Origin of the sequence: Thiohalorhabdus sp., assembly GCF_036628635.1 — a bacterium.
Classification (GTDB): domain Bacteria; phylum Pseudomonadota; class Gammaproteobacteria; order Thiohalorhabdales; family Thiohalorhabdaceae; genus Thiohalorhabdus.
This window is the reverse complement of the sequence record NZ_JAZKRM010000001.1, coordinates 1-114,666: the sequence shown is the minus strand read 5'-3', so window position 1 is coordinate 114,666 and position 114,666 is coordinate 1. Positions and strand designations below refer to the sequence as shown.

The 114,666-nt window shown below is 66.5% G+C and carries 103 protein-coding genes, 4 tRNA genes and 1 pseudogene (1 of these 108 only partly in view); 54 read left to right on the top strand and 54 right to left on the bottom strand.

From position 1 onward, the window contains the following. From gspC to V5A19_RS00465, 16 genes are all read left to right on the top strand, one after another. Positions 1-354 carry the end of a type II secretion system protein GspC gene (gene gspC / locus V5A19_RS00540; protein WP_332317813.1) on the top strand. Its footprint begins 570 nt before the window's first position, so 354 of the gene's 924 nt are visible here — the last part of the coding sequence; the start codon falls outside the window, past its left edge; it ends in the stop codon at positions 352-354. A 34-nt stretch (positions 355-388) separates the two neighbouring features. Next, on the top strand, positions 389-2,314 hold the full coding sequence (gene gspD / locus V5A19_RS00535) for a type II secretion system secretin GspD (protein ID WP_332317812.1): 1,926 nt from the start codon (positions 389-391) through the stop codon (positions 2,312-2,314). 92 nt (positions 2,315-2,406) lie between these two features. After that, complete coding sequence (gene gspE, locus V5A19_RS00530) at positions 2,407-3,978, top strand: type II secretion system ATPase GspE (RefSeq protein ID WP_443081404.1); 1,572 nt, start codon at positions 2,407-2,409, stop codon at positions 3,976-3,978. Positions 3,979-4,125: 147 nt separating this feature from the next. Then, complete coding sequence (gspF, locus tag V5A19_RS00525; RefSeq protein WP_332317811.1) at positions 4,126-5,337, top strand: type II secretion system inner membrane protein GspF; 1,212 nt, start codon at positions 4,126-4,128, stop codon at positions 5,335-5,337. Positions 5,338-5,789: 452 nt separating this feature from the next. Next, positions 5,790-6,239, top strand: a complete 450-nt coding sequence (gene gspG / locus V5A19_RS00520) for a type II secretion system major pseudopilin GspG (RefSeq protein WP_332317810.1) — start codon at positions 5,790-5,792, stop codon at positions 6,237-6,239. Beyond that, positions 6,166-6,774, top strand: coding sequence for a prepilin-type N-terminal cleavage/methylation domain-containing protein (locus V5A19_RS00515; RefSeq protein ID WP_332317809.1), 609 nt, complete (start codon positions 6,166-6,168; stop codon positions 6,772-6,774). Before gspG ends, V5A19_RS00515 begins: the two co-directional genes overlap by 74 nt. Next, on the top strand, positions 6,771-7,157 hold the full coding sequence (gene gspI, locus V5A19_RS00510; protein ID WP_332317808.1) for a type II secretion system minor pseudopilin GspI: 387 nt from the start codon (positions 6,771-6,773) through the stop codon (positions 7,155-7,157). The genes V5A19_RS00515 and gspI overlap by 4 nt, the downstream gene beginning before the upstream one ends. Next, the gene (gene gspJ, locus V5A19_RS00505) at positions 7,154-7,816 is read left to right on the top strand and encodes a type II secretion system minor pseudopilin GspJ (protein ID WP_332317807.1); all 663 of its coding nucleotides are present in this window, start codon (positions 7,154-7,156) and stop codon (positions 7,814-7,816) included. Before gspI ends, gspJ begins: the two co-directional genes overlap by 4 nt. 10 nt (positions 7,817-7,826) lie before the next feature. Beyond that, positions 7,827-8,738 carry a type II secretion system minor pseudopilin GspK gene (gspK, locus tag V5A19_RS00500; RefSeq protein WP_332317806.1) on the top strand — a complete coding sequence of 304 codons (912 nt, stop codon included), beginning with the start codon at positions 7,827-7,829 and terminating at the stop codon, positions 8,736-8,738. Continuing rightward, a complete protein-coding gene (gene gspL, locus V5A19_RS00495; protein ID WP_332317805.1) occupies positions 8,739-9,998 on the top strand; it encodes a type II secretion system protein GspL in 1,260 nt (419 codons plus the stop codon). It begins immediately after the preceding gene. Continuing rightward, positions 9,999-10,496: a type II secretion system protein M gene (locus V5A19_RS00490; protein WP_332317804.1), complete on the top strand. Its 498-nt coding sequence runs from the start codon at positions 9,999-10,001 to the stop codon at positions 10,494-10,496. Positions 10,497-10,504: 8 nt separating this feature from the next. Then, positions 10,505-11,269, top strand: coding sequence for a type II secretion system protein N (gene gspN / locus V5A19_RS00485; protein ID WP_332327668.1), 765 nt, complete (start codon positions 10,505-10,507; stop codon positions 11,267-11,269). Positions 11,270-11,356: 87 nt separating this feature from the next. Beyond that, positions 11,357-13,396, top strand: a complete 2,040-nt coding sequence (gene ligA / locus V5A19_RS00480) for an NAD-dependent DNA ligase LigA (protein ID WP_332317802.1) — start codon at positions 11,357-11,359, stop codon at positions 13,394-13,396. Positions 13,397-13,464: 68 nt separating this feature from the next. Next, entirely contained in the window at positions 13,465-13,830 is a 366-nt protein-coding gene (locus tag V5A19_RS00475) for a hypothetical protein (protein ID WP_332317801.1), read from the top strand. After that, positions 13,827-15,494, top strand: coding sequence for an ABC1 kinase family protein (locus tag V5A19_RS00470; RefSeq protein ID WP_332317800.1), 1,668 nt, complete (start codon positions 13,827-13,829; stop codon positions 15,492-15,494). Before V5A19_RS00475 ends, V5A19_RS00470 begins: the two co-directional genes overlap by 4 nt. Before the next feature lie 168 nt (positions 15,495-15,662). After that, complete coding sequence (locus V5A19_RS00465) at positions 15,663-16,790, top strand: DUF2333 family protein (RefSeq protein ID WP_332317799.1); 1,128 nt, start codon at positions 15,663-15,665, stop codon at positions 16,788-16,790. Between the two features lie 222 nt (positions 16,791-17,012). Here the strand turns inward: V5A19_RS00465 and V5A19_RS00460 are convergent, their stop codons facing one another. From V5A19_RS00460 to mutS, 3 genes are all read right to left on the bottom strand, one after another. After that, positions 17,013-17,504 carry a glutaredoxin domain-containing protein gene (locus V5A19_RS00460; protein WP_332317798.1) on the bottom strand — a complete coding sequence of 164 codons (492 nt, stop codon included), beginning with the start codon at positions 17,502-17,504 and terminating at the stop codon, positions 17,013-17,015. Positions 17,505-17,615: 111 nt separating this feature from the next. Beyond that, complete coding sequence (locus tag V5A19_RS00455) at positions 17,616-18,029, bottom strand: DUF6010 family protein (RefSeq protein ID WP_332317797.1); 414 nt, start codon at positions 18,027-18,029, stop codon at positions 17,616-17,618. 34 nt (positions 18,030-18,063) lie between these two features. Beyond that, positions 18,064-20,643 carry a DNA mismatch repair protein MutS gene (mutS, locus tag V5A19_RS00450; protein WP_332317796.1) on the bottom strand — a complete coding sequence of 860 codons (2,580 nt, stop codon included), beginning with the start codon at positions 20,641-20,643 and terminating at the stop codon, positions 18,064-18,066. 309 nt (positions 20,644-20,952) lie between these two features. Here mutS and V5A19_RS00445 point away from each other — a divergent pair, with 309 nt between their 5' ends. Beyond that, positions 20,953-21,384, top strand: coding sequence for an archease (locus V5A19_RS00445; RefSeq protein ID WP_332317795.1), 432 nt, complete (start codon positions 20,953-20,955; stop codon positions 21,382-21,384). 27 nt (positions 21,385-21,411) lie between these two features. Further along, positions 21,412-22,842, top strand: a complete 1,431-nt coding sequence (locus V5A19_RS00440; RefSeq protein ID WP_332317794.1) for an RtcB family protein — start codon at positions 21,412-21,414, stop codon at positions 22,840-22,842. Positions 22,843-22,887: 45 nt separating this feature from the next. Here the strand turns inward: V5A19_RS00440 and efp are convergent, their stop codons facing one another. Then, positions 22,888-23,457, bottom strand: coding sequence for an elongation factor P (gene efp, locus V5A19_RS00435; RefSeq protein WP_332317793.1), 570 nt, complete (start codon positions 23,455-23,457; stop codon positions 22,888-22,890). Between the two features lie 235 nt (positions 23,458-23,692). Here efp and V5A19_RS00430 point away from each other — a divergent pair, with 235 nt between their 5' ends. From V5A19_RS00430 to V5A19_RS00400, 7 genes are all read left to right on the top strand, one after another. Continuing rightward, positions 23,693-24,004, top strand: coding sequence for a DUF971 domain-containing protein (locus V5A19_RS00430; protein WP_332317792.1), 312 nt, complete (start codon positions 23,693-23,695; stop codon positions 24,002-24,004). Positions 24,005-24,078: 74 nt separating this feature from the next. Next, complete coding sequence (locus tag V5A19_RS00425; protein ID WP_332317791.1) at positions 24,079-24,783, top strand: rhomboid family intramembrane serine protease; 705 nt, start codon at positions 24,079-24,081, stop codon at positions 24,781-24,783. A gap of 90 nt (positions 24,784-24,873) precedes the next feature. Then, positions 24,874-26,661 (top strand): excinuclease ABC subunit UvrC, encoded by a 1,788-nt coding sequence (gene uvrC, locus V5A19_RS00420; RefSeq protein ID WP_332317790.1) that lies wholly within the window; start codon positions 24,874-24,876, stop codon positions 26,659-26,661. A 50-nt stretch (positions 26,662-26,711) separates the two neighbouring features. Next, positions 26,712-27,299, top strand: coding sequence for a CDP-diacylglycerol--glycerol-3-phosphate 3-phosphatidyltransferase (pgsA, locus tag V5A19_RS00415; protein WP_443081402.1), 588 nt, complete (start codon positions 26,712-26,714; stop codon positions 27,297-27,299). A gap of 36 nt (positions 27,300-27,335) precedes the next feature. After that, positions 27,336-27,410: transfer RNA gene (locus tag V5A19_RS00410), tRNA-Gly, on the top strand. Between the two features lie 95 nt (positions 27,411-27,505). After that, positions 27,506-27,580: transfer RNA gene (locus V5A19_RS00405), tRNA-Cys, on the top strand. A 160-nt stretch (positions 27,581-27,740) separates the two neighbouring features. Next, positions 27,741-28,568: a hypothetical protein gene (locus tag V5A19_RS00400; protein ID WP_332318717.1), complete on the top strand. Its 828-nt coding sequence runs from the start codon at positions 27,741-27,743 to the stop codon at positions 28,566-28,568. Between the two features lie 338 nt (positions 28,569-28,906). Here the strand turns inward: V5A19_RS00400 and V5A19_RS00395 are convergent, their stop codons facing one another. The 4 genes and pseudogenes from V5A19_RS00395 to V5A19_RS00380 form a co-directional block, all read right to left on the bottom strand. Continuing rightward, complete coding sequence (locus tag V5A19_RS00395; RefSeq protein WP_332318716.1) at positions 28,907-29,071, bottom strand: hypothetical protein; 165 nt, start codon at positions 29,069-29,071, stop codon at positions 28,907-28,909. 67 nt (positions 29,072-29,138) lie between these two features. Then, positions 29,139-29,228, bottom strand: a tRNA-Leu gene (locus tag V5A19_RS00390). Positions 29,229-29,503: 275 nt separating this feature from the next. Then, positions 29,504-29,761, bottom strand: a complete 258-nt coding sequence (locus tag V5A19_RS00385) for a cation:dicarboxylate symporter family transporter (RefSeq protein WP_332318715.1) — start codon at positions 29,759-29,761, stop codon at positions 29,504-29,506. Between the two features lie 371 nt (positions 29,762-30,132). Continuing rightward, a pseudogene (locus V5A19_RS00380) lies at positions 30,133-30,744 on the bottom strand (dicarboxylate/amino acid:cation symporter); the annotation flags it as partial. A 300-nt stretch (positions 30,745-31,044) separates the two neighbouring features. Here V5A19_RS00380 and V5A19_RS00375 point away from each other — a divergent pair. Then, complete coding sequence (locus V5A19_RS00375) at positions 31,045-31,182, top strand: hypothetical protein (RefSeq protein ID WP_332318713.1); 138 nt, start codon at positions 31,045-31,047, stop codon at positions 31,180-31,182. 36 nt (positions 31,183-31,218) lie between these two features. Next, positions 31,219-32,391 carry an aminotransferase class V-fold PLP-dependent enzyme gene (locus V5A19_RS00370; RefSeq protein WP_332318712.1) on the top strand — a complete coding sequence of 391 codons (1,173 nt, stop codon included), beginning with the start codon at positions 31,219-31,221 and terminating at the stop codon, positions 32,389-32,391. A gap of 298 nt (positions 32,392-32,689) precedes the next feature. Here the strand turns inward: V5A19_RS00370 and V5A19_RS00365 are convergent, their stop codons facing one another. The 19 genes from V5A19_RS00365 to V5A19_RS00275 all read right to left on the bottom strand — a co-directional run bounded on the left by V5A19_RS00365 (position 32,690) and on the right by V5A19_RS00275 (position 49,806). After that, on the bottom strand, positions 32,690-33,460 hold the full coding sequence (locus V5A19_RS00365) for an MBL fold metallo-hydrolase (RefSeq protein ID WP_332318711.1): 771 nt from the start codon (positions 33,458-33,460) through the stop codon (positions 32,690-32,692). Between the two features lie 10 nt (positions 33,461-33,470). Continuing rightward, entirely contained in the window at positions 33,471-34,262 is a 792-nt protein-coding gene (locus tag V5A19_RS00360; RefSeq protein WP_332318710.1) for a TatD family hydrolase, read from the bottom strand. 4 nt (positions 34,263-34,266) lie between these two features. Next, complete coding sequence (gene metG / locus V5A19_RS00355; protein WP_332318709.1) at positions 34,267-35,820, bottom strand: methionine--tRNA ligase; 1,554 nt, start codon at positions 35,818-35,820, stop codon at positions 34,267-34,269. Positions 35,821-35,870: 50 nt separating this feature from the next. Further along, positions 35,871-36,599, bottom strand: coding sequence for a PSP1 domain-containing protein (locus tag V5A19_RS00350; protein WP_332318708.1), 729 nt, complete (start codon positions 36,597-36,599; stop codon positions 35,871-35,873). 97 nt (positions 36,600-36,696) lie between these two features. After that, entirely contained in the window at positions 36,697-37,683 is a 987-nt protein-coding gene (gene holB / locus V5A19_RS00345; RefSeq protein WP_332318707.1) for a DNA polymerase III subunit delta', read from the bottom strand. Position 37,684: 1 nt separating this feature from the next. After that, a complete protein-coding gene (gene tmk, locus V5A19_RS00340) occupies positions 37,685-38,326 on the bottom strand; it encodes a dTMP kinase (RefSeq protein WP_443081433.1) in 642 nt (213 codons plus the stop codon). A gap of 8 nt (positions 38,327-38,334) precedes the next feature. Next, positions 38,335-39,372: an endolytic transglycosylase MltG gene (mltG, locus tag V5A19_RS00335; RefSeq protein ID WP_332318705.1), complete on the bottom strand. Its 1,038-nt coding sequence runs from the start codon at positions 39,370-39,372 to the stop codon at positions 38,335-38,337. Beyond that, on the bottom strand, positions 39,365-40,216 hold the full coding sequence (gene pabC, locus V5A19_RS00330; RefSeq protein ID WP_332318704.1) for an aminodeoxychorismate lyase: 852 nt from the start codon (positions 40,214-40,216) through the stop codon (positions 39,365-39,367). Before pabC ends, mltG begins: the two co-directional genes overlap by 8 nt. 14 nt (positions 40,217-40,230) lie before the next feature. Further along, positions 40,231-41,610 (bottom strand): aminodeoxychorismate synthase component I, encoded by a 1,380-nt coding sequence (locus V5A19_RS00325; RefSeq protein ID WP_332318703.1) that lies wholly within the window; start codon positions 41,608-41,610, stop codon positions 40,231-40,233. After that, positions 41,607-42,842 (bottom strand): beta-ketoacyl-ACP synthase II, encoded by a 1,236-nt coding sequence (gene fabF / locus V5A19_RS00320; RefSeq protein WP_332318702.1) that lies wholly within the window; start codon positions 42,840-42,842, stop codon positions 41,607-41,609. Before fabF ends, V5A19_RS00325 begins: the two co-directional genes overlap by 4 nt. A 265-nt stretch (positions 42,843-43,107) precedes the next feature. Then, the gene (acpP, locus tag V5A19_RS00315; protein WP_332318701.1) at positions 43,108-43,347 is read right to left on the bottom strand and encodes an acyl carrier protein; all 240 of its coding nucleotides are present in this window, start codon (positions 43,345-43,347) and stop codon (positions 43,108-43,110) included. Positions 43,348-43,471: 124 nt separating this feature from the next. Next, the gene (fabG, locus tag V5A19_RS00310) at positions 43,472-44,212 is read right to left on the bottom strand and encodes a 3-oxoacyl-ACP reductase FabG (protein WP_332318700.1); all 741 of its coding nucleotides are present in this window, start codon (positions 44,210-44,212) and stop codon (positions 43,472-43,474) included. A 14-nt stretch (positions 44,213-44,226) separates the two neighbouring features. Further along, entirely contained in the window at positions 44,227-45,162 is a 936-nt protein-coding gene (gene fabD / locus V5A19_RS00305; protein ID WP_332318699.1) for an ACP S-malonyltransferase, read from the bottom strand. A gap of 31 nt (positions 45,163-45,193) precedes the next feature. Continuing rightward, positions 45,194-46,165 (bottom strand): beta-ketoacyl-ACP synthase III, encoded by a 972-nt coding sequence (locus V5A19_RS00300; protein ID WP_332318698.1) that lies wholly within the window; start codon positions 46,163-46,165, stop codon positions 45,194-45,196. Positions 46,166-46,183: 18 nt separating this feature from the next. Continuing rightward, positions 46,184-47,194 carry a phosphate acyltransferase PlsX gene (plsX, locus tag V5A19_RS00295; protein ID WP_332318697.1) on the bottom strand — a complete coding sequence of 337 codons (1,011 nt, stop codon included), beginning with the start codon at positions 47,192-47,194 and terminating at the stop codon, positions 46,184-46,186. 67 nt (positions 47,195-47,261) lie between these two features. After that, the gene (gene rpmF, locus V5A19_RS00290; RefSeq protein WP_332318696.1) at positions 47,262-47,447 is read right to left on the bottom strand and encodes a 50S ribosomal protein L32; all 186 of its coding nucleotides are present in this window, start codon (positions 47,445-47,447) and stop codon (positions 47,262-47,264) included. A 57-nt stretch (positions 47,448-47,504) separates the two neighbouring features. Next, positions 47,505-48,062, bottom strand: a complete 558-nt coding sequence (locus tag V5A19_RS00285) for a YceD family protein (RefSeq protein WP_332318695.1) — start codon at positions 48,060-48,062, stop codon at positions 47,505-47,507. Between the two features lie 6 nt (positions 48,063-48,068). After that, positions 48,069-48,788, bottom strand: a complete 720-nt coding sequence (locus tag V5A19_RS00280) for an HAD family hydrolase (RefSeq protein WP_332318694.1) — start codon at positions 48,786-48,788, stop codon at positions 48,069-48,071. Between the two features lie 61 nt (positions 48,789-48,849). Then, positions 48,850-49,806: an RluA family pseudouridine synthase gene (locus V5A19_RS00275; RefSeq protein ID WP_332318693.1), complete on the bottom strand. Its 957-nt coding sequence runs from the start codon at positions 49,804-49,806 to the stop codon at positions 48,850-48,852. Between the two features lie 425 nt (positions 49,807-50,231). On the opposite strand from V5A19_RS00275, the gene V5A19_RS00270 reads away from it, so the two are divergent. Then, positions 50,232-52,892 carry an Rne/Rng family ribonuclease gene (locus V5A19_RS00270; RefSeq protein WP_332327665.1) on the top strand — a complete coding sequence of 887 codons (2,661 nt, stop codon included), beginning with the start codon at positions 50,232-50,234 and terminating at the stop codon, positions 52,890-52,892. 140 nt (positions 52,893-53,032) lie between these two features. Here the strand turns inward: V5A19_RS00270 and V5A19_RS00265 are convergent, their stop codons facing one another. Next, positions 53,033-53,236, bottom strand: coding sequence for a cold-shock protein (locus V5A19_RS00265; protein ID WP_332318691.1), 204 nt, complete (start codon positions 53,234-53,236; stop codon positions 53,033-53,035). Between the two features lie 1,183 nt (positions 53,237-54,419). Here V5A19_RS00265 and V5A19_RS00260 point away from each other — a divergent pair. Then, positions 54,420-55,373, top strand: a complete 954-nt coding sequence (locus tag V5A19_RS00260) for a DUF4382 domain-containing protein (protein ID WP_332318690.1) — start codon at positions 54,420-54,422, stop codon at positions 55,371-55,373. Between the two features lie 248 nt (positions 55,374-55,621). Here V5A19_RS00260 and V5A19_RS00255 read toward each other — a convergent pair. The 5 genes from V5A19_RS00255 to glgC all read right to left on the bottom strand — a co-directional run bounded on the left by V5A19_RS00255 (position 55,622) and on the right by glgC (position 60,615). Then, positions 55,622-55,696 (bottom strand) — tRNA-Asn (locus tag V5A19_RS00255). Between the two features lie 81 nt (positions 55,697-55,777). Continuing rightward, positions 55,778-56,038, bottom strand: coding sequence for a hypothetical protein (locus V5A19_RS00250; protein WP_332318689.1), 261 nt, complete (start codon positions 56,036-56,038; stop codon positions 55,778-55,780). 65 nt (positions 56,039-56,103) lie between these two features. Further along, positions 56,104-57,618, bottom strand: coding sequence for a 4-alpha-glucanotransferase (gene malQ / locus V5A19_RS00245; protein ID WP_332318688.1), 1,515 nt, complete (start codon positions 57,616-57,618; stop codon positions 56,104-56,106). Further along, positions 57,615-59,324, bottom strand: a complete 1,710-nt coding sequence (locus V5A19_RS00240; protein WP_332318687.1) for a glycoside hydrolase family 57 protein — start codon at positions 59,322-59,324, stop codon at positions 57,615-57,617. The genes malQ and V5A19_RS00240 overlap by 4 nt, the downstream gene beginning before the upstream one ends. Then, entirely contained in the window at positions 59,314-60,615 is a 1,302-nt protein-coding gene (gene glgC / locus V5A19_RS00235) for a glucose-1-phosphate adenylyltransferase (protein WP_443081432.1), read from the bottom strand. The genes V5A19_RS00240 and glgC overlap by 11 nt, the downstream gene beginning before the upstream one ends. 138 nt (positions 60,616-60,753) lie before the next feature. Here glgC and glgB point away from each other — a divergent pair, with 138 nt between their 5' ends. The 4 genes from glgB (at position 60,754) to V5A19_RS00215 (ending at position 66,881) form a co-directional block, all read left to right on the top strand. Next, positions 60,754-62,934 carry a 1,4-alpha-glucan branching protein GlgB gene (gene glgB, locus V5A19_RS00230; protein WP_332318685.1) on the top strand — a complete coding sequence of 727 codons (2,181 nt, stop codon included), beginning with the start codon at positions 60,754-60,756 and terminating at the stop codon, positions 62,932-62,934. Positions 62,935-63,068: 134 nt separating this feature from the next. Next, positions 63,069-64,532, top strand: a complete 1,464-nt coding sequence (gene glgA / locus V5A19_RS00225) for a glycogen synthase GlgA (RefSeq protein ID WP_332318684.1) — start codon at positions 63,069-63,071, stop codon at positions 64,530-64,532. A gap of 373 nt (positions 64,533-64,905) precedes the next feature. Next, the gene (locus V5A19_RS00220) at positions 64,906-65,820 is read left to right on the top strand and encodes an AEC family transporter (RefSeq protein ID WP_332318683.1); all 915 of its coding nucleotides are present in this window, start codon (positions 64,906-64,908) and stop codon (positions 65,818-65,820) included. After that, the gene (locus V5A19_RS00215) at positions 65,817-66,881 is read left to right on the top strand and encodes a hypothetical protein (RefSeq protein ID WP_332318682.1); all 1,065 of its coding nucleotides are present in this window, start codon (positions 65,817-65,819) and stop codon (positions 66,879-66,881) included. The genes V5A19_RS00220 and V5A19_RS00215 overlap by 4 nt, the downstream gene beginning before the upstream one ends. Here V5A19_RS00215 and V5A19_RS00210 read toward each other — a convergent pair. Further along, positions 66,878-68,020, bottom strand: a complete 1,143-nt coding sequence (locus V5A19_RS00210; RefSeq protein ID WP_332318681.1) for a ChaN family lipoprotein — start codon at positions 68,018-68,020, stop codon at positions 66,878-66,880. The genes V5A19_RS00215 and V5A19_RS00210 overlap by 4 nt on opposite strands. Positions 68,021-68,154: 134 nt before the next feature. On the opposite strand from V5A19_RS00210, the gene V5A19_RS00205 reads away from it, so the two are divergent. From V5A19_RS00205 to V5A19_RS00195, 3 genes are all read left to right on the top strand, one after another. Continuing rightward, on the top strand, positions 68,155-68,832 hold the full coding sequence (locus V5A19_RS00205; RefSeq protein ID WP_332318680.1) for a Bax inhibitor-1/YccA family protein: 678 nt from the start codon (positions 68,155-68,157) through the stop codon (positions 68,830-68,832). Between the two features lie 148 nt (positions 68,833-68,980). Then, positions 68,981-69,163 carry a hypothetical protein gene (locus V5A19_RS00200; protein ID WP_332318679.1) on the top strand — a complete coding sequence of 61 codons (183 nt, stop codon included), beginning with the start codon at positions 68,981-68,983 and terminating at the stop codon, positions 69,161-69,163. Positions 69,164-69,172: 9 nt separating this feature from the next. Next, entirely contained in the window at positions 69,173-69,550 is a 378-nt protein-coding gene (locus tag V5A19_RS00195) for a DsrE family protein (RefSeq protein WP_332318678.1), read from the top strand. Here the strand turns inward: V5A19_RS00195 and V5A19_RS00190 are convergent. Both V5A19_RS00190 and serS read right to left on the bottom strand, forming a co-directional pair. Continuing rightward, complete coding sequence (locus tag V5A19_RS00190; RefSeq protein WP_332318677.1) at positions 69,544-69,933, bottom strand: hypothetical protein; 390 nt, start codon at positions 69,931-69,933, stop codon at positions 69,544-69,546. The two genes, V5A19_RS00195 and V5A19_RS00190, sit on opposite strands and share 7 nt — an antisense overlap. Positions 69,934-69,969: 36 nt before the next feature. Then, positions 69,970-71,253 carry a serine--tRNA ligase gene (serS, locus tag V5A19_RS00185; protein WP_332318676.1) on the bottom strand — a complete coding sequence of 428 codons (1,284 nt, stop codon included), beginning with the start codon at positions 71,251-71,253 and terminating at the stop codon, positions 69,970-69,972. 355 nt (positions 71,254-71,608) lie between these two features. Here serS and V5A19_RS00180 point away from each other — a divergent pair, with 355 nt between their 5' ends. Together V5A19_RS00180 and V5A19_RS00175 are read left to right on the top strand one after the other, a co-directional pair. Further along, positions 71,609-72,838: a DEAD/DEAH box helicase gene (locus V5A19_RS00180; protein WP_332318675.1), complete on the top strand. Its 1,230-nt coding sequence runs from the start codon at positions 71,609-71,611 to the stop codon at positions 72,836-72,838. A 111-nt stretch (positions 72,839-72,949) separates the two neighbouring features. Further along, positions 72,950-75,283 (top strand): helicase-related protein, encoded by a 2,334-nt coding sequence (locus V5A19_RS00175; RefSeq protein ID WP_332318674.1) that lies wholly within the window; start codon positions 72,950-72,952, stop codon positions 75,281-75,283. 55 nt (positions 75,284-75,338) lie between these two features. Here the strand turns inward: V5A19_RS00175 and V5A19_RS00170 are convergent, their stop codons facing one another. The 14 genes from V5A19_RS00170 to ald all read right to left on the bottom strand — a co-directional run bounded on the left by V5A19_RS00170 (position 75,339) and on the right by ald (position 94,275). After that, positions 75,339-75,554, bottom strand: a complete 216-nt coding sequence (locus tag V5A19_RS00170) for a hypothetical protein (RefSeq protein WP_332318673.1) — start codon at positions 75,552-75,554, stop codon at positions 75,339-75,341. A gap of 395 nt (positions 75,555-75,949) precedes the next feature. Beyond that, complete coding sequence (locus V5A19_RS00165; RefSeq protein ID WP_443081431.1) at positions 75,950-76,108, bottom strand: sigma factor-like helix-turn-helix DNA-binding protein; 159 nt, start codon at positions 76,106-76,108, stop codon at positions 75,950-75,952. 94 nt (positions 76,109-76,202) lie between these two features. After that, the gene (locus tag V5A19_RS00160) at positions 76,203-77,195 is read right to left on the bottom strand and encodes a carboxypeptidase regulatory-like domain-containing protein (protein ID WP_332318936.1); all 993 of its coding nucleotides are present in this window, start codon (positions 77,193-77,195) and stop codon (positions 76,203-76,205) included. After that, positions 77,143-77,721 (bottom strand): Ig-like domain-containing protein, encoded by a 579-nt coding sequence (locus tag V5A19_RS00155; RefSeq protein ID WP_332318963.1) that lies wholly within the window; start codon positions 77,719-77,721, stop codon positions 77,143-77,145. Before V5A19_RS00155 ends, V5A19_RS00160 begins: the two co-directional genes overlap by 53 nt. 69 nt (positions 77,722-77,790) lie before the next feature. Further along, complete coding sequence (locus V5A19_RS00150) at positions 77,791-78,828, bottom strand: hypothetical protein (RefSeq protein WP_332318937.1); 1,038 nt, start codon at positions 78,826-78,828, stop codon at positions 77,791-77,793. A 571-nt stretch (positions 78,829-79,399) separates the two neighbouring features. Then, entirely contained in the window at positions 79,400-80,749 is a 1,350-nt protein-coding gene (locus tag V5A19_RS00145) for a replication-associated recombination protein A (RefSeq protein WP_332327663.1), read from the bottom strand. Positions 80,750-80,754: 5 nt separating this feature from the next. Further along, complete coding sequence (locus V5A19_RS00140; RefSeq protein ID WP_332318939.1) at positions 80,755-81,891, bottom strand: OmpP1/FadL family transporter; 1,137 nt, start codon at positions 81,889-81,891, stop codon at positions 80,755-80,757. A 7-nt stretch (positions 81,892-81,898) separates the two neighbouring features. Next, the gene (gene lolA / locus V5A19_RS00135; protein ID WP_332318940.1) at positions 81,899-82,573 is read right to left on the bottom strand and encodes an outer membrane lipoprotein chaperone LolA; all 675 of its coding nucleotides are present in this window, start codon (positions 82,571-82,573) and stop codon (positions 81,899-81,901) included. Positions 82,574-82,600: 27 nt separating this feature from the next. After that, positions 82,601-84,922: a DNA translocase FtsK gene (locus tag V5A19_RS00130; protein WP_443081440.1), complete on the bottom strand. Its 2,322-nt coding sequence runs from the start codon at positions 84,920-84,922 to the stop codon at positions 82,601-82,603. Positions 84,923-84,976: 54 nt separating this feature from the next. After that, positions 84,977-88,738 carry a hybrid sensor histidine kinase/response regulator gene (locus V5A19_RS00125; RefSeq protein WP_332318942.1) on the bottom strand — a complete coding sequence of 1,254 codons (3,762 nt, stop codon included), beginning with the start codon at positions 88,736-88,738 and terminating at the stop codon, positions 84,977-84,979. A gap of 75 nt (positions 88,739-88,813) precedes the next feature. Beyond that, positions 88,814-90,253 carry a methyl-accepting chemotaxis protein gene (locus V5A19_RS00120; RefSeq protein WP_332318943.1) on the bottom strand — a complete coding sequence of 480 codons (1,440 nt, stop codon included), beginning with the start codon at positions 90,251-90,253 and terminating at the stop codon, positions 88,814-88,816. A 99-nt stretch (positions 90,254-90,352) separates the two neighbouring features. Next, positions 90,353-90,808, bottom strand: coding sequence for a chemotaxis protein CheW (locus V5A19_RS00115; RefSeq protein ID WP_332318944.1), 456 nt, complete (start codon positions 90,806-90,808; stop codon positions 90,353-90,355). Beyond that, positions 90,808-93,078 carry a type II/IV secretion system protein gene (locus tag V5A19_RS00110; protein ID WP_332318945.1) on the bottom strand — a complete coding sequence of 757 codons (2,271 nt, stop codon included), beginning with the start codon at positions 93,076-93,078 and terminating at the stop codon, positions 90,808-90,810. Before V5A19_RS00110 ends, V5A19_RS00115 begins: the two co-directional genes overlap by 1 nt. A gap of 78 nt (positions 93,079-93,156) precedes the next feature. Beyond that, positions 93,157-94,275: an alanine dehydrogenase gene (gene ald, locus V5A19_RS00105; RefSeq protein WP_332318946.1), complete on the bottom strand. Its 1,119-nt coding sequence runs from the start codon at positions 94,273-94,275 to the stop codon at positions 93,157-93,159. A 299-nt stretch (positions 94,276-94,574) separates the two neighbouring features. Between ald and trxB the strand changes: the two genes are divergently transcribed. The 3 genes from trxB (at position 94,575) to V5A19_RS00090 (ending at position 97,582) form a co-directional block, all read left to right on the top strand. Continuing rightward, positions 94,575-95,510, top strand: coding sequence for a thioredoxin-disulfide reductase (trxB, locus tag V5A19_RS00100; protein ID WP_332318947.1), 936 nt, complete (start codon positions 94,575-94,577; stop codon positions 95,508-95,510). After that, positions 95,489-96,067 (top strand): Smr/MutS family protein, encoded by a 579-nt coding sequence (locus V5A19_RS00095; RefSeq protein ID WP_332318948.1) that lies wholly within the window; start codon positions 95,489-95,491, stop codon positions 96,065-96,067. Before trxB ends, V5A19_RS00095 begins: the two co-directional genes overlap by 22 nt. A 276-nt stretch (positions 96,068-96,343) precedes the next feature. Then, positions 96,344-97,582: a DUF1015 domain-containing protein gene (locus V5A19_RS00090; protein WP_332318949.1), complete on the top strand. Its 1,239-nt coding sequence runs from the start codon at positions 96,344-96,346 to the stop codon at positions 97,580-97,582. Positions 97,583-97,586: 4 nt separating this feature from the next. On the opposite strand, the gene truD is transcribed toward V5A19_RS00090, so the two are convergent. From truD to ispD, 3 genes are all read right to left on the bottom strand, one after another. Further along, positions 97,587-98,576 carry a tRNA pseudouridine(13) synthase TruD gene (truD, locus tag V5A19_RS00085; protein ID WP_332318950.1) on the bottom strand — a complete coding sequence of 330 codons (990 nt, stop codon included), beginning with the start codon at positions 98,574-98,576 and terminating at the stop codon, positions 97,587-97,589. Positions 98,577-98,647: 71 nt separating this feature from the next. Further along, a complete protein-coding gene (ispF, locus tag V5A19_RS00080; RefSeq protein WP_332318951.1) occupies positions 98,648-99,133 on the bottom strand; it encodes a 2-C-methyl-D-erythritol 2,4-cyclodiphosphate synthase in 486 nt (161 codons plus the stop codon). Continuing rightward, positions 99,133-99,840: a 2-C-methyl-D-erythritol 4-phosphate cytidylyltransferase gene (gene ispD, locus V5A19_RS00075; RefSeq protein ID WP_332318952.1), complete on the bottom strand. Its 708-nt coding sequence runs from the start codon at positions 99,838-99,840 to the stop codon at positions 99,133-99,135. Before ispD ends, ispF begins: the two co-directional genes overlap by 1 nt. 184 nt (positions 99,841-100,024) lie before the next feature. Between ispD and mfd the strand changes: the two genes are divergently transcribed. From mfd to V5A19_RS00055, 4 genes are read left to right on the top strand one after another with little or no spacing between them, the layout of a single operon-like run. Next, positions 100,025-103,534 (top strand): transcription-repair coupling factor, encoded by a 3,510-nt coding sequence (mfd, locus tag V5A19_RS00070; protein ID WP_332318953.1) that lies wholly within the window; start codon positions 100,025-100,027, stop codon positions 103,532-103,534. Positions 103,535-103,555: 21 nt separating this feature from the next. Continuing rightward, positions 103,556-104,710 (top strand): phosphoserine phosphatase SerB, encoded by a 1,155-nt coding sequence (gene serB, locus V5A19_RS00065; RefSeq protein WP_332318954.1) that lies wholly within the window; start codon positions 103,556-103,558, stop codon positions 104,708-104,710. Beyond that, entirely contained in the window at positions 104,667-106,430 is a 1,764-nt protein-coding gene (locus V5A19_RS00060) for a tetratricopeptide repeat protein (RefSeq protein ID WP_332318955.1), read from the top strand. Before serB ends, V5A19_RS00060 begins: the two co-directional genes overlap by 44 nt. After that, on the top strand, positions 106,427-107,119 hold the full coding sequence (locus tag V5A19_RS00055) for a CsiV family protein (RefSeq protein WP_332318956.1): 693 nt from the start codon (positions 106,427-106,429) through the stop codon (positions 107,117-107,119). Before V5A19_RS00060 ends, V5A19_RS00055 begins: the two co-directional genes overlap by 4 nt. A gap of 72 nt (positions 107,120-107,191) precedes the next feature. Here the strand turns inward: V5A19_RS00055 and V5A19_RS00050 are convergent, their stop codons facing one another. Next, positions 107,192-107,566 (bottom strand): DsrE/DsrF/DrsH-like family protein, encoded by a 375-nt coding sequence (locus tag V5A19_RS00050; protein WP_332318957.1) that lies wholly within the window; start codon positions 107,564-107,566, stop codon positions 107,192-107,194. Between the two features lie 240 nt (positions 107,567-107,806). Between V5A19_RS00050 and V5A19_RS00045 the strand changes: the two genes are divergently transcribed. The 9 genes from V5A19_RS00045 to V5A19_RS00005 form a co-directional block, all read left to right on the top strand. Continuing rightward, positions 107,807-108,505 (top strand): site-2 protease family protein, encoded by a 699-nt coding sequence (locus V5A19_RS00045; protein WP_443081441.1) that lies wholly within the window; start codon positions 107,807-107,809, stop codon positions 108,503-108,505. Positions 108,506-108,512: 7 nt separating this feature from the next. Further along, positions 108,513-109,724, top strand: coding sequence for a tryptophan--tRNA ligase (locus V5A19_RS00040; protein ID WP_332318959.1), 1,212 nt, complete (start codon positions 108,513-108,515; stop codon positions 109,722-109,724). Between the two features lie 13 nt (positions 109,725-109,737). Then, complete coding sequence (locus tag V5A19_RS00035; protein ID WP_332318960.1) at positions 109,738-110,541, top strand: segregation and condensation protein A; 804 nt, start codon at positions 109,738-109,740, stop codon at positions 110,539-110,541. Beyond that, positions 110,538-111,176 carry an SMC-Scp complex subunit ScpB gene (gene scpB, locus V5A19_RS00030; RefSeq protein WP_332318961.1) on the top strand — a complete coding sequence of 213 codons (639 nt, stop codon included), beginning with the start codon at positions 110,538-110,540 and terminating at the stop codon, positions 111,174-111,176. Before V5A19_RS00035 ends, scpB begins: the two co-directional genes overlap by 4 nt. Then, positions 111,169-111,900 carry a pseudouridine synthase gene (locus tag V5A19_RS00025; protein WP_332318962.1) on the top strand — a complete coding sequence of 244 codons (732 nt, stop codon included), beginning with the start codon at positions 111,169-111,171 and terminating at the stop codon, positions 111,898-111,900. Before scpB ends, V5A19_RS00025 begins: the two co-directional genes overlap by 8 nt. Before the next feature lie 184 nt (positions 111,901-112,084). Beyond that, a complete protein-coding gene (locus tag V5A19_RS00020; RefSeq protein WP_332319894.1) occupies positions 112,085-112,735 on the top strand; it encodes an endonuclease III domain-containing protein in 651 nt (216 codons plus the stop codon). A gap of 61 nt (positions 112,736-112,796) precedes the next feature. Further along, positions 112,797-114,077 (top strand): ergothioneine biosynthesis protein EgtB, encoded by a 1,281-nt coding sequence (gene egtB, locus V5A19_RS00015; RefSeq protein WP_332319895.1) that lies wholly within the window; start codon positions 112,797-112,799, stop codon positions 114,075-114,077. Positions 114,078-114,294: 217 nt separating this feature from the next. After that, positions 114,295-114,447 carry a transposase family protein gene (locus V5A19_RS00010; protein WP_332327661.1) on the top strand — a complete coding sequence of 51 codons (153 nt, stop codon included), beginning with the start codon at positions 114,295-114,297 and terminating at the stop codon, positions 114,445-114,447. Positions 114,448-114,479: 32 nt separating this feature from the next. Further along, the coding region (locus V5A19_RS00005) for a helix-turn-helix domain-containing protein (RefSeq protein ID WP_332327660.1) at positions 114,480-114,666 on the top strand (187 nt) is incomplete at its 3' end.

Sequence of the window (114,666 nt, the reverse complement as noted above, 5' to 3'; positions counted from 1 at the left end):
GCCAATAGCCAGCGGAGCATCCGGCAAGTTAGCCAAAACCAGCGGGTGGTGCCGCAGGCCACCCTGCAGAAGAAGCTGGATAATCTGCCCAAGCTGCTGCGTCAGGCTAAGGCCGTACCGGCTAGCAGGAATGGTCAGAAGATCGGGTTCCGGGTAGTGAATATCCAGGAAGGAAGTGTTTTCGAAGACCTCGGCGTGAAAGAGGGTGACGTCATCCAGCGGGTCAACGGTCGGGATGTTCGCTCGCCGCGCCAGGCCTTGAAGGCCTACAAGGAGCTCAAAGGGTCCCGGCAGTTCCAGCTCGAGCTCCTACGGGACGGGCAATCCAGGACGCTGAGCTATGACGTTCAGTAAGCCAGACACACCCATCCGGCCAGGGAGAAACTTTGTGCGCCGCCTTATCTTGGTTGCCGTGGTCTACCTCGGCCTTACCCATGCCACCTCCCCGCTCGCCGCCAAGGTCAACTTCGACTTCCAGGATGCCGACCTGCGGGCCGTGATACAGGCGGTGGCGGAATTCACGGGGCGCAACTTCCTGGTGGATCCTCGGGTTGAGGGGAAGGTTACCGTCATCGCGCCCCAGGGCCTAAACGAGGATGAGGCCTTTCGGGTGTTCAAGTCCGTTCTGGAGACTAACGGCTATGTCCTCGCCCGGGGCGAGGGGGGGGTTGCCAAGATCATTCCCCAGCAGGAAGGCAAGTTCAATAGCCAGGAAAAGGCCGCCCCGGGAACCAGCATGGTCACCCGGGTCATCCACATGGACCACGTCTCCGCCCAGCGCCTTGTTCCCATCCTGCGCCCCCTTATACCCCCCTACGGCCATCTGGTGGCCTATCCAGACACCGAGTCGCTTATCATCACCGAAAGGTCCGCCCACATTCAGGAGATCGTGGGCATCGTCGAGCGCCTGGACCGGTCCACCGATGTAGGCGAGGTGGAGCTGATTTCCCTGGTTCACGCCAGTGCCGAAGACCTGGCCGAAAAGCTGACCAAGCTGTATAGCCAGAAGGGAGGTCAGAAAGCAAAAGGCGGGGGCGCCTTGACCATCATGGCCTACGGCCGCACTAACACCCTGGTGGTCCGGGCCGACGAGGCGACACGCAATGAGATCAAAAACCTGGCCCAGGACTTGGACACCCCCACCGGCGAGGGCGGGCAAACCCATGTGATCTATCTGGAAAACGCCGAGGCCAAGAGCCTGGTGGAGATCCTTCAGAATACCGTGGGGGGGCGAAAGGAAGGTGGCGGCGAGCAGGGCGGGGATAGGGTCACCCTCAAGGCCGATCCCCAGACCAACGCCCTGGTGGTGCGCGCTGGGAAAAACGATTTCCAGACCATCCAGAACGTGGTGGAAAAGCTCGATGTTCGCCGCCTGCAGGTCTATGTGGAAGCCCTCATCGCCGAGGTCTCCGCCGAAACCGCACGGGAGTTCGGTATCCAGTGGCAGGCCGCCAATGGCCTTCAAGGCAACAACCAGGGCGTCGTCGGCACCAGCAGCTTCTCTGTGGGTGACAGCATCCAGGGTGCCGCCCAGAACCCCTTGGGGCTGGGAGCTGGCCTCAGCGTGGGCTACGTGGACGGCACCCTGACCCTTCCGAACGGCACCAATGTGGCCAACGTCCTGGGTCTGGTCCGGGCTCTGGAGAGCCGCTCCGATGCCAACGTGCTTTCCACGCCCAACCTCCTCACCATGGACAACGAGGAGGCCGAGATCGTGGTGGGGCAGAACGTGCCCTTCGTGACCGGGAGCTTTTCCCAGAACAATCAGGGAACCAATGTCCAGAACCCCTTCCAGACCATCGAGCGCAAGGACGTGGGCCTGACCCTTCGGCTCAAGCCCCAGATCACCGAGGGCAGCGCCATCAAGCTGGATATTTACCAGGAGGTATCCAGTGTTACCCAGCAAGGCCAGGCCCAGGACATCGTTACCAACAAGCGCTCCCTGGACACCACGGTGGTGGCCGAGAATCAGCGCATGGTGGTCCTCGGCGGGTTGATCGAGGACGAAGTCAACAAAAGCGTCCAGGAGGTCCCCCTCCTGGGGCGGATTCCCCTGCTCGGTGCCCTGTTTCGCTACAAAAGCGTGGACCACCAGAAGACCAACCTCATGATCTTCCTGCGCCCGCAGATCATCCGGGGGCCGGCCGACCTGGACCAGGCCACCCGCGAGAAGTACAACTACCTGGAGGACCTGCGCGAGGTGCAGGGAATCGAGGAAGGAACCGGGGAGAAGCCGCCGCCGCTGGAGAAATGGGACCGGATCGTCCCGAAAGGCGAAACCGCCGGCCAGGCCCCGGAGGAGGGCGAGCCTTGACCGTGGCGCCACCCACCGCCATCTCCAACCAGGAATGGCAGCAGGCCCTGGAGGCCGCCGACGGTGATCCCGTGGGGGCGGCCCGGAGCCTCATCGACCAGGGGGTTATTTCGGAGGAGGACTGGGCCGCGGCCCGGGCCCGCCAGCTGGGCTGGGACTACGAGTCCAATCCCGACCTCACCCGCATGGATCCGCAGCTGGTGGGCCGGGTGGGCTTCGGCCAGGCCAGCCGGATGGGGGTCTTGCCGGCCTTCCGCGAAGACGGCGCCAGCGTGGTCTGGGTACGCCCCGATGTGCGCTGGGAGGTCCTCCAAGAGGTCCAGGCCGAGGTGGAAACCCCGGTTCGGATGGTGGTCCTTGCCGAGAAGGCCTTCAAGCGCGCCCTGCAGCAAGGATTCGAGCGCACCGAGGCCGCCGCGGAGGCAGTTGAGGATCTGGGCGAGGCCGTCGACCTGGAGGCGGCCTCCGCGGGGCTTCCGGAGACCGCCGACCTCCTGGAAAGCCAGGACGACGCCCCCATCATCCGCCTCCTCAACGCGGTCCTGACCCAAGCCATCGAGGAGCGCGCCTCCGACGTCCATATCGAGCCCTTCGAGACCCGGGTCCTGGTCCGCTACCGGGTCGACGGCGTGCTCCGCGATCTGGTGGAGACTCCGGCCTCCCTCGCCAATCGGCTGGCCGCCCGGGTCAAGGTCATGGCCCGGCTGAACATCGCCGAGCGCCGGGTTCCCCAGGACGGCCGCATCAGCCTCCGCATCGCCGGGCGCACCGTGGACGTGCGCGTCTCCACCCTGCCCACCCAGTACGGCGAGCGCGTGGTCATGCGGGTCCTGGAGAAGGAGCAGGGGCCGCTGACCCTGCCGGAGATCGGCATGGGCGACGACACCCTGGCCCGGTTCCGGGACCTGATCCGTTCCCCCTACGGCATCTTCCTGGTGACCGGGCCCACCGGCTCGGGCAAGACCACCACCCTCTACGCCGCCCTCCAGGAGGTCCGTAGCCCCGAGAGCAATCTCATCACCGTGGAGGATCCGGTGGAGTACGACCTGGAGGGCGTGGGCCAGATCCCAGTGAACACCAAAAGCGGCATGACCTTCGCCCGTGGCCTGCGCGCCATCCTGCGTCAGGATCCCGACGTCATCATGGTGGGCGAGATCCGCGATCTGGAAACCGCTCAGGTGTCAGTACAGTCCAGCCTAACCGGGCACCTGGTGTTCTCCACCCTGCACACCAACGACGCCGTTGGCTCCATCAACCGGCTAGTGGACATGGGGGTGGAGCCCTATCTGGTGGCTTCCAGCATGCTCGGGGCCATGGCCCAGCGCCTGGTACGGCGGCTTTGTCCCGATTGCCGCCAGGAGCACGAGCCCGACCCGGGGGAGCGCGAGCTCCTGGGCCTGGCGCCGGGTGAGGGCACCGTCGTCTACAAGCCGGTAGGCTGCAACCAATGCGACGGCAGCGGCTACCGCGGCCGGACCGGCATCTACGAGCTCATGGTGGTGGACGACCATCTTCGCCAGCTCATCCACGATGGCGGCGGCGAGCAGGCCCTGCGCCAGGGCGCAAGGGCCGGCGGCATGCAGTCCCTCCGGGAATCCGGTATCCAGCGGGTCCTGGAGGGGATAACCAGCCTGGAGGAAGTCCTGAGAGTGACCCAGGCCTGATATCAGGGCTTTGAAAAACGTCGTGAGGAAGGCCGTATGCAAGGCGCACACCTCGCAGCGACCGAGGCATATCATCCAGATAGGTGAGGGAGCGAGCAGTGCGCAACGCAGCAGACGGCCTCCGCAACAGTTTTTCATCGCCCTGATATGGCGGCCTTCGAATACCGCGCCCTAGACGCCAAGGGCCGCACCCGCAAGGGGGTGGCCACGGGCGACTCGCCCCGCCAGATCCGGTCCCAGCTCCGCAGCCAGGGGCTATACCCGGTCGACGTCCAGCCCGTAGCCGAAAAATCCAGCGCCACCGGTCGGCGGAGCCTCGGTGGTCGGGTTTCGGCCGCCGCGCTGGCCCTGATGACCCGTCAGCTGGCCACCCTGGTGCGCTCCGGCATGCCCCTGGAGGAGTCCCTACGGGCCCTGGAGGAGCAGGTCACCGGCAAGCGCCTCCACGCCGTGGTCGCCGGGGTGCGAGCCCAAATCACCGAGGGTGCTAGCTTTAGCGAGGCCCTGGCCCAGTTCCCGGGGACCTTTCCCGAGCTCTACCAGGCCATGGTGGAGGCGGGGGAGGCATCCGGCCGGTTGGAGGACGTCCTCGACCGCCTCGCCGACTACACCGAGCAGCGCCAGGCCATGCGCCAGAAGCTGGGCGCGGCCTTGATCTACCCCATCCTGGTGACCATCGTTGCATTGGCCGTGGTGGTGGCGCTGCTCACCTACGTGGTTCCCGAGGTGGTGCGGGTGTTCGAGCACACCGACCAGGCCCTGCCCGCGCTAACCCGGGGCCTAATCGCCACTAGCGACTTACTGCGGGCCTACTGGCCCCATCTGGTTACCGCGCTGGCGGCCGCGGCAGTGGCTGGGGCCCTTGCGCTCCGGCGGCCGGCCATCCGCTACCGCTGGCACGCCCTCATCCTGCGGCTACCGCTCATCGGCCACCTTGCCCGGACCATTAACGCGGCGCGCGTGGCGCGGACCCTGGCCATCCTGACCGAGAGCGGTGTGCCCCTGCTCGAGGCCCTCACTATCGGGGGCCGGGTGGTCCGCAACCGACCCATCCGGGAAGCGGTGGAGCAGGCCGCGGTCTCGGTCCGGGAAGGCGGCCGCCTGCACGGCGCCCTGGCCGCCTCCGGCCTCTTCCCGCCCCTGATGGTTCACATGATCTCGGCCGGGGAGGTTGGCGGCGAGCTGGAGGGCATGCTGGGCCGCGCCGCAACCCAGGAGGAGCGGGAGCTGGAGTCCACCGTCGCTGCCGCCACCGCCCTGCTGGAGCCCCTGCTTATCCTGGTCATGGGGGGCGTGGTCCTGGTCATCGTCCTCGCCATCCTGCTGCCCATCTTCGAGATGAACCAGCTGGTGGGTTAACCATCAAGGTCTGGTGGGGGTTGGTCTGCCATTCGTGGCGACCTTGGCGGTGCCTTCGGGCCCGGTCTGGATGCCTTCCAACAGGTGGCGGGCGTCACCTACGACGGCCGGCTGCTTGGGGCCTTTGCCGACTCCGAGCCCCAGCCGGCGATCGAGGGTATCCTCACCATGGATCTTACCTCGAGGCCAGGGAGCGGGTGGGCTGTCCGTTTCCCGTTGCCGGCCCGATCTACGCCGAACTCCCGAGATCCAGGGGGTCAGCGCCGGCCCCGGGCTGTTCTTCCCATCCGCCTCCTACGCTTTCTGAGCCCGGATCCGGCGCCCTTTAGCCGCTCCGCCCGCATGGGCGGGGCTTTTTTAATTCTGTAACATGGCTGGTACAGGGTACTCCGGCACATTGGCGATCCGACCGGCCCCGATCCGGCGCCGGTCAAGGGAGGTTTCGCAAGGGCATGGCCTGGCAACAGCAAGCAACGGCATTCCCCCCCCGCGCCCCCAACCGGCAGCGCGGCTTCACCCTCATCGAGCTCATGGTGGTGGTGGTCATCCTGGGCATCCTTGCCGCGGTGGTGGTGCCCAACGTCATGGAGCGGCCCGAGCAGGCCCGGATCACCGCCGCCAAGAACGACATCAAGGCCATCAAGTCGGCCCTGGACATGTACAAGCTGGACAACCACGGCTACCCCACTACCGACCAGGGGCTGGAAGCCCTGGTTGAGGAGCCCCGCACCGAGCCGCAACCGGCGAACTGGAGCCGGTATCTGGATAGCCTGCCCAAGGATCCCTGGGGCAATCCCTACCGCTACCTGAACCCCGGCAAGCGTGGCGATGTGGATGTGTTCAGTTTGGGGCCTGACAGTCAGCAGGGGACGGATGACGACATCGGCTCCTGGAACCTCTAGGAGGACCTCCCCTCTGCGGGGGTTTCTGGCCCCGAATGGATCCCGTTCGCTCGCGGGAGCCGGAGGCTTCACCCTCCTGGAGCTGCTGGTCGTGATGGCCATCGTGGGTGTGCTTGCCGGGCTGGTGGTACCTGCCCTGGGCGGCGGCGAGCAGCGCCGGCTCCGTGACGAGGCCGAGAAACTGGTGCTGCTGGTGAATCGGGCCCGCCAGGAGGCCGTGCTAGGCTCGCGGGGGTGGCGCCTGGTCCTCAGCCCCGCCGAATCCAGCTACCGCTTCCAGCGGCAGGCGGCCAACGGCGAATTCGCCGTGATCAAAGAGGGCCTGTTCGGCAAGACCCACGAGACCCCCGGGGTTTCCTGGAACGACCTGACCGTCAACGGCCAGCCCGCCCTCGAGGCCGGCGAGGTCCACCTTTTCCCCACCGGGGAGCAGGACAGCTTCCGGCTGACCCTGAGGGCCGGCGGCGAATCCCGGGTGATCAAGCTCGACGTGGTCGGCCGGGCCCGGCTGCAACGGAAGGGGGACGAACGGTGACGGGCCCGCGCGGCTTTACTCTGGTGGAGGTTCTGGCCGCCCTGGCGGTGGTGGCTTTCGCTCTCGCCGCCCTGTGGAAGGGGCTGGGGCAGGGCATCGCGGTCACCCAGGGCTTGCCCGAGCGCCTGGTGGCCCGCTGGGTGGCCGAGAACCGGTTGGTCCTGCGCCAGGCCCGCGGCGAGTGGCCCGAGGCCCGCACCTACGAGGGAACCACCCGCATGGGCGGTCGGGAATGGGCCTGGGAGGAGCAGATACGGACCACCGACGAGGAGGCCCTGCGTCGGGTTACCATCCAGGTGGGGCCCGATTCCGACGAGGGGAGCCAGGTCACGCTGGAGGGCTTTCTGAAGCGGCCCCGAGCGACCGGACCCGGGCAATCATGAGCCTGGTGGTTCGACCCAGACCCCGCCAAGAGGGCCTGACCCTCATCGAGCTTATCGTGGCCCTGGCCATTTTCGCCCTGGTGGCCACGGCCGCCTACACCGCCCTGGGCCAGGGCGTGGACATCCAGGACCGGCTGCAGCGCAAACGGGACTTCTGGCAGCGCCTGGAGCTGGCCTTCAGCACTATGGCTCGGGACCTGGAACAGGTCATCGCCCGGATTCCCCAGGTCACGGGGCGGCAATGGCGGGCCCCCTTCCACGCGCCGGCATCCCCCGATGCCGGTCTGGATGGGGTCCTGTTCCGTTTCAGCCGCGGGGGTTTGACCTCCTTCCGGGAAGGACCGGTGAGCCCTTATCAGCGGGTTAGCTACCGGCTCCCGGAGGATCGATTGGTCCGCGCCACCTGGCCGCGGGTGGACGGGCCCCGGGCCAGCGACACCCGGGAAGCCGAGCTCATCACCGGGGTTATAAAGGCCAAGGCCCGGTTCCTGGCGGAGGGCGGCAACCGCTGGCAGCAGGGTTGGCCGCCCCCGGGCCGAACCCTTAACGCTGGCGAAGCCTCCACAGGCCCCGGCCTGCCGGTGGCGGTGGAGCTGACCCTGACCTTTGAACAGCACGGCGAATTCCGGCGGGTCTTCCATGTGGGCATCCCGCGCTAGGGAGGGGGGCGTGGCCCTGATCACCGTCATGCTGGTTGTGGCGGTGCTCACCGCCATCGTCAGCCGCCTCACCCTGTCCAACCAGGTCTGGATCCGTCAGGTGGAAAGCGGTGCCAGTTTGGCCCAGGCCCGCCAGGTGGCCCGGGCGGCAGAGCACTGGATCGGCCTGCTCCTGGTCAAGGACACCAATGATCACGACGGTCATCAGGATCCCTGGGCCCGCCCCCTGCCGCCTTTCCCCGTGGGCTGGGGCGAGCTGGACGGCCGCATCGAGGACATGCAGGGGCGGTTCAATCTGAACAATCTGGTCACCCCGGACGGCGAGGTCGCCAAGGTCAGTCTGGAACGGTTCCGGCGGCTTCTGCGCATCCTCGAGCTCACCCCCGGGATCGCCGACGCCGCTGTGGACTGGGTCGATGCCGACGCCTTGCCCGCCGGTGGGGGCGGCGCGGAGGACAGCTACTACATGGGACGTCAACCGCCCTATAAAGCGGCCAACCGACCCTTCCACGGAGCCGAGGAACTGCGGCTGGTGAGGGGGGTGGATCAAGAGGCCTGGCAGCGTTTGCGGCCCCACGTCGCAGCGCTTCCCGAGGCTACCGGGGTCAACGTTAATACCGCCACCGCCGAGGTCCTGGCGGCCACCGTTCGGCCCTGGGGGAGCCCGCGCCAGGCCCTGGCCCGGGGGGAGGAATGGCGTCGGCGGACGGACCGGGAGCCTCTGGCCAGCCCGGAGGCCTTCACCGAGGCTGCGCTGCCCGGGGACCCGCAAGAGCCGGTCCAGGGGATAACCACTCAAACCCAGTTCTTTAGGGCCCACATTCGGGCCCAATTCGGCCAGGTCGATCACCGGCTTGCCACCATTTATCGGCGGGCCAATAATCGGGCCGAGGTCGTTCGCCACCGCAGGGAGATCCCCTAATTGGCCATAAGCGGGGAATATTGTTGGGTCTACCTGGGCGCGGACAGCGTCTACTGGGCCCGTCGCTATGGCAAGGAGTCCCAGCCCCGGGAGGAAGGGGTTGCCGCCACGCTCGAGGAAGCCCCCCTCTCTCCGGGGGCCCGCGTCGTGGCCTGCGTCCCCGGGCAGTCGGTGCGACTGCATTGGGTGGCGATCCCCGCCCGCAACCGCAAACGCTTGCTGGAGGCCCTGCCGTTCACGCTGGAGGAGGAGCTCCTGCAGGACCCGGGGGCCTACCACCTGGTTCCGCTCAAGGCGGTGCCCGGAATGCGCGAGCGGGCCGTCGCCGTGGCGGAGCACGAGCGAATGGCCGCCTGGTTCCAGCTGCTTACCGAGCGGGGGCTCCGGCCCCGGGCCCTCCTTCCGGACTATCTGGGGGTGGCACCCCCGAACCCCGGGACCTGGGTTCTGGACGCCACCCGCTCCCCCTTCCTCCTGCGCCGGCCGGAAGGATTCGGCGGAGCCAGCCTGCCGGGTGAGGTCGGGGATCGGCCCCCAGGGGCCTTATTGCTGGCGCTGGAAGAGGCTCGTGTGCCGCCCGAGATGCTCCAAGTGCGGGTGGCCTCGGAGGCGGATCGCCAACGCCTGGAAGCCTGGGAGCCCTGGCTGGAGCCCTTTGGAGTAACCACCGAAGTGGCCGAAGATACCCGCTCCCGGGAGGCCTGGTTGGCCAGGCAGCCCCTACCAGGGGGGCAGGCCAATCTCCTCACCGGCCCCTACACGTCCCGCGGGGACCCGCGGGTTTTGGCCCGCCGGCTCGCCCCGGCCGCCGGCCTGGCCCTGGCCCTTGTAGCCGTAGCCGCCGTCCAGTGGCTGCTGGAGGGTCAGCGCATCCGGGCCGAGCACCAGCGGCTGGAGGCGGCCATCGAGGAGACCTACCGGGATGCCTTCCCGGAGTCCCGCAATATCGTGGATCCGCGTTTCCAGATGGCGAACCGGCTAGAGAAGCTCCGCGAGGATCAGGGCGAAGCCTCTGGGAGGGCGGATCTGGTGGCCATTCTGCGCCGTGTGGCCCCGGCCCTGAACGGCGAGACGGATCGGCGTCTGAAATCCGTCACCTTCAACGGCCGGGCCCTGGTTATGGAGGTCTCGGTACCCGATTACGGCGCCCTGGAGGGGCTGGAGAATCGTCTGGGGCGCCTGGGCACCGTGGAGGTGGAGGAAGCCGAGCTCGTCGAGGGCCGGGTGGCCGGCCGCCTCCGCTTCGAGGGCGCGGCCTGAATGCTGGGGGCATGGTGGGCCGAACGGGCACCGCGGGAGAAGGCAGCGCTGGTGGCTGCCGGTCTGGCCATAGTGGCCACTATCGCCTATTGGGCCATCGCCCCGGTGGTGCAAGAGCGCAACCGCCTGGCCCGGGAGATCCCCGAGCTGCGCCAAGACCTCAGCTGGATGCAGGACCACCTGGAGGAGATCCGCCGTATGCGGGCCGAATCCGGGGGGAGCGGCCAATCCTCGAAAGCCAACCTGACCCCGGCGATGGTGGAGCAATCCCTGAACGGTGCCGGCCTGGCCGAGCAGCTGGAGGGTCTCCGGCCCGAGGGCGACGGCGTCCGCCTGGTTTTCGAGGAGGTCGCCTTTGCCGAACTGCTGGAATGGCTGGCGGCGTTCCGGCGCCGGAGCGCAGCGGTGGCGAAGGGGGCTCGCATCGAGCGGGTTGACGAGGCTCAGGGCCGGGTGCGGGCGCGCCTGACCCTGGCCCCACGGAGGGCGGAGGAGTGAGGCGGGGGGTGCGTCTTGGCCTGCTCGGTGCCGGCGTCTACCTGGTCGCCCTGGCGATTCAGGTTCCGGCGGCTTGGGTCGTCCACTGGGGGCAGGGGGCCATTCCGGAGGGCGTCACGGTGAGTGGCGTCCAGGGCTCCCTCTGGCATCCCACGATCGATCGATTCGCGGTGGATCTCCCCCGATCGGGACGCCTGCAAGGGGGCCCGCTGGAGGCCCGGATCGCCGTTTGGCAGCTGCTGCGTGGCCGCCTGGGGGCGGAGCTGGAGGCCGCGGCCCTGGGCGGGGAGGCCTCCGGCCGGGCGGCCATGGGGTGGGGCGGTAACTGGCGCGTTCCTCGGGCCGAGGCCAACCTCCCCCTGACCCGCCTGGGCGAGGTGGACCCCCGACTCGATTTCGGCCAGGGCGGCGCCCTGGAGGTGACCGCCGAGGGCCTGCGCGGGACCCGTTTTCCGGACGCCGGCAGCCTCCGGGGCACCCTCCGCGAATTCCGCCTGCCTAGTTTCGGCCCCGAGGGCTCCTACGGGACCTATCGCGGCGAGGCCGAGATCGGCGGGCCCGGGGACGTCCAGGGCCGGGTCAGTACCGCCAGCGCGCGCCTGTTGGGATTCCAAGGGGACTTTCAGGCCGATCTGGCCGCCGGAACCGCCCGGTTCGACGGCGAGGCCTGGGTGCCCGACGGCGCCCCAGCGGAGGCCCGGCAGGTGCTGGCCCTCTTCGGTGAGATCCAGGATGGCCGGACTGCCATCCGCTGGCAGGGCCGACTGCCCTAGGCCCATTGCGGGCCGTTCGGGGCTTGGGGCCTGGTCCGGATAGGCCCTTTTCGGCGACCCCAAACCGGTGAGCAAGGGAACGACAACATGGCGGGAGACAGCCCCTCCGGCGAGGATCCGGAATACCAGCGCCTCCAGGAGCTGCGGCGGGAGGTCAGCTACCACAACTACCGCTATTACGTCCTCAACGACCCCGAGATCCCGGACTCGGAGTTCGACCGGCTGTTCCGCGAGCTCCAGGCGATCGAGGCCGAGCATCCCGAATGGGTGACGCCGGATTCCCCCACCCAGCGGGTGGGCGCCGAGCCCCTCGACGAGCTCCCGGCGATCCGCCACGCCGTCCCCATGCTGTCCCTGCAGAACGGCTTCGAGGAGTCTGAGGCCTTTGATTTCGACCGGCGCATCCGGTCCATGCTGGGCACCGAGGAGCCGCTGGACTACTCCGTGGAGCCCAAGCTCGACGGCCTGGCGGTGACCCTGATCTACGAGGAAGGGCGCTTTATTCGCGGCGGCACCCGCGGCGACGGCACCCGGGGCGAGGAGGTGACCTCCAACCTCAAGACCATCCGCCAGATCCCCATGCAGCTGCTGGGCTCCAGCTGGCCGCAGACCCTGGAGGTACGCGGCGAGGTCTACATGCCCAAAGAGGGTTTCGCCGACCTCAACCGGCGCCGCCGCGAGGCCGGGCAGGACGAGTTCGCCAACCCCCGCAATGCCGCCGCCGGCAGCCTGCGCCAGCTCGACCCCCGGATCACCGCCGAGCGCCCCCTGGCGATCTCCATTTACGGCCTGGGCCAGGTCTCCGAGCCGGTGGGGGAGCGCCACAGCGAGGTGCTCCATCGGCTGTGGGACTGGGGCCTGCCCATGCTCAGGGAGATCCAGACCGCTCACGGCATCGACGAATGCGTGGCCATCTACAACGACCTCCTGGCGCGCCGCCACAACCTGCGCTACGAGGCCGACGGCGCCGTCTACAAGGTGGACCGCTACGACCTCCAGCGCCAGCTCGGTCATATCGCCCGCTCCCCGCGCTGGGCCCTGGCCCACAAATTCCCGCCCCTGGAGGAGATGACCCGCATCGAGCGCATCGAGGCCTCGGTCGGCCGCACGGGAAAGCTTACCCCCATCGCCTTCCTGGAGCCGGTCAACGTGGGCGGCGCCACGGTGTCCCGGGCCAGCCTCCACAACCAGGACGAGGTGGCGCGCAAGGACGCCCGCGCCGGGAACTGGGTCATGATCCGGCGGGCCGGCGACGTTATCCCCGAGGTGGTCAGCGTCATCACCGAAAAGCGCCCCGAGGGCACCCAACCTTACCGGCTGCCCGACCAGTGTCCGGTGTGCGGCGCCGACGTGGTCCGCCCGGAGGGCGAGGTCGACGCCTATTGCAGCGGCGGCCTGGCCTGCCCGGCCCAGCGCCACGGCGCCATCCTGCACTTCGCCAGCCGGGGTGCCCTGGATATCGAGGGGCTGGGGGAGAAGCTGACCATGCAATTGATCGAGACCGGGCTGGTGGCGACCCCGGCGGACCTGTTCCGCCTGACCCGGGAGCAGCTCCAGGGGCTGGAGCGCATGGCCGAGAAGTCGGCGGACAACCTAGTGCGGGCCCTGGAGACCAGCAAGCACCCCCCGCTGGATCGCTTCATCTACGGCCTGGGCATCGATCTTGTGGGCCAGGCCACCGCCCAGACCTTGGCCAACCGGCTGGGCAGCCTGGAGGCGATCCGCAATGCCGATCGCGACACCCTGGAGGCCCTCCCGGACATCGGCCCGGCGGTGGCCGACGCCATCGTCACCTTCTTCGCCCAACAGCGAAACCAGGCGGTGATCGACGATCTGCTGGCCCAGGGTGTGGTGCCCGAGGAGCCCGAGCGGGATACGGCCGAGGGCCCGGACCTGTCCGGGCTGCGCCTGGTGCTCACCGGGACCCTGGAGCGTTGGAGCCGGGAGGAGGCCGAGGAGGCCCTAGCGGCCCGGGGGGGCCGGGTAACCGGCTCGGTTTCCAGCCGGACGGACTACGTGGTCGCCGGGGCCGATCCCGGCTCCAAGCTCGACCAGGCCCGCGAGCAGGACGTTACCGTCCTGGACGAGGCGGGCCTGGAGCGGCTCCTGGAGCGGGGACCCGAATAGGCGCGGCAGCGCCAGGCCTGCTAGTATCGGACCCCACTACGGACAACCAAAAGGGCAGGGGGATCACCATGTTCCGACGGCTGCGCAAGGCGGCGGATGTCGCCCTGGGGGCGACGGTAAGCGGCTGGCAGCGTTTCCGCCACAACGCCGATCTCTACGCCGATACCGGCCGGGAGAGCCGGTCCCGCATCCGGGACCGGTTGGAGCGGGAGACCGAGGCCTGGCGGGAGACCGGGCGGGAGCAGCTGGCCCCCCTGGACGACCGCATCCGCGAGGAGCTGGAGCGAGCCCTGCGGCGGGCCCATCTGGTGACCCATTCGGAGCAGGCCGAGGCTGGCCGCCAGATGCGCCAGCTGCAGGCCCGGGTAGCCAATCTGGAGGCCCACGTGGCAACCCGGGGGAATGAAGACAGGCGCGGGGATGGCGACCGTTGAGCTTATTCGGCCAGGACGGACTACGCCAGGTCGGCCGACTGCGCGAAGTCCTCACGGTCTTTGCCCGCTACGGCTTCAGCGAGCTGATCCACCAGCTGCGGCTGGCGCGCTTCGTGCCCAAATGGGCGCGGCGCGCCGAGCACGGAGGCGCTCTGACCACCCCCGTGCGCGTAAGGCTGATCTGCGAGGAGCTGGGTCCCTCCTTCATCAAGATCGGCCAGATCCTGTCGACGCGGCCGGATCTTTTGCCCCCTGACTGGATCGAGGAGCTGTCCCGCCTGCAGGGCCGCCTGCCGCCCATCCCACAGGAGGCCATCGAGACGGCCCTGCGCGAATCCTGGGGCGATGCCGGCTGGCAGCGCCTGGCCCAGTTCGACCCGGAGCCCATCGCCACCGCCTCCATCGCGCAGGTCCACCGCGGCGTTCTGCCCACTGGCGAGGAGGTGGCGGTCAAGGTCCGCCGGCCGGGTATCCGGGAGCAGGTGGAGGTGGACCTGGCCATCCTCAAGCGCCTCGCCAAGCTTGCCGCCGACCACCTGACCGAAATCGCCCGCCACGATCCCGAGCGCATCGCCCAGGAGTTCTCCGAAAGCTTCCGGGCCGAGATGGACCTGTCCCAGGAAGGGCGAAACATCGACCGCTTCCGGGATAACTTCCGCAACCGCCGGGACGTCGTCTTCCCCTGGGTGTACTGGGAGTACTCCGACGAGTCGGTCCTGGTGACCGAGTTCGTCACCGGCCCCATGGCATTGACACCACCGGAAGAGCTCGACGAACGGGGCTACGACCGCCGCGCCTTGGCCCGCAGCGGCGCCCGCGCCTTCCTCAAGATGATCATCCGGGACGGCTTCTTCCACGCCGACCCGCATCCCTCCAACGTCATCTTCCCCGAGCCCGACCGGGTCTGCTTCATCGACTGCGGCATGGTGGGCCGGCTGCGCGCCAACCTGCGCGAGGACCTGCTGGACCTGTTGCTCGCCCTCATCGACCGCCGCAGCGACGACGCCGTCGACACCTTCCTGCGCATCGGCCGGCCGCCCGCCGATCTGGACCGGGACGAGCTGCTGCGCAACGCCGAGGCCTTCATCGAGCGCTACCACGGCATCCGCCTGGAGGAACTGCAGCTCGGCGAGATCCTGGTGGACTTTGTGCGCCTCATCCGCGAACACAACATCGCCCTGCCGCCGGACCTGGCCCTGCTGGCCAAGGCCCTGATCACGGTGGAGGGCCTGGGCCAGGTGCTGGACCCCGACTTCGACATGGTCTCCGAGGCCGAGCCCTACCTGCGCGGCGTCCTGCGCGCCCGCTATCGCCCCGACCGCCTGGCCCAGCGCGCCTGGGGCTTCGTGGGGGACAGCGGCACCGAGGCCCGGGCCATGTTCCGCGACCTGCGCCAGACCCTGCGGCGGCTGGGCGAGGGCAGGCCCATCGAGTTGGAGCTGCGCAATCAGGACCGCTTCGAGCAGGAGCTGGATCGGGCCAGCAACCGCATCGCCTTCGCCCTGGTGGTAGCCTCGCTCATCATCGGCTCCGCCACCCTGGTCCAGGCCGAGGCCGGCCCCGTGGTCTACGGCCTGCCCCTGTTCGGGCTGGTGGGCTTCGGCGTGGCCGCCTTCTTCGGAATGTGGCTGATCGTGGCGATCTTCCGGTCGGGGCGGTTGTGAATGGCTGGGGTCCCTTACCACTGCCCCGGTGGACGTGAATCCCGGATCCCCGCAGTCCGGAGGGTTTCGCAAGGAGCGCGCCCACGCCGGCCACCCGCCCGGCCCATCGGCTGAAGTGCCCATTCCAGCGGGGTCCGGCCCGCTCTAACCGCAACCAAGGAGCCCCATTTGGCCAACGAGGACCGTCAAACCGGCGCTACGGAGCGCCTGCACCGGCTTTTGGACCGCCTGCAGGGCCTCTACGGCCGCATCCGGGAATTCCTGAAGTTCCGCTGGGTCCCCGGCGGGGTCTGGACCAGCGCCATCGCGGCGGCGGTGTTCTTCCTTGTCCTGGTCATCCCCTTCGGACTATCGCTGTGGTGGGGCATGCAGCCGGATCGCTTCGACGTGGTGGCCAACGCCAAGGACATGGCCGAGCAACGCGGCCATCTCGGGGATGGCGAGCTGTCTGTGGGCTACGTCTCCGCGGCCACCCTGGACGAGCTTACCCGGTTCCTGCTCGACAAGCCGAGCGGCTACCTCACCAACGACATCCTGCCCCCGGGCGTGCTGATGGATAACATCCCGTCCTTCGAGACGGGCGTGGTCATCCAGGTGCGCGACTTCGCCGAGACCCTGCGCGACGACATGACGCGCTCGCAGACCCAGTCCCAGGAGGACCCGGACCTCGCAGTGGCCGACCCTCAGTTCAGCTTCGACTACGCCAAGTGGGGCGTGCTGTTCATCCCCTCCACCGAGAGCGAATACCGCAAGGGGCAAAAGCGCTTGCGGGCCTACATGGCCCGCCTCGCCGACGCCGGTAAGGGCCCCGACGGCCAGTTCTACGTCCGCGCCGACAACCTGCGGGACTGGCTCAAAACGGTGGAAATGCGCCTGGGTGACTACGCCCAGCGCCTGGCCGCCGCCCGCCCCGAGATCCGCGTCCAGCGCAACCTCGCCGGCGAGCCCGCCGGCACCCAGGCCAAGGCCGAGGCGGCCGAGGAGCGGTCCACCACCCCATGGATGGAAATCGACAACGTCTGGTGGGAGGCCCGGGGCAATAGCTGGGGCCTGCTGCACCTCCTCAAGGCTATCCGTCACGACTTCCGGCCGGTACTTGAAGACAAGAACGCCGTCCCCAGCCTCAACCACGTCATCCGCGAGCTGAGGAACAGCGTGCGCGAGAAGGACGCCTGGATGGTCTTGAACGGCGAGCCCTTCGGCCTGCTGGCCAACCACTCGCTGGTCATGTCGAGCTACCTGGCGCGCGCCAACGCGGCGGTGATCGATCTGCGGGAGCTGCTGCAGAAGGGCTGAGAGGGCCGAGGCGGGAAGAATGAGAGCATAAGGGAAGGGATAACCTACCCATTGGTACCTTAAAATCGACGGGTCCGTCATTGCAAGGCTGCCGCAAGATTTCAGCGGATTGACCTTAATCCTGGCCGTTTTGAAGGTATGCGGGCTCGGGCGGAGGTCCGGCCTGTTGCCTGATGCCCAAATAACCCGGCTGCCAGGAGCGGGGGGTCTTGCCCGATTTGTCTATCGGGTCTTTTGGCTGCGGTATAGCTTCCGGAATGAATCCGGCGAGAATCCCCGCATCTTGCGGTGCCCCACAAGGATCACTGGCACCCCGTCCTCGCCCATGCGTTTATAATCCCGGCGGCCCTTTTTACTATTCTCCACATCGTATTCGGTGAACGGGATGTTGTTCTTCTGGAAGTAGTTCCGGGCCTTATCGCAGTAGCCGCACCATTCGGCGCTGTACATGGTTACATGCGGCTTCCCGCCGTTGCCGTTGGGCCTCCGGTCCTCGAGCGAGGTTTCCCGAATCTTGGGGCTCTTGTATGAGCTCAGGGCTTTAGTCTCGACCTCTTTGGCTTGGTCCCCGCCGTTGGGCTTGTCGGAGTAGTGAACCCGGTCCGCCTCGTCCACCCATTTGTAGATTTCCGCCTCGGCGGTACCTGCAGCCAAAAAGGCCAGGGTGACGAGGAGTCCTGCCGCTAAGACAAAGTCCCTTGGTCCCTGTGGCATTCTTGCTCCCTCCTTTTTTCCAGGTTGGCTCGGCAGGGATATCCAGCAACCGGCCTCGGGCGCCTCGATGGCTGCCGGGGGAAGCCTGGGCCCCGGCCGACCGAGCTCCTCTTACCACGCGGGGAGCGGGCCGATTCGGAGAACCAGCCCCAGCGCCAATCCCCAATCGAAAAAGGCGCAGAACAGGGGATAGGCCTCGGGGATCTCCCTTACCGCACCCTCCCTCCCATGGTGGCCCAGATCCCAGAGCCCGTGCAGGACCAGGCCGGCTACGATCCACCAAGTGCTCAGCCACAGGCCCAGGACGGCCAGGGCGAAGAACGCCCCCGCCCCCAGCCCCTGCACCAGGACCTTCTCAGGCTTTCCAGAGGCCAGGCCGAAGCCCAGGTAGATGGCGGCGATCAGGGTCAACAGGTTGGCGGCCGCCGCCCGGGCCACTTCCTCGGTCAGGAAGGCGAGGACCCCGCCGATGGCCGCTCCTAGCAGCAGCCCGGCAGCCTGGCCTCGGACGGGGGGAGGGCTCATGCCGGTCCCTCCCACCGCGGCCGATCCGGGCGCTTCAATCTTTCGCCTGCCTGCGCAGGTGGTAGAGCAGCTCCAGGGCCTCGCGGGGGCTCAGCTCGTCCGGATCCAGTCCCCTAAGGCGCTCCACCACCGGATGCGGCGCGGCGCTGAACAGGTCCAGCTGGGGCGCCGGCTCGGGGCTTTCGGGCTCGTGGCTAGGGGTGACCGCGCCGGCCTCTAGCTCCTCCAGCAGGGTGCCGGCGCGCTCCAGGACCGGCTGGGGCAGGCCGGCCAGGGAGCCCACCTGGATGCCGTAGCTGCGATCGGCGGCCCCCTCCCGGACGGTGTGCAAAAACACCACCTGGTCGCCGTACTCCCGCGCCGCAACGTGTACGTTGGCGACGCCGTCGAGGCGGTCGGCGAGGTCGGTGAGCTCGAAATAGTGGGTGGCGAACAGGGCCCAGGGGCGGTTGTGGCCGGCCAAGCGCTCGGCGCTGGCCCAGGCCAGGGCGAGGCCGTCGAAGGTGGAGGTGCCGCGGCCGATCTCGTCCATGAGCACCAGCGAATCGGGGCCGGCGTTGTGCAGGATGTTGGCGGTCTCGGTCATCTCCACCATGAACGTGGACCGGCCCGAGGCCAGGTCGTCGCGGGCGCCGATGCGGGTGAAGATGCGGTCCACGGGCTTGAGGCGGGCCTCGGCGGCGGGGACGAAGCTGCCGGCGTGGGCCATGAGCACGATCAGGGCCACCTGGCGCATGTAGGTGGACTTGCCGCCCATGTTGGGGCCGGTGATGAGCAGCATGCGGCGGGCATCGTGAAGGGCGAGGTCGTTGGGCACGAAGGGTGCGCGGCTGGCGGTCTCCACCACCGGATGGCGGCCCTCGCGGATGGTCAGGGCGTCGTCGTCGCTCCATTCGGGCTGGACGTAGTCCAGGGCCTCGGCGCGCTCGGCGAAGTTGGCCAGAACGTCTACCTCGGCCACGCCCTGGGCCAGGGGCTGCAGGGTGGCCAGATCGGCGCGAAGGCCCTCGATGAGGGTCTCGAACAGGGCCTTCTCCCGCGCCAGGGAGCGCTCGGCGGCGGACAGGGCCTGCTCTTCGAAGCGCTTGAGCTCGGGGGTGACGAAGCGCTCGGCGTTTTTCAGGGTCTGCTTGCGGATGTAGCGCTCCGGCACCTTGTCCAGGCGCGACTTGGAGACCTCGATGTAGTAGCCGTGGACCTTGTTGTAGGCCACCTTGAGGGTATCGATGCCGGTGTGCTCGCGCTCCTCGGCCTCCAGCCGGGCCAGGTAGTCGCCGGCGTTGTCGCCCACGTCGCGCAGCTCGTCCAGCTCACCGTCGAAGCCGGCGCGGATGAAGCCGCCGTCGCGGGCGGTGGCGGGAGGCTGGTCCACCAGGGCGGCGGCGAGGTGATCCACCCATTCCCGCTGAGGCGGCAAGGCGGCCGCCAGCTCGCCCAGGCGGGGGCTGTCGTGACGGTTCAGGGCGGTCTGGAGCTCGGGCAGGACGGCAAGGGACTCCTGCAGCTGCTTGAGATCGCGGGGGTTGGCCGAGCCCAGGCCGACCCGAGTCAGGATGCGCTCCATGTCCCCGACCCGGTCCAGCAGCCCCTGCGGCTGCTGGAACCGGCCGCCGTCGAGCAGGGAGGCCACCGCCTGGTGGCGGCGCTTGAGGGCCTCGGGCCGGCGCAGGGGGCGGGTCAGCCACTGCCGCAGCAGCCGGGCGCCCATGGGGGTGACGGTGCGGTCCAGGACGCCCACCAGGTGGGTGCTGCCCTCGCCGGACAGGGTCCGGTCGATCTCCAGGTTGTGGCGGGTGGCGGCGTCCATGACCACCGTGTCCTCGCTGCGCTCCCGCACCAGGGAGCGCAGGTGGGGCAGCAGGCCCTTCTGGGTCTCGCGGGCGTAGATGAGCAGGGCGCCGCTGGCCTGGACGCCGGCCCCCAGGTCCTCGCAGCCGAAGCCGGAAAGGTCGCGGGTGCCGAACTGGTCGTTGAGGTACTCCCGGGCGGTATCGGGTTGGAAGGACCATTCCGGCCGGGTCTGGACCCGGGCCGGGTAGTCCGCCGGCACCCCCTCGGGCAGGGCGATGCCCTCGGGGACGAGGATCTCCGCCGGGTCTAGGCGGGTGAGCTCGCCGCCCAGGGCCTCGGCCGAGGTCGGCTCGGCCACGGTGAAGCGGGCGGTGGACAGGTCCAGGGCGGCCAGGCCCCAGGGACCGCCCTCTCGAGCCGGCGGCACCACGGCGGCGAGGAAGTTGTTGGCCCGTTCCTCCAGGAGGGTGGACTCGGTCAGGGTCCCCGGGGTCACCACGCGCACCACGCCCCGCTCCACCGGGCCCTTGGCCTGATCGGGATCCTCCAGCTGCTCGCAGATGGCCACCGATTCTCCCGAGCGCACCAAACGCGCCAGGTAGGGCTCCAGGTTGTGCACCGGCACCCCGGCCATGGGGATGGCCTCGCCGCCGCTCTCGCCGCGCTGGGTGAGGGTGATGTCGAGCAGGGACGCGGCGCGCCGGCCGTCGTCGTAGAACAGCTCGTAGAAATCGCCCATGCGGTAGAACAGCAGGATGTCCGGGTACTCCGCCTTGATGCGGAGGTACTGGGCGATCATGGGGGTGTGGGCGACCTGATTCATAAGGCGTTTTTGGGCCGGGAAGAATGGAAAAGGGAGAAACAGGGCCCGTAGGAGCGACACCCAGGCCGTGAGCCAGTGGTCATCGCGAGCACAGCGAAGCGATCTGCCGAACGAAGCCCAAACCGGCAGATTGCCGCGTCCCGCCACTAAGCCTGGCCGGATAACGGAGCTTTAGCCACGGTTTCGTAGGGGCTTAGTGGCGGGACTCGCAATGACAATCGCGGCGGGAGCCCCTCCCCGCCGCTTGTGCGGCCCACCGAAGGTTAGCATACTCGATCCGAGGGGGCCCTCTGAACCCGGGGAGCATGTGTGACCACCAGCGGCTGGCAGCATTTCGAGCACCAGGCCGACATCGGCCTGCGCGCCTGGGGACCGGATCTGGGGGCGGCCCTGGAGCAGGCGGGGCTGGCCCTGACGGCAGTGATCACCGAGCCGCAAAGGGTGGTGGGGCGGGAAGAGGTGGCCCTGTCCTGTGCCGCGGATGATCCCGAATTCCTGCTGGTGGAGTGGCTGGACACCCTGATCTATGCCATGGCCATCCGCCGCATGCTGTTCGCCGGCTTCGAGGTGGCGATCAGCGGCGCCGGCGGCACCTACCACCTGACCGCCACCGTGCTGGGCGAGCCGGTGGACCGGGATCGTCACCAGCCGGCGGTGGAGGTCAAGGGGGCCACGCTCACCGGCCTGCGGGCCGAACGGGGCGACGGCGGCTGGCTGCTGGAGTGCGTGGTGGATGTCTAGCCATTACTGCCCCCAAGGAGAACGGCCATGGAAGTGAGCCGGCTACGCCAGGAAGGGCCCTATCGCTGGGTCATGGATCCGGTGGGGGCCATGCGGACCCGGGGGGTGATCTACGGCGACGCGGATCTGCTCGGGGAGATGGACGAGCGGGTCCTCGAGCAGCTGGCCAACGTGGCCAGCCTGCCCGGGATCGTGGGCCCGGCCTACGCCATGCCCGATGCCCACTGGGGCTACGGCTTCCCCATCGGCGGGGTGGCCGCCTTCGACCCCGAAGCCGGCGGGGTGGTCTCCGCCGGCGGCGTGGGCTTCGACATTTCCTGCGGGGTGCGCACCCTGCATACCGGTGTGACCGCTGCGGACCTGGCGGGCAGGGAGGATGCCCTGGCGGACCAGCTCTTCCACCGCATCCCCGCGGGGGTGGGCAGCCGGGGCAAGATCCACCTGTCCGCTGCGGAGATGGACGACATGCTCGCCGGCGGCGCGCGGTGGGCGGTAGGCGAGGGTTACGGCCATCCGCACGACCTCAACCGCACCGAGGAGCTGGGGCAAATGGCCGGGGCCGACCCGGAGCAGGTCTCCGACAAGGCCAAGCAGCGCCAGAAGGACGAGATGGGCACCCTGGGCTCGGGCAACCATTACCTGGAGATCCAGCAGGTGGCGGCCATCCACGATGCCGAGACGGCGGCCGGGTTCGGCCTGCACGAGGGCGACCTGCTGGCCACCATCCACTGCGGATCCCGCGGGCTGGGCCACCAGATCGGCAGCGAGGCCCTGAAATCCATGGCCCGGTCCGCGAGCAAGCACGGCATCGATCTGCCCGACAATGAGCTGGCCTGCGCGCCCCTGACCTCGGCGGAAGGGCAGGCCTACCTGGGCGCCATGCGCGGCGCCATCAACTGCGCCCTGGCCAATAGGCAGATCATCACCCACCTGACCCGCCAAGCCTTCGCCGACGTGCTGCCCGAGGCCAATCTCAACCTGCTCTACGACGTCTCCCACAACACCTGCAAAGAGGAGACCCACAAGGTGGACGGCGCCGAGCGCCGCCTGTTCGTCCACCGCAAGGGAGCCACCCGCGCCTTGGAGGCTGGCAGCACCAACCTGACGCCGGCCCTGCGCGGGGTGGGCCAGCCGGTGCTAATTGGCGGCACGATGGGCACGGCGAGCTACATCCTTGTGGGCATGGCGGGCAACGACGCCCGCTCCTTTGGGAGCTCCTGCCACGGCGCAGGTCGGCGCATGAGCCGCAACCAAGCCCGCAAGCAGTGGCGGGGCGAGGAGGTATTGCGCGAGCTGCGCGACCGCGGCATGCGGGTGCGCAGCCCCTCCATGCGCGGCGTGGCCGAGGAGGCCCCGGAGGCCTACAAGGCGGTGGAGCAGGTGGTGGAGGCCGCCGAGGCCTCAGGCCTGTCGCAGCGGGTGGTCCGGCTGGTGCCCCGGATCACCATCAAGGGGTAGGGGATGGCAGGGGCCAAGGCGAGGGTCCCAGGGCCAGAACCTGGCTCAGCCCTGCTTAACCCGCTCCTCGTAGGTGCCATCGGCAGTGCTAACCCGGATGACGTCGCCGGCCTCGACGAACTGGGGCACCTGGACGGTGACGCCGGTCTCCAGGTGGGCGGGCTTGTAGGTGGCATCGGCGGTCTGGCCGGTTACCACCGGTTCAGCATCCACCACCTTTAGCTCCACCGCCTTGGGCAGCTCGACACCGATGGGTCGCTCGTTGTGGAACAGCACGTCGACTTCCAGGTTGGGCTGAAGGAATTCCGTGACGCCTTCCAGGGTCTCCTCGTCGAGGGCAATCTGCTCGAAGGTGCCCTGGTCCATGAAGATATAGTTGGCGCCGTCGTGGTACAGGAACTCCATCTTGCGCGGCTCGATATGGGCCTTCTCCACCTTCTCCTCGGAGCGGAACCGATTGGTGGTCTTGGTTCCCGTCTCAATGTTCTTGAGCTCGGTCTGCACGAAGGCACCGCCCTTACCCGGCTTGGTGTGCTCAGCCTTGAGGACCCGCCACAGGCCGCCCTCGTACTCGATGATGTTGCCCTTGCGGATTTGCAGTGCCTCGATCTTCATGATTCCCTTCTCGCGGTGGTGGAGGGGGGACGCCGCCGCGCCCCACGGTAAAGGTACGAGCGCCAGGGCCACCCCGCCGTAATCGGGAAAGCGACCCTTGTACCTAGAACGATGGAGCCGGCTTCCGGTCCAAGGGCATGCAAGCCCTTGAGGGATCCGGGTTTGTACCATATTTCCCAGCTAGCCCTTAACCCGCCGCAGCCAACGCAACCGAATCGTTAGGAGCAAACGGGCCATGAGCCAAGAGCAGGTCCGGCCGGTGGAGATCCGGCCGCATACCAAATCCAAGATCCTGGAGATCGAGTGGGAGGACGGCCACGTCTCCAAATACACCTACGAATACCTCCGGGTGGAGTGCCCTTGTGCCGACTGCAAGGGCCATACCCCCGACCAGGCCAAGACCATCACGGGCAAGGAGAACGTGGACATCACCAGCTTCGACCCCGTGGGCAACTACGCCATTCAGCTGAGCTTCGACGACGGCCACAATACCGGCATCTTCACCTGGGAGCATCTGCGTAACCTGGATACCTCCCCCCAGGAATGAGCGCGGTAGCCGGGAGGCGTAGGTAGGCCGGGGCGACCGGGCCGCGGGCGCTAGAAAGGAGGGGTCCGGGAGGCGTGATCCCACTCTACGACGACAATCCCACCAAACGAAGCCCGGTCGTTACCGTCGGGGTTATCGCAGCCTGCGTAGCGGTTTTTTTGTACCAGCTGACAATGGGCCCGCAGGCCTATAACTACTTTGTCCACTGGTTCGGTGTCATCCCTGGCATGGTCACCGGTGCGGTGTCATCGTACATACCCCAGTATGAGAGCCCGATCCCGGCCTCGCTGACCCTGGTAACCAGCCTTTTTCTGCACGGTGGGATTCTGCATCTCGCCGGCAACATGCTTTTCCTGTGGATCTTCGGCAACAATATCGAGGACGCTTTGGGCCCCGTTCGGTTCATCGCCTTCTATGTCCTCGCCGGGGTGGCGGCCGCGCTGGCCCACATCCTCCAGGCGCCGGCCTCGGAGGTCCCCATGATCGGCGCTTCCGGCGCCGTTTCCGGTGTGCTCGGGGCCTACCTGCTGCTTTATCCCAAGGCCCAGGTGGGGGTCCTTGTGCCCCTGGGGTTCATCCTGACGGTGGTCCGCCTGCCGGCGGTGGTGGTGCTGCTGATCTGGTTTGGATTCCAATTCCTCTCCAACGCCTTTAACGGGGGCGCCGAGGGCGGGGGAGTGGCCTACATGGCCCATATCGCCGGCTTCTTCGCGGGGATGGCCTTGAGTTTGATCTTCAAGCCGACCGGGATCCCCTTTTTCGGGGACGGCAGGCGCTAAGGCAAGGTCCCGTCCTTTGCCATCACCGGCCCTCGAGCCGAAATTTCATCCATGACCGCAACAGAAAAGCATAAGTCATTGATTCATATAATGCCTACCGGCCCTGGCGTCTACCGCATGGAAGACGCCTCGGGGGTGGTGGTCTACGTCGGCAAGGCCCGCAACATCCGGGCCCGCATCCGCAGCCATTTCCAGAACGCCGACACGGATCCCAAGGCCCGGGCCATGGTGGGCCAGATCGCCGACATCCAGGCCACGCTGACCCACACCGAGACCGAGGCCCTGCTCCTCGAGAGCAATCTCATCAAGCGCCACCGCCCGCGCTACAACGTTTTGCTGCGGGACGACAAGAGCTATCCCTACATCTTCTTGTCGCGCAACCACGATTATCCCCGGCTGGCGTTCCACCGCGGGCCGCAGAAGGAGAAAGGGCGCTACTTCGGCCCTTATCCCTCGGCCAGCGCGGTGCGCGAGACGCTCAAGCTCATGCAGCGCATCTTCCCGGTGCGTCAGTGCGAGGACACCTTCTTCGCCAACCGCACCCGGCCCTGCCTGCAATACCAGATCGAGCGCTGCAGCGGGCCGTGCACCGGGGAGGTCGGCTTTGGCACCTACCGGGAATTCGTGCGCCAGGCGGAGCTTTTCCTGGACGGCCGCAATGAGGAGCTGACGAACGAGCTCACCGAGCGCATGGAGGCGGCATCCACCAACATGCGCTTCGAGGAGGCGGCCCGGCTGCGGGACCAGATCCGGGCTATACGCCGGGTCCAGGAGAACCAGCACGTGTCCGGCGGAAGCGGCGACCACGATGTCATCGCCGTGCGCATGGAGGCCGGCCTGGCCTGCGTCCAGGTGTTCTTCATCCGGGGCGGGCGCAATCTGGGCAATCGTGGCTTCTTCCCCCAGCACACCGAAGGGGTGCCCCCGGAAGAGGTGCTCCAGGCCTTTTTGACCCAGTTCTACGACGACAAGCCGGTTCCGCCGAGCGTGGTGGTCAACCAGCCCCCGGCCGAGCAGCAGGCCCTGGCCGAGGCCCTGTCCGAGCGCATGGAGCGGAAGGTGACCATCACCCAGCCGCAGCGCGGCGAGAAGCGGCACTGGGTAGCCATGGCCGCGCACAATGCGGATAATGCCCTCCAGCGCCGAGTATCGGAGGAGGCCGGTCTGGCCGAGCGTTACCAGGCCCTAACCGACGCCCTGGGGCTGGAGGCGGTTCCCGAGCGCATGGAGTGCTTCGATATCTCTCATACCCGGGGCGAGGGGCCGGTGGGCTCCTGCGTGGTTTTCGACCGGGAAGGCCCCCGCAAGTCCGATTACCGACGCTTCAACGTCCGCGACGTGGAGCCCGGGGACGACTACGCCGCCATGGAGGAGGTGCTGACGCGGCGATACGGCCGCCTTAAGCGGGAAGAGGCCCAACTGCCGGACCTGGTCATCGTCGATGGCGGCCGCGGTCAGCTGAATGTGGCCGAACGGGCTTTCGAGGAGCTGCAGATCGAAGGGGTGGAGCTTCTGGGTGTGGCCAAGGGACCGGAGCGGCGCCCGGGGGAAGAGGATTTATGGCGCCCGGGGAAGGACCGTGCCTTCAGCCTCGATCCCTACTCCAAGGCCCTGCACCTGCTGCAGCAGATCCGGGATGAAGCCCACCGCTTCGCCGTTTCCGGGCACCGGCAGCGCCGCAGCAAGATCCGGCGGGAGTCCGCTCTGGACGGCATTCCGGGCGTGGGCGGCAAGCGCAAGAAGGCTTTGCTGCACCATTTCGGCGGTCTCAAGGGCATCCGGGCCGCCGGCACCGAGGACCTGCAGAAGGTGGAGGGGATAAGCCGCTCTCTGGCGGAGCGAATCTACGCGGAATTCCATGCAGGAGGGCAGGGGTGAACGACTAGGGTCCCTCCCCAGCCATCTCTTAGGAACGAATGGAGGCCGGGGTGACCTGGAACGTCCCGAACATCCTGACCCTGATCCGGATTGCGGCTATCCCCTTGTTGATGGGTGTGTTCCTGATCCCGGGCTGGACCGGCTATGTCACCAGCGCCGTGGTTTTCGTGCTGGCCGCCATCACCGATTGGGTGGACGGCTTCTGGGCACGGCGCTACGAGCAGACCAGCGCCTTCGGGGCCTTCCTCGACCCGGTGGCCGACAAGCTCATGGTAGCCACCGCCCTGGTCCTGCTGACCGCCGACGACCGGGCTCCGGCCATCCTCACCGTGATCATCATCGGCCGCGAGATCACCATCTCCGCGCTGCGGGAGTGGATGGCTGAGCTGGGCAAACGGGCCGCTGTGGCCGTCTCCTGGATGGGCAAGGTCAAGACGGCCCTGCAGATGGCCGCCATTGTCCTGCTGCTGCTTCACACGCGGGTCTTCGGCATCGACGCCCATTTCTGGGGCGTGGTCCTCCTTACCGCCGCCGCGATCCTGACCCTTTGGTCCATGATCCTCTACCTGCGGGCGGCGTTACCCATGCTTTTGGGCGCCGGGCCCGCCGAGGATTCCGCCAAGCCCGGCGCATCTTGACACCCCGGGCCGGTTTTGGGAAATTGTTGACCCTTAGCGGAAGTAGCTCAGTGGTAGAGCACAACCTTGCCAAGGTTGGGGTCGCGAGTTCGAATCTCGTCTTCCGCTCCAGACATTGCCCAGGTATACCCGCCAAAGGATACCGGGGCCTGGCTGAGATCGGCAGGGAAAGCCTAAGGCTTTCCCTTTTTCATCTCCGACCTACCGGCTGGGTGGCAGAGTGGCTATGCGACGGACTGCAAATCCGTTCCACAGGGGTTCGAATCCCCTCCCAGCCTCCATATCCGGCCGACAAAGCCCCAAAAAGCCCCGCGCTCTAGTCGCGGGGCTTTTTGCTGTTGCCGTCTTCGACGCCCGGGACTTTCTTTATCGCCCTCATAGCCGGTAATTTAGGCACCCTCAATCGCACCCGAAACCCGATCGCACCTGAAAGGGGCCAAAATGACCTCCCGCAAGCTATGGGCGATCCTCCTGGGCTCCGCTCCGACCCTAGCCGCCGGAGCCGAGGGAGATGCTCCGGAACCGTCCAGCCCGCGTTTGGGGTTTCATCTGGGCTTGGAGGCCTTTACCTGGAGCGAACAGGCGTCAAACCCGTCACGAGAGATCCTTGAGGAAGAAGGTCCCCGCTTTACCGGCGCGGTCACCTTCGACAATTACCTCCGGTCGGCCGAAGGTCCGGTCTATGCCCTGGAGGCCAGGGGTTATGCGGGGGAAATGGACTACGACGGCGAAACCCAGGGCGGAGTGCCGTTGAGAACGGAGGTTAGCTACAAAGGCGCCTTGGGCGAAGGCCAGGTCGGATACCGTTTCCTCCCCGATTGGGCGCGTTACAGTTTCGACGCCATGGCGGGGCTGGGCGGCGAGTACTGGTCCCGGGACATCCAGGATGGCTTTGCCGCCAACGGTACCCCTGTCCAGGGCGTCGAGGAACAATACACGGTGGTCTATGCGAAGGCCGGGCTGGGGGTTGCCGATCTAACCTTCGAGGAATGGTACGGCCGGCTGGAGGCGGGGGTGCGTTATCCGCTGGATGTGCACGAGGAGATTGACGCCTTCAATGCCGAATTAAGCCCGAACCCTGAGCCCAACTTCTACGCCGCCTACGAGTTGAGCAAGGTCACTTCAACGGGTACCCAGGTCGGTGTGACCCTTTACTATGACAGTTACCGCTTCGACCCCTCACCCGTCTCCTCAAGCAGCATCGGGGCCATCCTCCAACCCGAATCAGACATGGATGTGATCGGGCTGCGCCTTGGGGTTTTCCTGTAGGCCTTTGGCACGTGGGGACCGGAAAGGGTAGAAGGGTGGAAGGAAGTTTCCCTCAACCACCCGTTGGCTAAAGGAATCGACCATGGAAATCGCCATAACCGCCGTGTCCGCACTGGCCATCCTTATTCTAGGCGTTCTCCTCTACATGACCGCCCGGGGTGGCTGAGCCCGCCCCGAAAATCAACAGTCCCCACCCAGGCCCCGAACCAACTTTTCGGGGCCTTTATTCATCCCCCGTTTCGACCCTTTCCCTCGTACACCATCCCCAGCGGTTAATCCAAAGGCGCGACCCACCCGAGGAACAGGTATGAGACCTAACGTTCTTTATTTGTTCTCATTCAGACAAGAAGCCGAAATAGCCCGATAGCCAAGAAGATGGCACCGATCAGGGCCAGCGGCAGGATTTCGCCGCGAGGCCGCCGACGCCCCCACAGGTTAGCCGCGCTGACCTCCAGAATGAGACCGAACACCACAGCGGCGACGGCAACGGGGCTAGCAGGCATGGTTCCTCCGAAGGGCCCGATGAAAAACGGGGCGTTGTACTGGGCCGGAACTAGGGGGAGGGGGATCTGGTGGCCGGGGCGGGACTCGAACCCGCACGGAGGGTAGCCCTCCAGCAGATTTTAAGTCTGCGGCGTCTACCAATTCCGCCACCCGGCCAAGTTCCCTGTTCGGGAAGGGATAATGGTACCACGGCCCAAGCCAAGGCAAATGGCCTGGCTCCAGACGGCAAAGCCCCAGGGTAGCGGGGCGTTGATCATACAAACTCACCCGATCCGCTGGTTTTCCAAAAAATGATTTCGGCGCTTGGGCGAAACCCCGTGGTAGGGGCCGCTCACACCGGTTTCGGATACTATTTAACATAATAAACATTATGCGCAATCCAGGCTGCCTTGGTTCGGGCCCGGGCCCCGGCATAACCCCGGGCCTATCGACTACTCGATGACGGTATCCACGGGTTCGGCCTGGCGGGTCTGCTCCAGCCACTGCTCGTGCTCACGTTCAGCGTCGCGGCTGGGCTCGGCCGGCAGGAAGCGGTCCAGGATCACGCAGCCCACCAGATCCCCGGTGACGTTGAGACTGGTCCGGAAGCGCTCGAGGACCTGGTCCAGGCCGATGATCATGGCCAGCCCGGTTAGCGGCACCCCGGCGCTGGCGCTCACTGGCAGGTCCATCTGGAACATCTGGGCCATGAAGATGGTGGCCAGCCCCTGATACAGGGCGGTCCCCCCCCATGTTCACCGTCGCCCCCAGGGGCACCACCAATTGCGCCAGGGAGGGCCTAACCCGCAGGTTCCCCTCGGCGGTGCGCACCGTTACCGCCATGGTCGCCGCCGAGCTGTTGGTAGAAAACGCCAGCAGGAAAGTTTCCGGATGTGGCCAAAGAACCGGAGGGGATTGCGAGCGCCCAAAAACGCCACCAGAACCAGATAGGCCGCCTGCAACAGGGCCATGCCAAAGACGACGGCCCCAGCGTAAACCCCCAACCCCGCCAGAACCTGGGGCCGGTCTTGATCATCGCCTGGGCCAAGAGCCCGAACACGGCTACTGGGGCGAAGGTCATGGCCACCCCCACCACCGACATGGTCACCGATTGGACCGATCCGAACAGATCTACCAGCGGCTTGGCCGAGCGCGGCTCCAGGCTGAGTAGACCCAGGCCAAGGACGATGGCGAAGATCACGATCTGCAGCATATCGCCTTCGGCGATAGCCCCCATGGGGTTGGTGGGCAAGAGCTCAACGATCTGTCCGGGAATCTCCTGGATGGCCGAGCCTTCCTGGCCTTCGCCCCCAGGGACCGGCAGGGATTCCGTGGGCAGCTCCAACGCATCCCCCGGGGGCGACCCGCCTTGGGTCACCGCCGCCATGTCCACATAGTTACCGGGTTTGAACGCCATACCCACCGAGATGCCGATGATGAGCGCTAGGACGGCGGCGCCGAGGAAGTAGACGCCCAGCCAGATGCCGGTGCTCTTGAGCTGCTGCACGTCGGTGGCTGCCGTTACTCCTCGAATGATGGAGGCAAGGATCAAAGGCACCACAATCATCTGGATGAAACCAAGGAACAGGTGGCCGGGCAGCGCAATCCACTCCCCCATGGCCAGGGCCGTTCCCCGCCCTACCCAGCCGGTATCGGGATTCAGCGCGATGCCCACCGCCACCCCCAGCACCATGCCGACTAGGACCTGTGAAGCCAGAGACGGCCCTCAATCAATCGGCTCAGAGGCCCGGTGAGGACCTTCAGGCTGCGCGGATGGAGATAGCCCAGCGAGGCGAACAGATTGTTGATCATCCTGAAAGCGTCCTTTCCGTGGTCGGTCCGGTCTTCGGGAGCGTGGCATGGGGCGGCTCGGAGGGGGAATGGGTCAGGGAGGTGGCAATGATCCGGCCAAGCTGTTTGGATGGGCGGTTTGCCCAGGTCATACAGGAACCCTCATGAAATTCCAAAGCTGGTATCTGGTCGGGTATTCAACTTGGTGGTTACCGGCTTCACGGTTATCAAGGCCCTGCAGATTCCGGGCACCTTTCTGGCCGGCCTGGCCGGGCTGCTCCTTATCTGGTCCCTGGAAGGCATCAACTCCACCTCCCGCCCCTGCCCGGCGGCCACCTAGCCCCTACCGGTGCGGGGCATTGGTCAAAGCGCGCCCATGAACATTGCCAATCCCTCTCAGGAAAGCGTGGAAGCCCTGGCCGCCGAAGAATTCCCGGTGGCAGGGCGCCACGTCTACCTCAATCACGCCGCCGTTAGCCCCTGGCCCGAACGGGCCCGCCGGGCCATGCGGGCCTTCGCCGACGGCGTCACCGAGGACGGCTCCCTCCACTTCCCCGACTGGCAGGCCAAGGACGCCGAGCTCCGGCAGCGCCTGCAGCGGCTGGTGAACGCCGAGTCCACCGACCACATCGCCCTCGTTCCCAATACCTCGGCCGGTCTGTCGCTGGTGGCCAGTGGCGTCAAATGGCAGCCGGGGGACAATGTGGTGATCACCGATTCGGAGTTCCCCAGTAACCGTATGGTCTGGGAGGCGCTGGCCGATCGGGGAGTGAAAGTTCGGGAGGCCGCCTGCACCCCGGCCGGGTCGGCGGACTGCGAAGGCAGCGTTCTGGGGCTAGTGGACCAGCGGACGCGGGTGGTCAGCGTCAGCAGCGTCCAGTGGGGAACTGGGCTGGCCCTGGATATTGGTCGGATCGGGCGGGAGCTGGCCGGTACCCCCACGGCATTCTGCGTGGACGCCATCCAGAGCCTGGGGGCCTGGCCTCTGGACGTGCGCGCCATCGGGGCCGATTTCGTCGCCGCCGACGGGCATAAATGGATGCTGGGCCCGGAAGGTCTGGGGGTGTTCTACTGCGCACCGGAGTGGCTCGAAGAGCTTCAGCTGCGCCAGTGGGGCTGGCACATGGCAGAGCCCCTCGGGGATTTCGAGGCCCGCGACTGGCGGCCGGCGGCCACGGCCCGCCGCTTCGAGCCCGGCACCCCCAACACCCCGGCCAACCACGCCCTGGAGGCGAGCCTGGCGGTGCTCCAGGAGGCGGGAATCGCCAACGTGGCCGAGCGCATTGCGGTCCGGGTGGAGCACCTGATTCAGGGTCTGAACCGGTTACCGGAGGTGGCCTTCCTGTCTCCCACTGACCCCGCCCGGCGCGCCGGCATCGTCACTGCCCGTTTCGGCGACCGGACCGAGGCGGTCTATGAGGCCCTTCGGAGGAATAACGTTCAGGTGCTGCCGCGGGCGGGCGGCATCCGCTTCGCCCCGCACTTCTACAATTCGCTTCATGGCCTGGACCACGCCCTCAATGTGGCCGCGGACGCCCTACGGCGCTAGTGTCCCGCCCCAGGAGTGCGTGGGACTTCTGTGAGAAGGGATAGTGGGCGCCGCAAGGAAGCGCGACGCCGGGCGGCCTGCCTGCCCGTCAAGGAGCGCTGACGCCGCGCCGTCCGCTATCCCGGCTCGCCCGAAGGGAGCGTCTGAGCCGGCCCAGCGCTGCGTTGCGCCTCCTCGACGTAGGTTCCCAACCACGCCCCCTCGGCGTGCCTTGCTCTGGACCGGCTCAGATCGCTCAGAACCCCTACGCACTCCTGAGGCTGGACACTAGGCCCTGCCCCACCCTTCCCCGCCTTCCCTATAGGGGAACCCGGAGGCCGTCATAACCCGGCTCCATGCTCTGCGAAAGCTCCTCGGCCAGGCCGGAATACGCAACCTCGTGAGTGAAGTGGGTGAAGACGGTACGCTTGGCGCCGATGCGCTCGGCCGTTGCCACCGCCTCCTCCACGCGCATGTGGGTGGGATGGTCGCGGTAGCGCAGGCAGTCGAGGATCAGGACGTCCAGCCCCTCCAAGAGCTCCAGGGAAGCTTCAGTAATGGTCTTGGCGTCGGTGATGTAGGCGAGATCGTTGAAGCGGTAGCCGTAGATGGTCCAGCGCCCGTGCTCTACGGGGATGGGAGTGACGCGCAGCCCGCCCCAGGCGAAGGGCTCGGTAAGGGGCCTGGCTTCCAGCACCGGGATGTACCAGCCCTTCTCCGGCGGGGGTGGCTCCCCGAAGCAGTAATGGAAGCGCTGCTCGGCGGCCTCCAGCACGGAAGGCTTTCCGTAAACCGGGATCACCTGCTCCTGCAGGCCGTTGAAGGCCCGCATGTCGTCGATGCCGTTGATGTGGTCGGCGTGGGTATGGGTCAGGAAGACGGCGTCGACCCGGTCCAGGCCCTCGCGCAGGGCCTGGTGGCGAAGGTCGGTGCTGGTATCCACCAGAAGGGACTCGCCGGCATCGCCGCGCAACCATAGCGAGGCCCGGGTGCGCCGGTCCTTGGGGTCACTGGAGGTGCACACCGGGCACCGGCAGCCGATGACCGGCGTGCCCGCGCTGGAGCCGGAACCGAGGATGACCGCTTCCATGGTCGGAATCTCAGGCCGGTTGGAGGCCGAACAGGCGCAGGAAGTTGGTGGTGGTGGTTTCCGCCAAATCCCCCAGGGCATCCCCGCGCTCCTCGGCAACCCTTTCGGCGGTGTAGCGGACGAAGGCGGGCTGATTGGTCTTGCCCCGATAGGGCTCGGGCGCCAGGTAGGGGCTGTCGGTCTCCACCAGTAGCCGGTCCGCCGGCACCTGCCGGGCCACTTCCCTCAGCTCCGGGGCGTTCTTGAAGGTCACGATTCCCGAGAAGCTGATGTAAAACCCGGCGTCCATCGCCGCCCGGGCGGTTTCCCAGTCCTCGGCGAAGCAGTGCATTACCCCGGTAACCCCCTGCTCACCCGCCTCCCGCACCAGGGCCACGGTATCCTCCCGGGCGGCCCGGGAATGCACGATCAGGGGCCGGCCCAGCTGACGGGCCGCCTCGATGTGGGTACGGAACCGCACCTTCTGGGTCTCGGGGGCCACCTGGTGGCGGTAGAAGTCGAGCCCGGTTTCACCGATGCCGACCACCTTGGAGTGGTCCGACAGCGCCACGAGCCGATCGACGGTAGGCTCTTCCACATCGGCGTAATTGGGATGGACGCCTGCAGTGGCAAAGATCTCCGGGTCGCTCTCGGCCACCGCCCGTACCTGGGCGAAATCCTCCAGGCATACGGAGATGTTCAACAGATAGCGCACCCCGAAATCCCGCGCCTTGCTTACGATCCCCTCACGCCGGTCGGGATAATCGGGAAAATCGATATGGCAATGGCTATCGGCCAACTCGATATTGGCGGTTTCGCTCACTTCCCTAACCTTCCCCGGGCTCGGCAACTTTCTGGAATACGGGCTCCGGCTTGGCCACCCGGAGCACATCGGGCCGGGCACCCCACCGGCCGTCACGGTCCAGCTGGGCCCCCTCGATGGGATAGCCCATCTGCTCCAGCATCCGCTCGCAGGCCACCGGCATGACCGGCCATAGATGAAGGGTGGCTACGCGCACCGTCTCCACCAGATTGGCCAGGGCCACCCCCAGCCGGTCGGTCTCGCCCTCCCTGTTGAGGATCCAGGGAGCCGTTTCGTCCACGTAAAGATTGCCCCTGCGGACCACCTCGAAAACGGCCTCCAGGGCGCGGTGGAAGCGAAGCCGGTCCATGTGGTGCTCGAAGGTGGCCGGGAGGCCGTCTACATGGGCCTTGAGGTCGGCGTCCGGATCCTGTTCCACGGCCGGGAGCCGAACCTCTTCGCCCCGGTACTTGCGCTGCATGGACAGGGTGCGGTTGAGCAGGTTGCCCAGGTCGTTGGCCAGCTCCTCGTTGGCCCGGCGGACCATGGCGGCATCCGTAAAGTCGCCGTCCTGGCCAAACGGCACCTCGCGCAGCAGAAAATAGCGCACCTGATCGGCGCCGTAATAATCGACGAGCTCGAAGGGGTCGAGGACATTGCCCTTGGATTTGGACATCTTCTGCCCTTCCTTTGTCCACCAGCCGTGGGCGAAGATCTGGTTCGGCAGCTCCAAACCGGCGGCCATGAGCAGGGCCGGCCAATAGACAGCGTGGAAGCGCAGGATATCCTTGCCGATCAGGTGGAGGTCGGCCGGCCAGTAAATCTGGAAAAGTTGTTCATATTCAGATCCGTAACCGAGGGCGCTGATGTAGTTGGTGAGAGCGTCGATCCAGACGTAGATAACGTGGTCGGGATCCTCCGGAACCGCCACCCCCCAGGTGAAGGTGGTGCGGCTGATCGACAGGTCGTGCAAGCCCTGGTCCAGGAAGCTCAGGATCTCGTTGCGGAAATTCTCCGGTTGGATGAATTCGGGGTTGTCTCGGATGTGACGCTGGAGGGCCTCCTGATAGGCGGAAAGCCGGAAAAAATAGCTCTCCTCCTGGACCCGTTCCAGGGGATCGCCGGTTTCGGCATCACACCCGTCCACCACCTGGCTAGCGGGCACGTAGGCCTCGTCGCTGACGTTGTACCACCCCTCGTAGACCCCTTTGTAGATGGCTTCATTGTGCCGCAGTAGGGCCCAGACCTTGCGCACACCGGCGGCGTGACGGTCCTCGGTGGTCCGGATGAAGTCGTCGTAGTTGATCTCGAGCTTGTGCCACAGGGCCTGGTAACGCTGAACCACCTGGTCGGCCAGGGCCTGGGGCTCGATCCCCTGCTGCTGGGCGGATCGCTCCACCTTCATGCCATGTTCGTCGGTGCCGGTGAGGAAATACACATCCCGGCCAAGCAGGCGCTGATAGCGGGCGACGGCATCGGCGGCAACGGTCGTATAGGCATGGCCGATATGGGGGACGTCGTTGACGTAATAGATCGGGGTTGTTAGGTAAAACGTTTTGCCGTAAGGGTTTTCGCCCATTAGCGGATGGCCCTTGCCTGGTTGACTGGGTTGAGGCGGCCCGGTATCGGCTAATGCCTAGAGGCGGGCACCGGGATGCGGGCGGGTCCGTCATTGCCCCGGGATCCGCAACCGCCACAGCCATCCGACTTTCCGTCCCCGCCGTAGCCGTCTTGCTCGTGGCGCAAGCAGCACTTGAGGCGGCCGCACATCCCGGTGGAGCTGCTGGAATTGGGCTCGATCCCCTGCTCCCGAGCCATCTTGACGTTGATGGGAGGGAATTCGCTCATATGCTCGCTGCAGCAAAGGGTCTTGCCGCACGGACCGAGCCCACCCACCAGGGCGGCCTCGTCCCGGACTCCGATCTGGCGCATCTCTACCCGGATGTGGAATTCGCGGGCGAGGATACGCACCAGCTCCCGAAAATCCACCCGGTGAGGCGCCGTGAAATAAAAGGTGCCCCGGCTGCCGTCAAAATCCAGCCGCACCAGGGACACCTTCATCTCCAGCTCCAGGGCGCGGGCCTTGCGACGGGCGAAGCGCAGGGCCTCCTTTTCACGGGCCCGCAAGGACTCCCGCCACTGCTCGTCGCGGCTGGTCAGCCGCCGGACCACCCGCTGCACCCGCCCCGGAAAGGGCAAGTGGCTATTCGCCACCTCCCCGATGACCACATCGGCCACCTCGGTGCCTGTATCGGTCTCCACCAGCACCCGGTCGCGGGCATTTATGCTGTCATCTTCCACCGTCATGACGAAGACAGCGTCGGAGTTCTCGGTACGGATTCCGATTTGTTTGGTCATAGTCGGCTATCCGCTCGGTGTCAGCCTGCCCCGCCCGATTGTTGGGCACCGCCGGTGCCTTGGGGCGCTGGGCTGGAAGGGTAAGGCCGCCGGGTGATCAGGCGCGCCGCCAGGTCAACAGGAACTCCTCCACCGCAAGCCGGGTGCTAAGGGGCCCGTGAACCGCATCGGCAAGCTCGTCGGCTGCCCGCAGCAGGCTATCCAGGGCCGTGAAATCCCGTTCGCTTGCCTGCCCCCGCAACGCTTTTTCCCGATCCGGATTGGCCAAAAACGGGCCGCCGGCCTGACCGCTCAGAACTCTAACACGGGCCATATCGCGGAGCCAGGCGAGCAGATGGGGCAGCCAAGTGGCCGGGTCCGCATCCGCCCAGCCCGCAGCCACCTCCAATACCGATTCTCCCCCCGCCGTCCGGGCCGCCGCAAGGCCTTCCACCACCGCCTCCCGCTCCCCAACCAGATCCCGATCGGCCAGCGCTCGGGCCCAGCCCGGCGCGCCGGCGCTCAACCGCGCCGCCAATTCGGCCTGCCCGGAGGGGTGACCGCAGTGCTCCGTAAGCCAGGCCGCCACCTTTCCCGCGGCCACGGGGTGGAAGCCCGCTGTCTGGCAGCGGCTGCGAATGGTGGCCGGGAGGCGGTCGGGGCGATGGCTGATCAGCAGGAAATGGACCACCCCCGGCGGCTCCTCCAGAAGCTTGAGCAGGGCATTGGCGGCATACGCGTTCAAGGCCTCGGCGGGGTCCATAAGGATCACCCGCCGCCCGCTCTCTTGGGGGGTTAGGCTGCTCTGGCGATTGACCTCCCGCACCTGGTCGATGCGGATCTCTTCGCCAGGGCCCACGGTCACCTCGGTATAGTCCGGAGCGGTCCCGGCGGCGAAACGGCGACAGGGACCGCAGGCCCCGCAAGGCTCGGATGCAGGTCCCTGGACGCATAGGAGCCGATTGGCCACCCGTCGGGCGGCAGTGTGCTTGCCGCTTCCCTTGAGACCGGCTAGGAGCAGGCCCTGAGGCACCTGGTTGCGCCCCAGAGCCCTCTCCAGCAGGCCAATGGCGCCTTCCTGCCCGATCAGCCCCCACTCCGACATGTCAGGCCCCGCCCCGCCAATCCGCGATCTCCCGGTACAGCCATTCATCAAGGGCCCGGACCACCTCGCTCCAGTCGCGGCCCGCGTCGATTGCGTGGAAGCGTTCGGGCGCAGCCATGGCACGCTCCCGGTAGGCTGCCTGCACGCCTTCCAGGAAAGCCAGGCCCTCGGCCTCGAAGCGATCATTGGACCGCCCTTCCCCAGACCGGCGACGCAGCCCTTCCTCTGGTGAAAGATTGAACAGCAAGGTGCAGTCGGGCTGGAAGCCTCCATGGACCCACTCCTCCAGGACCCGGATGCGGGCGGCGGGGACGCCCCGCCCGCCCCCCTGATAGGCGTAGGTGGCGTCGGTGAAGCGGTCGCAGATCACCCACTGCCCGGCTTCCAGGGCGGGCCGGATGGTGACGCCAAGGTGCTGGGCTCGGGCGGCAAACACCAGCAGTGTCTCGGCGTCCTCGCAGGGGGGTTCCCCCTCGCTGCCCTTTAGTAGGTCCCGAATGGCCTCGGCCAGCTCCGTTCCCCCGGGCTCCCGGGTGGCCACTGCTTCAATGCCCGCTTCCCGCAGTCGCTCGCCCAGGTGATCCACGGCGGTGGTCTTGCCGGCGCCGTCGATGCCCTCGACGGTGATGAACCGGCCGCGCACTGGGGCCATCATTGCCCTCCTAGCTGAAAGCGTTGAACCGCCCGGTTATGCTCGGCCAGGGTCTCGGAGAAGACGTGGCTACCGTCGCCACTGGAGACGAAATACCGGTAGTCGGTGTCGGCCGGTTGGCAGGCCGCCCGGATGGCCGCCCGGCCGGGGTTGGCGATGGGCGTGGGCGGCAGACCGGTCTGGGTATAGGTATTGTAGGGGGTCGGGCGGCGCAGGTCCTGGTGCTGAAGGTTGCCGTCGAAGGCATTGCCCAGGCCGTAGATCACCGTGGGATCGGTCTGCAGGCGCATGCCCTGACGCAGGCGGTTCACGAAAACCCCGGCGATCAGTGCCCGTTCCGACGGGGCAGCGGTTTCCTTTTCCACAATGGAAGCCAGGATCAGCGCCTGGTAGGCATCGTCCAGGGGCAGGTCCTCGGCTCGGTTGCCCCATTCCTTCTCGAGGACACTGCGCATGCGCTCATGGGCCTGGGTCAGAATGGACTTGGCCCGGCGGCCCCTGGAGAAGCGGTAGGTCTCCGGGAAAAACCACCCCTCGGCGCTATCGTGACCCCGCTCGGCCAGCCCCAGAAGGGCCACAAGCTCCTGATCCTCGGGACCATCGGGAAGGTCCTGGGTGGCTAGGCTTTCGCTTTCCCGAAGGCGGGTTAGGAAATCCCTCACGGTGCGACCCTCGGGCAGCGTAAGGGAATGCATGATGACATCGCCGCTCACCAGCTGGTTAAGCAAGCCCAGCGGCTTGGTCTGCGGGCTGAGGCGGTATTCGCCGGCGTGAATTTGGGCAGTTACCCCCAGAACCCGGCCTAGAACCTTGAGCGCCAGGATGTCGCCGGGATTCACCCAACCCTTATCGGCCAGACGCTGGATCACCCGGTTGTAGCCCGCCCCTTCGGGAACTTCCAGGATCCCTTTCTCCGCCAGGGCCATGGGGCTGGTGGCGACCTGATAAACATGCCGGCCGGCCAAGCCGAGGGCTACCAAGCCCAGCACCAGCGCCAGAAACAGCCAACGCTTCCACTCCCGGAGGGGGTTAGGCATAGATGGCTTCCAGGGCCTGCTGAAGCTTGTGGGTTACCGGGCCGGGGGCGCTAAAGGGGCGATCATCGAAGCTTGCCACCGGCCAGATCCCCACCAGAGAATTGGTCAGAAACAGCTCGTCGGCCTCCCCAAGATCCGCCGGGCTCAGCGCCGCCAGCTGCGACCTACCGTTAGGTTCATCGGCGATCTCCAAAACCCGCCGGCGGGTGATACCCGGCAGGCCCGACCCGGTGAGATCCGGGGTTACCACCCGGCCGTCAAAGACGGCGAAGACGTTGGTCACCGTCCCCTCCACCACATAGCCCCGCTGATCGCAGAGCAGGCCCTCGGCAACGCCGGGGTCCTGCCACTCCATGCGGGCCACGATGTGGTTGATCTGGTTCATGCTCTTGATCCGGCCGTCCAGGGCGCCTCCGCTGACCTGGTGGGTGGTGCAGGTGATAGTCCGGATCCCATGACGCCACCACCCCGGCGGGTGGTCTGGCCAGGCAAGGCGCATGATTACCCGGGTGGGCTTGGGCCGCTCCGGCGGTGCCAGGCCGCGGCCGCCGCGACCGCGGCTGTAAAGGACCTTGATAACGGCGTTGGTGTCGGTCCCCAGCTCTCCGGCCAGATCGTCAATGTCGGCGGCTAGGTCCCCGGCATCGGGAGCCGGAATCCCAAGCAGCTCGGCACCCTCCCCCAGGCGGTCCATGTGGGCCTCGAGCTCGCGCACCCGGCCACCGACCACCGCCAGGGTCTCGAAGACTCCATCGCCGTACTGGAAGCCGCGGTCGAAAACCGAAACGGAAGCGGCTTCCGGGTCCTTGCGCTGGCCATCGATGGTAACCGCGGGGATGGGCATAAGGCTGTGCGGGCTCAGTCGTCCCCTAGGGCGCTCAGGAGGCCCCGGGCCTTGGCCCGGGTTTCCTCCAGCTCGCGCTCGGGTACGGAATCGGCGACGATCCCGGCGCCGGTAAGAAACTCCAAATGGGATCCCGTCTGTACCAGGGTACGGATGAGGATATTCACATCCAAGCTGCCATCGTAGCACAGATAGCCCATGGAGCCGGTGTAGGGGCCCCGCGGCCGGGGCTCGAGCTCATGGATGATCTGCATGCAGCGGACCTTGGGGCACCCGGTTATGGTGCCTCCGGGAAACAGCGCCCGAAGCGCCTCCTCCGACCCCCGACCAGGCGCCAAACGGCCCCCGACATTGGAGGTGATGTGGTGGACGTGGGCGTATGTCTCCAGGGCCATGAGCTCGTCCACCTCGACGCTACCGGGGACACAGACCCGGCCCAGGTCATTGCGCTCGAGGTCGATAAGCATGACGTGCTCAGCACGCTCCTTGGGATTGCCCTTTAGCTCCAGGGACAGACGACGGTCTTCGGCCTCGGAGCGGGACCGGGGTCGGGTCCCCGCAATAGGCCGGGTCTCGGCCGTGTCCCCCCGCACCCGCACCAGGCGCTCGGGGGAGCTGGAGACGATAGCGGTTCCATCGGGAAGCCGGGCGATTCCGGCGAAGGGCGCGGGATTGGCTCGACGCAGGCGATCGTACACACTGGCCGGATCGGGCGGCTCTTGGGCCTGAACGGCCCAGGCGCGGGCCAGGTTAACCTGGAAGACATCACCGGCGTGGATGTACTCGCGCGCCCGGCGCACCCCTTCCAGGTAGGCCTCGGGGGCAGCCTCCCGGGGTCGGGGGAGCTGTAGGGGGTGAGCCTGAAACGGCTTCTCGGAAGCGGCCTCGGCCCAGTGGGCCACCGCCTCGCAGCGGGCGGGGGCCTCATCGGCGCCGCTGAAGGCCATGGCCGTCCGGGTGTGGTGATCCCGGATCACCCCGGACACTACCTCCACCGCCACCGCCACAGGGCCCACCGGCTCGCCCTTGGGCCCGGGCACAGGCTCTAGGTGCCCGGCCAGCTCGTAGCCCAGATAAACGAAGAAACCGCCCCAGAAAGGGCCCGGGAAGCCTTTGGGAGGCCCCCTCTCGCATTGAGCCCGGAGCTCGCCCAGAACCTCGAGGAAGTCTCCGGCCACGGCCCGGCCATCCAGATCCAGGCGGCCGTCGGCATGGCCGGTCAAGGTCCGAACAGGGTCCCCGAGCAGGAGGTCGTAGCGGGCCGTGCCGGGGCGAGGCCCTTCCCGCGGGAGCGCGCTCTCCAGGAGGAAGGGAAAAGAATGGGGAGCTTCCCCGTGGAGCCTAAGCGGATCGGGGAAGGTGTCCAGATGACGCCAATGAACTCCCGGAGTCACACCCGTTTGAGCACCAGCGTGGCGTTGGTACCGCCGAACCCGAAGGAGTTGTTCAGCGCCGCGTCAGCCTGCATGCTGCGGGCTTCCTCTGGAACATAATCCAGATCGCAATCGGGATCGGAGTGGTCGAGGTTGATTGTGGGCGGGATCAGGCCGTGGTGCAGGGCCAAGGCGGTCACGATGCCTTCCACCCCGCCAGCGGCCCCCAGCATGTGCCCCACCATGGACTTGGTGGAGCTTACGGCAAGTCGGTTGGCGTGGTCGCCGAATACGCTCTTGATGGCCTGGGTCTCCACCTTGTCACCATGCGGGGTGGACGTTCCGTGGGCATTAACGTAGCCGATGTCGCCGGGGTCCAGCTCGGCGTCGGCGATGGCGTGGCGCATGCAGCGGGCGGCGCCTTCGCCGTCCTCGCTCGGGGCGGTCATGTGGTAGGCGTCGGCGCTCATGCCGTAGCCACCAACCTCGGCGTAGATGCGGGCCCCCCGGGCAATGGCCGCCTCGCGCTCTTCCAGGACCATGACGCCGGCGCCTTCCCCCAGGACGAAGCCTTCGCGCTCCCGGTCGAAGGGTCGGCTGGCCCGCTCGGGCTCCTTGTTCCGAGTGGATAGCGCCTTGGAGGCGGCGAACCCGCCCATGGCCAGCGGTGAAACGCAGGCCTCGGTACCCCCGGCCACCATGGCGTCGGCATCGCCGTACTGGATCAGGCGGGCGGCGTCACCGATGGCGTGCGTGCCGGTGGCGCAGGCGGTCACGGTGGCCACATTGGGCCCCTTGGCGCCGTACATGATGGAGACATGGCCCGAGACCATGTTGATGATCGAGGCCGGAATGAAGAAGGGCGAGATCTTGCGCGGGCCGCCGTTGAGATAGCCCTCGTGGGCCTTTTCGATAAAGGGCAGACCGCCGATGCCGGAGCCGATGGCCACGCCCACCCGTTCGGCGTTGTCATCGGTGATGGCCAGGCCCGAATCGTCCAGGGCCATGGCAGCGGCACCGATGCCGTAATGGATGAAGGTGTCCATCTTGCGGACATCCTTCTTGGCGATGTAATCGACGGGGTCGAATCCACGGACCTCGCCGGCGATCCGGGAGGGGAAATCGGAGGCATCGAAGCGGGTGATGGTATCGATCCCGTTCTTGCCCGAAGCGATGGCCTCCCAGCTATCGGCCGTGTTGTTACCCACGGGGGTGACCATCCCCACACCGGTTATGACCACGCGACGTTTCAAAACTCGCCCCTATGCCTGAATAAGTAGCGGCACCCGCGCTACGACGTGGTACCGCCAAAGGGCCGGAAGCACCTCCCGGCGAAACCCGTTCGGGAAGAGGCAGGCAACCGTGCCCTCGCCCCTTTGCCGCCCGTCGGGCCGAGCCCTCGCGAATGCCCCTGCGAAGCCTCGACCCAGGTCGGGCCATGCAAGACGCGCCAACCTTGGCTGCATGCCCGGCCCAGACGGGGCAACCACAGCCCGACGGGGGCGAACCGCTTGCCGATTAGCCTTCCTGGTTATTATTGATGTAGTTGATGGCTTCCTGGACGGTGGTGATCTTCTCCGCCTCCTCGTCGGGAATCTCGCATCCGAACTCTTCCTCGAGCGCCATCACCAGCTCGACAGTATCCAGCGAGTCGGCCCCCAAATCGTCCACGAAAGAGGCCTCGGTGGCGATCTCCTCCTCACCCAGGCCCAGTTGTTCGGATACGATCTTCTTCACGCGAGCGTCGATGTCGCTCATTGCTTACTTTTCCTCCTTCAAGGGTGTCGCAAAGCCCGGACTAGTTACCACATTTACCGGACCGGCTCAATCAAGGCAGCGAACCTGTCGCCCATAGGCGTCACCACAGGCCCAACGCCGGTATTCAGGTCATGTACAGGCCGCCGTTGACGTGCAGGGTGGATCCGGTGATGTAACCGCCGCCGGGGCCAGCGAGGAAGGCAACGGTCTCGGCAATTTCCCCGGGCTCGCCCAGCCGGCCGAGGGGTACCTGATCCAGCAGGGCTCGGCGCTGCTCCTCGGGAAGCTCCCGAGTCATGTCCGTCTCGATGAATCCCGGGGCCACTGCGTTGACCGTGATTCCACGGGGCCCGAGCTCGCGGGCCGTTGACTTGGTCAAGCCCAGGATGCCCGCCTTAGCGGCGGCGTAATTGGCCTGGCCGGCGTTGCCCATGGCCGCCACCACCGAGGCGACATTGATGATCCGGCCACCGCGGGCTTTCATCATGGGCCGGGCCACGGCACGGGTCAGCCGAAAGACCGAGGACAGGTTGGTATCGATCACCGCATCCCAGTCTTCGTCCTGCATCCGCATGAGCAGGCCATCGCGGGTGATCCCGGCATTGTTGACGAGGATGCTCGGGTTGCCCAGCTCGTCCTGGACCGATTGGAGAAAGGGGTCGATGGCACCGGGATCGGAGACGTCGAGGACGAAGCCGCGGGCGGTGCAGCCTCCCTCGGCCAGCTCCGACCGGGTGCGCTCGGCCCCTTCCTCGCTGGTGGCGGTGGCGGCGATGGTGGCACCCAGGGTCCCCAGGCGCTCGGCAATGGCCCGGCCGATGCCGCGGCTGGCGCCGGTGACGATGGCGACCTGACCGTCGAGCATGCTTTCCCCCCCGTTCATTGGACGGCTCCAAGCGCATCGTCGAGACTCTTGGCATCCCCCACCGACAGGCAGGGCATGCGGCGGTCGATCCGTTTGTTGAGACCGCACAGGACCTTGCCGGGGCCCATCTCCACCACCTGCTTGACGCCGCTGTTGCGCATGCGGTCGATGGTCTGGGTCCACTGGACGGGATTGGCCAGCTGGCGGACCAGGGCATCGGCGATGCTCTCCGGGGCATCGGGAGCCGCCACGTCCACATTGTTGATCACCGGTATGGCCGGTGTGTGGAGGCTAACCTCGCCCAGGCGCTCAGCCAACCGGTCGGCTGCTGGCTGCATGAGCGGCGAATGGGAAGGTATAGATACTGGCAGGTCCACGGTGCGCTTGGCCCCGGAGGCCTGGGCTCCCCGGAGGACACCCTCCACCGCCTCGACATCGCCGGCGACCACCACTTGGCCCGGGGCATTGAAGTTGACCGCCCGAACCACGCCGCCGCTGTGCTGGTTGGCGCAAAGTTGCTGCACGGTGGCATCCTCGAGGCCGAGGATGGCGGCCATCTTGCCCTGACCGGCCGGCACGGCTTCCTGCATGAAGCGGGCCCGGTCCGCCACCAGCCGGACGCCTTCCCGGAATTCGAGGCTGCCGGCGGCAACCAGGGCGGTGTATTCGCCCACGCTATGTCCCGCCATAGAGGCGGGATTAGGCCCACCCCGGGCCTGCCACAGGCCATAGGCCGCGACACCGGCCGTAAGCAAGGCGGGCTGGGTGTTTTCGGTACGGTTGAGCTCCTCTTCCGGGCCGTTGCGGATCAGCTCGCCCAGATCGCGGCCGAGGGCCTCCGAGGCGGCCTCCACCGTGGCGGTCACCGCCCCCTCGGTATCCGGGTAGGCGTCGAGCATGCCCACGGCCTGGGAGCCCTGGCCGGGGAAGACAATCGCGAATTCACTCATGGCCTTTGCGGCGCCCCTTGGGTAGAAGGAATTACCAGCGAAGCAGGGCCGAGCCCCAGGTGAAGCCGCCGCCGAAGGCCTCCAGCAGTACCAGGTCGCCGGGGCGGATGCTGCCCCGGCGCACGCCCTCGTCCAGGGCCAGGGGCACGGAGGCGGCGGAGGTGTTGCCGTGGCGGTCCACCGTGACCACCACCCGGTCCATGGAGACCCCCAGCTTCTTGGCGGTGGCCTGGATGATGCGGGTGTTGGCCTGGTGGGGCACCAGCCAGTCCACCTCGCCGTGGTCCAGGCCGTTGGCGGCCAGGGTCTCCTCCACCACCTGCCCCAGCGTGTTCACCGCCACCCGGAACACCTCGTTGCCCTTCATATGGATGGTGCTTTCCGGGTCCTCGGCGTCCCAGCCGGTGGCCACACCCTTGGGCACGGTTAACAGGGATTCCTGGCTGCCATCGGCGTGGAGGTGGGTGGACAGGATGCCTTGCTGATCCGTTAGGTCGGCCTCCAGAACCACCGCCCCGGCGCCGTCGCCGAACAGCACGCAGGTGGTGCGGTCTTCCCAGTTGACGATGCGCGACAGGGTCTCCGCCCCCACCACCAAAGCGCAGCGGGCGGCGCCGGTGCGCAGCATGCTGTCCGCGGTTGCCAGGGCGTACACGAAGCCGGTGCAGACGGCCTGGACGTCAAAGGCCGGCGGCCCGGCCACACCCAGCCGACCCTGAAGAAGGCAGGCGGTGGAAGGAAAGACGCGGTCGGGGGTTGTGGTGGCGACAATGATGAGGTCGATCTCGGATGCCTTGCGGCCGGCGGCATCCAGGGCGCGGCGGGCGGCAGGTTCGGCCAGGTCCACGGTGGCCTGGTCATCGGCGGCGATGCGGCGCTCCTTGATCCCCGTGCGGGCCGTGATCCACTCGTCGCTGGTATCCACCAGCGCTTCGAGATCCTGATTGGTCAATACCCGCTCGGGCAGGCAGCTACCGGTCCCCGTAATCTTCCCGCGCGCCATACCCGTTCCTTCCCCGTTCTACTCCGCCACCTCGAGCAGGTCCTGGAGCTCGTGGGTGATGCGGTGGTTGACGTTGTTGCGCGCTTCGGAGGCCGCCACTTCGATGGCCTTGGAGAAGGCGTGGGCGTCGGCGCTGCCGTGGCTTTTGACCACAATTCCGTTGAGGCCCAGCAACATGGCCCCGTTGTATTCGCGATGATCCACCCGCCGCTTGAAGTCCTTGAGGACCCGTGAGGCCAGAAATGCCGCGGTCTTTGCCATCCAGGAGGCCGAGAACGCCTGCCGCAGGAAATGGGCGATAAGCTCGGCGGTTCCTTCGGAGGTCTTGAGGGCCACATTGCCCACAAAGCCGTCAGCGACGATAACGTCGCATTTGCCGGTAAAGATGTCCCGGCCCTCGACATTGCCAAAGTAGTTTAGCTGGCTGTCGCGCAGGAGCTGGCCGGCCACCTTAACCACATCGTTGCCCTTGATGTTCTCCTCGCCGATGTTGAGGAGCCCGATGGAGGGCTTTTCGACGCCGTAGACGGCGCGGGTGGCCACCTCCCCCATGACGGCGAACTGGAACAGGTGGTCCGAATTGCAGTCCACATTGGCCCCCAGGTCCAGCATTAGCACCCGGCTATCCCGCGTGGGCAGAAAGGTGGCGATGGCGGGCCGATCGATGCCCGGTAAGGTCTTGAGGATAAACCGCGATACGGCCATCAGGGCACCGGTGTTCCCGGCGCTTACCACGCCCTCCACATCGCCGCTCTTGGCCAGCTTGTTGGCCACATGCAGGGAGGAGTCGCGTTTGTTGCGCATGGCCTGGGCAACGTCGTCGTCGGCGGCTACCACCTGGCTGGCCGCCCGAACTGCGATGCGGGGATGGTTTTCCAGGCCATGTTGGGCCAGCGCCGGATTGATGGCCTCTTCCAACCCCACCAGATCCAGCTCCAGATCGGGCTGGCGCTCAACAACGGCGGCGGCGGCAGGAACCACTACGGAGGGGCCATGGTCGCCGCCCATGGCATCCAGCGCTATGCGCATTCGATCCCCCGGGATGCCGGTCTGTCGGGAAGGGTGCCCGTACCGCTGGGCTGCAGCGGTAAACGGCTCAATCTTCCTCGGCGACCGCAATCACCTGGCGTTCCCGGTAAGTGCCGCAACTGGCGCAAACGTGATGGGGGCGCTTGCGCTCCCCGCATTCGGGGCAGATGCCTAGATTGGTGGGAGTGACGCCGTGATGGGCGCGGCGCTTATCGCGGCGGGATTTGGAGGTCTTCTTCTTGGGTACGGCCATTTATAAGCTCCCGGGAAAACCGTTGACTTGGAACCGCCGGCCGTGGCCGGCGGCTACTTATTCGTTCGTTTTCAGCTGCGCCAGGATATCGAAGGGATTCTCACGGCGGGGCTGAACGCAGCCGCATTCTGCCTCGTTGCGGTCGGTTCCGCAAATGGGACACAGCCCCTTGCACGCCTCTGAGCACATGGGACTGTGTGGCAGAGCGAGCAGCCATTCATCCTCCAGCGCGGTAATCAGGTCAAACCAGCCCTCGGGGGCTTCTACCTGCTCGTCGGCGTGGTCCATGACCCACACCTCCCCCTTCTGGGAGGGGTCCCGGTAGACCGCCCGCTCCGGGTTGGGATCGATGGACAGGAACAGCTCCTGGGGATGGGCCCGCTCGAACTCGGCCCGACAGTATTCGCATTCCAGGGCGACCCCCCCGGTCACCCGGCCGGTGAGGAGGTAGACATCGCTCTCCCGGACCAGGTGGAGGTCCACCTCCACGGGCCACTCAACCCCGCTCACCTCCCCCAGCCGTGCCAGCCTGGCTGGAGCAATGGCCCCTTTCAGGGACAGACCCTCTTCGGGGACCTGGTCCAACCGGATGACCGATTCACGCAACTCACGCATAAGCTTTTAAGTATACCCTTTTACTGAGGACCCTTCCAAGGCCGTAACCCCCAGATGGTCCATTACTTCCCAAAAATCCCCGGCCCACGCCGTGGGCTCTCCCGTTGCCAGCCGGTTATCGCCGTGAACCCCGTAGGTGACCGCGATCCGTGGCATGTCCAAACGGCGCGCCATTTCCATGTCAAAGCCGGTGTCGCCGACAAAAACGGCCTGCTGCGGCGAAAGGCCAAAGTCGGCAAGAAGCTCACGGAGCATGCGGGGATCGGGCTTGGAGGCGGTTTCGTCGGCACACCGGGTGGCGTGGAAGGCCCCGTGCATGCCCCGCTCGGCAATCAGCCGATCCAGGCCGCGCCGGGACTTGCCGGTAGCTACCGCCAGGTGGTGGCCCTCGTCCCGGAGGTAGTCCAGGCCCTCGCTCACGCCCGGAAAAAACGGCATATCGGCGGCGCCGAAGCTCTGGAAGCGCCGGCCATAAACCGCACGCAACTGCTCGCGATCGCTCTCGCCGGCCTCTGGTACCAGGGCACGGATGGCCTCGTCCAGGCCCAAGCCAATTACCTGTTGACACGCCTCGCCCGGAAGCGGATCGAACCCCGCCTCAGAAAGGGCCGCTTGCATGGTTTCCACGATCACGTGGCGGCTATCCACCAGCGTGCCATCCCAATCAAAGATAACCAGTTCCGTTCCGCTTAGATCGGTACCGGCCCTGGGATAGAAGCTTTCCATGGTCCTCGGGTTGTCTTTGTTGAAGCTGATCGATCGGGAGGCCGCGCAGGCCTCGCGGCTTTTACAGCTGGTCCAGAAGGGTCTTGAGCTCCCTGGGCAAAGACGCGCTGACTTCCACCTTGCCCCCGCCGTTCGGATGGGGGACCCCCACCTCGGCGCTGTGCAGGAACATGCGGTCCAGTCCCAGCTTTTTCAAATCGGCGTTGGCCTCGGGGTCACCGTATAGGGGGTCGCCGGCCAGGGGGTGGCCCAGGTACTGGGCATGGACCCGGATCTGATGGGTCCGCCCGGTTTTCGGCTCCGCACGCACCAGGGTATACCCGCGAAAGATCCGCAGCGTCAGGAACCGGGAGCTGGCCTCCTGGCCGCCTCTCGGATCGGGAACCACGGCGCGCTGCCCTTCCCGTTCCGGGCCCCGGCGCAGGGGAACGTCCACCAGACGCTCACCTTGGGCCCAGGCGCCCACCAAAAGCCCCAGATAGGCCTTGGTCACCCGGTCTTCCCGGAAAGCCGCCTGCAGAGCACGTGTGGGCCCTTTCCCTTTTCCGACCACGAGGCAGCCGGAAGTTCCCCGGTCCAGCCGGTGGGCGAGGCCCCAGGCGACATCCGACCGGGCCGCTCTCAGGGCCTCTATGACCCCATAGGAAATGCCGCTGCCGCTGTGGACCGCCATTCCGGCGGGCTTGTTCAGAACCGCCATGGCCTCGTCCTCAAAAAGGAAGGCCCCGAGCACCTGTTCCTGGGCCTTCTGCGGGGCGCCCCCGCCTCCTTGCCGCATGGCCACGGGCGGGATGCGGACCCGGTCGCCCGCCTCCAGCCGGTCGCCGGGCCGGCATCGGGACCCGTTAATGCGCACCTCGCCCCTGCGCAGCATGCGGTAGATGCGCGAACGCGGGACACCTTTGAGCTGCCCCATCAAGAAGTTATCAATGCGCTGCCCGACATTGCCGCCAACCACGGTGACCCACTCAGGGCCGTCACCGCCCCCCTTTCCGACTTTCGACTGGCTCTGAGACATGAATTTCTGGCCGCTCGCTGGGTCGAATCGGGCAAGGCCGGCACGAATTGAAGTAATTGCGCCGGTCGGCTACCATACCAGCAAGTGTAAACCTGCGGGTTTTCGGGGTTCTACAGCCCCGGAGCGCGTACGCATCCAAGCGGATCGGCGTGAAAGGCCGCCGATCCCCCGGAATCCAGCGAACCCGTTCCGATGCCCGCCCCAGGGGCGCATCGATTCGCTCTAACGTCCGGCCTTCCGCCGCTTCCCTTGGGTCGGGGGGGCTCCGACCAAGCCACCGGTATCAGCGGCGACCGCGCTCAGAGCCCGCGAACCCGAACAAGGCGGCCCGCCACCTGCGGGCTACCCCATTTTCGAGCTGCCGGCCATTTGCCGACAGCCACCATCTATTGGCCGTGTGCGGCCATAGGAGCCGAACTCTCAAAATGAAACGCATGCTCATCAACGCCACCAACCCGGAGGAGCTTCGGGTAGCGGTGGTGGAGGGCCAGAAGCTTCTCAACCTAGACATCGAAAACGCCGCCTACCAGCAGAAAAAAGGCAATATCTACAAGGGCCGTGTCACCCGGATCGAAGCCAGCCTTCAGGCGGCCTTCGTCGAGTACGGGGGTGACCGCCAGGGCTTTTTGCCCATCAAGGAGGTAGCGCGCGAATACTATCCCCAGGATGAGCAAGGCAAAACAACCTCGCCTCGCAAGGTTCGGATCCAGGACGTCCTCTCAGAAGGTCAAGAGCTGATCATCCAGGTGGACAAGGAGGAGCGCGGCACCAAGGGCGCCGCCCTGACCACCCTGCCCTCGCTCGCTGGCCGCTACCTGGTGCTCATGCCCAACAATCCCCGTGCCGGCGGGGTCTCTCGGCGCATCGAGGGCGATGACCGCAAGGAGATGCGGGACGCCCTCAACGAGCTGGAGGTCCCCGATGCCATGGGAGTGATCATCCGGACCGCCGGCATCGGCAAGGACGCCGATCAGCTCCAGCGCGACCTCGACCACCTCCTGCAGCTGTGGCGCTCCATTTCCGAGCAGGCCGAGAACAAGCGGGCGCCCCTCCTGGTTTACCAGGAGGGCGACACCGTTATCCGCGCCCTGCGGGACAACTTCGAGGAGGATATCGGCGAGATCCTGGTGGACGACCAGGGCGTGGCGGACACGGCCCGGCAGTTCATGCAGGCGATCATGCCGGAGTGCGCCAACCGGGTGAAGTATTACAAGGACTCCATCCCGCTGTTCTCCCGCTTCCAGATCGAGCACCAGATCGACACCGCCTACAGCCGCGAGGTCCCCATGGAGGGAGGCGGCGCACTGGTCATCGATCCCACCGAGGCATTGGTCTCCATCGACATCAACTCCGCCAAGGCCACCAAGGGCCAGGACCTGGAGGAAACCGCCCTCCAGACCAACCTCGAGGCAGCGGAAGAGATCCCCCGGCAGCTACGCCTGCGGGACGTGGGCGGCCTGATCGTCATCGACTTCATCGACATGAAGCGCAAGCGCAACATCCAGGCGGTAGAAGACAAGCTGCGCGAGGCGGTCAAGGTCGACCGGGCTCGTATCAAGGTAGGCAAGATCTCCCGCTTCGGCCTGCTGGAGATGTCGCGGCAACGACTGCGCCCCTCCCTGGGCGAGGCAACGCACACCACCTGTCCCCGGTGCTCCGGCCAAGGCCGAATCCGCACCGTGGAATCCTCGGCCCTGCACATCCTGCGTGTCCTGGAGGAGGAAACGCTCAAGGAGAACACCGCCTTTATCGACGTCCGGGTCCCCGTGGAGGTGGGCTCCTACCTCCTCAACGAGAAACGGCCTGCTCTCGCCAGTCTCGAGGAGCGCTATGAGGTCCGTCTCACCATCATCCCGGATCCCAACCTCCTAACCCCGGACTACACCTTGGAGCGGGGTCGTAGCCGGGACAGCGAGGCCCAGGGCGGTCGGACGGCGAGCTACCAGCAGATCCCGGCCGCCGAGCCATCGGCAAGCCCTCGGAGCGAGCCGGAGCCCGAACCGGTCGCCGAGGTTGGGGAGCCCCTCTCCCCCACCGCGGTGGCCCCCAAGCCCGATCAGCCGGAATCCGCGCCCGCCGCCTCCCCCGGAGAGAAGACCGCTGGTTTGGCAGGTGGCGAAGCCAAGACCCCGTTTCTGAAGCGGATCCTTAGCGCCCTGTTCGGCGAACATGCCTCCCGCGAGGCTTCCGGAGTGGCCAGTGAGGAAAGCGCAGCGCCTGAGCCCGCTACTGCGGCCAAGGAGAAAGCCCAAGCCGCTGAGGCCGCCCCCCCCAAAGAGGCCAAGGCCGAGGGCAGGACCGAGGGCGAATCCGCTTCCGGCGGCAGCCGCTCGGGCGGCAACCGCAGGCGCCGCTCCGGGGGCAGCCGCGGCAGCCGCGGCGGTTCCCGGGGCGGTGGCGGCAAATCCGGCTCCCAGGGCAAGTCCCAGGAGGCCGGTCAGAAGGGTCAGGAACAGCCCCAGCAGGAACAGAAGACTGAAAAGGCCGAAAAGAAGGAAGGCGGCGGCCAGCAGGCCCAGCAGCCGAAGAAAGAGCAGCCCAAGCAGGAGCAAAAGGCCGAAAGCCAGTCCCAGGGCGAGGAGAAATCCCAGGCCAAGAACGAGGGCGGCGGGCAGGCCAAGTCCGGCGGCGGCCGGCGCCGCTCCGGGGGCGGCCGGGGTCGCGGCGGTCAGGGCAACGGCCAGGGACAGAAGGCCGCCTCCCAGCAGGAAGCCAAACAGCAGGAAAGCAAGCAAGCGGATCAGCAGCAGACGCAGAAAGCTGAGAAGGCCGCCAGCGCCCCCAAGAAGGAAGCCGAAGGGGCGGAGAAGACCCAGACCAAGGGCGGTGACGAAGGCGGCAACAAGGGCGGCTCCGGCAAGAAGGGCGGATCTTCCGGGGGCCGAGGCCGCTCGGGAGGCGGCCAAAGCGGCAAGCAGGCATCCAGCGGCAAGGGCGGCTCCCAGGAACGAGTGACCCCGCCCAAGCCCTCCACCGAGGCCATCGAGGTGCCCGCCCACACCGCCGATTTCTTCGATGAAGAGGCACAGCCGGTCACCCAGGGCAACAAGCAAACCCAGACCGAGGATTCCACCAGCGAATCCTGAACCGGCTGCCACCGGCGAAACGGCAACAAGGCCCGGGCCCGCAAAGGTCCGGGCCTTGTTGCGGATTGGAGACGTAAAATGGGAGACGTAAAAAAACCCCGCCGAAATCGGCGGGGTTGGATCAGGCGAAAGAGGTCGGCTTACGCGGGATGAACCTCGCTAGCCTTTTCGCCCTTGGGGCCGGCCTCGCTCTCGAAGGTCACGTTTTGGCCCTCGGTGAGGCTCTTGAAGCCATCCTGCTGGATAGCCGAGAAGTGGACGAACACGTCGTCGCCGCCGTCCTCGGGCGCGATGAACCCGAAGCCCTTGGCGTCGTTGAACCACTTAACCGTGCCGTTACGCATACAGCTAACTCCTAAACAAAAAAGGCAACGAACGTGCTTGTCGCGGACCGCCCACCTCGGCTCGACTCAACCGCTTTGGCGAAAACCTATGTGGCTCGCCCGGCTCCTGGGCCCTAGGGCGTGAAAACCACGTCAAACACAACCACTGAACAGGGATTATACACAACCTGCGCGCTCTACCAACCCCCGTTACTTCGTGATGAAGCGGGCGACACGCCGTAGGGGGTCATCCCTACGCGGAAGCCACAACGGTTGGAAAGGTCTTCGCCCAGGCTGAGCTAAATTGGCCAGCTCGGCGGGTAAAAAAGGCAGGGCAAAACGCCCTGCCTTTACGGCTTCGGCAATCGACCCCATAGGGACGGTACGAAGCCGTTAACGGGGTATCGCTAGGGGCTTTCGGACAGCGGTGCTTGCTAGCGATAGCCGCCCCGGCGCGGGGGCCCTGCGGGATACCCGGGCGGCCCGTAACCCCGACGGGGCGGCGCGTAACCCCGGCGAGGGGGACCGTAGCCCCGCGGGGGCCCGTAACCCGGACCGGGGGGACCGTAACGCCCCGGCCTAGCGGCGCCGTAATAGGCGGGCGGCGGATAATCATCGTAGGAATCGTCATCCCCCCAGGGCATCCAGTCGCTCCAATTATCTTCGTCGTGGTAGTAACCCGGTGGCGGGCCATAACCCGGCCCGTAGGGCCCATAACCATAAGCGTAGGGATGCTCTTCCCAGGGCTCTTCGTCTTCCCAGGGCATGTCACAGACCGCCAAGGCCGGCCTAAACAACAGCCCGGCAGCGAGGGCGCCAAGCAAGGCCCGTTCGATCATCCTGGGCATGGCTTTTCCTCCTTTTGGGGCGCTTTGGGGCGCTGAACCGAACCTCCTTTCCCTACATAGATAAGGGCTTTTCCAGGTGTCAAGGTTCTACCCTCCTGGAAGGCACTGGTTGAAGGCCCAGGACGCGCCCGGTGGCCAGGCGCAAGGATTGACCATTGGCCCAGCCAACAAGCCACCGAGAAAGCCTTCGCCGCCTCTCGCCGCAAAGTTGATGCTCATCCGCCATCCTGTCCCCCGTTTCCCCTTGGCCGGGATGGCGGTCTGCCCTCGGGGTATCCCATCTGGAAGCCCGCTAGGCACCCCCGCCTTCCGTATCCCCCTTGGCTGGAACCCTTCGGTGGATCCGTTCGTGTGATATGGAAAACCTGATCGCACCGATAGGCCCCACCATGTCCGGATTCTCCGTTCCCGTCTTTCTGCGTACAGCCGCCGCCACCGCCCTTTTTGGGAGCGTTCTGGCCCTTCCTGGGTGCGGCTCCAGCGACGGCGGCAATGACGGCGCCACCACTGGCACCCTGAGCCTTGGGGTTACCGACGCCCCGGTTGACGAGGCCGACAAGGTGGTCGTCCGCTTCGATGCTGTGGAGATCAAGCCCGCCGACGGCGAGTCGCGAACCTTCACCTTCGATTCGGCCCAATCCATCGACCTGCTCGCCCAGCAGGGCGAGAACAGCGCCAGTCTGCTTGTTAGCGAAGAGGTGGCCGCCGGCGACTACAACTGGATCCGCCTGCACATTACCGCCAACCAGAGTCCCACCGATTCCTACATCGATATCGCTGCCAGCCGGCACTCCCTGTTCATCCCCAGCGCCAAGAATACCGGTCTGAAGCTGGTTCGGGGCTTCACCGTGCCCGCCAACGGCACCGCCGACTTCACCGTCGACTTCGACCTCCGCAAGTCCCTGGTAAAACCGGGGCAATCAGGCAACCATTACATCCTCAAACCCGCCATGCGGCTGGTGGACAACTCCGAGGTTGGCCACATCGCTACGGATGTAACCATCATCACTACCTGCCACACGCCTGCGATCTACGTCTTCGACGCCGTCGAGGTGACCCCCGACGACCTGGATACCGGCACCGATCAAGACACCGACCCGGTTACCACCGCCAATCTCGCCGACGCAGATGGTGATGGCACCCACACCAGTACCGCCGGCTTCCTTACTGCCGGCACCTATACCGTGGCCTTTACCTGCGAGGCGGCCAACGACGTCAGCGACGCCAACGACAACCTGGCCTTCGAGGGTGCCAAAGACGTGGAGGTCCAGGCCCACCAGACCGCGACCTACAGCCACAGCGTCCAGTAGCTTGACCATGGCCTGACTCTCCCTTCTGTTGGGGAGTGACCGGCCCCGGCCCAGTCTTTTTTGGATTTTTCGACGGGGCCAACGGGGGTTGGGAGGGCCAGCGGCATATTCCCGACCGCCCATGCCCCGTTGCCAAGCTGCAAAAAAGCCCCGACCTTTTAGGCCGGGGCTTTTGGGAGTCCAGCAGGTCAAAACGCAGGGAATTCATAGGCCGGAAAGGGGGCCATGAGACCCCCCCTTGAACTATCTGGCTCCCCGGGGCGGATTCGAACCACCGACAAGTCGATTAACAGTCGACTGCTCTACCACTGAGCTACCGGGGAAAAGAATTTCGGGAAGGTACTGGAGGGCTCGGACCCTGTCAATGGCCGACCCCGGGGGCAGAGGCTTTCGTGGCGACGGTTCTATTCCCCGCCTTCTTCCGGGGTTTTGGCCGGTGGCCGGCCGGTCTGGATTCGTTCCAGGCTATCGAAGGCCCCGCGGAAGCGGCGCTCGTTGGCCCAGGCCAGATTTTGCAAGGCCGCCCGCACGACCTCGCTGCGGGTGGGGGTAGTCAGCCCCATCCGGTTGGCCAGGTCCCGGATGTGGTCGATGAGGGCCTCATCGCTATTAGGGAGGGTAAAGGTGCACCGCTTCACCCGTGAGCCACGGCGTTTATCGGGCATTAAGAGCCTCATTGCGCTTTCCGAAAAACAGGATGAATGGTTCATAACTTTTCATGAAACCCCATTCATCCGGCCCAATCAAGCCCCAACTGCCTGGTGCGGCCGTAAAGGTCGTTCAGGTGGCGCAACCCGTGGGCCAGGTCCGGGTCCAGCCAGTCCCATTGGAACCGCCATTGCCAGTTGCCCTCGATCGTCGCCGGCTGGTTCATGCGGTGGTCGCCGTCCAGGCCCAGACAGTCCTGCATGGGCAGGATGGCACAGTGGGCCACCGAGGCCAGGGCCGCCCGGATCAGGGGCCAGGGTATAGCCTCCCCGGGGAGGCCTAGATAATCCAGGACCTGTTCCCGCTGCGCCTGGGTGAGCTCTTCCTCCCACCAGCCGCGGGTGGTGTTATTGTCGTGAGTGCCAGTGTAGGCCACGAAGTCACGCCCGTGGTTGTGAGGAAGGAAGGGATTGGTGCTGTCGTCGCCGAAAGCGAACTGCAGCACCTTCATGCCGGGCAGCCCGAAGCGCTCGCGCAGCTCGGTGACCTCGGGGGTGATGACGCCCAGGTCCTCGGCCACCAGCGGCAGCTCACCGAAGGCGTCCGCCACCGCCTCCAGGAAATCGGCACCCGGCCCCGCTACCCAGCGACCTTCGGTGGCCTCACCGTGGTAAGGAATTTCCCAAAAGGCCTGGAAGCCCCGGAAATGGTCCAGGCGGATCCAGTCGAACAGCTCGAGCTGGGTCCGGATCCGGTCGATCCACCAGCCGTAGCCGTCCGTGGCCAGGCGCTCCCATCGGAAATGGGGATTGCCCCACCACTGCCCCGTCTCGGAGAAATAGTCGGGCGGCACCCCGGCCACCGTTTCCGGCTGCCCCGACTCGTCGAGGGCGAAGTACTCCCGGTGGGCCCAGACCTCTGCGCTGTCGTGGGCCACGAAGATGGGGATGTCGCCGAAAAGCAAGATCCCGCGGTCGTTGGCGTAGGCCCTGATCCCTTGCCACTGGCGGAAAACCACCCACTGGGCGAAGCGGTGATGGGCGATAGCGCCGGCCAGACGGTCTCGAGCGGCACCTAGAGCCGTCACGTGGCGATCGCGAACGGCCTCGGGCCACTGCCACCAGGGCCCGCCCAGCTCACCCCGAAGGGCCATGAACAGGGCATAGTCCTCCAGCCAACTGGCGTGCTCCTGGCAAAAGGCCTCGAAGTCCTGCCAGTCCCCTTCTCCCCCGCGCTCCCGGAATCCCCTGTGGGCCCGCTCCACCAGGTCGAGGCGATAGGCCTCGGTGGACTCGACTTGCCCTAGAGTGGGAATGTTGTCGAGCCAGCCGGCCTCCCGCAGGGCGCGCGGATCGATCAGGGTCCGGTTGCCGGCGTGGGCCGACAGGCTGTGATAAGGCGATCCCTCATCGTGGGTCGGCCCCAGCGGCAGCGTCTGCCACACGGAAAAACCCGAATCGGCCAGGAAATCGACGAAACGGAAGGCGTCGGGGCCCAAATCGCCGTTGCCCGGTCCGCCGGGCAGCGACGTGGGATGGAGGAGGATCCCTGCGCGCCTGCGGGCCAGGGGATCGGCACGGCTGTCATCCGAGCTCATTCGGCCTCCTGACCCGGCTGCATGACGCCGCCGTGGGTGGGGTGGCCGCTGCCATGGGCGAAGGTGTGGGCCAGGTATTCGGGGGGATCGATCCCGATCAGCCGATAGAGACGGGACAGGTGAAGCCGATAGAGCCGCTCGAAATCCCGGACCACCTCCGCGGGATTGTAATCGCCGAACCACCAGAACCAGTCCGAGCCCTCGCAGATGGCGAGCTGCTGGGTGGCCGCTTCCAGGTCCGGGCCGCTCAGGCCTTCGGCGATGGCTCGGTCGTAGGCCTCCTTGGCTGCCACCAGGATGTCCCAGCCCCGGTTCTTGTCCTTGTCGCCGATCCAGGTGGATAGCGTGCCGTAGACCCAGCTACCGGCGACCAGGCTGGGCAGGGAATTAACCGCCACCCCGTTGTCCAGGGCACCGCTGAAGGTGGTGAGCTCGATGTCCGGATGTGCGGCCAGCTGGCTGTAGAGCCCCTTCAGGAAGGGATGGCCGTTCTCGGGGTAGTGCTCCCAGGCGTTCTCGCCATCGAGGATGATGGGCACCACCGGATCCGGGTGGTCGGCGGTGCTCTCCCGGATGGCTTCCAGCCTGCTGATCAGGTCGCCGACGGCGTCCTCGGCGTGCCAGCTGGAGTATTGGAAGCCGATGAGATCGGAGAGCTCGTCGTCGCGGAAGAAGCATGCGGTCCCCTCCTCCCCCAGCCGGTAGGGGTGGCAAAGGCTGGCACCGACATCGGGGCCGTAGCGCTGGTAAGCCTCGCCCAGGCTCTGACCCAGCACCCCCTCGCCCGTGGCCGCCCAGTCAAAGCCGTATTCCGAAAACAGCCGCAGGGTGGGCTCGCTGACCGCGCCCTCGGCAGGCCAGCAACCCCGGGGCGAAAAGCCGAAATAGTTTTGGAAGACCGCCCGGCCGCGCTCGATGTGCCAGCGCAGACGTTCCTCGCCACTGGGGTAATGACCGGACTCGGGCAGAGGGGTTTCCGGCAGGGATTCCCGGGCGCTGGCGAAATCCTGCAAAAGCGGGCCGATGGGATGGGCATAGGGGTTCATGGACAGCTCGATCCGGCCCTGGTTGGCCAGTCCCTGGTAGCGCTCCGGCAGCCCCTCCAGAAGCTCGGCGATAATGGACAGCAGATGGCGGCGGTCCTCGATGGTGAACCCGGCGGCCTTCTCCTGAAGCCCACGAACCCTTGGGTCCTCTCGGCGGACGGTCTCGCCCATCCAGGCCAGGTGGTACCAGGTCAGGATATCGGCGATGAACTGGTCATCCATGTACATCATGGCCGCCGGCTCTTCCTCCAGCCAGTCGACCATGCGGGCCAATCGGTGGAAGGCAGGGAAGCGCTCGATGAGGTGCTGACGATTGGCCCGGACGCAATCCCGGACCAGAGCCAGGCGCTCGTCGTCCCCGGCCGGCGGGGTTGGATTGTCCAGTGCGGCCAGCAGCGGGTCCTGGATGGGGCTTCCATCGGCCAGATGCCTGCGGATCTGGGCTGCGTAATCGGCGAGCTGCTCCAGCAGGACCGGGGCGAAGTTGACCACCGCCCGGGCTTCGGGGACCGCCGCCAGGTGGGCGGCCATGTCCACGTAGTCCTTGATGGCGTGCAGGTAAGTCCAGGGAAGCTGGTAGGTTTCGGAAACCGGGTCCATGTACTGGGGCTGATGCATGTGCCAGCACAGCACCACCCGGAGGGGGCGATTAACGGACATGGTGGATCTGCAATCCCAACATTTCGGGAGTGATCAGGACGACGCCACCCGGGGAGACATCGAAGCGCTGGCGATCTTTCTCCGGATCCACGCCGATCTCCATGCCTTCGGGGATGCGGCAGCCGCGATCGAGGACGGCCTTTTGAACATGGGCGCCAGCACCGATCTCCACGTCCGGCAGAATCACCGAATCCAGCACCTGGGCACGGGACTGGACCGTGACGTTGGAGAACAACACCGAGTTCCGGACATAACCGCCGGAGATGATGCAGCCGCCGGAGACCATGGAGTCCACCGCCATGCCCCGGCGGTCGGCGTCGTCGAACACGAACTTGGCGGGAGGCAGCTGCTCCTGATAGGTCCAGATGGGCCACTCGGTGTCGTAGATGTTGAGCTCGGGGGTGACCCCAGTTAGCTCTAGGTTGGCCGACCAGAAGGCGTCAACCGTGCCCACGTCGCGCCAGTAGCCCTGCTCACCGGTGCGGGGATCGCGGTAGGGATAGGCCATGACCCGGCTATTCTCGATCACCGCGGGAATGATGTCCTTGCCGAAATCGTGGTCGGAAAACCCATCGTCGGCGTCCTTGGTGAGCTGATCGAACAGGAACTCGGTCTTGAACACATAAATGCCCATGGAGGCCAGCGCAACATCGGTGCGCCCCGGCACCGGATCCGGCTCCTCCGGCTTCTCCTCGAAGTTCACCACCTGGCCCCCGTCGGTCATGGTCATGATACCGAAGGCCTTGGCCCGGTCCACCGGGACGTCCAGGCAGGCCACCGTCATGTCGGCGTCGTGCTCCACGTGGTAGGCGATCATGGGGCCGTAGTCCATCTTGTAGATATGGTCCCCTGCCAGGATGAGCACGTACTCGGGGTTATGGGAGCGGATGATATCCAGGTTCTGATAGACCGCGTCGGCGGTGCCCTGATACCAGGAGGTGGTGATCCGCTGCTGGGCCGGCAGCAGCTCCACGAACTCGTTGAATTCGCCCCGAAGGAAGTTCCAGCCCTTCTGGATGTGCCGGATCAGCGAGTGCGCCTTGTACTGCGTCAGCACCCCGATCTGGCGGATACCCGAATTGATGCAGTTGGAAAGCGGGAAATCCACGATCCGGAACTTGCCCCCGAACGGTGTCGCCGGCTTGGCTCGCCACAGGGTCAGCTTGCCCAGGCGGGATCCCCGGCCGCCGGCAAGGATCAGGGCCAGAGTCTCCTTGGTCAGGAGGCTGACGAAGCGGGGGTTCTGAGCCGCCTCCTGGAAGACCTCCGGCGTTTTTTCCCGCTCTCGCATGCTCATTCGCTCCCTTTATGAGGACAGGCCAAGGGTTCATTATTCCTTTAGTAGGTCCATTAGGCCAGTTGGAGCGAGGCTGTCAAAGCCCTCGCCCGACGGACAGGACGACGCCCAACGGTAGTGACAGGAATCCCGATGCCCCAATCGAGCACACAGATCGCGCCCGACCTTCACGCTCTTACTGAAGGCAGGCTCTCCGACCCGTTTGCCGTCCTCGGCCATCACCTCGAGGGGCCTGAAAGCGTGGTCCGCACCTTCTTGCCGGGGGCCACCGAGGTCACCCTGGAAGATCTCGACAAGCCCCTGGAGCGCTTGCCCGAAACCGATCTGTTCGAGCTGCGCGACTCCCTGGACGAGCTGCCTCAGCATTACCGCTTAACCTGGGTGGACATCCACGGCCAGCGGCACAGCACCTATGATCCCTATACCTTCGAGCCGCAGCTGTCCGACTACGATCTTCACTTGTTCGGCGAAGGACGCCACTGGCACGCCTACCGCTTCCTGGGCGCACGACCCCACCAGGCGGCCGGCATTGACGGCGTCCTCTTCGCCGTATGGGCCCCCAACGCCAGACGGGTCAGCGTGATCGGCCATTTCAACCAGTGGGACGGCCGTCGCCATCCCATGCGGGTCCGCGGCGAAAGCGGCGTGTGGGAGCTGTTCATTCCCGATCTGGAAGCGGGCGAGCTGTACAAATTCGAGATTCGCAACGGCGCAACCGGCGAGATTCAGACCAAAACCGACCCCTACGGCCGCAAGTTCGAGATACGGCCCCAGACCGCGGCCATGGTCGAGCCCAATTCCGATTACGGCTGGGAAGACGGCAACTGGATGGAGCGGCGCCCCCATTGGGACTGGCTGCACGCCCCCATAAGCGTCTACGAGGTGCACCTGGGCGCCTGGTGCCGCGCCGAGGACGGCGACTTCCTGGGCTACCGGGAGATCGCCGAGCGGCTGGCGGCCTACGCGGCGGGCCTGGGGTTCACCCATGTGGAGCTGATGCCGGTTACCGAGCACCCCCTGGACGCCTCCTGGGGCTATCAGACCACCGGCTTCTACGCCCCCACGACCCGCTTCGGCGACCCGGACGATTTCCGCTACTTCGTGGACATCTGCCACCGCCACGGGCTCGGCGTGCTGCTGGACTGGGTACCGGGCCATTTCCCCAAGGACGCCCACGCCCTCGCCCGCTTCGACGGCACCGCCCTGTACGAGCACGCCGACCCCCGCCAGGGCGAGCACCGCGACTGGGGCACCCTGATCTTCAACTACGGCCGTCCCGAGGTCCGCAACTTCCTCCTTTCGTCCGCCCTTTACTGGCTGGAGGAGTTCCACCTCGACGGCCTGCGGGTGGACGCCGTGGCCTCCATGCTCTACCTGAACTACTCCCGGGAAGAGGGAGAGTGGATCCCCAACATCTACGGCGGCGCCGAGAACCTGGAGGCCATCGACTTCCTGCGCGAATTCAACCGGGTGGTCCACGAGCGCCACCCCGGCGCCCTGGTGGTGGCGGAGGAGTCCACCTCCTGGCCGCAGGTGACCCGCCCCACCTACGTGGGCGGGCTGGGCTTCTCCATGAAGTGGAACATGGGCTGGATGCACGACACCCTGGCGTACATGGCCCTGGATCCGGTCTTCCGCCACTACCATCACGACCAGCTCACCTTCGGTTTGCTCTACGCCTTCAACGAGAACTTCGTCCTCCCCTTCAGCCACGACGAGGTGGTTCACGGCAAGGGCTCCATGATCCGCAAGATGCCGGGCGACGAGTGGCAGCGCTTCGCCAACCTGCGGGTGCTGTACACCTTCATGTACGCCTACCCCGGCAAAAAGCTCCTGTTCATGGGTAACGAGCTCGGCCAGTACAGCGAATTCAGCGAAGAGCGCCAGCTGGACTGGGAAGTCCTGGACAGCGACTTCCATAGCGGGCTGGTCAACCTGGTGGGCGAGCTCAACCGCCTCTACCGGGAGGACCCGGCCTTGCACAGCCAGGATTTCGATGCGGCCGGCTTCGACTGGATCGACCCCCACGATTCCGACCAGTCAACGCTGTCCTTCCTGCGCTTTGATCAGGCCGGCAACCCGGTGGTGGCGGCCTTCAATTTTACCCCGGTACCGCGGGAGCAATTCCGCCTAGGGGTGCCCCAGGGCGGCCATTACGCCGAAGTATTCAATTCCGACTCGGCTTTCTACGGCGGCTCCAATTTGGGCAATCTGGGCGGCGTCCCCGCCAAGGACCGGGAATGGATGGGCCGTCCCTATGCTATCGAGGTCACCCTACCGCCCCTGGCCGGGGTCATCCTGAGGCCGGAATAAGGAAAAGTATTAAGTTTTAAGTAGTTAAGGGTTAAGGACAAACCAAAGCGGCAAAGCTCCAGCCAAGGCAGGCCTGGAGCCGGTGCCGTTGACGTTACTGAAAACTTGAAACTGAACACTGAAAACTTTCTTCCATGCTCAAGATCCTGTTCGTCAGCAGCGAAGTTCATCCCTTCATCAAGACCGGTGGCCTGGCCGATGTGTCGGCCAGCCTGCCGCACGCCCTGGCCGAACTCGGCCACGACGTCCGCATCCTCATGCCCGGCTACGCCGATGCCCTGGAACAGGCCACCGACGCCGCCGCGGAGCCGGACTGGACCAGTCCCCTGGAGGGTGGCCCCACCCGCCTGCTCCGCACCCCTCTGCCGGAAAGCGGGGTGCCCGTTTGGATGCTGGAGTCCGCCGGGTTTAGCGACCGGCCGGGAAACCCCTACCTGGGGGCCGACGGCCATCCCCATCCCGACAACGCCTTCCGCTTCGACCTGCTGGGTCGGGCGGCTACCGCTATCGCCGGCGATCGGGGTGGCCTGGAGTGGCAGCCCGATGTGGTCCATTGCAACGACTGGCAGACCGGCCTGGTCCCGGTGCGCATGCTCCAGCACCGGGCTCCCGGGGCCACCGTTTACACCATCCACAACTTGGCCTATCAGGGCCTGTTTCCCGCCGAAACCTTCCAGGCCCTGGGCCTGCCCGATTGGCTGTGGACCATGGACGGTCTGGAGTTCCACGGCCAGATGTCGTTCATGAAGGGGGGAGCCGCCTTCGCCGATCGACTGACCACCGTTTCCCCGAGCTATGCCGCCGAAATCCGGACGTTAGCCCACGGGTGGGGACTTGAGGGGCTTTTCAACCAGCGGGCCGAGCATCTGGTAGGCATCCTGAACGGCATCGACCGGCGCTACTGGGATCCGCAAACGGATCCCTATCTGTACGCCCCTTACAGCCGGCAGGACCTCAGTGGCAAGGCGGTCAACAAGGCCCGCGTTCAGGCGGAGCTGGGCCTGCCTGAAGCCCCAGAGAAACCGCTGGTGGCGGTGATTACCCGGCTCGCCGACCAGAAGGGCATCGACCTGATCCTCAACGCCCTCCCCGACCTACGGAGCCGGGGGCTTCAGGTCGCCATCCTGGGCAAGGGGGACCGAACCTACGAGCGCTCCCTGGAGGCGGTGGCCCGCCATCATCCGGAGCAGATCGGCTTACACCTGGGGTTCGATGAGGGCCTGGCCCACCGCCTGGAGGCCGGTGCCGACATGCTGCTCATGCCGTCGCGGTTCGAGCCATGCGGCCTCAACCAGCTCTACAGCCTGGCCTACGGCACCATTCCCGTGGTCCGGGCCGTCGGTGGCCTGGCGGACTCGGTGGAGGACGCCACGCCGCAGGCGGTTGCCTCGGGGCGGGCAACGGGCATCAGCTTCACCGGGGAAACCCCCGCCGCGCTGGTCACCGCAGTGGAGCGGGCCCTGGCCCTTTACGCTGAGCCCGAAACCTGGCGCCGGGTCCAGGCCACCGGCATGGCTCAGGACTTCACCTGGGAGCGCAGCGCCGCCCGCTACGTGGAAGTCTACGAGGCCGCCCTCGCCGATCAGAAGCGGGTTTAAGGGCGCCGCAACAGGGAATCGCCCCTGTTACTAAGGAGAACAAAGGTCTTGTCAGGGTCCTGCCCGGGGGTGGTGGCAAACCGCTCCGGGGACCGCGGCCCAGTTACGCCGGCCTAAAGGGCTACGCGGGGGCGCCGAAGGCGCATAACCAAGCCCATCGGGCATCCTCCAGTCGCTCATTGCCAGGTCTGAGGACTTTACTTCTGCTCCTTTTTGTAGCTGCCGCCTTTGGAGGCGAGGCCCGGGTCCGGGGGTGTGGCTTCAGTCGGTGTCCGGATAACCGGCCTGGATGGCCACCAGAACCACCGCAAGGGGGCCAAACCCCTTTCCCCCGGTAGAATAGCTCCCTTTTCGCCACTACCGGGAGGACGTTGTGGTCCAGGTCATGATCCAGATGGCGGCCCTGATCGGCCTGGGGGTCGTGTGGCGCTGGCTCCAGCCCGGGGGCCTGGACGCCGATCGGGCCCGTTACGCCGTGGCCACCCTGGTCTATTACCTGCTGTTGCCGGCCCTGATCCTGTCCGTGCTTTGGGAGGCGCCGCTGGGCCTAGAGACGGGCCGGATCGCCCTTTCAGCGGCGGCCGGGGTGGTCGCCGTCCTGGGCCTGACCTGGCTGGTGCTGCGGCCGGTGGGGGTGAGCCGGCGCCTGCAGGGGACCCTGCTGCTCGCCGCCGCCTGGCCCAATGCCACCTACCTGGGACTCCCCGTTCTGGAGGCCACCTACGGCGAATGGGCCCGCCGCATCGCCATCCAGTACGACCTGTTTGCCTGCCTGCCCCTGCTCATGACCGTGGGCGTGCTCATCGCCCGCCACCACGGCAACGCGGGTGACCCGGAGAACCCCCTGCTCACCCTGGTCAAGGTCCCACCCTTGTGGGCCGCCGCACTGGCCGCGACCCTTAACGTGGGCGGGGTCGCTCCCCCTCCGCCCTTGGCCGATCTGCTGGCCGACATCGGCGACAGCGTCCCGGCCCTCATGCTGCTGGCCCTGGGCATGGGTCTGACCTGGGGCGACTGGCGCTGGTCCCTGGTACCCGCGGCGGGCCTGGTGGTGGTGCTGCAGCTGGCGGTTCAGCCAGCCCTGGTGGCCGGCCTGGGAGCCTGGTCGGGCCTAACCGGGGAGCCCTGGCAGGCGGTAGCCCTGGAGGCGGCCATGCCCACCATGATCCTGGGAGTGGTGCTGTGCGACCGCTACGGCCTGGACACCGGGCTCTACGCCAAGGCGGTGACCCTGTCCACGGTCCTGAGCCTGGCCACCCTGCCCGCCTGGTTCCGGATCCTGGCATGACCCGGCTGCTGCTTGATGTCTCCGGCCACGGCTTCGGCCACCTGGTCCAGTCGGCTCCGGTGGTCAATGAGCTGGCAAGGGCGGTGCCCGGTCTGACCCTCACCGTGCGGACCAACCTGCCGGCCCACCTGTTGGACGAGCGTCTGGAAGTCGCCTACGACCGGGTGGCGGAAGCGCCGGATCCGGGACTGGCGATGACCGACGCCCTGACCGTGGACCGCGCCGGCAGCTTCGCCCGCTACCAGGCCTTCCACCACCAATGGCTGCAGTCGATAGCGGCCGAAGCCCGGTGGCTTAGCCAACGGGAATTCGATCTGGTATTGGCCGACGTACCCTACCGCAGCCTGGCCGGCGCAACCGCCTCCGGCATTCCCGCAGTGGCCTTGTGCTCGCTGAACTGGGGCGGGGTATTCCACCACTACCTCGGCGACCGCTCCGGGGCCGACGCCATCCATAAACAGATCCGGGACGCCTACCGGAAGGCCCGTTTGTTCATACAGCCCGAGCCACACATGCCCATGCGCGACCTGATCAACCGTCAAGAGGTCGGCCCCGTCGCCCCGAGGCCGCCAGAGGGCATCAGCGCCCTGCGGCAACGGCTCGCCGGCGACCGCCGATTGGGGCTGGTAACCCTCGGCGGGATCCCGTTTCCCCTGACGCCGAGCGACTGGCGGGAAGATCCGGAGACCCTGTGGCTGGTAGATGGGGCCGGCCCCGGTCGCCCCGACCAACGCGACCTGCATGAGGCCGATGCCGCCCCGCTGGACCTCCTTGCGGCTAGCGACATCGTCGTGACCAAGCCAGGTTACGGGACCTTCGTCGAGGCCGCCTGCCAGGGCGTGGATGTCCTTTACCTACCCCGCGGCGACTGGCCGGAGGAGCTCTATCTGATGGACTGGATCCACCGCCATACCCGTGCCGGAAGGCTGTCGTGGCGGGACTTGGTGGCGGGCCGCTTCGGCCCGATGTACGAGGCATTGGGCACCCTGCCCCGGCCCGAGCGGCCTTGCTGCGACGGCGCCCGGGAGGCGGCGGCAAAGCTGATGGAACAGCTGGCCTAGCGGCTTCCGGCGCCCGGAGGTCGATTCAGGGGGACGGTCAAGCCCCGCTCCTGGTCCTCCCGGCGAACCCTTAAGCGCAGGCATCCGCCCCACTGGTGTCGGCGAATGCGGTAGATCAGCTCGGTGGCATCGCTCACCTCGCGGCCGTCCACCGCCGTAATGCGGTCGCCCGCCTCCAGGCCGGCCTTGGCTCCGGGGAATGCATCCTCGAGACCGACAACCGAGATTCCCGGCCCGCCATCGGGGTTTCCCAGACGGGCGCCGATGCGTACCGGATCCGGGGCCCGGTCGGGGGCCACCGGCCAGGCATAGGCCGCGGCCCCGGGCTCCGGCTGCCCCCCCTCAGGGTCGAATGGCAGCACGGTACGCACCTCCAGGTCCGGCGCGCGGTTATGAAGCTGATGGGGGATGCCGTAGCCGTCCCGGATGTGGCCACTGCCGGCAAGGCCAATCACCACGGCGTCGCCATGGGCCCGCCGCAGGTCCAGCAAGGCCCCCGCCATAGCCGCGTCCCACGCCCTCTGGGCGGCAATGAAATGCTCCGCTTTTCGGCCCTCGGCGTGGCGGGCCAGGCTTTCCCGCAGGCTCTCGGCGTAGGCCTCGGGGGCCGCGGCGACCGGCCCGATGCGCTGCCGCTGTTCTTCGCCCAAACCGGCCATACCTTCCCGAGCAATGCGGGAGATCCACTCCCGGGGGACATTCATCCCGGTCAATGGCAGCCAATGGTGACGGACCGTCTCCAGAATGGGGCGGTAGAGCTCAGGGGCCACCCGCCAGTTATCGAACCAGTCCACCGCTGTCAGGAATGTGGGCCAGTCCGGGAACTGGCCGCGCCGCCAGTCGGACAGGACCGCATTCTTGGCCGCGGGGAAGGCCTCCATGCCCACTGCCACCGGGCGACGGGCCAGCAGACCGGTTATCACCTCCCGCTGAGCCCGGTGCTGGGCAAAATCGTCGTGGCGCTCACCCACCAGGACCACGTCGGCCTCGGCAAGTCGGGCAACCATGGCGGCGAAGGGAACCCTTTCCCCCGTTTCCAGTCGAATTATTTGGCCCTCCCCCAGCGCGGGCGCGCTTGCCGCCAGCAGTCCAAGGGCGGCGGTTAGAAGGGCAATCCGGGGAATTCGTGGCTGTCGCATGCCTGTTCCTTTCAACGCGGCGGCCGCCGGGCCGCCGGACTTGAATACCCGGCCCTGTCGGGGCAGAATCCGCTTAGGCTGTCCCGCAAGGGTAGCTCCCCAACATGATCCCGTAGACGGAGGCGAACGCAACCATGCCGAACACCCAGAGTCATAGCGCGGTTTCCCAGCAGCCGACTGGCGTGCTGACGCAGAACAAGGTGCTGCGCAATACTTACACGCTGCTGGCCATGACCCTTCTATTCAGCGGGGCGACGGCTGGCGTATCCATGGCCATGGAGCTGCCCCATCCGGGCATGATCCTAACCTTGGTGGGCTACTTCGGGCTGTTGTTCCTGACCAACGCCCTGCGCAACAGCGCCTGGGGCATTGCCGCCGTGTTCGCCCTGACCGGCTTCATGGGACTGACCCTGGGCCCGATCCTTTCCCAGTACATCACCGCCTTCAGCAACGGCTCGCAGATCGTGCTCACGGCCTTCGGCGGCACCGGCGCCATCTTCCTGGGCCTGTCGGCCTACGCCGTGACCACCAAGAAGGACTTCAGCTTCCTCGGCGGTTTCCTCATGGTTGGCATCCTGGTGGCCTTCCTGGCCGGCCTGGGTGCCTTCTTCTTCCAGATGCCGGTGCTGTCGCTGGTGGTATCCGCCGCCTTCGTGCTGCTGATGTCCGGCCTCATCCTGTGGGAGACCTCCAACATCATCCACGGCGGCGAGACGAACTACATCATGGCAACGGTGTCGCTTTACGTGGCCATCTTCAACCTGTTCGTCAGCCTCCTGCACCTGCTCGCGGCCTTCGCTGGCGAGCGGTAACCGGGCCGTTCAGGCTTTCCAGGCCCCATCGGTGGATGGGGCCTTTTTTTGTTTTGATTTAAGGGAAATCAAACCGGGGGTGCCCACGCCGAATGGGCCTTTACTTAATACTTAACTACTTAAAACTCCCAGGAGTCCAACTGTGGGCATGTGGCAGCAGATCGCCCTGGCCGCCATCGCCGTGGCCGTCATCTTCCTGTTCGGCCCGGGCGCCAAGCGCATGGCCGAGAACAGCCCCTCAGGTACCGGCCAAGACTGGTGGACCTTTGCCAAGCTGATCGGCGGGGTGATCCTGGTCATCCTGCTGATGATCCTTTTCCTACGCCAATAGGAGGGAGCCGTGGCCGACGAGGATTACGTCTTCATCTATCTGAGCGCCAGCCCGTTCAAGAACCCCGAGCGCTGCGCCACCCCGTTCTACATGGCCAATGTCGCCGCCACCATGGAGATGCGGGCGGTCATGGCCCTGCAGATGGAAGCGGTGAACCTTCTCAAGGGCGGGGTTGCCGACGAGCTCACCGCCGTGGATGGCGGCAAGACCTCGCTGGCCTTCATCCGCGAGGCCGCCGAGGCTGGCGCCGAGTTCTACGCCTGCTCCGGCTCCCTGGCCGCCCAGGGCATCGGCGAGGATGAGCTTATCCCCGAGTGCGCCGGCGTGGTCGGCGGCATGTGGATGCTGGAGGAGTCCATGGAAGCCGACCTGGTCATCTCCTACTGACTGACCAATCGGGCCACCCAGGCCATGGCCAGCCAAAAGGCGGTGCGCACCGCCAGGGCGACCACGGTGCGGATCTCGAAGGCGCCGCCGTTTAGGACATGGACGCCGAAGGCGGCGTAAACCGCCAGGGTCGCCCCGGCAAGGGCCAGCGCCAGGCGCAGGGCCCAGCGGGCCCGCAGGAACAGGCCCCCTGCCCCGATCAGGTAGGCGAAGCCGGCAGCAAAGTTGAACCAGACCACGAAGGGCAGGTAGGCGCCCGCCGCCTGCCGGGCGGCTTCCGGGCCGAACAAGACGCCGCCCCCGGCCTGCAGGGTGACCGCCCCGAACGCCGCCGCCGCCAGCGCCGCCAGCCAGGCCAGGCCTTGCCGAGCGACCTCGCCCATACACCTCCCTTACTGGCGCCCGAGCCGGTCGGGCCCTCAGTCGGCCGAAATCCGCTCCCGTCCACCTAGGTAGGGCCGAAGCGCCGTCGGCACGGTCACGGCGCCGTCGGCGGCCTGGAAGTTCTCCAGGATGGCCAAAAGGGCTCGACCGATGGCCACCCCGGAGCCGTTAAGGGTGTGCACTAGCCGCGGCTTCTCCCCTCCCTGGGCGCGGAAGCGCGCGCCCATGCGGCGGGCCTGGAAGTCGTGGCACCAAGAAACCGAGCTGATCTCGCGGTAGGCGTTCTGCCCAGGGAGCCACACCTCCAGATCAAAGGTCCGCCGGGCGGCGAACCCCAGGTCACCGGTGCATAGCTCCACCACCCGGTAGGGCAGCTCCAGGCGCTGGAGAACCATTTCGGCATGACCGCACAGCTCCTCCCAGGCGGGCAGGCCGTGGTCGGGATGGACCATCTGGACCAGCTCCACCTTGTCGAACTGGTGCTGGCGGATCATGCCGCGGGTGTCCTTGCCGTAAGAACCGGCCTCCCGCCGGAAGCAGGGGGTCCAGGCCACGTAACGGGCCGGAAGCTCGGCGGCGTCGGCGATGGAATCCCGTTGTAGGTTGGTCAGGGGCACCTCGGCGGTGGGGATGAGGTAGTAACCGTCCTCCCGAGTCTGGAACAGGTCATCACCGAACTTGGGCAGTTGCCCGGTGCCCTCCAGGGTCTCGCCACGGGCCAGCAGCGGCGGGGCGATCTCCGTATAGCCGTGCTCAGTGGCGTGGAGGTCCATCATGAACTGGCCAAGGGCCCTCGACAGGCGCGCGCCCAGTCCACGCAGGACGGTAAACCGCGATCCGGCTAGGCTGACTCCCGCTTCGGCGTCGAGCAGCCCCAGCGAATCGCCGATGGCCACATGGTCCTGGGGTGTGAAACCGAAAGACGGCAGCTCCCCCACCCTGCGGATCTCGACGTTGGCGGTGTCGTCCTCGCCCACCGGAACCTCGGGAGCGGGCAGGTTGGGCATCTCCCAGAGCCAGGCGTCGAGTTCCGCCCGGGTGCCTTCGTATTCCTCCTGGACCTCCTCGAGCTCAGTGCCGATCTCCTCGGCGCGGGCCTTGCGGGACTCGGCCGTTTCCTCGTCACCGGCCTTCTTGGCCTCGCCGACGGCCTTGGAGATCTCTTTGCGCTCCGCTTGAAGGGTTTCCATCCGGGTCTGCTGCGTCTTGCGCCGGTCCTCCAGGTAACGCCAGCGGTCGACATCCAGCTGGTAGCCTCGCCGGGCCAGGGCTGCGGCCACTCCCTCGGGATCGTGGCGGAGGAGTTGGGGATCAAGCATGGGGCCTCGGACTTCCTTGTGGATCGGTGGGCTCGGGAGCCCGCAAGGGTAAACCATTACCACCCCGACGCGGAACGCCGAGCCGAAGAGAGGATTAGGTTTTATCAGAAATCGGTGATATTATGCGGTTAGCGTTTGAAAGGGCGCCTCTTATTCGGGGCTGCCCGGCGTACCCGCGAAGTCCTTCCTGCCCGCGTTCTTGGCTGGTACCCCCAAACCGACGGCGGTGCCGCCCTGCCTTTTCCCGGGGCCGATCATCGCACCCATCCCGTCGCTGCCCGAAGCCCGGCTTCCGGCGGCCACGGGTCCCTTGATCGTTATCCCGGGAACCATCCGGGACCAGTCAGGAGCTTTCATGTCCTTTTCCGAGCTCGGCCTTTCGGCCGACATCCTGAGCGCCGTTGCCTCCCAGGGCTACTCCGAACCGACCTCCATTCAGGCCCAGGCTATCCCCGCGGTGCTTTCCGGGTCCGACGTCATGGCCACCGCCCAGACCGGCACCGGCAAGACCGCGGCCTTCACCCTGCCCCTGCTGCAGAAACTGGGCGAAAACCGCAGCAGCGGCAAGCCGCGTGTTCTGGTGCTGACCCCCACCCGCGAGCTAGCTGGCCAGGTGGTCGATAGCGTCGCCACCTACGGTGGCCACATGCGCCTGCGCACCACCGCCGTCTACGGCGGCATGCCCATCGGCAAGCAGATCGGCACCCTCAAGAAGGGGGTGGACGTTCTCGTGGCCACCCCGGGCCGTCTCATCGACCACCTGGAGCGGGGCACGGTGGATCTGTCACAGGTAGAGACCGTGGTCCTGGACGAGGCCGACCGCATGCTCGACATGGGCTTCATCCAGCCCATCGAGCGCATCCTGGCCAGCCTGCGCGGGCGCCGCCAGACCCTGCTGTTCTCGGCCACCTTCAACGGCCCCGTGCGCAAGCTGGCCGAGCGCTTCCTGAGCGATCCCCAGCGCATCGAGCTGGCCACCCCCGGCGGCGCCACCGACAATGTGGAGCAGGCCGCCTACCTGGTGGACGGCAACCGCAAGCGGGCCCTGCTGAGCCACCTCATGAGCGAGGAGGAGTGGGGCCAGGTGCTGGTGTTCACCCGGACCAAGCGCGGCGCCGATAAGCTCGCCGAGCAGCTGGAGCGCGACGGCATCAGCTCCACCGCCATCCACGGCGACAAGACCCAGGGCGCCCGCACCAAGGCCCTGTCGGCGTTCAAGCGCAGCTCGGTGCAGGCCCTGGTGGCCACCGACGTCGCCGCCCGGGGCCTGGACATCGATCGCCTGCCCCACGTGGTCAACTACGACCTGCCCGACAACGCCGACGACTACGTTCACCGCATCGGCCGCACCGGCCGGGCCGGAGCCCAGGGCCGGGCGGTGTCCCTGGTTAGCGGCGACGAGCGGAATCAGCTCTCCGCCATCGAGCGGGTGGTCAAGGACCGCATCCCCACCACCACCCACGAGGCCTTCGTGCCCACCCAGACCGGGGCCAATCGCTCCAAGCAGGGCGGGCCCAACCGGGGCAGTAAGGGCGGCGGTGGCCGCGGCAACGGCGGCAACCGGGGCCAGCGCCCCAACCGCTGACAGGCTTCCAGCCTGACCCTCAAGCCCCCGGCTCCGGCCGGGGGCTTTTTTGCGCCCTACCCCGGGGACTCCTTATCCTCAGGTGTCCATTGACGACACTCCGGAAGCCCCATGGACCCAATGCCCATCGACCAGCTCCGCGAGGAATTTCGCCAGGCCCTGGGGTCGGGCCACGTGGTGGTGGAGGCCCCCACCGGCAGTGGCAAGTCCACCCGCCTGCCCCTGTGGTGCGCCGAGGGCGGGCCGGTGCTCATCATCGAGCCCCGGCGCATGGCGGCTCGCTCCCTGGCCCGCTACGTGGCCGAGCTCGACGGTGGCGAGGTGGGCGGCCGGGTAGGCTACGCCGTCCGCTTCGAGGCCCGGCACGGCCCGGAAACCGAGATTGCCTTCGTCACCCCGGGGGTGGCGCTGCGCTGGCTGGCCGCTGACGGTCTGGGGGGTTACGCCACCGTGGTCCTGGACGAATTCCACGAGCGCCGCTGGGACACCGATCTGCTCGCCGCCCTGCTCCGGACCCGCGGGGACCACCACCTGGTGATCACCTCGGCCACGGTGGAGGGCCCGCGCCTGGCCCGCTACCTGGGCGGGACCCGCCTCCAGGCGGAGGGTCGCAGCTATTTCGTGGACACCACCTATGCCGGCGAGCCTTCCCTGCCCAGCACGAAGGATCTGGACAAGCGGGTGGCCAAGGCCGTCCGCCAGATCCTCAAGGAGGCCAGTGAGGGCGACCTGCTGGTGTTCCTCCCCGGCCGCAGCGAGATCCGCGCCGCCGAGAGCGCCCTGGCCGACCTCGATGCCGAGGTCCTGCCCCTGCACGCCGGCACCGATCCCGCGATCCAGGACCGGGCGCTGCGAACCGCGAAGCATCGCCGGGTGATTCTGGCCACCAACGTCGCCGAGACCTCCCTGACCCTGCCGGGCGTCCGGGTGGTGATCGACTCGGGCCTGGAGCGGCGCACCCACCACCGCGGCGGCCGGACCGTGCTCGGCCTGCAGGCAATCTCCCAGGCCGCCGCCGACCAGCGCGCCGGCCGCGCCGGGCGCGTCGGGCCCGGCCGGTGCCTGCGGCTGTGGGCGCGCGAGGCCCGCCTGGAGGAGCACACGCCCCCCGAGGTAGCGCGCGAGGAGCTGGACGATCTCCTCCTGGCCGCGGCCGCCAGCGCCGCGCCGGTTACCGAGCTGGCGTTCCCCGATCCCCTTCCGGACCACGCCCTGGAGCGGGCCTGGAACCGTCTGCGGGCCATGGCAGCCATCGACGAGGCGGGCTACCTCACCAACCATGGCCGCCGGCTGTTCCCCCTGCCCCTGGATCCGCTTCTGGCCCACCTGATCACCGCCATGCCGGATACGGATACCACCACGGCCATGGCCGACCTGGCGGCGGCCCTGACCGTGGACAGGCCGCTGCTGCCGCCCATACGCAAGGAGGAGGCGGCCGAGGCACTGGCCGACTGGGCCCCCGAGCCCGACGACGCCGCCACCCTGATCCGGCTGGTGCGGGCCAACCCCCCCAAGGCGGTGCCCATCCACAAGGCGGCGATGGACGAAGCCCGGCGCATCGCCGACCAGGTCCGCACTGCCCTCGACCTCCCGCCCCGGGATCCCGGCGCCGAGCTGCCCCGTCAGGGCCTGCTGGCGGCAGCAATCGCCGCCGCTCCCCCGCTGGCCTTCGTGCGCCGGGCCAAGCGCCGCGGGGCCCTGGGCAACGAGGGTAGCGAGGTGCGTCCGTCGGAGGAGTCGCGCTTCCCCGAGGACGCCGAGGCGGCGGTGGTCTTCGACCAGCACGCCGTTCCCGGCAAGGGCATAACCGCCACGGTCAACCTGGCCACCTGCATGGCCCCGGTGGCACTGGCGACCCTGGCGGAGCAGGGGCTGGGGGCCCTGGAGTACGCCGAGCCCGCATGGGACGGCGAGCGGGTCACCGTCACCACCCGGCGGGTCTACGCCGGACGCACCCTGACCGCCGAGGCCACCGAGCCCAAGGGGGCGGCCCTAAGGGAGGTCCTGGCCGATCTGATCCTGGCCGGCAAGGCCTTTGGGGGACTGGGGGAAAACCTTCTTGAGGAAACCGAGGCCTGGAACGTCTACGTCCTGCTGGGCTACGGCGAGGGGGAGCCGGTGGAGGACACCCGGGGCTGGTTGGTGACACGCCTGGCCGACCTGGGCGTGGCGCAGCCCGAGGACGTGGCCCTGGTGGAGGCGGCCGACTTGGCGTTCGAGGGCATCCCCGATTGGGAGCGGGCCCGTTTCGACCGCCATTTCCCCCGGCGGCTCAACCTGGAGGGCATCGAGGCGGTGGTCCACTACGAGCCGCGGCACCGGCGGGTGACCGTGGAGAAGGTGGGCGGGCGCCGCACCACCGTGCCCCAGCGCAAGGAGCTGCCCGCCTGGCAGGGCTGGCGGATCCAGTACCGGGACGACTCGCGCCTGGTGCCGGTTTCCTGAAACTAGCGGGGAGGGGCTCCGAACGGGGGTGAGCGCTTACGTTCTCTTTTTGTTCTTATCTATCCAAGTCACCCCTTGCTGGGCGACGGCCCCGGTTGCGGTGTTGCTCACCAAGCACACTCTGCGCAGGTGGTCGGTACACGGTGCCCTCCTTGATCATGTAGGCGGGCACATTGGGCTTGGCGCCGTAGACGAAGCGGGCCTCCATGTTGCCGGAGGCGTTCAGCTCGGCAATGGGGTTCAGCTGGTCCTTGTACAGGGAGCCCTGCACCAGGGTGCCATTGACCTTCTTGCCAACGCGGCGGTTTTTGCCGTCGATGACGTAGTCGATGGTCTTGTCCGAGGCCAGCTCGACATGGCGCAGGTTGTCCAGGGCCGCGTAGTTGTAGCTCGTGGTACCGGCGGGGCCCGTCTCGGATTCGAGGTCGCCGGCCTGGTTGTAGGTGTAGGTGGTGCTGCCGTAGCGTGTGAGCCGGTTCCCGCTTCGCGCTACCGCTAGCTTTTCTTGATTGGCGGGACGGAGCAGAGGTCCTGGGCGTCGTAGTCGGCGGTGACCGTCCCCGACGGCGTTTCCACCTTGGTCCGGTTGCCGTGGGCGTCATAGGTGTAGTCGATGGTCGCCGACGGACCTCCGGAGGCCTCGTCAACAAGATTCCTCGAAAACTGTCATGTCAAGACTTGCCCCTTTTTTGACAGGCCCAGCTCTCGGGCACGGCGGGCGTATTTGGCGACAACGCCCTTGGATACCTGGCAGGCCCTGGCCACCTGGTCGTGGCTCAGGCCGGCCTCGAACTTCAGACGGAAGATCGCGCGGGCTTGGCGCATGGATAACCTCTTGCCCTCGGCCATCGACCCCTCCGTTTCCAGAGAAAAAGGGGCCCATAGTCCTTGTTGGGGTTATCCCGCGCCACCGCCGGGGTTATGGCACCGTGACCGCGGATTCTGGAACCGTGACCGGCGTTATGGCGCCAGGCCGGAATCGGTCACGGTGGAGCATAATCCGCACCTCCCGGGCCTGGTCCACCGAAAGCTCCACGGCATAGGTGTGGCCGGAGGTGGCCGGCAGCTCGCCCGGCATGGCCTCCGGGCCGCGCTCGCCGACGGTGTACGCGGTGGCCCGGAAGTCCAACCGGTTTAGGGCCTCGGTGGAGCCGTCGGGCATGATCATCTCCGCCGTCACCCCGGCGGGGAAAAGCACCGTCGCTTGGCGGGCGCCATCGGCGTCCGATTCGCCCGGACCACGCGCCACCTGCAGCCGGTCTTGGTTCAGATCCACCAACGTGGCCTTTTCGGCCTGCTCGATCAGGGCCACGTCGGGGGCCCACGCGTAGTCCTGCCAGGGGACGTCTACCTTGCGCTGGGCCGGGAGGCGGCCAGCCCGCTCGTAGCTCACGGTCAGGGTGCCGCCACCGTTGACGGCAAGGTCGAATTTGCCGTCGGCGCGGGTTCGGGTCCGGCCGTACTCGGGGTGGCCTTTGATCGTCACCTCGACACCTGGCAGGGGCTCGCCCTGGCGATCGGTTACCCGACCGCGGATCACGGCGGCCCGCCGCGGCTCAATGGTGTCGGGATTGACGCCACGCTGGATGGGGCTGGCGCCGGTGTAAAGGAAGCGGGTGGCGGCGTAGATGTTGGTGGCCACGCCGGGCGTCACTTTGGGGGCGACGGTGGCCGGATCCGGGGGAACGGTCTGGACTTCCTCCACATCGCTGTCGTTGCCGGCGCGGTCGACGGCCTTCACCTGGAGGTTGTCCCCGGACTGGGCCGCGATCTCGGCCTGGAACCGGCCTTGGTCGTCGGCGGCGACGCGCACGGTCTCGCCGGTTCGGGTGTTGGTGATTTCTACGGTGGCGTTGGCCTCAACACTGCCCTTGCCGCCGGTGACGATGGCGGTGCCGTCTGCGACATCCACCGCGATCTCGCCGGCGGTCGGGGGCTGCGGGGGGCCGTGTCGCGGATGAGGGTCCAGGTGCGGCTGGTGTGGGGTTGCCGGCCCGATCAATGGCGGCGAGGGCAATGGAGTGCTCGCCGTCAGTGGGGAGGGCTTTGGTGTGGGCGAAGCCGTGCTGGGGCCCCAGGTCGACCGTGTTACCGCCCACAGTGAATTCGGCCACACCGCTGACGTTGTCGGTGACGGTGCCGCGCAGGGTGGCTTCGGGCTGGTTGGTGTAGGCCCCGTTGGCGGGCTCGTCCACGGTGATGACCGGCGGGTTGGCGTCGACGGTTATGGCCACCTCGGCTGCCTCGGAGGTGTTGCCGGCGTGGTCCGCGACCGTCGCCTTTAGAGTGATCCGGCCTTCCGGTAGGGGATTCTCCGGGGTGCAGGTGGCGGTGCCGTCGCCATGGTCGCAGGCAGTCACCGCCGGGTCCCCATCGACGGTGACGCTGAGGGTGTCGGGATCGACGCCGCTGCCGAGGTCGCTGTAGCTGAGGACCAGCTCGGGGGCGCGGGTGGCGCGGACGGAGTCGGTCCCGGGGCCTCGACGGTGAGCTCGGGCGGGGTGACGTCACTGAACAGGGCCAGGGCCCACACCCGGCCCGGCTGGCCGGCACCCCCGTAGTCTTTGCGGTGGGTCACTTCCCCGGAGCGCGCCACCCGCGCAAGGCCCTGGACGGACGCCGCCAACACCGAGCCGTCGGTGGGGTTGGCAGCCAAGTCTTGGATGCCCCCCGTGGCGGGGGAAGGGCCGCAGCTCAAGGCGCACCGGGCCGTTGGTGGCCAGGTGGCGCAGGGTGGGCTCTCCGGCCAGCCACAGCCCGCCCTGGCCATCGGCGGCCAGCCGCTCGCCCGCCTCGAGCTCGCTGCGGTAGGCCACCGTCCCGTCCGGGGCCAGGCGCAGGAGCCGCTCCTCGCCGGCAACCCACTGGGCTTCCAGGTCGGGGGCATAGGCCAGGGCCTCGGCCTTCAGGTCGGCCCGATCTTCCAGGTCGATGCCGGCGGCACGGCTGCCGTCCGCCGCAAAGGCCACCAGGCGCTCTTCCTGGGCCACCCACAGGCGGTTGCGGTAGGTATCCGCGGCGACGCCCTCGGCTTCTTCGTCCAGCTCTAGCCGCCATTGGACAGCCCCATTGCGGGCAACGCGTACCAGGGTCTCGTCCAGGACGACCCAGACCCCGCCGTCGCCGGGACTGACCGCCATGGGGACACCCTGGCCGGGGCCTTCCCGGTCGTGCCCTACGGAGCGGCCGCGATCCCCTTCCTCCTCGGGGCGGCTTCCATGACCCCTGCCCCGCTCTTCCTCGGCCGCCCTGTCTTCCTCTTCGGTCAGGTCCGTTGTTGTCCTCTGGTCCCCTTCCGGGGTGAAGGACTTCAAGGCTCGGCCGTAAGTCCAGAGGGTGCCGCACCGGGGATCGGTGGCTACGGCGCGCACGGGCGCTTCGGCCAGCTCGAGCAGGAGCGAGCCGTCGGCTGCCCGGAGCTTGACGACCCCGTGGCTCTGGGCGGCCCAGAGGGCGTTGGGATTGGGATTGCTTGCCGAGGAGTCGGATTCGGCAGCGTTCGGACCCGGCGGTGGTGACGCCGATGGCGGGAAGGACGCACACAAGGCCGACTAAAACCAGGTTAATTGCAGAACGCAGCGAAGCGACACGATTCCGCACGGAGCCCCCCTTTCTCGCGGCCTCCGCCCGGAACGAACAGAAACCGCCCCCTTTTACCTTGAGCTCTTGCATCAGCACCCCTTTCGGGTGTCAAAGCAGGGCCGACACCATTTACACCCATGACTGTTCGAATAGGTGCCCGGGTAATGGCATCAAGCCGGCAGGGGCTGGGAACCAATCCACCTGACCACTTTGAGGCGCTCAGGCACTCCCAGTGGCACCAGGCTGCCCGCCGGCCCCGGCTTATGGCTGAAGCTTGGGGGTGTTCCGTTTGCACCAGCGCCTACCGCAGCCCCTGACAAAACTTGCGGAGGGGTTAGGAGGCGCCAAGGCTAGGCGGCTAGCCGGGCGCCGATTGCCGGGCTCGTTTGGGCAAACTCAGGAGGTAAACGGTTCTCCGACGGTATAAGCTTCGATCCGGGTTGGCTACGATTCTCTCTGGACTCGCCGCGTCCCTGTAACCGGACCACCGCCCTGTCCGCTCCGCTAGTAAGCGCTTACGTTCTTATTTTGTTCTCATCCAGCCCCGTTACCCTGCCCCCGGCGCTTGCGCCGCAACGCTTCGATTTGCTCGCCCACCCGGCCCTCTAGACCGCGGTCGGTGGGGCGGTAGTAAGTACGGTCGGCCAGGGCGTCCGGCAGGTAGGTCTGTTCGGGGGCCACACCACCCTCATGGTTGTGGTCGTACTGGTAGCCCTTGCCGTAGCCCAGCTCCTTCATCAGCCGGGTGGGGGCGTTGCGGATGTGGTAGGGCACCTCCAGGCTGCCGCTGACTTCCACGTCGGCGACCGCCTCGTTGTAGGCGGCGTAGACGGCATTGGACTTGGGGGCGATGGCCAGGTAGATGGCAGCCTGGGCCAGGACCAGCTCGCCTTCGGGGCTGCCCAGAAAGTCGAAGGCGGCCTTGGCGTTGAGGGTCACTTCCAGGGCCCGGGGGTCGGCGTTGCCCACGTCCTCGCTGGCGATGCGCACCAGCCGGCGGGCCAGGTACAGAGGCTCGTCGCCGCCGTCGAGCATGCGCGTCAGCCAGTAGACCGCGCCGTCGGGGTCGGAGCCGCGGATGGCCTTGTGGAGGGCGGAGATCAGATCAAAGTGCTGGTCGCCGGCCTTGTCGTAGCGCCGAACCCGGCCGCCGACCACAGCCTCCACCGTCCCCCGGCCCACGCTGACCACCTCGTTCTCCGCGGTACGGGTCGTCTCCACCGCCAGCTCCAGGAAGGTCAGAGCCCGGCGGGCGTCGCCGTCGGCGGCCGCCGCCATCAGGTCGAGCTCCTCGTCGCCGATGACCACCCGCCAGGTCCCAAACCCCTGCTGCTCGTCGGCTAGGGCCCGGTCAAGGAGCCCGCGCAGGGCCGCCGCATCCAGGGCCTTGAGGACGTAGACCCGGCAGCGGGAGAGCAGCGCGGCGTTGAGCTCGAAGGAGGGGTTCTCGGTGGTGGCGCCGATGAGGGTGACGGTGCCGTCCTCCACCGCCGGCAGGAAGCCGTCGAGCTGGGCCCTGTTGAAGCGGTGGACCTCGTCCACGAAAAGCACCGCGGGCCGGCCGTGCTCGTCGCGCTCGCGGCGGGCGGTATCGATGGCGGCGCGGATGTCCTTGACCCCAGAGAACACGGCGGAGATCTGGTGGAAGGCATAGCCGGTACGCTCGGCGATGATGCGCGCCAGGGTGGTCTTGCCGGTGCCGGGCGGGCCCCAAAGCACCATGGAATGCAGGCGATCGGCCTCCACGGCCCGCCGCAGGGGCATGCCGGGACCCAGGAGGTGGTCCTGGCCCGCCAGCTCCTCCAGGTTCCGGGGGCGGAGCCGGTCGGCCAGGGGCCGCCCCGCCTCCTCTCCTTCCGCCGCGAACAGATCGCCCTCGGACACCGGTCCTACCAGTCGGAATAGCCCACCGAGAACATCAGAAACTGCGCGGTGGTGCGGTTGCGGCCGTCGTAATCGGAGATCGCGGCGCCGTCCACGTCCCGTGAAGGCTGGATGGCGAAACCGAAACCCAGGTTAAAGCGCAGGAGGTCGGTCTCCCAACCGCCCCCCAGGGTCACCATGTGGCGCTGGCCGCTGGCCGAGCGAGGGTCAAAAGTTCGGTCATCCTTGGGACCGTCGTCGTAGGAATAGCCGAAGCGCACCGAAACCTTGTCGGACAGCCGAACCATGGACCCGAGGCGATACCCCATGGTGTCGCTCCAGTCCTTCGCCGCGTCGACGCCTTCCAGACCCTGGTAATCGCTCCAGCTGGTGCGGACCGCGTCGAGATGGATGGACCAGCGCAGGTTGGGACGCCACTTGAAGCCGATACGCGCCCTGGCGGGCAGATGGAAAGCGTTGCCGGGCAGGTTATCCCCTTCCATCTCCAGGTCGGTGCCCGTCTTGTAGGTGGCGGCCAGGGCCCAGCCCTCGCGCCAGAACATGAGCCCGGCGGTGCCGCCCCAGCCATCGCCGTCGCCGGTCCGCTTCGTCCCCACCGAGGAATACTCGAAATCCAGGGCGTTGTAGTAATCCGCTCCCAGGGAAACCGCCAGATCGGGCCGGAGCTTGTAGGCGACTGTCGGGTTCACGTCGATCAGGTCCAGCTCGGTGCGGGTGGCTGCCCCTTGTTGACTGAAGTCGCCCTTCCAGTCGCTGTCCATGCGGAAGGGCCGGTTGACGGCCAGGCCCGTCCCCCAGGAGGCAGCCGGCCCCTTGTAGGTGCCATACAGATCATGGGTGTAGAGGTTGGTCTCTGGTCGGGAAGTCCCACCACCGGATTCCAGCTTGCCGTAACGGCGCATGAAACCGGCCGCCACATGAGTGCCCTCCTGGAAGACCAGGGCCGAGGGGTTATAGGCCATGCTGGAGGGGTGCTCGGTATCCGCCCCCATGGCATTGGCCAGGCCCAGTCCGGCGGTGGACATGGTGAAACGCTGGAAGCCGATGGCCTCGACGGGGGCTGCGAAGCCCAGGAGGCCGGCCGCGGCGACCGCGAGAGCCAGATGGGAAAGATCGCGGCCGGAACAAAGTGGTTGTGGCATGGATCGCCTATGGATTGGTGCTGCCTCCGCTACGCAGGACATCGGTTCCCGCGGGCGCCTCGAAATGGAAACGCTCCGCCTTTAGGTCGGGATTGAGCCGGATGTCCACGAAACGGATGCGGGTTCGGTTGCCAAAGGAATCGGTAAACTGGAGGCGCCGGACCTGGACAGGGTTCTCGGCCAGCCCCACCCGGGCCTTCCGGAAGCCGGCCGACTTGGGGTTGCGGGGCTCCAAAGCCACCCAGGCCAGCCCTTCCGTGACACCTTGATCCCGGACATGAAAATGCTCGCCCAGCTCGCCGCCACCGGCGAGCACCCGGCTCGGGGTATGCCCCATCCCCCCTCGATAGGAGCGCACGGTCACCTGCTCCATCTGGGGATCGAAGAATTTGACCGTTCGCCCGTCGGCCACGATCAGCTGTTCGTAGGGGCGCTTGTAGTCCCAACGGAAGTGATCGGGGCGCTGGATCCAGACCGTGCCGCCGCTTCGCTCCTGGACCTTGCCTGCGGGGCCCTCCACCTTCTGCCGAAACTGGGCCTTCAGGGTCTGGGTTTCCCGGTAAAAGGCGGACAGACGGTCTTCGCCTTCCCCGGCGGAAACCGGCGGCGGCAAGATGAGGCCTAGCAGCCCCAAAATACCGGCCCAGGAGGTCAGGCGAGCGCGATTGGCGGAATAGCCCACGATGGTTCCGTTCAAGGTTGGTTGGGATCAGCCGTCGGCGGGGGGTGGCGCCAGCACTTCGCGGCTGCCATTGGATTGCTGGGGCCCCACAACCCCTGCCTGCTCCATGGCGTCGATCAACCGGGCCGCCCGATTATAGCCCACGCGTAGGCGCCTTTGCACATTGGATATGGAAGCACGGCGGGATTCGGTAACGATGCGGACGGCCTGGTCGTAAAGGGGATCGGACTCGGCGTCACCGGCTTCCCCCGCCTCGCTGCCAAGGGCACCGGCATCGTCAGGCTCGGCGAGCACCTTCTCGTCGTACTCGGGAGCCCCCGCAGCCCTGAGGTGGCCGACCACCCGCTCGACTTCCTGGTCATCCACGAAACAACCGTGGACCCGCTGCGGCGCCCCGAAAGAGGCCGGGAAAAACAGCATGTCGCCTTTGCCCAGGAGCTGCTCGGCACCCCCCTGATCGAGAATGGTCCTGGAATCCACCCGCTGGTTTACCTGGAAGGCAATACGGGCCGGAATATTGGCCTTGATCAATCCGGTGAGCACATCCACCGATGGCCGCTGGGTCGCCAGGATGAGATGGATGCCGGCGGCTCGGGCCTTTTGCGCCAGGCGGGTGATGGATTCCTCCACCTGTTTGCCGGCCACCATCATGAGGTCGGCCAGCTCGTCCACCACCACCACGATCCAGGGCTGTGGCGCCAGGCCATCCCCTTCGTGGATCCCGTCGGGCGAAGGACCACGCAAGGGCTCACCGGCAGCAGCCGCTTCCCGAACGCGCTGATTGTAGGCGGCCAGGGAACGCACCCCAACGTGCGCCATGAGCTGGAAGCGGCGCTCCATCTCGGCGATGCACCACTTGAAGGCATTGGCGGCCTCGCCCATGTCGGTGACCACCGGCGCGAGCAGGTGCGGGATGCCGTCGTAGACGGACAGCTCCAGCATCTTGGGATCCACCAGGATGAGGCGGACCTCTTCGGACGAGGCCTTATACAGCAGCGACAACAGCATGGCGTTGATGCCCACCGACTTGCCGGCGCCGGTGGTGCCGGCCACCAGCAGATGGGGCATGCTTCCCAGATCGGCGACTACGGGCTGGCCGGCTATATCGGTGCCCAGGGCCAGGGTCAACGGCGAGACCGAGTCCTTGAAGGCTGGCGATTCCAAGATCTCCCGGATGCCAACCATGTGTCGCTTGGTCCGGGGCACCTCCAGGCCGATAACGGGCTTGCCGGGCAGGTTTTCCACCACCCGCACGCTGCGCACCGCCAGGGAACGGGCCAGGTCCTTGGCCAGGTTGGTTACCTTGCTGACCTTGGTCCCGGGAGCCAGCTCCAGCTCGAACCGGGTAACCACCGGACCCGAGTGATACGTCACCACCTTGGCGGTAATGTTGAAGTCCGCCAGGCGCTGTTCCAGCAGTCGGGCCTGCTCCTCCAGCCCATCCTCTTGCTGCTCAGTCCCGTTATCGGCCGGTGTATCCAGGAGCCCCAGGGGAGGAAACGGCGAATCCCCTGGTTCCGGTTCCTCCTTGGGCGGGATTACCGGCTCAGGGGGCTGCGCTGGCTTGGGGACCGGAGCCGGAGGAGGCTCCTCGGCCCACGGCGGAGGATCGGCGTCGGGAAAAGAAGCCGCCTCCAACGGCGGCCCGACATCGGGTACAGGATCGACCGATCCTCGCGGGAAGGAGAATTTGAGGAACCGGGAGGGACGAAGCCGAGGCAGATTCCACCGGAGACGCCGGGTCAGCTTTTGAAGAAAGCCTCCCAGGCCGGCTATGGCGGCCCCGACCGCCCTGACCGCCAGGACGGCTTGGCGGCCAATGCTTTCCATCAGCTCCAGCCAGGGCCGCCCGGTGGCAGCGGCCAAACCGACCACCAGCACCCCGCCTAGAACGAGCCCCGAACCGGCTTGGTGCAAATAGGGAACCATGAAGCGACCCAGCAAGGCTCCCAGGATGCCTCCGGCACCGGTATGGCCCAGCCAGACCGGGACCTCGGCCGGAAGGATCCGGAGCAGCCCCGAAAGGCCCACCAGAACCGCAAGCAACCCGCCCCAACGGGCGAGTCCCCGCTGCGGACCCCAGCTACCGTGCAGGTGGCGCAGTCCTTGAATGCCAACCCCCACCACCAGCACATAGCCCGCGAACCCTAGGAAGCTCAGTAGCACATCCGCCAGGTAGGCACCCACGGGGCCACCGGCGTTGTGGGTACGATGGCTCGCCGCCAGCGACCAACCGGGATCGCCCGGATGGAAGGTAAAAAGGGCCAGCAAGGCGAAGCCGACCGCCACCAAGAGCCCGATGGCAAGGGTTTCCCTCAAAAGTGATAGGCGCATACCAGCCCAGACCAGAGCGGCCCGGGTGCTGTCCCGGGCCGGATTTGACGAGGGGGCCGAAGGCCCGGTTTAGGCATAGAGCTTTTCAAGCCGGTCCTGGATCTCTTCGATGAGGTTGCCGGATTGCAGGTCCATCTTGTTGAGAAACCCGTCGGCCCCAAGCTTTTGGGCGGTATCACGGTCCTCCTGGCTGTCGCGGGAGGTGACCATAAACACCGGGACCCCCCGGTAGCGATTGTCGTCGCGCAATTTGCGCACGAGGTCGTAGCCATCCATACGGGGCATCTCCACGTCCGAAATGACGACCTCGGGGAGGCGCACCTCCATGCGATCGAGGGCATCCAGCCCGTCCACAGCGGTATCCACGTCCATGCCGGCATTTTCCAGGACCGCTTTTTCCATCTGGCGTGCTAGAGGGGAGTCCTCCACCAAAAGCACCTTTAGCCCGTGGAGCCCAACACCCCCTTCGCCTTCTTCGGCCTGAAGGGTCAGCGGCGCGGTCCGCTCCATCTCCTTGATACCGGTGGGCTCAAGCAGCAGCTGAACCTCGCCGCTACCCGCAATCGTGGTACCGATCAGGCCCTGAATGGCGCGCCGCCGGAGGTAATTGGTGACATCCTTGACCACCGCCTGGGTCTCCTCCATGACCTCATTGACAACTAAGCCGATGTGGCCTTCGAGGTGACGGACCACAACCAAGCGAAGGGATCGGGCGTCCTCGATGGCCCCCTCGCCCAGGTTGAACAGCTCGCTTAGCCAGGTGGCGGGAACCTGGCTGCCCTCGAATTCGAAGATCCGCTGTCCCCGCCGTTCGGTGAGGCCGGCCTGGTTGAGGGCCATGATGCGCTCCACCTGGTTGGCCAGGACACCAAAGACCTCGCCCTCGACCCGGAACTTGAGTACCCGCTGGACAGCGGTGGAAACGGGAATGTTAAGGGTGAAGGAGGTGCCACTGCCCACCTCGGAATCCACCTGGATCGAACCGGTCATGCGCTGGACCGCTTCGCGGACGGCGTCCATGCCAATACCCCGGCCCGAGATCTGGCTCACCTCGTCCTTGGTAGAAAAGCCCGGCCGAAACAGCATCTGAAGGAGATCATAGGGCAGCATGTTCTCGGCTTCGTTGGCGGTGGTGACACCGGTGCGAATAGCGGTCTCACGAACCTTTTCGTAATCGATGCCGCGGCCGTCGTCATGAACCTTAATGGCCACCTCGCCGCCGACATGGTCAGCCGTTACCCAAATGTGCCCTACCGGGTCCTTACCGGCGGCCTCGCGCTCCTCGGGGTCCTCGATGCCGTGGGAAATCGAGTTGGTCACCAGATGCACCAGCGGCTCGAGCAAAGCATCCACGTTCTTCCGTTCCAGCTCGATGTCACTGCCCTCGATATGGAGCTCCACTCGTTTCTGGAACCGCTGCGCCAAGTCCCTGGCCGACCGAGGCAGAACGGAAAAGATGGTGCTCAGGGGCGAAACTTGAAGGTCCATCACGCGCTGATGGATCTGATCGTAGAGGGCGTGCCGTGCGGATACGTCGTATTCGGTCTCCTGCCGGAACTGGCTAATGGCGTGGTTGAGCTGGGCCAGCTGCTGGGACATCTTGTCACGCTGAGCAACGAGCGGCCCGGTCTCGGGAAGGATATTCTCGAACCACTCCCACTGCCGGCGCAGCTGATGGAAATCGGTCTCGATCTTGTCGAGCTCTTCGCGCCGATCCTCCTGAGTGGCCCGATCCATAGCCAGACCGACGACACCGTCCGAAAGCCGTTCGAGCCGCTCCGCGCTGACTCGCAGGCTGGCCTGGCCGGATGCGGACTTGCGCTTATCGGTCCCTTCGACCGTTCTACTCTGTGCTTCCCCGCCTTTTGGCCCGGTTCTCCTGCTGTCACTGGCGCCGGAGTCCGGCGCGCCCCCACTTCCTTTGGACTCGGTCCGAGGAGGGGCGGCTGAGGGGCTGCCAGTCTGCTGGGTGCTTTCTGGTTCCGCCGCTTCGAGTTTGCCCTTCCAATAGCCGGCATCGATACGAGGGCGCTCCGCCTCCTGGACTTGGTCGGCGCTATCGCTCAAGGCATCGTGCAGGCCGAACAGCGCTTCGATGCCGGCCTTGTCCAGGCTCCCGGATCGTAGGTAACCCAGGCCATCCTCCAGGACCTGCGCGCCCTCCCCCAGATCGTTTAGCCCCAGCATGTTGGCCGACCCTTTTAGGCTGTGTGCACGCTGGGCCATCTGGTCCAGGGTTTCACCGCTCACCTGGCCCTGCTCGGCTTGAAGCAGGCCGTCCTGGATGACCGTCAGGTTCTCACGGGCCTCGGCCTGGAAACCGTCCAAAAAGGCGGAGACGTCCATTTCGGACCCCCCGCTTTCGGACCGCTGCTGCTTTTGCTTGGGCGTGCTTTCTCCGGTGGCTACCGCCGGGGGCTCCTCGGTCTGGAAACCGGTTGGTTCAGGGTCGCTTGCAAAGGCCTCCCCACCCTCCCGGGCAGGTGATTCGGTATCAAGGCCTTCTGCACCCCCTACCGACGACCCGTTTTCTGAAAACCGGGATGCTTGGTCCTGTGCGGTACTACGGGCCGGCGACTGCCTGTCTTCGAGGCCTTCGGCTTCGCCGGGGCCCTCGGAATCGGTGTTCGGGCCAAGCGCGTCAGAAGCCGCGGGGGCAAGAGGCGAAACAGGCTTATCCTCCGGGGTGCTCTGCCGTCCCTGGGGCTCGGGTTCCTCCTGGTCGGGGATCATTCCAAACCGATCGAGAAGGCCCCATGCCTGCCGGATCCGCTCGCGGTCCAAAGGCCGGGCATCGGACTGATCCGCCTCGGCAAGCCGTTTCCGGACCCGATCAACCAGGCCTTGCAGCAGGTCCCGAAGGGATGCTGGAAGTTCTTCGGCCATGGGAGAGCCCAGGACAGTCGCTACCAGCTTGAGGGCCTCAGCGGCATCGGTCAGCTCCGAATCCTCGAAGGAGCCCGCTACCGATTCAAGCTCGGCAGCAACCCCCTCGCCACCTTCCTGATTGGCGAGGACCGAATCCAATCGGTCCAGGACCGGTTCGCCCTGCTCCTGGAGGTTCGCAATCTTGGCCTCCGCATCGGCTTTACGCGGACCACGTCCAAGCTCGTGGTCAAGCTCGGGCGGAACGGGCGGCTCTTCCGGGGCCGCATCGCCCCGGGCCCTTTCTTCCTCGCCAGAGCCCATCGCCCCGTCGCCATCCGGCACACCCAGTTGGGGATCCGGGTCAAGCGCTTCTTCACCGCCTAGTCCAGACGGTATTTCGCCTTCGGCGCCCTGTTGGGCCGATTCACCGGATTCGGGCTCTGCACCGGGACCCTCCGCTTCCAACGCAGGCTGCTCCGGATCCGGGGTCGGAGGCTCGGGCGTGGTATCGGCGGCTTCCTCCCCGGGGCCCTCGGTGTCCACCGGCAAATCACCACCTGTCTCGGGAGATCCGGGAGAGTGGAGGTTTTCCAAGCGGTGCCGCTGGTCCTCGGGATCGAGCTGGGGGGCCTCCGGATCATCCGCCTGCTGGATCCGGCCCCGTAGTCCGTCCATGAGCTCGAACATGAAATCGATATGCCCCTGACCCGGAACCACCGTGCCGTCCCGCAAATAGGCAAAGGTGTCCTCCAGGACGTGGGCGGATTCCCCGATGTCCCTGAGCTGTAGCATGTTAGCGGAGCCCTTCACCGAATGGGCATCGCGCCGCAGTTTCTCCAGCTGCTCGGCATCCATTCGACCCTTCTCGAGCTCCACCAGAGTGGACTCGATGGCCTGAAGCCGTTCTTCGGCCTCCTCCTGGAAACCGGTGATGAAGGCGGAGAAATCAAACCCGGACGACATGTCGGGCCTCCTTTTTGCCTCTCAATAATAGAGGCTCGGCCGCTGGCCCCCTTCGGGGGGGAGCCGCTGGCAAGGTTACAGCTCGGTGCTCATGCGATCGGAAACCTCGTTCAAGCGATAAGCGATCTCCTTGGACCGCTGGAGCCCCTGCGCGCTCTCCTGGAGCTTGGCGGAGATATCCTCGAGCTCCTGACGGACCTCGGCCGTGGAGGCATCCTGCTCCTCAGTGGAGGTGGCGATCTGCTGGGTAGCCTGGGCAGTCCGGTCGGTCATCTCAAGGATGCCCGACAGCGCCTGACCCGCCTGCTTGGTCATGTCCACGCCCTGCTCCACCGCTTCCACGCCGGATTCGGTAGCCTCGATGGAGGATTGGGTGGAGGAGCGTACCTCCTGCATCAACCGGTTGGCCTCGTCGGTGAACTCGCGGGTGCGCTCGGCAAGCCGGCGTACCTCGGCGGCCACCACACCGAAGCGCTGACCGTATTCACCCGCGGCTGCCGACTCGATAGCGGCGTTGAGGGCTAGCATGTGGGTCTCGTCGGCGATCTCATCAATGGAGGCCACGGCCTCGGCAATCTGCTGGGCCTTGGAACCGGTATGGCTGATCTTGTTGTTCATGTCGCGGACGTTATTGCGAATATCCTCCATGGAACGCACCACTTTTTCCACGTCTTTGGCGCCGTTGCGGGCCGTCTCCCGGGTCTGACGGGCCACCTCGTCCACAGACGCCGACGATTGGGCGATATCCCGTGAGACGCTACTCATCTGCTCCATGGATTGGGTCATGGTGCCCATCGCCTGTTCCTGCTCGGCGGCGAACTGCACCTGGCTCTCCACCGATTCCAGGATGGAGGAGGACTCCTCCTGCACCCTGGAACGGATGTCGTTAACCGTGCGGCGGATCCAGCCAACCAAGAGGAAGGTCATGGGCACCGCGACCAGGATGGCGATCCCGGTCACGCCCAGGGTCACCACTTTGGCGAACTGGGATTGCTGCTGGGCTTCGCTGCGAAGTTCCTGGGACCGGCTAGTAAGGAACTGCCGCAGCTGGTCGCTTTTCTCCTTGGCCAGATAGACCAGGGACTCGGCGATGGTAGCCATGGATTCCTCGGTGGCCGTCACCGATTCGGCCTGGAAAACTTGGGAGCCCGTGGAGCCGACGTTCTCCATGAGGTCCTGGATTTCATTGAGCCGGGTCTGGGCTTGCTCAGGGAGATCGGGGATGTCCTCGACCTCGCCCATGGCCTGCCGGACATTGGCGAGTTGCTCTTCAAAGTCCTGCTGGTGCTGTTCGTCCTGGGATTGAAGATAGCCGTTGAGTGCGGGCAGCAAACCAACCATGCCCAGCTGCATCTGGACCACCGACTCGGCATCCCGGTTGGCTTCCGAATAGCGCTCCACCAACTGAGCCTGCCGGTCCTGCACCACGTAAGTGACAGCGATGATGAGCACCCAGAGCGCCAGGATAGCGCTGATACCCAGGAGAATTCGTTGCCGGATATTAAGCGTGGGCATGCAGAATCCCTTTTTTGGTAGGCCTTGACTCTGCCTTTTTCTGGCCCGGTGCCGCAGGTGGCTACCGGAGCCGACAGAACGGAAAAATCAGGGGGACGCTTATTTCAGTAACCGTTCCACCGAGAGGTTCACAACCGGCTGACCCCGCCATCTGAAAACCCCGGAGGCATAGGCGCGCACCCCGGGGGGCAATTCCACCTCCATAGAGTCCAAAGCCAAGGGCTCAACCGTGACAATGTCCTCGACGGTGTCCACTACCAATCCAACCTGTTCCTCCTCGTCGTTGACCAGGTAGAAACGGCGGGGCTGCTCGGCGGGGGAAAGCCCCAGGAGATGCCCAAGATCGAGCACCGTCAGGATATGGCCCTGGATGTGGGTCAGTCCCAGGACCGTTTCCGGGGCCATGGGCACCCGGGTCAAGGGGACTGCCTCCATGGTACCTGCGGAACGCCCCAAGGGAACGGCGAAATACCAGCCCTGCAGGCCGATAATGGTGTACCGGCCCTCCTGGCCAGCAACCTGCGCATACCGGTCGCTAGCGCCCGCTTCGGCCATTAGGAGACCACCTGATCGGGCAGATCATCGTCCTCGCCTTCGCCCATCCCCTGGCCGCCGGTGTAGAAGCGCTGGTAGGTAGTCAGCGTCTTCTTGACCCGGGCAGTCAAGGTCATGGGCTCAATTGGCTTGTTGATGAAGTCGTCGGCCCCGTGAGCCAGAACACCGGCCTCGGTTTCCTCCCCCTCCTGGGAGGTGAGGACAACCACAGGGATATGGACCATGCCGGGGTCGTCCTTGATCTTCTGAACCAGTTCGTCGCCGTTCATGTTGGGCATTTCCATATCGGTCAGGACCAAATCGGGCAGCTCCTTGTAGGCGGTCTCCAGCCCTTCCCGACCGTCTTCCGCGCTGATCACCTTGTACCCCTCACTTTCCAGCACGAACCGGGTCATATCCCGAATGGTGCGGGAATCGTCCACCACCAATACCGTATTGGGCTCGTCGGCCTCGCGCTTCTTCTTGCGCTTGGCGGTAAGACCGCGCTCGTCCCAGGGCAAATCGGCCTGCTCGAGGAGACGCTCGGCATCCACCCGAGCCCCGACTGGGGCCCCCACTACCTGAATGACGTCGTTGATATCCACCGCGCCTCGCATGGCTTTGATCAGACCATCCTCGAACATGAGGTTCATGCCCGCCTTGCGCGCAGCGTCCATCAGCTCACCCTCGGTGGCGCCGCGATTGATGCCTTCAATGACCTCCTTGTCGGGCACTAGCAGCTCGTAGACCCCCATACGGCCCTTCTTGCCCATGCCATCGCAGGTGGAGCACCCCTGTCCCCGGTAAAAGGTGACCTCGTTTGGGATGTTGTACTTCTTGCGCAGCCCTTCGCCGATGTCCACGGGCTCGCTGCAGTCCGGACAGTTGCGGCGCAGAAGCCGCTGGGCCAGGACCCCGGAAAGGCTGGAAGCGATCAGATAGGAGGGCACTTCCATATCTACCAATCGGGTGACGGCTCCGGCGGCGGAAGTGGTGTGGAGGGTGGAGAACACCATGTGCCCAGTTTCGGCGGCCTCGAAAGCGATTTCGCCGGTTTCCTGGTCCCGGATCTCACCCACCATGATCACGTTGGGATCCTGGCGCAAAATGGAGCGCAGCCCGGCAGCAAAGGTCATGCCCGCCTTGGGATTCACCGGCACCTGGTTGATGCCCGAAAGTTGGTATTCCACCGGATCTTCAACGGTGACGATGTTGATCTGGTCCGTATTAATTGCGGATAGAACCGAATACAGGGTGGTCGTCTTACCCGAACCGGTGGGTCCGGTCACTAGCATCATGCCCTGCGGTGAGCTCATGATGTTCTCGATCTGCTCGCGCTCGCCGCGCAGAAAGCCCAGCACGTCCAGATCAAGGCTGGCTCCGGATTGATCGAGTATACGCATCACCACCTTCTCGCCCCAGAAGGTGGGCAGGGTGGAAACGCGGACATCCAGGTTGCGGTCCTTGATCCTCAGCTTGATCCGGCCGTCCTGGGGACGCCGGCTATCCGAGATGTCCAACCCCCCCAACACCTTGAGCCGGGAGATGACCGGATTCTGGGTCTTTTTGGGCAGGCGACGAATAACCTGAAGGACGCCGTCGATGCGGAACCGGGCTACCAGCCCGGATTCGGTGGACTCGATGTGGATATCGGATGCGCCCTTCTGGACAGCCCGGAGCAGCAGCTCGTTGACCAGCTTGACGATCGGCGAAGAATTGCTCTGATCGGCCAGATCGGCGTCCGAACTGCCCACGTCATCCTGGTCCTGGTCGACCCCGGCCTCAACCTCGATATCCTCGAGCACTTCGGACAAGCCCGAGTCGTCGACACCCAAGCCTTCCTCGGCCGAGCCGTAGACATCCGCCAATTTGGCGGCAATGCCCTTTTGGGAAGCATAAACGGTCTGAACCGGCCTGCCGACGTGGAAGCGGAGCTCGTCCACCAAACGAATGTTGTGGGCGTTCCGCATGGCCAGAACCACTGAGCCGCGGCGCTGTCCAAGGGGTAACACCTTGTACTTGGTGGCGATCTCGTAAGGAAGGAGGTTGGCCGCGTCGGGCTTGATGGTCAGATCATCCAGATCGACCATGGGGACATGGTGAATCTCCGAGAGGATTTGCAGGAGGTCCTCTTCCCGCACGTACCCCTGGTCGATGAGAAAATCTTCGAAGGCTTGTTTGGCTTGACCGGCTTGGCTCCAGGCCTCGTCCAGCGCTCCCTGGTCAATTAATCCGTGGGTGACCAGTTTTTCCCCCAGATCCGGCCTTTTGGTCTTCTTTTCTGCTTCCATAGGCCCCACCGTCCCCTTTCGCACTCCCGCGGCCAAACGAGAAACCAGCCGAGCCGCCTGCGGCAGCCCTTCGCGCTTCTAGGCGGGTTGTTTCCCCAGGGAAGCGGCCACCGCTGGATGATCAATTCGTCCGCCATAAACATTCAAGGCTGCATTCATCTCTGGTTCCTGGGCCAGGGCTTCTTTCGGAGCGTTAAGCGGCATTCTTGCCAACTTTTCCACGTAAGGCAACAGACGGGCCGAAAGCGATTTGGATGCGCTTCGGGGCACCGCTGCCGGCATGTTGGTGACGGCGAAATGGATCACTCCTTCGGCCACATAGGTCGGCTCCGTGTAATCGGTGGGCCGGGTGGTTTCCACGCACCCCCCCTGATCCACCGCCACATCAGCGATTACCGAGCCCGCGCTCATGGCCGCTACCATATCGCGAGTAACCACCGTGGGCGCTCGAGCTCCGGCGGTGAGTACGGCCCCCACGATGGCATCGGCCCGGGCCACGCGTTCGCCGACCAGGTCGCGGTAGGGATAGAGACCGGTGATCTGGCCCGGCCCATAGGTGGCTAGGTGGTCCGCCCGGTCAAGGTCGAGATCGAACACATCTACCCGAGCACCGACCGAAGACAGCAGGTGGGCGGCATGGCTTCCCACTTCCCCGGCCCCCATGACCACCACCGAGCCGCGGTCGGTCCCCGGTGAGCCACCGAGCATGAGTCCCCGGCCGCCGTTGGGGGCGTGAAGAAGGGTGTTGGCGTACTGCGCAGCAACCCTGCCGGCGATGGCACTCATGGGGGCCAGAAGGGGTAGGTTGCCGTCCTTGGTTTCCAGCGTCTCAAAGGCAAAAGCCGCCACCCCCCGCTCGCACAGGAAATCCGCTAGCTCGGGAACAGCGGCGAGGTGCAGGAAGCTAAACAGGACGTGGTCGGAACGGTAGTAACCATATTCCTCGGGAATAGGCTCCTTGACCTTGACGATTAGCCGGCTCGCGGCGTAAAGATCGCCCGTATCGGCCACCACCTCCGCGCCGGCCTGCCGGTAGGCTTCGTCGCCGTAGCCGCTGGCCTCGCCGGCTCCGGTTTCCACCCGGACGGCGTGCCCGGCCCTAACCAGCTCGGCTACCGCCTCCGGCACCAGAGCCACTCGCCCTTCCCGGGGCTTGCGCTCCTTGGGAATACCGATATCAACGCTCTCTTCGCTCACTGCCACTCCGCTATAACGGTTCGCACTTTCCAGACCCGGGCCATCCGGGCGGGTTTCCCGCCCCTGGGCTCCATGAAAGGGGCGGCGCCGTCCGCCGCTCAAAAGCCTACGGAGCGCCCTGAGACGACCCCGTCCTAGGGGCTGCCGGGCTTGAACCGGCCGTTATCGGACAACGGGGCTCAACTTTACGCTATGGGAAGTGCGTAGTATGTTCTGATTGCCCGCTCGGCGGCACTTTAACGCGCTACCCCGGGCGGGCCAAGCAATGCCTCCACCCTATCTTTTTGGAGCCTAGTAGGATGCCCGAAAGCCAGCATCATCGCCTGATCATCCTGGGATCCGGGCCGGCCGGCTACACCGCCGCCATCTACGCGGCCCGGGCCAACCTTGAGCCGGTGCTCATCCAAGGCATGGAGCCGGGGGGGCAGCTCATGACCACCACCGACGTGGACAATTGGCCGGGTGAGCCCGAGGGCGTTCAGGGCCCGGACCTGATGGACAAGATGAAGCGTCAGGCAGAACGCTTCGAGACCCGGATCATCTTCGATCACATCAATGATACGGACCTGAGCCAGCGCCCTTTCACCCTTAGCGGCGATCAGGGAAGCTACACCTGCGACGCTCTAATCATTTCGACCGGCGCTTCCGCCATGTACCTGGGCCTGCCTTCGGAGGAGGCGTTCATGGGCAAGGGTGTTTCCGCCTGCGCCACCTGCGACGGCTTCTTCTACAAAGGTCAGGACGTCATCGTGGTGGGCGGCGGGGATTCCGCCGTGGAGGAGGCGCTTTTCCTAGCGAATATCGCCAACCACGTGACCGTGGTCCATCGCCGGGGCGAGTTCCGGGCCGAGCGGATCATGCAGGAGAAGCTGTTCGCAAAGCCCAACATCGACGTCCTGTGGCACACCGAGCTCGACGAGGTTCTGGGCGATCAGACCGGGGTCACCGGCGCCCGGCTCAAGAACAACAACAGCGGCGAGACCCAGGACATGGCCGTCACCGGAGTATTCATCGCCATCGGCCACAGGCCCAACACCGACATCTTCGGTGACCCCCTGGACATGGACCGGCCTGGCTACATCAATACTGCCGCCGACAGCACCGCCACCAACATCCCCGGGGTTTTCGCCGCCGGCGACGTCCAGGACCGGACCTTCCGGCAGGCGGTAACCGCGGCGGGGACCGGTTGCATGGCGGCCATGGAGGCCGACAAATGGCTGGAGAAAAACACCTAGACGGCCGGCCGGAAGGAGATCTCGACCCGGAGGAGCAGGCCGCTTTCCGGGAGGCCGTGGCGGACGTCCAGCCCCTGCGCACCAACCGGGTAATACCCGACCAACCGGCACCGGAGCCGGTGGCGGCCAGCCGCCAGCAGGAAACGGAGCAGGCGCGGCTGGACCTCGCCACCGGCGCCGCCGACCCCGTACCCGAGGAGACCGGCGAAGAGGTCTTCTGGTGCCGGGATGGGCTGCAGGCCAAGGTCAAGCGCCGCCTTCGCGCCGGCCACATGCCGGTGGAGGGCGCTATTGACCTCCACGGTATGCGGGTCGAGGAGGCCCGCGAAGCCCTAGGCACCTTCTTGCACGGCGCCCTCGGCCGCAGTTGGCGCTGCGTTCGGGTAGTTCACGGCAAAGGCCGGGGCTCCCCCGGCGGCGAAGGCATTTTGCGCCGCAAGATCCAAGGCTGGTTGAGCCAGCGCAAGGAGGTGCTGGCGTTCGCCTCCTGCCCGGCTCGCGACGGCGGCAACGGCGCCGTTTATGTCTTACTGAGCCGTCGTTCGCTCCGTTCCTAGCCCTGCTCGGGCGCTGCAAAAGCCCTTTTTAACCCCCTGGCCGTAGCGCAGGGCTCAGGTCCGGCACGGCCGGAATACACCAAACGAAGGGCAGGGCTTCGCGGAGCGGTTTAGCTCCGGTGTCGGGGCGGTGCTTTGACAAACCCCAGGCCTTCGAAGCAACCCGACCCTTTGCTTTTGCCGTCTTCTAGATAAGCGCCGGCAGGTCGTTTGGCAGCGCCCTGGCGGCCCCCGGCCCAACCCCTGTTTTCGGATGAACCGAGCAAGGAGCAACCAATGGCCCTAATTCGTCCCATCGCGGGCCTACGTCCCGCCGCCGGACAGGCTGAGGAGGTAGTCGCTCCCCCCTACGACGTGCTCGATTCGGAGGAGGCAAGGGAGCGGGCCGCGGGCCGGCCATGGAGCTTCCTCCACATTTCCAAGCCGGAAATCGACCTCCCGCAGGGCACCGATCCTTACGCCGACGAGGTTTACGCCAAGGCAGCCGAAAACCTGGAGCGCATGAAGGAAGAAGGCGTCCTGGTCTGCGACGAGGGGGCGCGCTACTATGCCTATCGCATCACCATGGGGGAGCATGTCCAGACCGGTCTCGTTGTTGGGGCCTCGGTGGCAGCCTACGACGACAACCGCATCCGCCGCCACGAGTACACCCGCCCGGCCAAGGAGGATGATCGCGTCCGCCAGATCGAGGCGCTTAACGCCGAAACCGGTCCCGCCCTGCTCGCCTATCCCACCGCACCGGACGTGGATGCCCTGATCGCCGAGGCGGTCCGGGGCGAGCCGGATATGGACGTGACCGCCGACGACGGTGTCCGTCACCAGGTCTGGATCGTAGCCGACGCGGACCTAAACCGCCGGATTACCAAGGCCTTCGACGCTTTCCCCGCCCTTTACGTAGCCGACGGCCATCACCGATCTGCAGCCGCTTCCCGGCTCGCCGCCAAGCGCCGCGAGCAGGCCGCCAATCCCACCGGTGAGGAAAGCTACGAGTACTTCCTGGCCGTGGTCTTCCCCCACCATGAGATGCAGATCCTGGACTACAACCGAGTAGCACAGGACCTGAACGGCCTGAGCCCCCAGGCCTTCCTGGACCGGGTGGGCGAAACCTTCCCCGTGGAGCCCGCCGAAGAGCAGGTACGGCCTCAGCAATCGGGTGAATTCGGCATGTACCTGAAGGGGGACTGGTACCGCCTGACCCTTCCGGCGAACCTTGTCCCTTCGGACCCGGTGGCCCGGCTCGATGTGAGCCTGCTGGCCGATTACCTCATCGAGCCCATCCTGGGCATAAGCGATCCCCGTACCGATGACCGTATCGACTTCGTTGGCGGCATTCGCGGCCTTGGCGAGCTGGAGCACCGCGTGGACAGCGGCGAAATGGCGGTGGCCTTCGCCCTCCACCCCACCAGCATGGAGGATCTCATGGCCGTGGCGGAGGCAGGCGAAGTGATGCCACCCAAATCCACCTGGTTCGAGCCCAAGCTGGCCGATGGGCTGGTCTCCCACGTGCTGGACTGAGGCCTCAATCGGCCCGGATCACCTCCCGCACTACCGCCGTGGCGAAGGCCCCGGCCGTAAGGGAAAAGGTCACTCGGACCCCGCTAGGCTCCAGACGCCAGCCCCCCTCGTCCACGGTCAGCCGGGTGGCGCGGCGGTGCGCGTCCACACCGGCGGTGATGGAACCTTCCACCAGGTTCCCGTCATCGGCCAGGATGGCCTCCTCCAAGTCCCGAACCCCGCCTTCCGGGATCAGCCCGTCCCGGCCGGGAAGGGGACCGCTGGGATGGAGGATTCCCCGTTCCCAGCGGTTGTGCTCGATCTCGGGGTCGGCAATCACGAAGCCGCTGGCCTTGCCGTGGAACAGCGCCACCTCCCCGGGCAGCAGCCGGTCCCAGGTCCCCGCCTTTACCCGTGCCGCCAGCACCCGGTTGAACAGGTAGGAACGGGCAGCGGACAGATACAGTCCGCGCCGGTGCCGGTCCCCGGCTTTCCCACCGGCGAATAGGTGTCTGGCCCCGTCCAGGTTGGCGCCTCCGCGCCCGAAGCGCTGGGGGCCGAAGTAGTTGGGCACCCCCCTGCGCATCGCTCGCTCGAATTTTGCGGCCACCGTCCAGCGGGCCCGGGGCGGTACCCGCAGCAGCAGGCGAAAGCGGTTGCCGGCCAGGGCCCCCCGCTTGAGCTTTTTGCGGGCTCGGTCCGCGGACTCCACCGCCCACCCCTTCCCCGACCAGTTGCGGGGGTCCACGCTTAGACGGTCCGCAGGCAGGGTGAAGTGCTGCACCGCCAGGGCATGGCGGTCCTTGAGACCGGCGAAGCCCACATCCCGCGGACGGCACCCCGCCAAGCGGGCCAGATCCCTGGCGACAAGATCGGTGTTGATCCCGATCTTGCGCACCCGCAACAGGAAATGGTTGCCCTCTCCCTCCGGAGCGAAGGTCAGGTTTTCGGAAACCTCGAAGTCCTCCGGGTGGACCCGGAAGGCCCCCACCGGCCGAAAGCCCGGATGGGCCACTGGCCAGGGGTCGTTGGGCAGCTCCCCTGGCGCGGGCCTGGGAGCCGATGCCGACCCCCTGCCGGAGGCCGTCAAGGGGCCTGTGCCGCTGGCTTTAGTAAGACCATGGCCAGGGCGGCGATGCCTTCGCCCCGCCCGGTCCAGCCCATGCGCTCGGAGGTTGTTGCCTTGACGTTGACCCGCTCCTCGCCGATGCCCAGTTCGGCGGCAATAACCGCCTCCATGTCCGGGATAAAGGGCGCCAGCTTGGGTTTCTGCGCAACAACGGTAAGGTCCGCGTTGGCCACGGACCAACCGTCGCCGGCCACCATGGCTGAAGTCTCGCGAACGAACTCCCGGCTGTCCCGGTCGGCGTGGGCGGGATCGGTGTCCGGGAAACGGCGCCCCAGGTCGCCGTGGCCCGAGGCCCCCAACAGGGCGTCGCATAGGGCGTGGAGCACGACATCGGCGTCGCTGTGGCCAGCCAGCCCGTAATCGGCGAGTATTCGGACACCGCCTAGGATAAGGGGGCGATCCTGGGCGAAGGTGTGGGCGTCGAAGCCCTGGCCGATACGCATCACTGCCCCTCAAGCACGGTGGCGGCCAGGGCCAAGTCTTCGGGCTGGGTGATCTTGAGGTTGTCCTCCCGGCCGGGGACCACCCGGACACGGTAACCGGCCTGCTCCATCACCATGGCCTCATCGGTGGCCGGGGCATCCCCGGCCAAGGCCCGGTCCAGGGCCCCCGCCAGCTTGTGCGCGGCAAACACCTGCGGCGTCTGGGCCCGCCACAGGGGCTTGCGGTCCACGGTGGCCTCGATCTGGCCGTCGCCGTCGACACGCTTGAGCGTGTCCGCTACGGGCACCGCCAGGATGGCGCCGTCGGCTTCACGGGCGGCCCCCACGACGGCGTCCATCTCCAGGGTTCCGATGCACGGTCGTACCGCGTCGTGCACAAGCACCAGATCCTCCGGCCCCAGGTTGTCCAGTGCCTTCATGCCGTTGGCTACGGACTCCTGGCGCTCGCCACCCCCGGGAACGGCAGCCAGGACCTTCTCCCTGCCCGCCAAGCGCTCCCGCACCCCCGGCCAGAACGGGTCGTCGTCCCGGATCACGGGCTGGACCGCATGCACCGCGGGATGGTCCGCCAAGCGAGTCAGGCTGTGCTCGAGAATGGTGCGACCGGCAAGCTCCAGATACTGCTTGGGGTGCTCACCGCCCATGCGCTGGCCGATCCCCGCGGCGGGTACCACGGCCCATACTCGACCCGAAAAGGAATCCGGCAAGGGCTACCGTCCTTGGCTGCGATCAAAGGGAACCAGAGTTCCCGAGTATAGCCTAAAAACCCGCATTGTGCTTACCCCAAGCTTGCGGGAAAATAGGGCGCCCTCGGCCCCCGGGGCCTAGACCTGGGGGCCGTTCCGTATTCCTGTCTGCGAAACGACATTGAGCGAAGAAGCCGTACCATCCATGCCCCGCGAATGCTCCATCCAGCTTCCCCTGCCGGAAGGGGGTTGCGCCCGCGTCTGGGGAAATCTCCAGGGTAGCGCCGGGCCTCTTGCCCTATTGGGGGCCTATCACCGCCACAACGGCCCCTTGCTGGTGGTATGCAACGACATCCCCCACATGCAGCGGGTGGAAGCCGCCCTTCGCTTCTTCGGCGGCGAGGGGCTGGAATCGGAGCTGCACCTGTTTCCCCACGGGGAGACCCTGCCCTACGACACCTTCGCACCGCACGCGGAGCTGGTTAACCAGCGCCTAACCACCCTTTATCACCTCCACAACGGTGGCGGCGGCGTCGTCCTGGCCCCCTGGGCGGCCCTCTCCCAGGCCCTGCCGCCCCCGGAGTTCCTGGACCGGTTCGCCCTGTGGTTGCAGGTTGGCCAGAGCCTGGATCCGGAATCCTTCCGGGAGCGCTTGGACCGCGCCGGTTACCAGGTGGTGTCCCAAGTAACCGAGCCGGGCGAGTTCGCCGTGCGCGGTGGCCTGGTAGACCTGTACCCAGCCGGCAGCGAGCAGCCGGTTCGCATCGACCTGTTCGATGACGAGATCGACAGCATCCGCTATTTCGACCCAGAGACCCAGCTGACCACCGGCCAGGTGGACGAGGTCCGCCTGCTCCCGGCCCGCGAGGTCCCCCTGGACGAGGAAGGCATCGCCCATTTTCGCTCGGCCTTTCGGGCCCGCTTCGAGGGGGATCCGAAAAGCATCCCCCTTTACCGGGACGTCTCCCAGGGCCTAGCCCCCGGGGGCATCGAATACTATCTGCCCCTGTTCTTCGAGCGTACCGCTACTCTTACGGATTACCTCCCCGGGGCGGTCTTGATCGGCCTCCCCGGGGACCGAGCGGAGGTCGCCGAGGCCTGGGACCGGGAGGTGCGCGAGCGCTACCAGGTACGCTCCCGGGACCCCCTGCGCCCGGTGTTGCCGCCGGAGGAGCTGTTTTTGGATCGGGCCACGGTGGAGGATCGGCTAGCCGGCTTCTCCCGGGTGGAGATGAGCGCTGAGCCCACCGGCGACGCCGAGGCCGACGCGGCGGTTACGCCCCCCGAGGCCTTCCCGGCCGCCCGCGAGCGACATACGGCCATTGATCAGCTGGCCAGCTTCCTGGGCCCGGAGCCGAACCACCCCACCCTGCTGGTTGCCGAGAGCGCCGGCCGCCGGGAAACCCTGCGCGAGCTTCTGGGCGAGCGCCGCCTGATCCCCCGCGATGTCGAGGACTGGGAGGCCTTCTGCCGTCAACGGCCGAATCTGGCCCTCACCGTTGGCAACATGGAAAACGGGCTGGCTATGGCGGATCCGGGCCTCCGTGTCGTGCCCGAGGCCCAGATCTTCGGGGGCCGCGCGCCCCGCCGCGAGGTCCGCGAGCGCCGGCGGGATCCCGAGGCCGTCATCCGCAATCTGGGGGAGCTAGAGATCGGCTCGCCGGTGGTCCACGAGGACCACGGCGTCGGCCGCTACCAGGGCCTGACCCGTCTGCCCTCCGGCGAGGGCTTTGACAGCGACTACCTGGTGCTTGAATACGCCGGCGGCGACAAGCTCTACGTGCCCGTTGACGCCCTCGACCGCATCAGCCGCTACACCGGCTCCTCCGAAGAGGGCGCGCCGCTGCACAGGCTCGGTGGCGACCAGTGGCGCAAGGCCAAGGCACGCGCCCGCCAGAAGGCCCGCGACACCGCCGCCGAGCTGCTCGAGCTTTACGCCAAGCGGGCGGCCAAGGAGGGCTTCGCCTTCCCTGAGCCAGACCATGCCTACCACGAGTTCGCCGCCGACTTCCCGTTTGAGGAGACCCCGGACCAGGAGCGGGCCATCGAGGAGGTCCTGGCCTCCATGCAGGCGCCCCAGCCCATGGACCGGCTGGTCTGCGGCGACGTCGGCTTCGGCAAGACCGAGGTGGCCATGCGAGCAGCCTTCCTGGCGGTGAACGCCGGCAAGCAGGTGCTGCTGCTCACCCCCACTACCCTGCTCGCCCAGCAGCATACCGACAGCCTGCGCGACCGCTTCGCCAACTATCCCGTACGCATCGAGCAGCTGTCGCGGATGCAGACCACCAAGGAAGTCAACAAGGCCCTGGAGGGCATCCAGCAGGGCACGGTGGACATCGCCGTGGGGACCCACCGCTTGCTGCAAAAGGATGTCCGCTTCAACGACCTGGGCCTGGTGATCCTGGACGAGGAGCACCGCTTCGGCGTCCGCCAGAAGGAGCGACTCAAGCAGTGGCGGGCCGAGGTGGACATGCTCACCCTTACCGCCACGCCTATACCCCGCACCCTCAACATGACCATGGCGGGCATCCGCGAGATCTCCATCATCGCTACTCCGCCCGACGAGCGCCTGGCGGTGAAGACCTTCGTCTCCGAGTGGGACGACGCCCTCATCCGCGAGGCGGTCCTGCGCGAGATCCGCCGCGGCGGTCAGGTGTATTTCCTGCACAACGAGGTGCGCACCATCGAGCGCGCCCGCGATCAGTTGGAGAAGCTGGTGCCTGAGGCCACCATCCGCGTGGCCCACGGCCAGCTGCGCGAGCGCGAGCTCGAGGACGTCATGGCCGACTTCTACCATCAGCGCTTCAATGTCCTGGTGACCACCACCATCATCGAGTCGGGTATTGATATTCCCAGCGCCAACACTATCGTCATCAACCGCGCCGACCGCTTCGGGCTGGCCCAGCTGCACCAGCTGCGCGGCCGGGTGGGCCGCTCCAGCCACCGGGCCTACGCCTATCTGCTGGTGAATAGCCGCCAGGCCCTGACCAACGATGCCGAGAAGCGCCTGGAGACCATCGAGTCCCTGGAGGACCTGGGCGTGGGCTTCCTCATCGCCAACCACGACCTGGAGATCCGTGGTGCCGGGGAGATCCTGGGCGAGGGCCAGAGCGGCCACATCGATTCGGTGGGCTTCGAGACCTACGTGGAGCTGTTGAACGAGGCCATCGAGGACCTCAAGGCTGGCCGCGGCGTGGACGTGGAGACGGAGCCGGAAGAGGAAGAGACCAGCACCCAGGTCCACCTCCACCTGCCCACCCTCATTCCCGAGGACTATCTGCCCGACGTCCACGAGCGCCTGGTGCTGTACAAGCGCATCGCCTCGGCGGCCTCCCGCGAGGACATCCAGGGCCTGCAGGAGGAGATGGTGGACCGCTTCGGGCGCCTGCCCGAGTCCACCGCCAACCTATTGGAGGTGGCCCGGCTCAAGCTACGGGCCCGCCCCCTGGGCATCGAGCGCCTGGAGGGCGGCCCCGTGGGCGGCCGCGTGGTGTTCTCCCACAAGCCCCATATCGATCCGCAAAGGCTGGTCGGGCTCCTCCAGACCGATCCCCAGACCTACGGCCTCAACGGCAATCGCGAGCTGCGCATCAAGGCCGACTGGGCCCGGGCCGCCGATCGCTTCGCCGGCATTGGTCGGGTCCTGGACCTGCTCGAAGCGGGCCCTGAAGCCGCCACCACCGAACTCGCCGAAGACGTGGATCGGCCCCAGTAACCTCCGACCCAGGGAGCCGCCATGGCAACTGCCCCCTTGCGTCTTTCCGTCTATTCCGCCCATCCAGAGGGCGATCCGGCGGCCGCCGTCACGGCCGCCACCGGCGATGCCGCCACCACGGGCGGATTCGCCGGTTTCCGGATGGCCACGGCTGTTATGGATCCCGCCGGCGCGGAAGGGCTGGCTCCGAGCCTGGAAGGGGCCCAGGACACGCTAGCCTGGGGCTGGCGCGCCCGGCGCGGTAGCGACAGCCACCTGCGGGGGGTGGTCATGGGTCCGGGTCTGTCCGACCAGGCGCTCGCCACCCTTGTGGGCGAGCTGCACACCCGAGGGCAGCTGGTTACCGGCATGCGCACCCTGTCCGTATCCTTCCCGGCGGTGGAACTGGCCCTGGAGGGCGATCCCATTCCCCCCTCCGATCTGACCCGGCAGCTACAGAGGTCCGCCGAGTCCGCCGGGGTGGATCTTGCCGTGCTGCCCGCCGCCGGCGGGGACCGTGACTGGGGCCTGCTCATGATGGACATGGACTCCACCCTTTTGGCGGTGGAGTGCATCGACGAGATCGCGGAGACCGCGGGCGTCAAGGCCCAGGTGGCGGCCATCACCGAGCGCGCCATGCAGGGGGAGCTGCATTTCAAGGGCAGTCTGATCGAACGGGTGGCCATGCTTGCCGGCCTTCCCGAAAGGGTTCTGACGGAGGTCTACAATGAGCGCATCCGGGCGAACCCCGGCGCCGAGCGGCTTTTGGAGGCGGCAAGGGGCATGGGCCTACGGATCGCGGTGGTCTCCGGCGGCTTCAGCTTCTTCACGGAGCGGTTGGAGGCGGATATGGGCCTGGACTTCACCAACGCCAATGTCCTGGAGGTCGCCGACGGACATTTGACCGGCCGGGTGTCGGGCGAGATCGTGGACGGCGCCGTCAAGGCGGCCACCCTCCGTGAGCTCCGGGAACGGCTGGGTCTCGACCGGGAGCAGCTCATCGCCATGGGCGACGGCGCCAACGACCTGGCCATGATGACCCAAGCGGGCCTGGGCGTGGCCTATCATGCTAAACCGCGGGTGCGGGCGGAGGCCCCCTACAACCTGGCCGTCACCTCCTTGGACGGCCTACTTTACATGCTGGGGCTCACCGATGACGACATCGAATCCTACCGCAAGCGGGAGCGGGCAGGCTGATGCCGAAAGGGCCAGCCCTATCGCCGCCTGGGGGGTCCTGCTTCTGGGGCTGGCCCTGCTCGCGCTGCTGCCCGCGCCGGCCGCCGGACAGGATGGTGGGCGCCTGGAGACGCCGGGGACGAGGGCGGCCGGCCCCGGCATTGCCGTCATGCGGGATCGCCTCGAGGTTATGCAGGAGGAGAACCGCCAGCTGCGGCGGCGCGTTCGGGACCTCCAGGACCAGCTGACCCACCTCGATGCCCGTGTCCCCCATGTCCAGGACCAGCTGAGCACTCGCATCGATGGCCTGGAGCAGCACATCGATGACCGGGCCTCCGGCGTCGAATCCAGCCTAAGCCTCTACATGCGGGTGGGCACCTTCGTGCTCATCCTGATCGGGGTGTTCGGCTTTGGCTACCTCCACCAGATACTGCGCGGCACCATCGAGCGAGCCGTCCGCAACCACCTGCGCAGCGAGGAGTTCAACCGCAACCTTGCGGAAAAGATGGATCAGGCGGCCGAAGAAACCCGGGCATCTATCCTTGAGGCCAGTAAAGAGGAGACCCGGCAGCTCACCCGCAAGCTCATCGACGAGTTCCTGACCGAGGAGCGCAACCGCATCGAGGAGGCCGTCCAGGACGAGCAGGAAGCCCTCAAGAAGCTCCGGACCGAGCATCTCGACCTGCAGTCGCCGGTGCCTCCCGAGACCGGCGAGTACCTCGAGCGGGTGGCATCGGCGGTCCACGAGCGCAGCCTCGATTTGCTCACCGATGACGAACTCTACTACGCCATGCTGGATAACGACGGCAAGGCCAACCACCTCGAGGCCGAGCGCTACGCCCGCGAGCTACTGAGGCGCCATCCGGCCACCGCCGACAGCCTGTCCAACCTGGCCTGGATCCTGGAGCACGGCGGCCGGACCGAGGAGGCCGAGGCCCACTACAAACGGGCCCTGGAGGCGGATCCGGACCGCCAGGACGTGGCGCGGTACTACGCCTATCTGCTGACCACCACGGGCCGTTACCAGGAGGCCCGCCAGGTACTGGAGCAAGCCCTCGAGCGGGAACCAGACAATCCACGGACCCTTACCCAGTACGCGAACCTCCTAGTCCGGCGGGGCGAGATCGAGGAAGCCCGGCCCGTTCTGACCGAAGCCTTGCAGGCCAACCCCGGCGACAAGGGCCTGCTGGCCGCAATGGCCCACCTCCATTACCGCCTAGGCGAGCTGGCGGTCGCCCTGGAGCGTTACCGGGAGGCCCTGGCCGTGGACCCTGAGGACCTCAACCTGCTTGCCCAGCTGGTGCCACTGGAGCTCGAGGCTGATGACCTGGATGCCGCTGAAGGACACATCGATGCCCTGCTGGAACAGGCACCCGAATCGGTCGAGGCGCTCACCCTGAAAGGTCGCGGCCTTCTGGCCCGGGGCCGGTTCGGCGAAGCGGAAACCACCTTCCGCCAAGCCCTGACCAACGACGGCGACGGTCCTGCCCTCAACGCCCTACTGGGGTTGGCCCTTCAGGGTCAGGGCCGGCGGACCGAAGCCATGGACGTGTATAATCGGGCGGCGAAGCTAATCGGCAGCGCCGACGAGCTCGAGCGCTACCTCCTCCAGCCGCTGCGCCGCCTGGCCGAGGAGCACGATCTTCCCGGCAGTGACGAGCTAATCCAGTGGCTGGAGCAGCGAAAGCAGGAAGCCGTCGCCGGCCGTTCCCCGGACGAAAGCGAGGCGAGCGAATCGTGAGAGGAACAACCGCTGCCGTTCTCCTCCTGGCCACTAACCTGAGCGGGGTCCAGGCCGCCACGGGGGGACCGGAGACCGAAAGGAAGGAGCCCTATCAGGTCCGCTTTCTGGTGTTCCAGTACCAGGGCTACTGGGACAGCCCGCTGGCCACCAGGGGTCCAGATGCGCAGACGGATGGGGGTACGGAAGGATCCGACGGCGGCGCCGATAGCGGCGGCACGGAGGGCAACAGCACCATGGGCACGGCCTGGGACAAGCTGAGGGAATCCGCCCGGTATCGCCCCCTCCTGCGGGATTTGGCGGTGCCTTTTGACTACCCCAGGGAGAAGGCCGAACCGATTCCGCTTTCCGGGAGCTGGCCGGCCAGCATCCGCCTGCCCTTTGCCGCTATGGACAGCCTAGCGGATCGGCCCATCAGGCTGGCTTCGGGACGGAGCTGGGCCCGGGAGGGCTTTGGAGCGCACCCCTTTAGCGACCGGATCCGAGGCTCGATCACCTTCTCCAAGGGCCGCTACCCCCACTTGGATGTGGATCTGGTCTTCACCGAGGCCCAGCGTTGGATGCCGTGGGGGGTGGATGTGCGCCATTACTTCATGCGGCAGAGCCGGCGCATCCTGCCCAACCGGTTCTACTATTTCGACCACCCCCGCTTCGGCCTCATCGCCTACATCGAGCCCATGGGGGGATAGACCGGACCCTCCCCGGCTGGACAAAAAAAGGCCCGCCTTTCGGCGGGCCTTTTGGGGATCGGGCCGGTGACCTTAGTAGGTCATGGTGCAGGTGTCCTCGTCCATGGCCTGGGTGATGACGTAAGCGCCGCCGACCACTTCCTCGACCTCGTCGATGAGGCCGGACTTGTCCACGCCCAACAGGTCCAGGGCGGGGGTGCAGGCCTTGAAGCTGACACCTGCTTCGGCGGCGTCGGCAATGAAGTCGTAAACCGACTTGTCGCTGCCTTCCTGGACGTACAGGTTCTCCGGCACGCCCTTTTTGACTAACTCGCCGGCGCCGCCCGTGATAACCACCTCCACGTCGAATTCCATGGCCGCCGCTACGGTGGCCTGGAAGAACGGGGCACCAAGCTCGGAGCCGTGGCGCGGGTCCGTATTCACCATTACGATCATCAGCTTTTCCATGAGGCCATCCTCCTGGCTCGAACCGAAACGGCGCCTGCATGTCGCCGGGAAAATTAGAAATACAGGATACTCCCATAGTATCCCGCCCCTTGCAAACAGGATCTTTGATCCTTTCATTAACTCCGCTAACAATCTGGAAGGAGTTCACTATAGGGTAAACCTTGGACCATGGCCCTTTCCCCCAGGTTTCACGGTAACCGCGGATTGCCCCGTGGCAGGCGCAACCCCTATACTTCCGTGATGGACCTCAACCTTGTTCAGATCGTTGCAGCGGCCGTCATCCCCGTTTTATTCGCCATCACCCTCCACGAGGTGGCCCACGGCTGGGTCGCCCGGGTCTTCGGGGACCAGACCGCCTTCGTTATGGGGCGCCTCAGCCTCAACCCGGTTCGGCATGTGGATCCTGTAGGAACCGTGGCCCTTCCCGCCGGACTGATCATTCTCGGCTACCTCTCCGGGACCCTGCTCCCTATATTCGGCTGGGCCAAGCCGGTACCGGTGCATTTCGGCAATCTGGCTCAGCCCAAGCGGGACATGATCTGGGTGGCGCTGGCGGGGCCGGGCGCTAACCTCCTTATGGCCCTGTTCTGGTCAGTGGTGGCGGGGGTGGGCGGGACGGCCTTCCCCATGGGCTCCATCGGGTTCAGCTTTGTGGTGGCCATGGGGGTGATTGGCATCTACATCAATCTTATCCTGATGGTCCTGAACCTGTTGCCCCTGCCGCCCTTGGACGGGGGCCGCGTCGCGGTAGGCCTGCTGCCCCAGCCCGCCAGCCGCTGGGTTTCCTATCTCGAGCCATTCGGCCTGCCCCTCCTCCTCGTCTTGCTGTTCACCGGCGCCCTGGGCTCATTGATTATCGGACCGTTCCTCTTCCTTTTCGGGACGCTGTTCCGTTTCTCCGGGCTGGACCCCAGCATCCTAAGCGGCATTTTCGGATAAGGCTGCCATGGAAAACCGGCCACAGAACCAGCGGATCGTCTCCGGCATGCGGCCATCGGGGCGGCTTCATCTCGGTCATTACCACGGCGTACTCAAGAATTGGCTGCAGCTGCAGGAGGCCAACGACTGCTTCTATTTCGTGGCCGACTGGCACGCCTTGACCACCGACTACGAGAACCCTCAAGGAATCCCCGATGCCACCTGGGAGATGGTCATCGACTGGCTTGCGGTGGGGATCGATCCGGCGAAGGCGGTTCTGTTCGTGCAGTCGGCGGTCAAGCAGCACGCCGAGCTGAATCTGCTGCTTTCCATGCTTACGCCACTGCCCTGGCTGGAGCGGGTCCCTACCTTCAAGGACCAGCAGCAGAGGCTGGCCGAGCGCAACCTGGCCACCTACGGCTTCCTGGGCTATCCCCTGCTGCAGAGCGCCGACATCCTAATCTACAAGGCCGACGGGGTCCCCGTGGGCGAGGACCAGCTCTCCCATCTGGACATAACGCGACAGGTGGCGCGGCGCTTCAATTGGCTTTACGGCCGGGAGGCCGATCACGAGTCCAAGGTGGAGGCAAGCCTCAAGAAGATGCCCAAAAAGACCACGGCCCGTTTCAAGAAGCTGCGCTCGGCCTGGCGGGAGTCGGGCGACGCCGAAGCCCTGGAGGCGGGCAAGGCCCTCCTGTCAGAGCAGGACAATCTGGGGCCCGAGGATCGGGAGCGGCTGCTCGGGGAGCTGGAAGGTCGGGGCCTGGAAATCCTGCCCGAGCCCGACCCCCTGCTCACCCCGGCCGCGAAGTTTCCGGGACTCGACGGCCAGAAGATGTCCAAGTCCTACGGCAACACCATCGCCCTGCGGGAGGAGCCTGACGAGGTAGAGACCAAGATCCGTACCATGCCCACCGATCCCGCCCGGGTGCGCCGCATCGACCCCGGAACCCCGGAGAAATGCCCGGTATGGGAGCTGCACAAAATCTACTCGGCCCACGAGACGCGTGCCTGGGCCCACGAGGGCTGTACCACCGCCGGCATCGGCTGCGTCGATTGCAAGGGGCCGGTGATCGAGGCCGTTCTGGCCGAGCAGGAACCCATCCGGAGGCGGGCCCAGGACCTTGCGGCCCACCCCGAACGGGTTTGGGAAATCGTCCACGAGGGCAACCAAAAGGCCGCGCGCATCGCAGAGGAAACCCTGGCGGAAGTGCGCGCGGTCATGGGCCTGGCCCGCTGAGGAGCAAGAGCCGGTGACCGCCTCGACCTCCCACCAGTCCAACGGCACCGAGGAGGCCGTCGCCCGCGTCGAGGGCGCGTCCGTGATCCAGCTGCCGGACGACCTCTACATTCCCCCGGAGGCCCTGGAGGTCTTTTTGGACTCCTTCGAGGGCCCGCTGGACCTGCTGCTCTATCTAATCCGCCGCCACCGCCTGGACATCACCGTGATCTCCATTCAGGCGGTGGCCCATCAATACATGGAATACGTGGAGCTCATGCGCCAGACCCGGCTGGACCTGGCCGGGGAGTACCTGGTCATGGCGGCCACCCTGGCGGAGATGAAATCGCGTACCCTCCTGCCGCGGCCGGAGGCCGAGGAGGAAGACGAGGAGGCGGACCCTCGCGCCGAGCTCATCCGGCGCCTCCAGGAATACGAGCGCTTCAAGGAGGCCGCGGAAGCCCTGGACCGCCTGCCCCGGGCCGAGCGCGATTTTTACGTTGCCCGGGCCCCCATGGACCCCGAAACCGAGGCGCCCCGCGCCGAGGCAACCCTCCTGGACCTCCTGGAGGCCTTCCGTGGCACGCTGCAGCGAAACCAGCTCCGCGGGGATCACCACGTCGCACCCCAGGGGCTTTCGGTCCGCCACCGCATGAGCGAGGTACTGGAACAGCTGGACAGCGGCGCCGCGAGCCGCTTCGCCGATCTGGTGGATCCCGACGAGGGCCGGGAAGGCACGGTGGTAACCTTCCTCGCCTTGCTGGAGCTTGCCAAGGAGCACGTGATCGACCTAGTCCAGATCGAGCCCCTCCATCCCCTCTACGTGCGCGTGCCATGAGCTGGGAGCCGGAACGTCTCCAGGCCATCGTGGAGGCCGCCCTGTTCGCCTCCGGCGACCCCCTGTCGCTGTCCGGGCTACAGCGGTTGTTCGAGGACCACGAGGCCCCGGCCCAGGACCAGCTGCGGGCGGCCCTCACCGCCCTGGACACCGCCTACCAAGGGCGCGGGGTATGCCTGGTTGCCACCGGCGGGGGCTATCAGTTCCAGACCGCCCCCGCCACCAATCCCTGGGTCCTCCGGCTCTTCCAGAGCCGCTCGCCCCGCTTTTCCCGCGCCGTTCTGGAGACCCTGGCCATCATCGCCTACCGCCAGCCGGTTACGCGCTCGGAGATCGAGGAAGTACGGGGAGTGAGCCTGAGCTCGGGTGTGCTCAAGACCCTCACCGAGCGGGACTGGGTCAAGGTCGTGGGCCGCAAGGACGTTCCTGGTCGGCCATCCCTCTACGCCACGACCCCCTATTTCCTCAGCTACTTTGGCTTGAATAGCCTGGAGGACCTGCCGCCCCTGAAGGCCATCCCAGAAGGGGATATGGACGCCTTGGTGGAACAGCTCGATCAGGGCCAGCAAGCGGATGGGCAGAAAGCCGGCGACCGCCCGGCCGAAGGCGGGGAACAAGACAGCGCGGATGGCTGAGCGTCTCCAGAAGGCGCTAGCGCGGGCGGGGCTGGCCAGTCGGCGGCAGGCCGATCGCTGGGTAGAGCAGGGCCGCGTTACCGTCAACGGCCGCACCGCCGTTCCCGGGACCCGAATCAACCCGGGGGACCGCATCGCCCTTGACGGCGAGCCATTGGATCTTCCCAATTTATCGTCGCCCACCCTGGTCCTCGCCTACCACAAGCCGGAGGGCGAGTTGAGTAGCCGGCGGGACTCCGAGGGCCGGCCCACCGTCTTCGGCCGATTGCCCGAACTGGAAGATTGCCGATGGATTCAGGTGGGCCGGCTAGACCTAAACTCCAGCGGCCTGCTGCTTTTTACCAACGACGGCGACCTGGCCAACGCCCTCATGCATCCCAGCCGGGAGGTGGAGCGCGAGTACCGGGTTCGGGTCCGCGGTCGTCCCGACGCCGCCATCCTAGACCGCCTGCGCCAGGGCATCACCTTGGAAGACGGCCCTGCCCACTTCGATTCGGTGGAGATCCTTCCCGGCAAGGGCAAAAACGCCCAATTGCGCGTCGTCCTGGGAGAGGGCCGCAAACGGGAGGTGCGCCGGCTTCTCGAGGCCGTCGGCCATCCCGTCAGCCGCCTACTCAGGGTGCGCTACGGCCCGGTCACCCTGCCCCGCGACCTGAAGCCGGGCCAGTGGCGGGAGCTATCGAGCGACGAGGTGGCCGAGCTGCGGCGGGCGGTGGGGTTCTGAGTGTTCAGTGTTCAGTGTTCAGTGTTCAGTGTTCAGTGTTCAGTGTTCAGTGTTCAGTGTTCAGTGTTCAGTAGCTTGGGCGGGTCATATAGACAGGTTCCCCGGGTACCTCCCTAAAATTCTCCGACCAGGCCGGTACCCTTTCTGATCACTGAACACTTCCAACTGTAAACTTGCCTGTCCCATGCCCACCTTCCCCTCCGTCTACGACACCCTTTACCAAGCCTTCGGGCCCCAAAACTGGTGGCCGGCCGAAACGCCTTTCGAGGTGGCTGTGGGGGCCGTATTGACCCAGAACACCGCCTGGATCAACGTGGAACGGGCCATCGCCAACCTGAAGGCGGCGGATTGCCTGGGTCCCGCCACGCTGCACGCCATGGATCCGGCCGAGCTAGCCGGGCTGATTCGCCCCGCGGGCTATTTCAACATTAAGGCGCAGCGCCTCCAGGCCCTCTGCCGCTTCCTCCTGGACGAGGCCGACGGTTCGCTGGCGAACCTGACCAACCGGGACACCTCGGCCCTGCGGGCCCAGCTTCTGGGCATCAAAGGGGTAGGCGAGGAAACCGCGGACTCCATCCTGCTGTACGCCCTGCACCGCCGGGTCTTCGTTGTGGACGCCTATACCCGCCGCATCTTCGAGCGCCTCGGCCTGCTGAAGCCAGGCCTCGGTTACGGTGCCATCCAGGCCGCCTTCGAAGGCAATCTGCCCCGGGACCGGTCCTTGTTCAACAACTACCACGCCCTGATCGTTGCCCTCGGCAAGGACTACTGCAAGCCCAAGCCGCGCTGCGAAGCCTGCCCCCTCCAGGACCTGTGCCCCAGCGCGGTAACTTGACGGTTGCGCAATGGCTCTGCGTTACTAAGTAAGCACCACCGGATATCAAAAGGCTCGCCTTATGGGCGCACCCTCCGCCGAGCCAACTGTTTGCACGCATAGCCAGGCCCTTAGTCGCCGCTACCGGGCCGTCCGCGCGCGTACGGAGGCGGTGTGCGCGCCGCTGTCCGCCGAGGATTGCGCCGCCCAGTCCATGACCGAGGCCAGCCCGGTCAAGTGGCATCTGGCCCATACCACCTGGTTCTTCGAAACCTTCATCCTGGAGGCCCATCAGCCTGGATTCCAGGCCTACGCCGATGCCTTCCGAGTCCTTTTCAACTCCTATTACAACGGCATCGGCGAGCAGCATCCGCGTGCTAGCCGCGGCCTGCTCACCCGACCTTCCCTGGACGAGGTGCAGGCCTACCGCGCCTACGTGGACCGCTCCCTGAGCAATCTGCTGGCTTCGCCGATGGGCGACAACCCGGCTGTCCACAAGCTGGTGGAGCTGGGCATCAACCACGCGCAGCAGCATCAGGAGCTGATCCTGATGGACCTCAAGCATCTGTTTGCTACCAATTCGCTGGAACCCGTTTACAGCGAGGCGACCGTCGGCGGCGGGCAGCCCGCCCCGACCATGGAGTGGCTCGCCTTCGAGCCGGGTGTCCGCCACATCGGCCACAACGGCGGCGGCTTCGCCTACGACAACGAGGGACCCCGCCACCGCGTTTTCCTAGAGCCTTTCGAGCTGGCCTCGCGGCCGGTGACCTGCGGCGAGTTCAAAGCGTTCATGGCGGACGGCGGCTACGCGCGGCCGGAGCTGTGGCTGGACGCCGGCTGGGACGCCGTGCGCGCCGGCGGATGGGAGGCCCCGCAATATTGGCGGCAGGAGCCGAACGGGGAATGGAGTGTGTTTACCCTCGGTGGCCGACGTCCTGTGGATCCCGCCGAGCCGGTTTGTCACATCAGCTATTTCGAGGCCGACGCCTACGCCCGATGGGCCGGGGCCCGCCTGCCCACCGAGGAAGAATGGGAAACCGCCGTCAACGAGGGCGAGCATCACCCGGGGACATTCCTGGAAGCCGAGCGCCTGCATCCGGCACCCGCCCAAGCCCCAGGGTCAGCCCAGCTTCTAGGCGACGTGTGGGAATGGACCGCGTCCGCGTACCTGCCCTACCCCGGCTTCCGGCCTGCCTCGGGAGCGGTCGGCGAGTACAACGGCAAGTTCATGGTTGACCAGATGGTCCTGCGCGGCGGCAGCTTCGCCACACCGGCCGACCACATCCGTGCCACCTACCGCAATTTCTTCCCGACCGACGCCCGCTGGCCGTTCACCGGTTTCCGCTTGGCGAGGACGGCGTGACGGCAGTTTTCAAGGTTGGTAAGGATCTTCCTGCGAAGTTCCCTTGCCTGCTTTTCTCCCTACCCCCTTTCCGCCTTTGCCGTCACTGAACACTTAAAACTAAGGCGCTTCACGATTTCGTGTGAGTTACCCTGCCAGCCCCCTTCGACCTCAGGATAGCTGACCGCGTGACTCCGACCTCTACGCCCGGATTCCGGGCATCCAGGCCCCTTGGACGGTGACCGACGTCGACCTGGCTCGCTCCGAGGGCGAGGTTCGGGTCCATGTCGCCCACGACGAGGCGGTTCGGCTGATTTGCCCCGAATGCGGCCAAGCGGTGCCGGGCTATGACACCCGGCGGCGCCAGTGGCGCCATCTCGACACCTGTTAGCTGCGCACCCGCCTGGTCGCTGACGTCCCCCGGTGAATTGCCCGGAGCACGGTGTTCGCCAGGTCGATGTCCCCTGGGCCGAGGCAGGATCCGGCTTCACGGCCCTGTTCGAGGCCCTCGTCATCGACTGGCTCAAGGAAGCCAGTATCCAGGCCGTGGCGAAGCAGCTGGGCCTGAGCTGGAGCGCTGTGGACGGCATCCTGCAGCGGGCCGTGAGCC

What these genes read in the sequence shown, in the direction of transcription:
- gspF (WP_332317811.1), top strand. Translation starts at nt 4,126, where the DNA reads ATGGCGGCCTTCGAATACCGCGCCCTAGACGCCAAGGGCCGCACCCGC.
- gspG (WP_332317810.1), top strand. Translation starts at nt 5,790, where the DNA reads ATGGCCTGGCAACAGCAAGCAACGGCATTCCCCCCCCGCGCCCCCAAC.
- V5A19_RS00515 (WP_332317809.1), top strand. Translation starts at nt 6,166, where the DNA reads ATGTGGATGTGTTCAGTTTGGGGCCTGACAGTCAGCAGGGGACGGATG.
- gspJ (WP_332317807.1), top strand. Translation starts at nt 7,154, where the DNA reads ATGAGCCTGGTGGTTCGACCCAGACCCCGCCAAGAGGGCCTGACCCTC.
- V5A19_RS00490 (WP_332317804.1), top strand. Translation starts at nt 9,999, where the DNA reads ATGCTGGGGGCATGGTGGGCCGAACGGGCACCGCGGGAGAAGGCAGCG.
- ligA (WP_332317802.1), top strand. Translation starts at nt 11,357, where the DNA reads ATGGCGGGAGACAGCCCCTCCGGCGAGGATCCGGAATACCAGCGCCTC.
- V5A19_RS00475 (WP_332317801.1), top strand. Translation starts at nt 13,465, where the DNA reads ATGTTCCGACGGCTGCGCAAGGCGGCGGATGTCGCCCTGGGGGCGACG.
- V5A19_RS00460 (WP_332317798.1), bottom strand. Translation starts at nt 17,504, where the DNA reads ATGCCACAGGGACCAAGGGACTTTGTCTTAGCGGCAGGACTCCTCGTC.
- V5A19_RS00455 (WP_332317797.1), bottom strand. Translation starts at nt 18,029, where the DNA reads ATGAGCCCTCCCCCCGTCCGAGGCCAGGCTGCCGGGCTGCTGCTAGGA.
- mutS (WP_332317796.1), bottom strand. Translation starts at nt 20,643, where the DNA reads ATGAATCAGGTCGCCCACACCCCCATGATCGCCCAGTACCTCCGCATC.
- V5A19_RS00440 (WP_332317794.1), top strand. Translation starts at nt 21,412, where the DNA reads ATGGAAGTGAGCCGGCTACGCCAGGAAGGGCCCTATCGCTGGGTCATG.
- efp (WP_332317793.1), bottom strand. Translation starts at nt 23,457, where the DNA reads ATGAAGATCGAGGCACTGCAAATCCGCAAGGGCAACATCATCGAGTAC.
- V5A19_RS00430 (WP_332317792.1), top strand. Translation starts at nt 23,693, where the DNA reads ATGAGCCAAGAGCAGGTCCGGCCGGTGGAGATCCGGCCGCATACCAAA.
- uvrC (WP_332317790.1), top strand. Translation starts at nt 24,874, where the DNA reads ATGCCTACCGGCCCTGGCGTCTACCGCATGGAAGACGCCTCGGGGGTG.
- V5A19_RS00400 (WP_332318717.1), top strand. Translation starts at nt 27,741, where the DNA reads ATGACCTCCCGCAAGCTATGGGCGATCCTCCTGGGCTCCGCTCCGACC.
- V5A19_RS00395 (WP_332318716.1), bottom strand. Translation starts at nt 29,071, where the DNA reads ATGCCTGCTAGCCCCGTTGCCGTCGCCGCTGTGGTGTTCGGTCTCATT.
- V5A19_RS00385 (WP_332318715.1), bottom strand. Translation starts at nt 29,761, where the DNA reads ATGGCCCAGATGTTCCAGATGGACCTGCCAGTGAGCGCCAGCGCCGGG.
- V5A19_RS00370 (WP_332318712.1), top strand. Translation starts at nt 31,219, where the DNA reads ATGAACATTGCCAATCCCTCTCAGGAAAGCGTGGAAGCCCTGGCCGCC.
- V5A19_RS00365 (WP_332318711.1), bottom strand. Translation starts at nt 33,460, where the DNA reads ATGGAAGCGGTCATCCTCGGTTCCGGCTCCAGCGCGGGCACGCCGGTC.
- metG (WP_332318709.1), bottom strand. Translation starts at nt 35,820, where the DNA reads ATGGGCGAAAACCCTTACGGCAAAACGTTTTACCTAACAACCCCGATC.
- V5A19_RS00350 (WP_332318708.1), bottom strand. Translation starts at nt 36,599, where the DNA reads ATGACCAAACAAATCGGAATCCGTACCGAGAACTCCGACGCTGTCTTC.
- holB (WP_332318707.1), bottom strand. Translation starts at nt 37,683, where the DNA reads ATGTCGGAGTGGGGGCTGATCGGGCAGGAAGGCGCCATTGGCCTGCTG.
- mltG (WP_332318705.1), bottom strand. Translation starts at nt 39,372, where the DNA reads ATGCCTAACCCCCTCCGGGAGTGGAAGCGTTGGCTGTTTCTGGCGCTG.
- pabC (WP_332318704.1), bottom strand. Translation starts at nt 40,216, where the DNA reads ATGCCCATCCCCGCGGTTACCATCGATGGCCAGCGCAAGGACCCGGAA.
- acpP (WP_332318701.1), bottom strand. Translation starts at nt 43,347, where the DNA reads ATGAGCGACATCGACGCTCGCGTGAAGAAGATCGTATCCGAACAACTG.
- fabG (WP_332318700.1), bottom strand. Translation starts at nt 44,212, where the DNA reads ATGCTCGACGGTCAGGTCGCCATCGTCACCGGCGCCAGCCGCGGCATC.
- fabD (WP_332318699.1), bottom strand. Translation starts at nt 45,162, where the DNA reads ATGAGTGAATTCGCGATTGTCTTCCCCGGCCAGGGCTCCCAGGCCGTG.
- V5A19_RS00300 (WP_332318698.1), bottom strand. Translation starts at nt 46,165, where the DNA reads ATGGCGCGCGGGAAGATTACGGGGACCGGTAGCTGCCTGCCCGAGCGG.
- plsX (WP_332318697.1), bottom strand. Translation starts at nt 47,194, where the DNA reads ATGCGCATAGCGCTGGATGCCATGGGCGGCGACCATGGCCCCTCCGTA.
- rpmF (WP_332318696.1), bottom strand. Translation starts at nt 47,447, where the DNA reads ATGGCCGTACCCAAGAAGAAGACCTCCAAATCCCGCCGCGATAAGCGC.
- V5A19_RS00285 (WP_332318695.1), bottom strand. Translation starts at nt 48,062, where the DNA reads ATGCGTGAGTTGCGTGAATCGGTCATCCGGTTGGACCAGGTCCCCGAA.
- V5A19_RS00280 (WP_332318694.1), bottom strand. Translation starts at nt 48,788, where the DNA reads ATGGAAAGCTTCTATCCCAGGGCCGGTACCGATCTAAGCGGAACGGAA.
- V5A19_RS00275 (WP_332318693.1), bottom strand. Translation starts at nt 49,806, where the DNA reads ATGTCTCAGAGCCAGTCGAAAGTCGGAAAGGGGGGCGGTGACGGCCCT.
- V5A19_RS00270 (WP_332327665.1), top strand. Translation starts at nt 50,232, where the DNA reads ATGAAACGCATGCTCATCAACGCCACCAACCCGGAGGAGCTTCGGGTA.
- V5A19_RS00265 (WP_332318691.1), bottom strand. Translation starts at nt 53,236, where the DNA reads ATGCGTAACGGCACGGTTAAGTGGTTCAACGACGCCAAGGGCTTCGGG.
- V5A19_RS00260 (WP_332318690.1), top strand. Translation starts at nt 54,420, where the DNA reads ATGGAAAACCTGATCGCACCGATAGGCCCCACCATGTCCGGATTCTCC.
- V5A19_RS00250 (WP_332318689.1), bottom strand. Translation starts at nt 56,038, where the DNA reads ATGCCCGATAAACGCCGTGGCTCACGGGTGAAGCGGTGCACCTTTACC.
- malQ (WP_332318688.1), bottom strand. Translation starts at nt 57,618, where the DNA reads ATGAGCTCGGATGACAGCCGTGCCGATCCCCTGGCCCGCAGGCGCGCA.
- V5A19_RS00240 (WP_332318687.1), bottom strand. Translation starts at nt 59,324, where the DNA reads ATGTCCGTTAATCGCCCCCTCCGGGTGGTGCTGTGCTGGCACATGCAT.
- glgC (WP_443081432.1), bottom strand. Translation starts at nt 60,615, where the DNA reads ATGCGAGAGCGGGAAAAAACGCCGGAGGTCTTCCAGGAGGCGGCTCAG.
- glgB (WP_332318685.1), top strand. Translation starts at nt 60,754, where the DNA reads ATGCCCCAATCGAGCACACAGATCGCGCCCGACCTTCACGCTCTTACT.
- glgA (WP_332318684.1), top strand. Translation starts at nt 63,069, where the DNA reads ATGCTCAAGATCCTGTTCGTCAGCAGCGAAGTTCATCCCTTCATCAAG.
- V5A19_RS00215 (WP_332318682.1), top strand. Translation starts at nt 65,817, where the DNA reads ATGACCCGGCTGCTGCTTGATGTCTCCGGCCACGGCTTCGGCCACCTG.
- V5A19_RS00210 (WP_332318681.1), bottom strand. Translation starts at nt 68,020, where the DNA reads ATGCGACAGCCACGAATTCCCCGGATTGCCCTTCTAACCGCCGCCCTT.
- V5A19_RS00205 (WP_332318680.1), top strand. Translation starts at nt 68,155, where the DNA reads ATGCCGAACACCCAGAGTCATAGCGCGGTTTCCCAGCAGCCGACTGGC.
- V5A19_RS00200 (WP_332318679.1), top strand. Translation starts at nt 68,981, where the DNA reads ATGTGGCAGCAGATCGCCCTGGCCGCCATCGCCGTGGCCGTCATCTTC.
- V5A19_RS00190 (WP_332318677.1), bottom strand. Translation starts at nt 69,933, where the DNA reads ATGGGCGAGGTCGCTCGGCAAGGCCTGGCCTGGCTGGCGGCGCTGGCG.
- serS (WP_332318676.1), bottom strand. Translation starts at nt 71,253, where the DNA reads ATGCTTGATCCCCAACTCCTCCGCCACGATCCCGAGGGAGTGGCCGCA.
- V5A19_RS00180 (WP_332318675.1), top strand. Translation starts at nt 71,609, where the DNA reads ATGTCCTTTTCCGAGCTCGGCCTTTCGGCCGACATCCTGAGCGCCGTT.
- V5A19_RS00175 (WP_332318674.1), top strand. Translation starts at nt 72,950, where the DNA reads ATGGACCCAATGCCCATCGACCAGCTCCGCGAGGAATTTCGCCAGGCC.
- V5A19_RS00165 (WP_443081431.1), bottom strand. Translation starts at nt 76,108, where the DNA reads ATGCGCCAAGCCCGCGCGATCTTCCGTCTGAAGTTCGAGGCCGGCCTG.
- V5A19_RS00140 (WP_332318939.1), bottom strand. Translation starts at nt 81,891, where the DNA reads ATGCCACAACCACTTTGTTCCGGCCGCGATCTTTCCCATCTGGCTCTC.
- V5A19_RS00125 (WP_332318942.1), bottom strand. Translation starts at nt 88,738, where the DNA reads ATGTCGTCCGGGTTTGATTTCTCCGCCTTCATCACCGGTTTCCAGGAG.
- V5A19_RS00120 (WP_332318943.1), bottom strand. Translation starts at nt 90,253, where the DNA reads ATGCCCACGCTTAATATCCGGCAACGAATTCTCCTGGGTATCAGCGCT.
- V5A19_RS00115 (WP_332318944.1), bottom strand. Translation starts at nt 90,808, where the DNA reads ATGGCCGAAGCGGGCGCTAGCGACCGGTATGCGCAGGTTGCTGGCCAG.
- V5A19_RS00110 (WP_332318945.1), bottom strand. Translation starts at nt 93,078, where the DNA reads ATGGAAGCAGAAAAGAAGACCAAAAGGCCGGATCTGGGGGAAAAACTG.
- trxB (WP_332318947.1), top strand. Translation starts at nt 94,575, where the DNA reads ATGCCCGAAAGCCAGCATCATCGCCTGATCATCCTGGGATCCGGGCCG.
- V5A19_RS00095 (WP_332318948.1), top strand. Translation starts at nt 95,489, where the DNA reads ATGGCTGGAGAAAAACACCTAGACGGCCGGCCGGAAGGAGATCTCGAC.
- V5A19_RS00090 (WP_332318949.1), top strand. Translation starts at nt 96,344, where the DNA reads ATGGCCCTAATTCGTCCCATCGCGGGCCTACGTCCCGCCGCCGGACAG.
- ispF (WP_332318951.1), bottom strand. Translation starts at nt 99,133, where the DNA reads ATGCGTATCGGCCAGGGCTTCGACGCCCACACCTTCGCCCAGGATCGC.
- mfd (WP_332318953.1), top strand. Translation starts at nt 100,025, where the DNA reads ATGCCCCGCGAATGCTCCATCCAGCTTCCCCTGCCGGAAGGGGGTTGC.
- serB (WP_332318954.1), top strand. Translation starts at nt 103,556, where the DNA reads ATGGCAACTGCCCCCTTGCGTCTTTCCGTCTATTCCGCCCATCCAGAG.
- V5A19_RS00060 (WP_332318955.1), top strand. Translation starts at nt 104,667, where the DNA reads ATGACGACATCGAATCCTACCGCAAGCGGGAGCGGGCAGGCTGATGCC.
- V5A19_RS00050 (WP_332318957.1), bottom strand. Translation starts at nt 107,566, where the DNA reads ATGGAAAAGCTGATGATCGTAATGGTGAATACGGACCCGCGCCACGGC.
- V5A19_RS00045 (WP_443081441.1), top strand. Translation starts at nt 107,807, where the DNA reads ATGGACCTCAACCTTGTTCAGATCGTTGCAGCGGCCGTCATCCCCGTT.
- V5A19_RS00040 (WP_332318959.1), top strand. Translation starts at nt 108,513, where the DNA reads ATGGAAAACCGGCCACAGAACCAGCGGATCGTCTCCGGCATGCGGCCA.
- scpB (WP_332318961.1), top strand. Translation starts at nt 110,538, where the DNA reads ATGAGCTGGGAGCCGGAACGTCTCCAGGCCATCGTGGAGGCCGCCCTG.
- V5A19_RS00025 (WP_332318962.1), top strand. Translation starts at nt 111,169, where the DNA reads ATGGCTGAGCGTCTCCAGAAGGCGCTAGCGCGGGCGGGGCTGGCCAGT.
- V5A19_RS00020 (WP_332319894.1), top strand. Translation starts at nt 112,085, where the DNA reads ATGCCCACCTTCCCCTCCGTCTACGACACCCTTTACCAAGCCTTCGGG.
- egtB (WP_332319895.1), top strand. Translation starts at nt 112,797, where the DNA reads ATGGGCGCACCCTCCGCCGAGCCAACTGTTTGCACGCATAGCCAGGCC.